The sequence below is a fragment of the Moellerella wisconsensis genome (genome assembly GCF_022592395.1).
In the GTDB taxonomy this organism is placed as follows: Bacteria; Pseudomonadota; Gammaproteobacteria; order Enterobacterales; family Enterobacteriaceae; genus Moellerella; species Moellerella wisconsensis.
On sequence record NZ_CP093242.1, the window covers coordinates 3,229,598 to 3,344,940 of the forward strand.

Annotated in this window: 102 protein-coding genes, 6 tRNA genes and 3 pseudogenes (2 of these 111 running past the window's edge); 37 read left to right on the forward strand and 74 right to left on the reverse strand. The window is 42.2% G+C overall.

Translation table 11 applies throughout. From position 1 onward, the window contains the following. On the reverse strand, positions 1–1,387 hold the 5' portion of the coding sequence (gene pgi, locus MNY66_RS14065) for a glucose-6-phosphate isomerase (RefSeq protein WP_047257462.1). Its footprint begins 260 nt before the window's first position; 1,387 of the gene's 1,647 nt are visible here — the first part of the coding sequence; the start codon lies at positions 1,385–1,387; the stop codon falls past the left edge of the window. A 311-nt stretch (positions 1,388–1,698) separates the two neighbouring features. Here pgi and lysC point away from each other — a divergent pair, with 311 nt between their 5' ends. Then, on the forward strand, positions 1,699–3,075 hold the full coding sequence (gene lysC / locus MNY66_RS14070; RefSeq protein ID WP_241501115.1) for a lysine-sensitive aspartokinase 3: 1,377 nt from the start codon (positions 1,699–1,701) through the stop codon (positions 3,073–3,075). A 261-nt stretch (positions 3,076–3,336) separates the two neighbouring features. Here the strand turns inward: lysC and MNY66_RS14075 are convergent, their stop codons facing one another. Both MNY66_RS14075 and metH read right to left on the reverse strand, forming a co-directional pair. Then, the gene (locus tag MNY66_RS14075; protein WP_241501116.1) at positions 3,337–3,924 is read right to left on the reverse strand and encodes a hypothetical protein; all 588 of its coding nucleotides are present in this window, start codon (positions 3,922–3,924) and stop codon (positions 3,337–3,339) included. A 130-nt stretch (positions 3,925–4,054) separates the two neighbouring features. Then, positions 4,055–7,738 (reverse strand): methionine synthase, encoded by a 3,684-nt coding sequence (metH, locus tag MNY66_RS14080; RefSeq protein WP_241501117.1) that lies wholly within the window; start codon positions 7,736–7,738, stop codon positions 4,055–4,057. Positions 7,739–8,006: 268 nt separating this feature from the next. On the opposite strand from metH, the gene iclR reads away from it, so the two are divergent. The 5 genes from iclR (at position 8,007) to MNY66_RS14105 (ending at position 14,420) form a co-directional block, all read left to right on the forward strand. Beyond that, complete coding sequence (gene iclR / locus MNY66_RS14085; protein ID WP_241501118.1) at positions 8,007–8,837, forward strand: glyoxylate bypass operon transcriptional repressor IclR; 831 nt, start codon at positions 8,007–8,009, stop codon at positions 8,835–8,837. Positions 8,838–9,252: 415 nt separating this feature from the next. Beyond that, positions 9,253–11,049: a phosphogluconate dehydratase gene (edd, locus tag MNY66_RS14090; RefSeq protein WP_414738800.1), complete on the forward strand. Its 1,797-nt coding sequence runs from the start codon at positions 9,253–9,255 to the stop codon at positions 11,047–11,049. Between the two features lie 76 nt (positions 11,050–11,125). Beyond that, a complete protein-coding gene (locus MNY66_RS14095; RefSeq protein ID WP_241501119.1) occupies positions 11,126–11,767 on the forward strand; it encodes a bifunctional 4-hydroxy-2-oxoglutarate aldolase/2-dehydro-3-deoxy-phosphogluconate aldolase in 642 nt (213 codons plus the stop codon). A 588-nt stretch (positions 11,768–12,355) separates the two neighbouring features. Next, positions 12,356–13,195: a PAAR domain-containing protein gene (locus MNY66_RS17965; protein WP_338157366.1), complete on the forward strand. Its 840-nt coding sequence runs from the start codon at positions 12,356–12,358 to the stop codon at positions 13,193–13,195. 868 nt (positions 13,196–14,063) lie between these two features. Continuing rightward, entirely contained in the window at positions 14,064–14,420 is a 357-nt protein-coding gene (locus MNY66_RS14105; RefSeq protein WP_241501120.1) for a cell envelope integrity TolA C-terminal domain-containing protein, read from the forward strand. Here the strand turns inward: MNY66_RS14105 and MNY66_RS14110 are convergent. From MNY66_RS14110 to MNY66_RS14160, 11 genes and pseudogenes are all read right to left on the reverse strand, one after another. Beyond that, a pseudogene (locus MNY66_RS14110) lies at positions 14,406–14,474 on the reverse strand (tyrosine-type recombinase/integrase); the annotation flags it as partial. The gene MNY66_RS14105 and the pseudogene MNY66_RS14110 sit on opposite strands and share 15 nt — an antisense overlap. A gap of 387 nt (positions 14,475–14,861) precedes the next feature. After that, positions 14,862–15,242: a hypothetical protein gene (locus tag MNY66_RS14115; protein ID WP_047257471.1), complete on the reverse strand. Its 381-nt coding sequence runs from the start codon at positions 15,240–15,242 to the stop codon at positions 14,862–14,864. Positions 15,243–15,343: 101 nt separating this feature from the next. Then, positions 15,344–15,727 (reverse strand): hypothetical protein, encoded by a 384-nt coding sequence (locus tag MNY66_RS14120; RefSeq protein ID WP_052956443.1) that lies wholly within the window; start codon positions 15,725–15,727, stop codon positions 15,344–15,346. A gap of 195 nt (positions 15,728–15,922) precedes the next feature. Further along, entirely contained in the window at positions 15,923–16,600 is a 678-nt protein-coding gene (locus MNY66_RS14125; protein ID WP_047257472.1) for an Imm52 family immunity protein, read from the reverse strand. Positions 16,601–16,613: 13 nt separating this feature from the next. Next, a complete protein-coding gene (locus tag MNY66_RS14130; protein WP_241501121.1) occupies positions 16,614–17,372 on the reverse strand; it encodes a Tox-REase-5 domain-containing protein in 759 nt (252 codons plus the stop codon). Position 17,373: 1 nt separating this feature from the next. Further along, entirely contained in the window at positions 17,374–17,712 is a 339-nt protein-coding gene (locus tag MNY66_RS14135; RefSeq protein ID WP_241501122.1) for a hypothetical protein, read from the reverse strand. Continuing rightward, on the reverse strand, positions 17,702–18,202 hold the full coding sequence (locus MNY66_RS14140) for a DUF4123 domain-containing protein (RefSeq protein ID WP_241501123.1): 501 nt from the start codon (positions 18,200–18,202) through the stop codon (positions 17,702–17,704). Before MNY66_RS14140 ends, MNY66_RS14135 begins: the two co-directional genes overlap by 11 nt. A 6-nt stretch (positions 18,203–18,208) precedes the next feature. Next, the gene (locus MNY66_RS14145) at positions 18,209–18,607 is read right to left on the reverse strand and encodes a PAAR domain-containing protein (protein ID WP_047257476.1); all 399 of its coding nucleotides are present in this window, start codon (positions 18,605–18,607) and stop codon (positions 18,209–18,211) included. A gap of 74 nt (positions 18,608–18,681) precedes the next feature. Next, positions 18,682–18,882, reverse strand: a pseudogene (locus MNY66_RS14150) (DUF932 domain-containing protein); the annotation flags it as partial. Next, positions 18,881–19,733: pseudogene (locus MNY66_RS14155) on the reverse strand (tyrosine-type recombinase/integrase); the annotation flags it as partial. The pseudogenes MNY66_RS14155 and MNY66_RS14150, both read right to left, overlap by 2 nt. Before the next feature lie 312 nt (positions 19,734–20,045). Next, a tRNA-Leu gene (locus MNY66_RS14160) sits at positions 20,046–20,130 on the reverse strand. Positions 20,131–20,687: 557 nt separating this feature from the next. Here MNY66_RS14160 and ampH point away from each other — a divergent pair. Next, entirely contained in the window at positions 20,688–21,911 is a 1,224-nt protein-coding gene (gene ampH / locus MNY66_RS14165) for a D-alanyl-D-alanine-carboxypeptidase/endopeptidase AmpH (protein WP_047257477.1), read from the forward strand. 378 nt (positions 21,912–22,289) lie between these two features. Here the strand turns inward: ampH and lptG are convergent, their stop codons facing one another. Beyond that, the gene (gene lptG, locus MNY66_RS14170; protein WP_047257478.1) at positions 22,290–23,366 is read right to left on the reverse strand and encodes an LPS export ABC transporter permease LptG; all 1,077 of its coding nucleotides are present in this window, start codon (positions 23,364–23,366) and stop codon (positions 22,290–22,292) included. Then, on the reverse strand, positions 23,366–24,463 hold the full coding sequence (gene lptF, locus MNY66_RS14175) for an LPS export ABC transporter permease LptF (RefSeq protein ID WP_047257479.1): 1,098 nt from the start codon (positions 24,461–24,463) through the stop codon (positions 23,366–23,368). The genes lptG and lptF overlap by 1 nt, the downstream gene beginning before the upstream one ends. A 283-nt stretch (positions 24,464–24,746) precedes the next feature. Here lptF and pepA point away from each other — a divergent pair, with 283 nt between their 5' ends. The 4 genes from pepA (at position 24,747) to MNY66_RS14195 (ending at position 30,770) form a co-directional block, all read left to right on the forward strand. Beyond that, positions 24,747–26,261 (forward strand): leucyl aminopeptidase, encoded by a 1,515-nt coding sequence (pepA, locus tag MNY66_RS14180; RefSeq protein WP_047257480.1) that lies wholly within the window; start codon positions 24,747–24,749, stop codon positions 26,259–26,261. A gap of 286 nt (positions 26,262–26,547) precedes the next feature. Continuing rightward, positions 26,548–26,997, forward strand: a complete 450-nt coding sequence (locus tag MNY66_RS14185; RefSeq protein WP_047257481.1) for a DNA polymerase III subunit chi — start codon at positions 26,548–26,550, stop codon at positions 26,995–26,997. A gap of 13 nt (positions 26,998–27,010) precedes the next feature. Beyond that, a complete protein-coding gene (locus MNY66_RS14190; RefSeq protein ID WP_047257482.1) occupies positions 27,011–29,905 on the forward strand; it encodes a valine--tRNA ligase in 2,895 nt (964 codons plus the stop codon). Between the two features lie 316 nt (positions 29,906–30,221). Continuing rightward, complete coding sequence (locus MNY66_RS14195; protein WP_241501124.1) at positions 30,222–30,770, forward strand: GNAT family N-acetyltransferase; 549 nt, start codon at positions 30,222–30,224, stop codon at positions 30,768–30,770. A gap of 81 nt (positions 30,771–30,851) precedes the next feature. Here the strand turns inward: MNY66_RS14195 and rraB are convergent, their stop codons facing one another. Beyond that, complete coding sequence (rraB, locus tag MNY66_RS14200; RefSeq protein ID WP_047257523.1) at positions 30,852–31,274, reverse strand: ribonuclease E inhibitor RraB; 423 nt, start codon at positions 31,272–31,274, stop codon at positions 30,852–30,854. A 171-nt stretch (positions 31,275–31,445) separates the two neighbouring features. Between rraB and argF the strand changes: the two genes are divergently transcribed. The 6 genes from argF to nrdG all read left to right on the forward strand — a co-directional run bounded on the left by argF (position 31,446) and on the right by nrdG (position 37,957). Beyond that, positions 31,446–32,462 (forward strand): ornithine carbamoyltransferase, encoded by a 1,017-nt coding sequence (gene argF / locus MNY66_RS14205; RefSeq protein WP_241501125.1) that lies wholly within the window; start codon positions 31,446–31,448, stop codon positions 32,460–32,462. A 428-nt stretch (positions 32,463–32,890) separates the two neighbouring features. After that, a complete protein-coding gene (gene pyrB, locus MNY66_RS14210; protein ID WP_047257484.1) occupies positions 32,891–33,826 on the forward strand; it encodes an aspartate carbamoyltransferase in 936 nt (311 codons plus the stop codon). Between the two features lie 10 nt (positions 33,827–33,836). After that, complete coding sequence (gene pyrI / locus MNY66_RS14215) at positions 33,837–34,304, forward strand: aspartate carbamoyltransferase regulatory subunit (RefSeq protein ID WP_047257485.1); 468 nt, start codon at positions 33,837–33,839, stop codon at positions 34,302–34,304. A gap of 116 nt (positions 34,305–34,420) precedes the next feature. Continuing rightward, positions 34,421–34,804 (forward strand): 2-iminobutanoate/2-iminopropanoate deaminase, encoded by a 384-nt coding sequence (gene ridA / locus MNY66_RS14220; protein ID WP_047257486.1) that lies wholly within the window; start codon positions 34,421–34,423, stop codon positions 34,802–34,804. 534 nt (positions 34,805–35,338) lie between these two features. Further along, the gene (gene nrdD / locus MNY66_RS14225; RefSeq protein ID WP_047257487.1) at positions 35,339–37,483 is read left to right on the forward strand and encodes an anaerobic ribonucleoside-triphosphate reductase; all 2,145 of its coding nucleotides are present in this window, start codon (positions 35,339–35,341) and stop codon (positions 37,481–37,483) included. Positions 37,484–37,492: 9 nt separating this feature from the next. After that, positions 37,493–37,957 carry an anaerobic ribonucleoside-triphosphate reductase-activating protein gene (nrdG, locus tag MNY66_RS14230; RefSeq protein ID WP_241501126.1) on the forward strand — a complete coding sequence of 155 codons (465 nt, stop codon included), beginning with the start codon at positions 37,493–37,495 and terminating at the stop codon, positions 37,955–37,957. On the opposite strand, the gene MNY66_RS14235 is transcribed toward nrdG, so the two are convergent. Next, positions 37,954–38,391 (reverse strand): YhbP family protein, encoded by a 438-nt coding sequence (locus tag MNY66_RS14235; RefSeq protein ID WP_053907168.1) that lies wholly within the window; start codon positions 38,389–38,391, stop codon positions 37,954–37,956. The genes nrdG and MNY66_RS14235 overlap by 4 nt on opposite strands. Positions 38,392–38,517: 126 nt before the next feature. After that, a complete protein-coding gene (gene bhsA / locus MNY66_RS14240; RefSeq protein WP_047257489.1) occupies positions 38,518–38,769 on the reverse strand; it encodes a multiple stress resistance protein BhsA in 252 nt (83 codons plus the stop codon). Positions 38,770–39,064: 295 nt separating this feature from the next. Between bhsA and MNY66_RS14245 the strand changes: the two genes are divergently transcribed. Continuing rightward, a complete protein-coding gene (locus MNY66_RS14245) occupies positions 39,065–39,364 on the forward strand; it encodes a GIY-YIG nuclease family protein (protein ID WP_047257490.1) in 300 nt (99 codons plus the stop codon). 48 nt (positions 39,365–39,412) lie between these two features. Here MNY66_RS14245 and MNY66_RS14250 read toward each other — a convergent pair whose 3' ends face one another. Both MNY66_RS14250 and ubiT read right to left on the reverse strand, forming a co-directional pair. Further along, positions 39,413–39,919 (reverse strand): GNAT family N-acetyltransferase, encoded by a 507-nt coding sequence (locus MNY66_RS14250; protein ID WP_241501127.1) that lies wholly within the window; start codon positions 39,917–39,919, stop codon positions 39,413–39,415. Further along, complete coding sequence (ubiT, locus tag MNY66_RS14255) at positions 39,913–40,443, reverse strand: ubiquinone anaerobic biosynthesis accessory factor UbiT (RefSeq protein WP_053907080.1); 531 nt, start codon at positions 40,441–40,443, stop codon at positions 39,913–39,915. The genes MNY66_RS14250 and ubiT overlap by 7 nt, the downstream gene beginning before the upstream one ends. Positions 40,444–40,783: 340 nt before the next feature. On the opposite strand from ubiT, the gene ubiU reads away from it, so the two are divergent. Next, complete coding sequence (gene ubiU, locus MNY66_RS14260) at positions 40,784–41,779, forward strand: ubiquinone anaerobic biosynthesis protein UbiU (protein WP_241501128.1); 996 nt, start codon at positions 40,784–40,786, stop codon at positions 41,777–41,779. 20 nt (positions 41,780–41,799) lie between these two features. Further along, positions 41,800–42,678, forward strand: a complete 879-nt coding sequence (locus tag MNY66_RS14265; protein ID WP_047257494.1) for a U32 family peptidase — start codon at positions 41,800–41,802, stop codon at positions 42,676–42,678. Between the two features lie 3 nt (positions 42,679–42,681). Here MNY66_RS14265 and MNY66_RS14270 read toward each other — a convergent pair whose 3' ends face one another. Genes MNY66_RS14270 through MNY66_RS14280 form a run of 3 tightly spaced genes read right to left on the reverse strand, consistent with a single transcriptional unit; the run spans position 42,682 to position 45,976 of the window. Further along, positions 42,682–43,848, reverse strand: a complete 1,167-nt coding sequence (locus MNY66_RS14270; protein WP_047257495.1) for an ABC transporter permease — start codon at positions 43,846–43,848, stop codon at positions 42,682–42,684. Next, the gene (locus MNY66_RS14275) at positions 43,848–44,993 is read right to left on the reverse strand and encodes an ABC transporter permease (protein WP_047257496.1); all 1,146 of its coding nucleotides are present in this window, start codon (positions 44,991–44,993) and stop codon (positions 43,848–43,850) included. Before MNY66_RS14275 ends, MNY66_RS14270 begins: the two co-directional genes overlap by 1 nt. An 11-nt stretch (positions 44,994–45,004) precedes the next feature. Beyond that, complete coding sequence (locus MNY66_RS14280) at positions 45,005–45,976, reverse strand: HlyD family secretion protein (RefSeq protein WP_047257497.1); 972 nt, start codon at positions 45,974–45,976, stop codon at positions 45,005–45,007. A 376-nt stretch (positions 45,977–46,352) separates the two neighbouring features. Here MNY66_RS14280 and MNY66_RS14285 point away from each other — a divergent pair, with 376 nt between their 5' ends. From MNY66_RS14285 to MNY66_RS14295, 3 genes are read left to right on the forward strand one after another with little or no spacing between them, the layout of a single operon-like run. Further along, a complete protein-coding gene (locus MNY66_RS14285) occupies positions 46,353–48,047 on the forward strand; it encodes a sensor histidine kinase (protein WP_047257498.1) in 1,695 nt (564 codons plus the stop codon). A 10-nt stretch (positions 48,048–48,057) separates the two neighbouring features. Further along, a complete protein-coding gene (gene btsR, locus MNY66_RS14290; protein WP_047257499.1) occupies positions 48,058–48,774 on the forward strand; it encodes a two-component system response regulator BtsR in 717 nt (238 codons plus the stop codon). 56 nt (positions 48,775–48,830) lie between these two features. Beyond that, entirely contained in the window at positions 48,831–49,208 is a 378-nt protein-coding gene (locus MNY66_RS14295) for a YjaA family stress response protein (protein WP_047257500.1), read from the forward strand. Positions 49,209–49,510: 302 nt separating this feature from the next. On the opposite strand, the gene MNY66_RS14300 is transcribed toward MNY66_RS14295, so the two are convergent. The 16 genes from MNY66_RS14300 to rlmE all read right to left on the reverse strand — a co-directional run bounded on the left by MNY66_RS14300 (position 49,511) and on the right by rlmE (position 68,266). After that, positions 49,511–51,412: a DEAD/DEAH family ATP-dependent RNA helicase gene (locus MNY66_RS14300; protein WP_047257501.1), complete on the reverse strand. Its 1,902-nt coding sequence runs from the start codon at positions 51,410–51,412 to the stop codon at positions 49,511–49,513. Between the two features lie 170 nt (positions 51,413–51,582). Continuing rightward, positions 51,583–52,500, reverse strand: a complete 918-nt coding sequence (gene nlpI, locus MNY66_RS14305) for a lipoprotein NlpI (RefSeq protein WP_082120852.1) — start codon at positions 52,498–52,500, stop codon at positions 51,583–51,585. A gap of 85 nt (positions 52,501–52,585) precedes the next feature. Then, the gene (gene pnp, locus MNY66_RS14310) at positions 52,586–54,709 is read right to left on the reverse strand and encodes a polyribonucleotide nucleotidyltransferase (RefSeq protein ID WP_053907169.1); all 2,124 of its coding nucleotides are present in this window, start codon (positions 54,707–54,709) and stop codon (positions 52,586–52,588) included. Positions 54,710–55,384: 675 nt separating this feature from the next. Beyond that, positions 55,385–55,654, reverse strand: coding sequence for a 30S ribosomal protein S15 (gene rpsO, locus MNY66_RS14315; protein ID WP_047257502.1), 270 nt, complete (start codon positions 55,652–55,654; stop codon positions 55,385–55,387). Between the two features lie 249 nt (positions 55,655–55,903). After that, on the reverse strand, positions 55,904–56,857 hold the full coding sequence (gene truB / locus MNY66_RS14320; RefSeq protein WP_053907089.1) for a tRNA pseudouridine(55) synthase TruB: 954 nt from the start codon (positions 56,855–56,857) through the stop codon (positions 55,904–55,906). After that, positions 56,857–57,267: a 30S ribosome-binding factor RbfA gene (gene rbfA / locus MNY66_RS14325; protein ID WP_047257504.1), complete on the reverse strand. Its 411-nt coding sequence runs from the start codon at positions 57,265–57,267 to the stop codon at positions 56,857–56,859. Before rbfA ends, truB begins: the two co-directional genes overlap by 1 nt. Before the next feature lie 72 nt (positions 57,268–57,339). Then, positions 57,340–60,075 (reverse strand): translation initiation factor IF-2, encoded by a 2,736-nt coding sequence (gene infB / locus MNY66_RS14330; RefSeq protein ID WP_047257505.1) that lies wholly within the window; start codon positions 60,073–60,075, stop codon positions 57,340–57,342. A gap of 23 nt (positions 60,076–60,098) precedes the next feature. Further along, positions 60,099–61,607 carry a transcription termination factor NusA gene (gene nusA / locus MNY66_RS14335; protein WP_047257506.1) on the reverse strand — a complete coding sequence of 503 codons (1,509 nt, stop codon included), beginning with the start codon at positions 61,605–61,607 and terminating at the stop codon, positions 60,099–60,101. A gap of 23 nt (positions 61,608–61,630) precedes the next feature. Beyond that, positions 61,631–62,083, reverse strand: a complete 453-nt coding sequence (rimP, locus tag MNY66_RS14340) for a ribosome maturation factor RimP (RefSeq protein WP_047257507.1) — start codon at positions 62,081–62,083, stop codon at positions 61,631–61,633. Between the two features lie 202 nt (positions 62,084–62,285). Then, positions 62,286–62,362, reverse strand: a tRNA-Met gene (locus MNY66_RS14345). A gap of 58 nt (positions 62,363–62,420) precedes the next feature. Next, positions 62,421–62,510, reverse strand: a tRNA-Leu gene (locus MNY66_RS14350). A 109-nt stretch (positions 62,511–62,619) separates the two neighbouring features. Next, positions 62,620–62,958 (reverse strand): preprotein translocase subunit SecG, encoded by a 339-nt coding sequence (gene secG, locus MNY66_RS14355; protein WP_047257508.1) that lies wholly within the window; start codon positions 62,956–62,958, stop codon positions 62,620–62,622. Between the two features lie 381 nt (positions 62,959–63,339). Then, the gene (gene glmM, locus MNY66_RS14360; RefSeq protein ID WP_047257510.1) at positions 63,340–64,677 is read right to left on the reverse strand and encodes a phosphoglucosamine mutase; all 1,338 of its coding nucleotides are present in this window, start codon (positions 64,675–64,677) and stop codon (positions 63,340–63,342) included. Positions 64,678–64,681: 4 nt separating this feature from the next. Next, the gene (folP, locus tag MNY66_RS14365) at positions 64,682–65,518 is read right to left on the reverse strand and encodes a dihydropteroate synthase (protein ID WP_047257511.1); all 837 of its coding nucleotides are present in this window, start codon (positions 65,516–65,518) and stop codon (positions 64,682–64,684) included. A 102-nt stretch (positions 65,519–65,620) separates the two neighbouring features. Then, complete coding sequence (ftsH, locus tag MNY66_RS14370) at positions 65,621–67,579, reverse strand: ATP-dependent zinc metalloprotease FtsH (protein WP_047257512.1); 1,959 nt, start codon at positions 67,577–67,579, stop codon at positions 65,621–65,623. A gap of 57 nt (positions 67,580–67,636) precedes the next feature. Next, entirely contained in the window at positions 67,637–68,266 is a 630-nt protein-coding gene (rlmE, locus tag MNY66_RS14375; RefSeq protein WP_047257513.1) for a 23S rRNA (uridine(2552)-2'-O)-methyltransferase RlmE, read from the reverse strand. A 135-nt stretch (positions 68,267–68,401) separates the two neighbouring features. On the opposite strand from rlmE, the gene yhbY reads away from it, so the two are divergent. Beyond that, positions 68,402–68,695: a ribosome assembly RNA-binding protein YhbY gene (gene yhbY, locus MNY66_RS14380; RefSeq protein ID WP_047257514.1), complete on the forward strand. Its 294-nt coding sequence runs from the start codon at positions 68,402–68,404 to the stop codon at positions 68,693–68,695. A 121-nt stretch (positions 68,696–68,816) separates the two neighbouring features. On the opposite strand, the gene greA is transcribed toward yhbY, so the two are convergent. Further along, positions 68,817–69,293, reverse strand: coding sequence for a transcription elongation factor GreA (gene greA / locus MNY66_RS14385; protein WP_047257515.1), 477 nt, complete (start codon positions 69,291–69,293; stop codon positions 68,817–68,819). Between the two features lie 330 nt (positions 69,294–69,623). On the opposite strand from greA, the gene dacB reads away from it, so the two are divergent. After that, complete coding sequence (gene dacB, locus MNY66_RS14390) at positions 69,624–71,003, forward strand: serine-type D-Ala-D-Ala carboxypeptidase (RefSeq protein WP_414738801.1); 1,380 nt, start codon at positions 69,624–69,626, stop codon at positions 71,001–71,003. A gap of 126 nt (positions 71,004–71,129) precedes the next feature. Here the strand turns inward: dacB and cgtA are convergent, their stop codons facing one another. The 3 genes from cgtA to rplU form a co-directional block, all read right to left on the reverse strand. Continuing rightward, a complete protein-coding gene (gene cgtA / locus MNY66_RS14395) occupies positions 71,130–72,305 on the reverse strand; it encodes an Obg family GTPase CgtA (protein ID WP_047257517.1) in 1,176 nt (391 codons plus the stop codon). Positions 72,306–72,435: 130 nt separating this feature from the next. Beyond that, on the reverse strand, positions 72,436–72,693 hold the full coding sequence (rpmA, locus tag MNY66_RS14400) for a 50S ribosomal protein L27 (protein WP_004241388.1): 258 nt from the start codon (positions 72,691–72,693) through the stop codon (positions 72,436–72,438). Between the two features lie 18 nt (positions 72,694–72,711). After that, entirely contained in the window at positions 72,712–73,020 is a 309-nt protein-coding gene (gene rplU, locus MNY66_RS14405; protein ID WP_047257518.1) for a 50S ribosomal protein L21, read from the reverse strand. A 316-nt stretch (positions 73,021–73,336) separates the two neighbouring features. Here rplU and ispB point away from each other — a divergent pair, with 316 nt between their 5' ends. Then, positions 73,337–74,308, forward strand: a complete 972-nt coding sequence (ispB, locus tag MNY66_RS14410; protein ID WP_047257519.1) for an octaprenyl diphosphate synthase — start codon at positions 73,337–73,339, stop codon at positions 74,306–74,308. A gap of 31 nt (positions 74,309–74,339) precedes the next feature. On the opposite strand, the gene MNY66_RS14415 is transcribed toward ispB, so the two are convergent. Both MNY66_RS14415 and MNY66_RS14420 read right to left on the reverse strand, forming a co-directional pair. Further along, complete coding sequence (locus MNY66_RS14415; RefSeq protein WP_072057375.1) at positions 74,340–74,753, reverse strand: DNA-binding protein; 414 nt, start codon at positions 74,751–74,753, stop codon at positions 74,340–74,342. An 83-nt stretch (positions 74,754–74,836) separates the two neighbouring features. Continuing rightward, entirely contained in the window at positions 74,837–75,220 is a 384-nt protein-coding gene (locus MNY66_RS14420) for a DNA-binding protein (RefSeq protein ID WP_241501129.1), read from the reverse strand. A gap of 535 nt (positions 75,221–75,755) precedes the next feature. Here MNY66_RS14420 and MNY66_RS14425 point away from each other — a divergent pair. After that, positions 75,756–76,028, forward strand: a complete 273-nt coding sequence (locus tag MNY66_RS14425; RefSeq protein ID WP_053907099.1) for a helix-turn-helix domain-containing protein — start codon at positions 75,756–75,758, stop codon at positions 76,026–76,028. A gap of 89 nt (positions 76,029–76,117) precedes the next feature. On the opposite strand, the gene mdh is transcribed toward MNY66_RS14425, so the two are convergent. Continuing rightward, positions 76,118–77,056: a malate dehydrogenase gene (gene mdh / locus MNY66_RS14430; RefSeq protein WP_241501130.1), complete on the reverse strand. Its 939-nt coding sequence runs from the start codon at positions 77,054–77,056 to the stop codon at positions 76,118–76,120. A 444-nt stretch (positions 77,057–77,500) separates the two neighbouring features. Here mdh and argR point away from each other — a divergent pair, with 444 nt between their 5' ends. After that, positions 77,501–77,971, forward strand: coding sequence for a transcriptional regulator ArgR (gene argR / locus MNY66_RS14435; RefSeq protein ID WP_047254809.1), 471 nt, complete (start codon positions 77,501–77,503; stop codon positions 77,969–77,971). 101 nt (positions 77,972–78,072) lie between these two features. Here the strand turns inward: argR and mpl are convergent, their stop codons facing one another. Next, positions 78,073–79,470: a UDP-N-acetylmuramate:L-alanyl-gamma-D-glutamyl-meso-diaminopimelate ligase gene (gene mpl, locus MNY66_RS14440; RefSeq protein ID WP_047254810.1), complete on the reverse strand. Its 1,398-nt coding sequence runs from the start codon at positions 79,468–79,470 to the stop codon at positions 78,073–78,075. 165 nt (positions 79,471–79,635) lie between these two features. Here mpl and fbp point away from each other — a divergent pair, with 165 nt between their 5' ends. Together fbp and ppa are read left to right on the forward strand one after the other, a co-directional pair. Then, complete coding sequence (gene fbp, locus MNY66_RS14445) at positions 79,636–80,643, forward strand: class 1 fructose-bisphosphatase (protein WP_047254811.1); 1,008 nt, start codon at positions 79,636–79,638, stop codon at positions 80,641–80,643. Between the two features lie 258 nt (positions 80,644–80,901). Beyond that, positions 80,902–81,438, forward strand: coding sequence for an inorganic diphosphatase (gene ppa, locus MNY66_RS14450; RefSeq protein WP_047254812.1), 537 nt, complete (start codon positions 80,902–80,904; stop codon positions 81,436–81,438). Between the two features lie 158 nt (positions 81,439–81,596). On the opposite strand, the gene MNY66_RS14455 is transcribed toward ppa, so the two are convergent. From MNY66_RS14455 to tamA, 3 genes are read right to left on the reverse strand one after another with little or no spacing between them, the layout of a single operon-like run. Beyond that, on the reverse strand, positions 81,597–81,941 hold the full coding sequence (locus tag MNY66_RS14455) for a gamma-glutamylcyclotransferase family protein (RefSeq protein WP_047254813.1): 345 nt from the start codon (positions 81,939–81,941) through the stop codon (positions 81,597–81,599). A 2-nt stretch (positions 81,942–81,943) separates the two neighbouring features. Continuing rightward, entirely contained in the window at positions 81,944–85,768 is a 3,825-nt protein-coding gene (tamB, locus tag MNY66_RS14460) for an autotransporter assembly complex protein TamB (protein ID WP_241501892.1), read from the reverse strand. 8 nt (positions 85,769–85,776) lie between these two features. After that, complete coding sequence (tamA, locus tag MNY66_RS14465) at positions 85,777–87,519, reverse strand: autotransporter assembly complex protein TamA (RefSeq protein ID WP_053907103.1); 1,743 nt, start codon at positions 87,517–87,519, stop codon at positions 85,777–85,779. 277 nt (positions 87,520–87,796) lie between these two features. Here tamA and msrA point away from each other — a divergent pair, with 277 nt between their 5' ends. Further along, positions 87,797–88,438, forward strand: coding sequence for a peptide-methionine (S)-S-oxide reductase MsrA (msrA, locus tag MNY66_RS14470; protein ID WP_047254815.1), 642 nt, complete (start codon positions 87,797–87,799; stop codon positions 88,436–88,438). 166 nt (positions 88,439–88,604) lie between these two features. Next, positions 88,605–89,975 (forward strand): polyamine export protein PaeA, encoded by a 1,371-nt coding sequence (gene paeA / locus MNY66_RS14475; RefSeq protein WP_047254816.1) that lies wholly within the window; start codon positions 88,605–88,607, stop codon positions 89,973–89,975. A gap of 130 nt (positions 89,976–90,105) precedes the next feature. Here the strand turns inward: paeA and MNY66_RS14480 are convergent, their stop codons facing one another. Then, the gene (locus tag MNY66_RS14480) at positions 90,106–90,312 is read right to left on the reverse strand and encodes a DUF1107 domain-containing protein (protein ID WP_047254817.1); all 207 of its coding nucleotides are present in this window, start codon (positions 90,310–90,312) and stop codon (positions 90,106–90,108) included. A 327-nt stretch (positions 90,313–90,639) separates the two neighbouring features. Here MNY66_RS14480 and MNY66_RS14485 point away from each other — a divergent pair, with 327 nt between their 5' ends. Then, on the forward strand, positions 90,640–91,215 hold the full coding sequence (locus MNY66_RS14485; RefSeq protein ID WP_241501131.1) for a YtfJ family protein: 576 nt from the start codon (positions 90,640–90,642) through the stop codon (positions 91,213–91,215). 707 nt (positions 91,216–91,922) lie between these two features. After that, positions 91,923–92,324 carry a YgiW/YdeI family stress tolerance OB fold protein gene (locus MNY66_RS14490; protein ID WP_047254979.1) on the forward strand — a complete coding sequence of 134 codons (402 nt, stop codon included), beginning with the start codon at positions 91,923–91,925 and terminating at the stop codon, positions 92,322–92,324. Positions 92,325–92,396: 72 nt separating this feature from the next. Here MNY66_RS14490 and cysQ read toward each other — a convergent pair whose 3' ends face one another. Together cysQ and fklB are read right to left on the reverse strand one after the other, a co-directional pair. Further along, complete coding sequence (gene cysQ, locus MNY66_RS14495; RefSeq protein ID WP_241501132.1) at positions 92,397–93,137, reverse strand: 3'(2'),5'-bisphosphate nucleotidase CysQ; 741 nt, start codon at positions 93,135–93,137, stop codon at positions 92,397–92,399. A gap of 139 nt (positions 93,138–93,276) precedes the next feature. Next, complete coding sequence (fklB, locus tag MNY66_RS14500) at positions 93,277–93,897, reverse strand: BamJ family beta-barrel-assembly machinery protein (RefSeq protein ID WP_047254982.1); 621 nt, start codon at positions 93,895–93,897, stop codon at positions 93,277–93,279. Between the two features lie 264 nt (positions 93,898–94,161). Between fklB and MNY66_RS14505 the strand changes: the two genes are divergently transcribed. After that, on the forward strand, positions 94,162–94,815 hold the full coding sequence (locus MNY66_RS14505) for a LysM-like peptidoglycan-binding domain-containing protein (protein ID WP_337252464.1): 654 nt from the start codon (positions 94,162–94,164) through the stop codon (positions 94,813–94,815). Between the two features lie 126 nt (positions 94,816–94,941). Here MNY66_RS14505 and rplI read toward each other — a convergent pair whose 3' ends face one another. The 16 genes from rplI to tsaE all read right to left on the reverse strand — a co-directional run bounded on the left by rplI (position 94,942) and on the right by tsaE (position 111,194). Beyond that, positions 94,942–95,391: a 50S ribosomal protein L9 gene (gene rplI, locus MNY66_RS14510; protein ID WP_241501134.1), complete on the reverse strand. Its 450-nt coding sequence runs from the start codon at positions 95,389–95,391 to the stop codon at positions 94,942–94,944. Positions 95,392–95,429: 38 nt separating this feature from the next. After that, positions 95,430–95,657, reverse strand: coding sequence for a 30S ribosomal protein S18 (gene rpsR / locus MNY66_RS14515; protein WP_000135199.1), 228 nt, complete (start codon positions 95,655–95,657; stop codon positions 95,430–95,432). A gap of 4 nt (positions 95,658–95,661) precedes the next feature. Further along, entirely contained in the window at positions 95,662–95,979 is a 318-nt protein-coding gene (gene priB, locus MNY66_RS14520) for a primosomal replication protein N (RefSeq protein WP_047254975.1), read from the reverse strand. An 8-nt stretch (positions 95,980–95,987) separates the two neighbouring features. Next, on the reverse strand, positions 95,988–96,380 hold the full coding sequence (gene rpsF, locus MNY66_RS14525; RefSeq protein ID WP_047254974.1) for a 30S ribosomal protein S6: 393 nt from the start codon (positions 96,378–96,380) through the stop codon (positions 95,988–95,990). Positions 96,381–96,547: 167 nt separating this feature from the next. Continuing rightward, entirely contained in the window at positions 96,548–97,285 is a 738-nt protein-coding gene (rlmB, locus tag MNY66_RS14530; RefSeq protein ID WP_047254981.1) for a 23S rRNA (guanosine(2251)-2'-O)-methyltransferase RlmB, read from the reverse strand. 112 nt (positions 97,286–97,397) lie between these two features. Further along, positions 97,398–99,887 carry a ribonuclease R gene (gene rnr, locus MNY66_RS14535; protein WP_047254973.1) on the reverse strand — a complete coding sequence of 830 codons (2,490 nt, stop codon included), beginning with the start codon at positions 99,885–99,887 and terminating at the stop codon, positions 97,398–97,400. A 79-nt stretch (positions 99,888–99,966) separates the two neighbouring features. Beyond that, positions 99,967–100,389 (reverse strand): nitric oxide-sensing transcriptional repressor NsrR, encoded by a 423-nt coding sequence (gene nsrR, locus MNY66_RS14540; RefSeq protein ID WP_047254972.1) that lies wholly within the window; start codon positions 100,387–100,389, stop codon positions 99,967–99,969. Between the two features lie 437 nt (positions 100,390–100,826). Beyond that, a complete protein-coding gene (locus MNY66_RS14545; RefSeq protein WP_047254971.1) occupies positions 100,827–102,128 on the reverse strand; it encodes an adenylosuccinate synthase in 1,302 nt (433 codons plus the stop codon). 271 nt (positions 102,129–102,399) lie between these two features. After that, a complete protein-coding gene (hflC, locus tag MNY66_RS14550; RefSeq protein WP_047254970.1) occupies positions 102,400–103,395 on the reverse strand; it encodes a protease modulator HflC in 996 nt (331 codons plus the stop codon). 2 nt (positions 103,396–103,397) lie between these two features. Beyond that, a complete protein-coding gene (gene hflK / locus MNY66_RS14555; RefSeq protein WP_047254969.1) occupies positions 103,398–104,594 on the reverse strand; it encodes an FtsH protease activity modulator HflK in 1,197 nt (398 codons plus the stop codon). Between the two features lie 84 nt (positions 104,595–104,678). Then, positions 104,679–105,959 (reverse strand): ribosome rescue GTPase HflX, encoded by a 1,281-nt coding sequence (hflX, locus tag MNY66_RS14560; protein WP_047254968.1) that lies wholly within the window; start codon positions 105,957–105,959, stop codon positions 104,679–104,681. 98 nt (positions 105,960–106,057) lie between these two features. Further along, positions 106,058–106,357: an RNA chaperone Hfq gene (gene hfq, locus MNY66_RS14565; RefSeq protein ID WP_047254967.1), complete on the reverse strand. Its 300-nt coding sequence runs from the start codon at positions 106,355–106,357 to the stop codon at positions 106,058–106,060. 104 nt (positions 106,358–106,461) lie between these two features. Continuing rightward, positions 106,462–107,403: a tRNA (adenosine(37)-N6)-dimethylallyltransferase MiaA gene (gene miaA, locus MNY66_RS14570; protein WP_047254966.1), complete on the reverse strand. Its 942-nt coding sequence runs from the start codon at positions 107,401–107,403 to the stop codon at positions 106,462–106,464. Then, positions 107,396–109,414: a DNA mismatch repair endonuclease MutL gene (gene mutL, locus MNY66_RS14575; protein ID WP_241501135.1), complete on the reverse strand. Its 2,019-nt coding sequence runs from the start codon at positions 109,412–109,414 to the stop codon at positions 107,396–107,398. Before mutL ends, miaA begins: the two co-directional genes overlap by 8 nt. A gap of 15 nt (positions 109,415–109,429) precedes the next feature. Further along, positions 109,430–110,716 (reverse strand): N-acetylmuramoyl-L-alanine amidase AmiB, encoded by a 1,287-nt coding sequence (gene amiB / locus MNY66_RS14580; RefSeq protein ID WP_241501136.1) that lies wholly within the window; start codon positions 110,714–110,716, stop codon positions 109,430–109,432. A 13-nt stretch (positions 110,717–110,729) separates the two neighbouring features. Beyond that, a complete protein-coding gene (gene tsaE, locus MNY66_RS14585; RefSeq protein WP_047254963.1) occupies positions 110,730–111,194 on the reverse strand; it encodes a tRNA (adenosine(37)-N6)-threonylcarbamoyltransferase complex ATPase subunit type 1 TsaE in 465 nt (154 codons plus the stop codon). Positions 111,195–111,357: 163 nt separating this feature from the next. On the opposite strand from tsaE, the gene queG reads away from it, so the two are divergent. Then, positions 111,358–112,515: a tRNA epoxyqueuosine(34) reductase QueG gene (gene queG, locus MNY66_RS14590; protein WP_047254962.1), complete on the forward strand. Its 1,158-nt coding sequence runs from the start codon at positions 111,358–111,360 to the stop codon at positions 112,513–112,515. Between the two features lie 841 nt (positions 112,516–113,356). After that, positions 113,357–114,094: a phosphatase gene (locus MNY66_RS14595; protein WP_047254980.1), complete on the forward strand. Its 738-nt coding sequence runs from the start codon at positions 113,357–113,359 to the stop codon at positions 114,092–114,094. Positions 114,095–114,309: 215 nt separating this feature from the next. Here the strand turns inward: MNY66_RS14595 and MNY66_RS14600 are convergent. From MNY66_RS14600 to orn, 4 genes are all read right to left on the reverse strand, one after another. Beyond that, positions 114,310–114,385 (reverse strand) — tRNA-Gly (locus MNY66_RS14600). A gap of 36 nt (positions 114,386–114,421) precedes the next feature. Further along, positions 114,422–114,497: transfer RNA gene (locus tag MNY66_RS14605), tRNA-Gly, on the reverse strand. A gap of 73 nt (positions 114,498–114,570) precedes the next feature. Continuing rightward, a tRNA-Gly gene (locus MNY66_RS14610) sits at positions 114,571–114,646 on the reverse strand. Between the two features lie 220 nt (positions 114,647–114,866). After that, positions 114,867–115,343: the 3' portion of an oligoribonuclease gene (gene orn, locus MNY66_RS14615; RefSeq protein WP_047254961.1), read on the reverse strand. The gene runs 69 nt beyond the window's last position; 477 of the gene's 546 nt are visible here — the last part of the coding sequence; the start codon falls outside the window, past its right edge — the gene reads right to left on this strand; the stop codon is at positions 114,867–114,869.

The following is a 115,343-nucleotide window of genomic DNA, read 5'->3' on the forward strand; positions in this document are numbered from 1 at the left end:
ACACTTTATAAGGTGCAACGTATTCCATCGCTGCCGGATCTTTGCCCTGAGCCGCAAACTCTGCATCTACAACTTCGCGAGTTTTACCAAATGCCAAGGCTTCAGTTTGAGCAAAAAAGTTAGAGAGTAATTTGCTGTGATGATCACCTAATGGATTATGGCTTACCGCTGGTGCAATAAAATCACAAGGAATTATTTTAGTTCCTTGGTGAATTAATTGGTAAAACGCATGTTGCCCATTAGTCCCTGGCTCACCCCAAATAATTGGGCCGGTTTGGTAACTGACTTTATGTCCATTACGGTCGATATATTTACCGTTTGATTCCATATTTCCTTGTTGGAAATAGGCGGCAAAACGATGCATATATTGGTCATAAGGCAAAATAGCTTCGGTTTCAGTACCAAAGAAATTGTTATACCAAATACCAATCAAGGCGAGTAATACGGGAATGTTTTTTTCAAACGGTGTGCTAGTAAAATGTTTATCCATGGCATGTGCGCCACTGAGTAATTGCACAAAGTTGTCATAACCAATCGACAGAACAATGGATAAACCAATCGCTGACCATAAAGAATAGCGTCCGCCGACCCAATCCCAGAATTCAAACATGTTATCGACATCGATGCCGAATTTTTCAACTTGTTGTTTATTGGTGGATAAAGCCACAAAATGTTTAGCGATATGTGCTTCATCTTTTGCTTTTACTAATAACCAATCACGCGCTGAAAGCGCATTAGTCATTGTTTCTTGGGTAGTAAATGTTTTAGACGCAATAAGGAATAACGTGGTTTCTGGATTTAGAGGTTTTAGTGTTTCAGCAATCTGAGTGCCATCAACATTGGAAACAAAATGCATATTTAAATGATTTTTATACGGTCTTAATGCTTCTGTTACCATAAATGGCCCTAAATCAGAGCCTCCGATCCCAATATTCACTACATCCGTAATGGCTTTACCGGTAAATCCTTTCCATTCACCACTGATAATACGCTCACTAAAATGCTTCATTTTTTCCAGCACCGCATTCACGTCAGGCATAACATCTTGCCCATCGACATAAATTGGCGTATTCGCCCGGTTGCGCAAAGCAATATGCAAAACAGCGCGGTCTTCCGTTCCGTTAATTTTTTCACCGCTGAACATGCTGTTAATTGCACTGGCTACGTCGGTTTCTTGCGCTAACGCCTGCAATTTGGTCAACGTTTCTTCAGTAATTCGGTTTTTGGAGAAGTCCACCAGAATCTGGTTGTCGAACGTTGCCGAAAATTGGGTAAAACGATCCGTTTCTTGCTTGAACAAATCGCGCATATGAACGTCTTTCATTTCAGCAAAATGCTGCTCCAATGCACGCCAGGCAGCTGTTTGACTTGGATTGATTTTCTTCATGGATAATACTCTCCAGACAATTTTAATTTGAGGACAGATTGTAACCTGTCAAAACCAGATAAAGACTCTTTTTTTGTGCTTTGCTGATATTGGTCAATTCCAGCCCATTTTTCCAGAGCTAATTATGACTCTGGGCTAAATAATTCAAAGAAATCTTGTTTATCATTCAATTAATCGAGTGAGTCATTGCTAAAAACGATAATTATCTCACCATCATTAATATTACTGATTTGAATCGATTCTTCATTGACGAAGTACCACTAAACCGATATTTCTAGAGGTAGAACTCGTCACCTAAAGGGATTAATACCATGAATGCAGTTGCCTCGCCCTCGTCAGATAATCAATTTGTTATCGCTAAATTTGGCGGCACCAGTGTCGCCGATTACCAAGCGATGAATAAAAGCGCCGATGTCGTTCTCGCCAATGAGAATGTACGCATTGTAGTTTTATCCGCTTCTGCCGGCATTACTAATTTACTCGTTGCCCTAGCAGAAGGCTGTGAAATCGATAAACGAGATGAATTACTGCAACAAGTTCGTGATATTCAATACCCTATCGTTGATCATCTCGATAATGCTAATATTATTCGTGAAGAAATTGATAGACTGCTCGATAATATTGCCCGTCTAGCTGATGCCGCCTCACTGGCGACCTCCGCCGCATTAACCGATGAACTGGTCAGTCATGGTGAGCTGATGTCAACGCTACTGTTTGTCGAATTGCTGCGCCAACGCAATGCCAATTCAGAATGGCTGGATATCCGCCGCGTGATGAAAACTAACGACCAGTTTGGTCGGGCTGAACCGGATTTAATTCAGTTATCTGCGCTAGCCAAAGAACATATTCAGCCTAAATTAGCTAACGCTATCGTGATTACTCAAGGATTTATCGGGCAAGATAATAAAGGACGAACCACGACATTAGGGCGTGGGGGCAGTGATTATACCGCGGCATTGCTCGGTGAATCTCTTGATCTCAATCGTGTTGATATCTGGACCGATGTGCCCGGCATTTATACGACTGATCCTCGCGTGGTACCTTCTGCACAACGTATTGATCAAATCGCCTTTAATGAAGCGGCTGAAATGGCCACCTTTGGTGCAAAAATATTGCACCCAGCCACCTTATTACCGGCAGTGCGGGCGGGTATTCCCGTATTTGTTGGCTCAAGTAAAGCGCCAGAGGCCGGTGGAACGTTAGTGTGTGATGAAACCCAAAATCCACCTCAATTCCGCGCGCTGACTCTGCGCCGTAAACAAACCTTGTTAACACTGCACAGTTTGAAAATGCTGCATGCACGCGGCTTTTTGGCTGAAATATTTACTATTTTATCGCGCCATCATATTTCGGTCGATCTTATCACCACTTCAGAAGTCAGTATTGCCTTGACGCTGGATACCACTGGCTCGACAAATACCAATGGCAGCTTGTTAACCAATGCGTTAATGACTGAACTGTCCGCATTATGCCGAGTGGAAGTCGAAGAGAATCTAGCTTTGGTGGCTATTATTGGTAATTCACTGTCTCAGGTAAATGGCCTAGGTAAACAAATTTTTGGCGCATTGGAATCATTTAATATTCGCATGATCAGCTATGGTGCAAGTACTCATAATATTTGTCTATTAGTTCCTGGTGATGACGCAGAAGAAATAGTGCGTACGCTCCACAAAAATTTATTCGAATAAATAATTCAGACTATTAAAACCCCAATGCGCTAGAATGGCACGTTGGGGTTTTCTATTATTGGGGTTTTTTATTATTGGTTTTTTATCTTAATAAGATTAGGATAATTTTTAGTAAATAAATATAAGCATTAAATGAGATATTTAATTAATATAAAAAATAATTAATATAAAAAGTAAAAACAGCTTACTCATTAAAATTAGGCAGAGCCAGTTAAGCCTCTCTGCCTGTTGATTAATATCGCGAGTCAGTCACAAATACACTTAATTAACTCGATATCCGCCATGAGTGACCGCAAAGTAATTAAATTTACCCCATTGAATTAATTGTTGTTCTAACTGCTGGCTATTCACTTTGCAAAGTTCCGCAATCTTATTAATTACAAAACCATTATCTTCAACTAATGGCTCAGCAAAAACCTCAGCGATAATCTCACACTCTTTTGGTGTCACTAACCAGCCGTCATTAGTCGCAAATTTATGTACTGGGATCATGCCCTGTTTAGCACTTTCCTGCGAAAGTAATACATGTTCATCTTGTTGAGCTTGATGGAATGAGGCGATTTCTTCCTCTGAAGGCGTCGGACAAACTTGCGCCTGTTCTTCTAGATAACGATAAATTTCCTCGGCACGCGCCGGAGTTAATTCGCTTCTTAACCAGATACGATTAAAACAATGTGCATCAAGAAAATCATCGGTATCTAATTTATCCATCATCTGCAATAAGCTAATCATTGCGCTTACCATGGCTTCACTTAATTGAAAACATTCAGGCGTCAGACTATTTTGAACCTGATAAGGAAAGCGAGTATTGGCAGAAAGTACATCTTCAATAATAAATTCGTAGCTCATTTTGCTGCCTCATTAAGATCTTTATTACTACATGGAGGCTAATCCCCAAAAATCAATCTATCACCCGAAATATCGCTGAAACAAAATAGGCTTTTATTCCAGCGATAATGTTGACTCTCTATCGGTCTGATTAATCAGCGTCATACCCTAAATTAGGGGCTAGCCAACGTTCAAGTTCGGTTATCGACATCTTTTTTCGTGCGGCATAATCAGCAATCTGATCACGTTGTAATTGGGCTACCGCAAAATATTTACTGTCAGGATGACTGAAATACCATCCTGATACCGATGCTCCCGGCCACATTGCATAGGATGATGTCAATTTCATGCCAATACGCTGCTCAACATCCAGCAACTGCCAGATCTTCTCCTTTTCAGTATGCTCTGGGCAGGCTGGGTAGCCCGGAGCCGGCCGGATCCCTTGATAATTCTCACGAATAAGCTGTTCATTAGGCAGATTTTCATCCTTTGCATATCCCCAATAATGTTTACGAACTTGCTCATGTAAGTATTCGGCAAACGCTTCGGCCAGACGATCGCAAATAGATTTCAGCATAATTTTATTATAATCATCATGCTGCTGTTCATAAGCATCCGCTAGTGCGTCTTCTTCTAATCCCCCCGTCACCGCAAATGCGCCGATATAATCAGCTTTTCCACTGCTCTTTGGTGCCACAAAATCAGACAAACAATAATTTGGAAATTCTTTTTTCTCGGTTTGTTGACGCAACTGACACGCTAACAGTGCCACTGAATCACGGGATTCTGAGGTATATATTTCGATATCATCATCAACGCGATTAGCTGGGAATAATCCAAAGATCCCTTTTGGCGTTAATTTTTTATTTTCAGCCAGTTGATCTAATAATTTATTCGCATCATTGAATAATTTACGGGCTTCTTCACCCACCACCGGATTATCAAAGATGGTTGGGTATTTACCGGAGAGAGACCACGTCATAAAGAAAGGGGTCCAGTCGATATATTCACGTAAAATACTGATGGGTGCTTCGACGTGTTGTACGCCAAGAAATTGCGGTACCGGTGGCGTATAATTTTGCCAATCAATGGTCAATCCATTGGCTCTAGCGGCGTCTATAGAGACCGGTGGAGTGCGTGGTCTTTTGCGTGCATGCTGTTCACGTACGGTGTCATATTCGCGCCGAGTGCGTGCGACAAACTCGTCTTTTTGCGCATCTGAAAGCAAAGCGGCAACCACTCCGACGGTACGTGAAGCATTCTGCACATAAGTTGTTGGCCCGCTGTAATTAGGCTCTATTTTTACCGCTGTATGTGCTTTTGATGTGGTTGCACCGCCAATTAATAAGGGCAATGAAAACCCTTGGCGCTCCATTTCTTTGGCCACATGCACCATTTCATCCAACGATGGGGTTATCAGCCCTGATAGGCCAATGATATCAACGTTTTGTTCCTTGGCAGTTTTCAAGATAGTTTCACACGGCACCATTACGCCCAAATCAATAATTTCATAATTATTACATTGCAGAACGACCCCAACGATATTTTTGCCAATATCATGAACATCGCCTTTGACTGTCGCCAGCAGTACTTTTCCCGCGGCTCTGCCCGACTGTTTTGACGCCTCAATATAAGGTTCTAAATAAGCCACCGCTTGTTTCATTACTCGCGCCGATTTAACCACCTGAGGGAGAAACATTTTTCCTTCACCGAATAAGTCCCCCACCACGTTCATGCCGTTCATTAATGAACCTTCAATGACATCAATCGGCTTTTCAGCTCGCTGGCGTGCTTCTTCCGTATCTTCAATAATGAACTCAGTTATCCCTTTGACTAAAGAATATTCTAGCCGTTTTTCTACTTCCCAGGCGCGCCATTCAGCTTGCTGAATTTTTTGCTGTTCTTCGCCTTTATTGCCTTTATATTTTTCTGCTAACTCTAATAAGCGCTCAGTGCTATCTTCGTGACGATTAAGCACTACATCTTCGACTGCGTCTTTTAATTCTTGCGGTAAATCATCATAAATTGCCAATTGTCCGGCATTAACAATCCCCATATCCATGCCATTACGAATAGCGTAATACAGGAAAACAGCATGAATAGCTTCGCGAACTCCCTCATTACCACGGAACGAGAATGATACATTCGATACGCCGCCTGAAATTAAAGCATGCGGTAGTTGCTGTTTTATATCCTTACAAACCTCAATAAAATCAACTGCATAATTATTATGTTCAGCGATCCCTGTGGCTACCGCAAAAATATTAGGATCGAAAATAATATCTTCAGCAGGAAAACCCACTTGTTCGGTCAAAATGCGATACGCTCGACGGCAAATCTCAAGTTTACGTTCACGAGTATCAGCCTGTCCGTCTTCATCAAATGCCATGACGACTACTGCGGCGCCGTATTTTCGCAGTTTTTTCGCGTGGTCAATAAAAACATTGACGCCTTCTTTCATCGAAATCGAGTTAACAATTCCTTTGCCTTGAATACATTTTAGCCCTTTTTCAATCACGTCCCATTTTGAGGAGTCGATCATAATTGGTACACGGGAAATATCGGGTTCACCGGCTATCAGATTCAAAAACCGCGTCATCGCGGCTTCTGCATCTAACATGCCTTCATCCATATTAATATCAATAATTTGAGCGCCGCTTTCAACCTGTTGGCGTGCCACATCCAGCGCTTCCTGATAGTTTTCTTCTTTGATAAGACGCTTGAATTTGGCCGAGCCGGTGACATTGGTACGTTCACCCACATTAACAAATAATGAATTTTGCCCAATATTTAACGGCTCAAGCCCTGAAAGCCGACATTCGATAGCTAATTCAGGAATTTTACGGGGAGCCTTTCCTTTCACCGCTTGCGCCATCGCTTGAATATGCAGCGGTGTGGTTCCACAGCATCCTCCCACCACATTTAGGTATCCCGCGTCAGCCCATTCACCAATTTGCTGAGCCATATTTTGGGCATCTAAATCATATTCACCAAAGGCATTAGGCAATCCTGCATTGGGGTGAGCACTCACATAACATTCAGCTATTCTAGATAATTCAGCCACATACTGGCGTAATTCATCTGGGCCTAGTGCGCAATTTAAGCCAAACGTGATGGGTCTTGCATGGCGTAACGAATTGTAAAAAGCCTCGGTGGTTTGTCCGGTTAATGTTCGCCCTGAAGCATCGGTGATCGTACCTGATATCATGACCGGCAGCTTATAACCTAATTGCTCAAATTCAGTTTCAACCGCATATACCGCAGCTTTAGCATTTAAAGTATCAAAAATAGTTTCTATCATGATCAGATCAACCCCGCCCTCAATGAGCGCACGGGTTGATTCTCGATAAGCCTCCACCAGCTGATCAAAATAAATATTACGGTAAGCAGGGTCGTTAACATCGGGCGAAATAGATGCAGTACGGTTAGTCGGGCCTAATACCCCCGCCACATAACGGGGTTTATCTGGGGTTTTGGCGGTCCATTGATCGGCACATTCACGGGCTATTTTAGCCGCGGTATAGTTTATCTCCGCGGAAAGTGCTTCCATTTTATAATCGGCCATTGCCACGGGTGTTGCATTAAAGGTATTAGTTTCAACAATATCTGCGCCCGCTGCAAAATATTGATCATGAATATCACGAATAATATCTGGTTGCGTTAAAACTAAAAGGTCATTATTTCCTTTAACATCGCAAGGCCAATCTGCAAATCGTTGCCCGCGATATTGCTGTTCCGTTAATTTATGATGCTGGATCATCGTGCCCATCGCACCATCTAACACTAAAATCCTTTGTTGTAATTGTTGTTTTAATGCATTGATTTTATTGGACACCCTTGCCTCCAGCAACTAAAAAATCTGTAAATAAAATACCGCCCGAATATCATTCTAACAACTAAGAATACCGCTAATACTGGACGCCTATAGGGGAGAAATGTGTATAAATATTTATCCTATCACAACTGACTAAAGTTAAATGCGTTATATACTTGAGAGTTTTTCAGGTTGTAGAAGATCTAACTTTTGACTGATCAGATGAGTGTTTTGTCTCGATATCATTCATAATAGATGATAAAACGTTATCCAATTAGGAGAGTCCTCAATGAGTACTGCGCCAATCAGCAAAAAAATAAAAAAAGCCAAGGGCCCCGCAAGTGGTTCTCCAGCGGCTGGGCAAGTTCAGTCCCTCAGCCGAGGCCTGACCTTGTTGGAATATATTTCTGAATCAACTGGCGGGGTCTCCTTAACAGATTTGGCATTACAAGCCGGTTTGCCCAATTCGACCACTCACCGCCTATTAATGACGTTAGAGCAGCATGGTTTTGTGCGCCAAACCGGCGATCTCGGTCTATGGGTTATCGCTTCCAATGCTTTTATTATTGGCAGTAGCTTCTTAGAAAGTCGCAATTTATTAGCCTTGGTACATCCTATTTTGCGCCGTTTGATGGAAGAATCGGGCGAAACAGTTAATCTAGCGATTTTAGATCATAGCGAATACGATGCAGTGATCGTCGATCAAGTCCAATGTAACGCGTTAATGCGTATGTCCGCGCCTATCGGAGGCAAACTTCCGATGCATGCCTCAGGTGCCGGAAAAGCTTTTTTGGCCACTTTACCTGAAGATCGGCTATTCCCACTGTTAAGTAGAAAAGGATTGCATGCATATACGCCGCTGACTTTAACCAACCCTTCTGCATTAAGAGAAAATCTGCAACAAGCTAAAAAACAAGGTTTTTCATACGATGATGAAGAGCATGCATTAGGATTACGTTGTATTGGCGCGTGTATTTATGATGAGCATAAAGAACCTTTTGCCGCGATCTCTATCTCCGGTCCATTATCACGTATTACTGATGATAGGATCACTGAATTAGGTGCCATGGTCATTAAAGCCGCTAAAGAAATTAGCCGTGAATACGGGGCGATCCGTTAATTTTATACCATTAACCTATTGATTTCAGACCAATAAGCGGGGGTCTGAAATCAAAACAATCGTCACTCTCTTGTGTCGCGGGTTATCGCCAATATCTCGGCTAATTCTCCCTCAATTTATTGTTCTCTCTATCCTCTAAATCAGTAATCTTAACGTTTCAGCGCTGAAGATTGACCGAGATCACAGATAAACACGATACTTGGCAACAGTTATTGCATCCTGAGATTTTTCATTTAACAATGTTACCGGTAACATACGCCATAACAATCTATAAAATAATTAGGCTGGCCAAGTGCCCATTATGTTTTTAGATAATCCCTAAATAATTCAAAGCGTAGGCAGACGGCAAAACGAAGGTATTCTAATGAAAAATCAACACCAATCTTCCATCACAGTTCCTGTACATTCAGAAATAATGCGGATCACTAAACGTATTATTGAGCGCTCTAGACACACCCGAGAACAGTATCTCGCTAAGATTGAACAATCTCGCAGCCAGACTGTGCATCGTTCACAACTGGCGTGCGGTAATCTGGCTCATGGGTTTGCCGCCTGCCAAGCTGATGATAAAGCCGCGCTGAAAAGCATGACTCACGCCAATATCGCTATCGTGACTTCATATAACGATATGCTTTCTGCGCATCGTCCCTACGAAAATTACCCCGAAATTATTAAAGCCGCATTACATGAAAGCGGCTCGGTAGGGCAAGTGGCAGCCGGTGTGCCTGCAATGTGCGATGGAGTGACTCAAGGGCAAGATGGCATGGAGCTCTCCCTGCTAAGCCGTGATGTGATTGCAATGGCGACGGCTATTGGTCTTTCTCATAATATGTTCGATGGGGCATTATATTTGGGCGTATGCGATAAAATCATCCCCGGTCTGATGATAGGCGCCCTGTCATTTGGTCATCTTCCGGCGGTTTTTATTCCTGCTGGCCCGATGACAACAGGTCTGCCTAATAAAGAAAAAGTGCGTATTCGCCAATTATATGCAGAAGGTAAAGTCGATCGCCAAGCGCTGCTTGAAGCAGAAGCCGCGTCTTATCATGGTATCGGGACCTGTACTTTTTATGGAACCGCCAATTCCAACCAAATGGTGATGGAAATCATGGGGCTGCATCTACCCGGTTCATCATTTGTCCATCCTGATACTCAACTACGCGATGAATTAACTAAAGCGGCAGCGCGCCAAGTCACTCGATTCACCGCACAATCGGGCAATTATTTGCCTGTCGGAAAATTAGTCGACGAAAAAGTTATAGTCAACGGTATCGTTGCCTTACTTGCAACAGGCGGTTCAACCAATTTAACCATGCACTTAGTCGCGATGGCTCGCGCTGCTGGTATCATCATCAACTGGGATGACTTCTCTGAATTATCGTCCATCGTTCCATTAATGTGCCGAATTTATCCAAATGGCCCTGCGGATATTAATCAATTCCAAGCTGCGGGAGGGGTATCTTTATTAGTTAAACAACTTCTGACCAAAGGCCTGCTGCATAATGATGTGCACACCGTCGCCGGTTTTGGGCTATCACATTACACCTTAGAGCCTTGGTTGAATGACGGCCAACTAGATTGGCGCGAAGGCCCACAAACATCCTTAGATAATCAAGTTATTGCTGATATCCACCAGCCATTTTCTGCTCACGGTGGAACCCGGGTGCTTTGCGGTAATTTAGGCCGCGCCGTAATGAAAACCTCAGCAGTTCCTGATGAAAATCAAATCATTGAAGCGCCTGCGGTGGTATTTAATAGCCAGCATGATATTACTGCCCGTTTTGAAGCCGGTGAATTAAATCGTGACTGTGTCATTGTAGTTCGCTTTCAAGGCCCCGTCGCAAATGGCATGCCTGAGCTACACAAACTGATGCCACCTTTAGGTGTGTTAATGGATCGCGGCTATAAAGTTGCCTTGGTCACTGATGGTAGATTATCCGGCGCTTCCGGCAAAGTCCCCTCTGCTATCCATGTTACCCCCGAAGCGTATTCAGGCGGCTTATTAGCTAAAGTCTGCGATGGCGATATTATTCGAGTAAATGGAAAAACAGGCGAACTCACTTTATTAGTTGATGAACAAGAGCTTGCGACGAGACAGCCTTATCCAATAGATTTGAGCCAACAACGACAGGGTTCTGGCCGAGAGCTATTTGCCGCGCTACGCACTAATTTAACCGGCGCTGAAGAGGGAGCCTGTAGTGTTCACTTTTAGTTTCTAAAAACGTAATTAGCGCAGTATGACCGTATATATGCCGCAATATCTAGCAGATACTTTATAGGATAAAATGATGAATAATTGGAAATTGACACCAGAACAAATCTTAACTTCAGGCCCTATTGTTCCGGTAATTGTAATTAATGAACTCTCTCAAGCCGTACCTCTGGCAAAAGCATTAATTAGCGGTGGCGTTAAAGTGTTAGAAGTTACGCTGAGAACAGAATGCGCTATCGATGCTATTCGCTTAATCGCACAAGAGGTTCCCGAAGCGATCGTCGGTGCAGGCACAGTTATCAATCCAGAACAATTACAAGCAGTTACTGAGGCTGGTGCGCAGTTTGCTATCAGCCCAGGCTTAACAGATAACCTACTCGATGCCGCGGTTAAAGGATCTATTCCATTGATCCCGGGCATCAGTTCAGTCTCTGAATTAATGCTTGGCATGAACTATGGATTAACTGAATTCAAGTTTTTCCCTGCTGAAGCGAATGGAGGTGTTAAAGCCCTCAAAGCTATCGCTGGACCTTTTTCTCAAGTCCGTTTTTGCCCAACGGGGGGAATTTCGCCCGCTAACTACCGCGATTATTTAGCACTCGATAGCGTGCTATGTATCGGCGGTTCTTGGATTGTTCCTGCTGATGCCTTACAACAAGGTGACTATGCACGGATCACTCAATTGGCTAAAGACGCTGTTGCCGGTGCGGCTGCTTAATTAATAGCTTTAGCATAATAATTTATTCTAAATAATAAGTTAGCTGACTAATCTATTATCCCAATGGGCTGTTTTAAGTATTATTATCATAATTCAGCCATTGGGATATTTGCGTTATTTTTTCTACAACCCCCTGTACACCACGCTACTCTCTATGAGTTTAAGTTCTGGCCGATGAAAGTCATTTAACGCATTGCTGTTGCGGGCACGCAAAATACATTATTTTTATTTAATATAATTTTAAAGATAAATCTTTGTATATTTAAATATATACTCAGTGGTTTGGAATTTTAAAACTGAGTTACTTCATGGAGTTACTTCATGCGATGACTTCCTTAAATAAACCATCGCCATCATACTATCTTCATCTTTTTATTGGATATTATTAATAATACCAATGTTCTACTCCTATCTATTGTGATCCTAGGTCATTGTTAAAAATAACTTGTTAATTCCTTTCCACTAAACAACAATAGCATTTTAACTTAAGTTAAATTACGTTTAGGGATAAGCACGGCAATAGGCTATTTTTTACGCGTTGGTGATAAAACCACCTGTGGCGGTCAGATTCTCACCGGTGATAACACAATGCAATGGAATGGTGTTGCGGGTGCACGTGAAGGCGATATTGTCAGTTGTGGTAAGCATTCAGGGAAATATCATATTATCGGTGGTGTTAGCAGTATGTGGCTTGAAAATAGGAAGCATGCGGGAACATTAGAAAGTATTAGCTCTTGCCCATGTAAAGCAAGATTTATCAACACCATCACTGATTGCTACAGTAAAGAAGATGAGCCAGCCAAAACAAGATCTTTCGTTGAAACAGAACAAAAGCAACTAATAGCGACTCCTAAACCGTCACCAACTGCCCATAATGCTTTTAATAATACTCATAATGTACCAGTGATCACCTCAAATTCACCTATCAACGAAGCATTTATAAAAGATCCAATTAATATTTATGTGATGATAGCTAGGGATGGCTTAGGCCATGCTGGCTTAGTTATTGATGATGGGGAAAATGCATTATTATATGATCCAGGCGGTGGTTATACTGGCTGTTATCTTCGAGGATGTGAAGATGGAGCTCCCACTCATCGAGGTTCATCTGAGCAATTCCCCTACCCTATGTGGGAGTGGGATGACTATCTTGCCTATCATTTATACGATGGACCAAAAGTATCAGTGATTCAATTTACAGTTCCAAGAGAACAGGCCAACCGATTACGGGATATCATTGATGATATGGGGGGAGGCAGCCCACTCTATTGTGCTGAGCGAGTATCTGTTGCATTAAAAAGCAGTGGAGGCATTTTTGAGCGACTGCCTGAAGCTAATGGTATAAAAACACCATGGACACTAAAATCAGAACTCATGGATCTTTATTTTCCTGGTAATGCTTGGTGGAAACTAAATGGTGCTTATTAAATATAATCGATTCAATAACTATATAGCGCTTTGTTTAGGCATTCTTGTTTTCTACCTGATAATGGTTAAACAAGTTTTTTTTACGTTTTTTCGACAGATTGATAGTTTTGCCTTAATCCATCAGGACTTAGAAATGTTAATGTTTGTATTTATTAGCTTAGCAATTTTGATGTTCATTCTTTTGTTCTTCCATAAAACAATCAATAAACATATTACATTTTTACTGCTGCCATATTTACTATCTGTCATGACATGGCTCTATACAAATTACATTCCCAGTATTAAATTTTATAAAAAACTCAGTAGTTACGGTGAGTTTGAAGCTATTTTTATAGTATCCTACATAATCTATGGTGTGTGGTTAATACCACTAACAGCTTACACTTTTAGTTTCTTATTTCGTAAATTAGAAAAAAAACATGAGCTTCAGTGATATAAGATGCCTACTAAAATATCCTATATTTCATTATCTTTAGGTATTTTATTCTATTACCTTGAAATGGTTCATGAGTTTTTTTTCAGACTGTATCCGAAGGCAATAAATACGGTACCTATATTTCAACATCAAACCTTATTGAGTCTCATTTTTGCTATTTACCTTTTATCTATAGCCCCCTTATTCTTTTTTTTACATTAAAAATAAAATGAATAATGGTTATCGTTTTTTATTTTACATAGTTCTACCGTACATACTGTCTGTAATTACTTGGTACAGCAATGGTTCAACCACTGGGGTACTTGGTCACATGTTCATGACTTCTTACGTAATACATGGTGTATTTTTCATTCCTATAGTTGCATATGCAGCTGATTTTTTACTTCGTAAGATGTTGAAGTAAATTGTTTTTATTAAATATAGAGCGATTAAATGATCATTAATTTAAAAAATTATATTCTTTTTTTTGTCATTCTTTTTCCTGCTTATTTAAACGCAGCCCCAGCTAATAAGCATCCAATGGATATTTATGCTTCAAATTTAAAAAAATCCATTCAAAGTCGGTTTTATGATGTAGATCTTTATAACGGAAAAGAGTGCGAAATTAAGATCACTCTCGACGACGATGGAAAATTGATTTCAGCTATCCCTAATGAGAAAAATAGTAACAATGATAACAAGCTTTGCGTTAGAGGTATGGAACTCATTGAAAAAACAAGATTTTACCCCACTCCAGAAGACAACTTAACATCGGATAAAAATGTGTTTAGTATTATTCTTAGACCATAGCCCTGACTCAATCAATGAACTACAAGCCATGGCTCGAAAACCATGCCCGCACACTGCCAGTATAGCTATCAATACGTTGTAAGAACTCATATAGGCGTTTAAGCTGTAATGCCAGTACTTATGCCAGCGCTTATATCTATATTTATAATGTAGATACTTAATATGGTTTCAATTCAGTATGCTGAGGAAGAATGAATAATTAGCGGTAACAAAATAACTTGAGGATTTTCAGGCATAAAAAAACACGCGTTAGCGTCTGGACTCGCTTTTAAGCGGCAATACATTATTTTTATTTAATATAATTTTAAAGATAAATCTTTGTATATTTAAATATATACTCATTGAGTTAGAGTTTGAAAACGGGGTTAATCAACACTAACGCTAGCAATTACTAGCATTAGTGATTTTAACAAAATATCTCTACATAAGAACCACTAGTCTCTATTTAACGGTTATCTCATAAACCTTACTAAAATCTTTGCCTGGGTACATTGTTCCATATGTAAAACCGCCTATTGATATAGAAATCAAACCCTTATTAAGCGGAGTACCTTGAATAACAATGGTATGATAATCCTCTTTAATGGATTGCTTACCTTCCCAGTATGAATAACCGATTGTTGGTGACCAGTGTAGCCCTGAATCCTCAGGCTGAATTATGACTGAGGTACTCTTTTCATCAAGGGCACCGCCAGAAATATTGATAACTTGCAAATATGGTTTACCCACAGCAGCATAGTGTAGAGAATCCGGTAAAATTTTAGGAGTTGGATTAGCACAGCCTGCTAATATAAAAAAGAAACAAAAAATTATAATTTTCACCCTGAGTTCCTTTTTTAAACAAACATAGAAATCACTATTCACGAAAATAGTCTATTAATCATATAGACAGAACAATTCGAATCTCAATGAATTTTATTAGTTTAATCAACTTTTATTTCATAGGTTTTATGGAATTCTTTACCTGCATACATAGTGCCAGAAGTATATCCATCAATTTTAATCTGAATAACTCCCTTTAATAATGGTATTCCAGTGATACTAATCTCATGGAAGTCCTCATCTTTTTGGGTTTTACCTTGAAATGTTAGATATGAAATCTTCGGACTCCATGTCAATCCAGAGTCTTGAGGTATTATTTTGACAGAAATACCTTTGGGGCTAATATACCCTCCGGATATATTAATTGCCGCATTATACACAATGCCGGAGGTTCCTACTGGTAACTGATCAGGCGTTACTTTTGGAGTCGGGTTGCCGCACCCCATCAATATTAGTGCTGCGAAAAATAAAATTATAATCTTCATTTTACAATACTCGCTTGAAAACAAGTGCACCAAATATATGGTTTAATACATAATTCAGTGATTTTTCTTTCTTAACCCAAACCTTAACTTCCCCCCAAGAGAAACAATTTAAATCAACTATCGTATTCACACTTTTTTTAAGCAGTAATAATTGAGTAATCTTCCCTCTAAGATTGAATAGCCACCAGTTCAATTTCAACTATAAATTTCAGTATAAAGTGGAAGTAGCCCTAACGCTGTGAGCTGTATTTCGATTTCATTAGCTTTTTTAATATCATCTTTATTTGAGCCATCAAATACATGCTCAGTACTGATAATCAAAGTGCCTTTATTTTTGTCATTATCAATATTGATAAGTTGAGCTGCCATTGGTAATTGTTCTTGTGTGATTTTTTTATTCAGATAAAGCATCCAACCGACAGGCAATCTGTCAGGGAATACATTTTTATCATTATACCAATAACCATTAATGTCTATTTGCACACACACTATTCTATAATTACCAATATAGTAATTTAATGCTTCAATTATTGCTATTTTATTGGGTAAACTAATATCACGAATTGTAAAATCGAGGCTATATATCAGCCCTGAACCAGTATATTTAATGCTCAACGATTTATTTTCATTTGCCCATATTGTCTCCATACAATCAAAATACGGAATTGCTTTCAATAAATCAGTGGGTGTGCATTGATTAAAGGCTTTCTTTTTTAATGCTTCTTCAAGAGTATCGCCCGTTAAATACCATGAATCCTCCTTCTTCTGAGTGATCGACTCACATGTTAAAATCATATGACTAAAAATATCAATTAAAGATGGAATTGACATTTCTTCATGTAGCTCTATATCTAAACTAATTGATAAATTCATAACTACCTCAAAATTATGGTGAATAATGTGTTCGTACCTGTGATAATTTCTTTAAAAATTTATTACAAAAGCCATACATTTTTTTATGCGAAAAATGCCAATCAATAAATGATCTTTTTTGAAACTGATTAGTACATAACCAATTTTGGTCTGTGGCTTGTTTAAGTATTTTTTTATCCTCCCCCATAAATATATTTGGCTCGCCTTGGCTATTAAAGAAAAAATCATAATTATCTTTAGTTTCAATAAAGTTACATTCACTGGGCTCCCAGCCATCAAAAATAACATTATTTTTTGTTCTCGTGGGTACTGGAATAGTGCATTTCCATTCTTCAATATATTTAATCTGACCTGCTGGGGTATCAACGGTTCTTATTTGTGTGTTACATATTCTAGCCTGATACTCATAAGCACTTGGTGAGCGTGTATTCGTTATATTACTTTCATGAGGAATAATGTACGGAATAGCAGGGCAATCCTTACACCCTTTACTCGCTTCAATTGCGGCTACACCTGCTGATGAACCTGCCACTGCGCCTGCTGCTGCTCCTTGGCTGCCTCTACGCTTATCATCAGAATCTTCGTCATCAATTCCACCAATGGCAATACTTTCATACTCACGAATTCTATCACCGTAACTTGTCTCTCCCCATTCATCATCACCACTGCCTGACGATGAGGGAAAACCGATTTTTGAGGCTTCTTGTGTCACTGCGGCTAGACCGCCCAGAGTCATTAATCCTGCACCTGCAACTATTAATGGAATTGGCATGCTAAGTTCTCCATTCAATCAATTTCATGGCTATCCGTAAAAAATCTTGATACTGCTGCTCTGGCACACGATTTTTTTCCTCAAGCATATTTCTAATTTCGGGTTTTAAATGAAAGCCGGGGCAACAAGCTTCGTAAAATAAAAATGACCGAATTAACGGTTCTTGAGTGAAACCGAGAGAAAGAACATATTGAAATGCGGATTCTAAACGTTTATTCAATGTTTCGAGGTTCTGTAGTTTATCCAAATGATGTTGATAAAAATCAGCACTCACTTGAGTCACATAATCACTCTGTTCAATACTTTGAATTTTCTTTAATTGTTCTTCGCTAAACTGCATTTAACCCACCTCCTTGTAATGCATAAAATCGTCCTTCAAAACGGTAATACCATCCAATGAGCGGCGTGGTTATTTCATGGAATTGTTCGGATGTCAGAACTTGAGGAATATTGTGTATCACCCGAGGATCATAAAACCGAAATAAGGCTGTTTTGCCATCGGGTAAGCTCACATTCAGTCGTTCAGAGAAGTGAGTCGCCAATTTCTCAATTGATGAGTCACTGACTAGCCATGATAGTGCCGGCGATTCAGTTTCTAATTGAATTAAATCTGCAAGTAAATCACTTCGTTTGGACACGTCAATTAACCACGGACCTGCCCATGCAATTTCCGAATCTGGACGTTGTTTAAAGAGTGAACTTACGGTTCCATAACGACTCTGAAGTTCTTGATCAAAGTAACGTTCATATTGTAAACCACAGGTCAAACAATAATGCTTTGCATCAGGATAACGTTCAAAATAGTTAAAAATAGGATGCGGATTATGCATTTATCATTATCCTTCTCGAACAACAAGCATTTGGCCTGATTCAGTTGCTTTCATTAAACAACTAATACAGATTTTATTGGTTATCACGGGAGGGATAGTTGAAGCTGTTTCTGGGGAGGCTGACCCACTTTCATCGCTATAGCAGTCCTGAATTGAGTTAATAAATCGTGCATGGCAAGGACATGAGCTCATACTTTCAAGCGTACCCGCTACTTTTCGCCCTTCATCCCAAACACTGTTACAGCCACCGATAATATAAAAGGGACCAGAATGTTTGCCACAACTGACCATATCGCCTTCACGAGCACCAGCAACACCGTACCATTGCATGGTATTGTCTCCCGTTAATATTTGTCCTCCACAAGTGGTTCTATCACCAACCCGTAAAAAATATCCTATTGCCATAATCTATCCTCATCCATAACTGAAGAACGATTATTTTACACTTAAGCAAAACTTACAATACTTAAATGAAACTATCACTTATTTATGCGACTAAATGTATTATCTTCCAGAAACATGCTCGGCCTTTTTTGTGTCATCACCCGCAATCCCTTATTCAATTTGATGTCGCCATCAATACCATTCACCGAGCGAGTACGTACTCGCTTACCTTTTGCATTTCTGCCCGATAATCCTCCCTTGATTAAATTCTCCTGTAGGCGTTGATATACAGTCCACTAAATGAGGTGTGCGCATTTTTGATCCGCGATGGGAGTGTTTAACCCCTTCTATCGCTTCACGTTCAGCAGGGATCGTCCACATGGCATTTTCAAAATCGATTTCATCCCAGCGGGCGAAACGCAGCTCACTGGAACGAATAAAGACTAATAAGGTGAGTTTGACTGCAAGTTTAGTTAAAGGTCTTCCTTTATAATCATCAATACGTTGTAAAAACTCAGGTAGGCGTTTAAGTTCTAATGCAGCTCTATGGACTCGTTTGCCTGTAGCAACTGCACCAGCCATATCTTGCGCTGGGTTATAGTCAATTAAACCGCTTTGTACCGCATAACGCATTATGGCTGTCACACGCTGTTGTAAACGTGCCGCCACTTCGAGACGCCCAGACCTCTCTACGGTTTTAATCGGTTCAAGGAGATCACGAGTTTTTAGTTCGGCAATATTACGTTTGCCAATAGCAGCAAAGATATTGTCCTCAAGGCTTTTAAGGACTCGATGGCTATGGCCTTCTGACCATTTCTTATTCGTCGCGTGCCAATCGCGAGCAACTTTCTCGAATGTATTAAATTCTTTTTGTTGCTCTTCCTTTAACTCTTTCTTGAGTTCGCGTGGGTCGATACCTAAAGCAATTAACTTTCTGGCTGCATCTCTTTTCTCTGGCTTCTGCCAGTGAAATATCAGGGTAAACACCCAGTGCCAACATTTTTTGTTTACCACCAAAGCAATACTGCAAACGCCAATATTTTGAGCCGTTGGTATGTACCATCAAGTGCATACCATCACCGTCTGTCAGTGTATAAGCTTTTTCGTCTGGTTTAGCTGCACGAACTTTCGTATCGGTTAATGCCATATTCTTTGTCCTCTCACCTCAGAGCAAATACATACTCTAAATAATTCGGATTACATGTAGGCGGCAAGTGAAGATAGCCGAGGAGGATAGATAACTATGTGACTCGGATAGCTGAGCGAAGCCAACACCCATGTAATTCGAAGTATGACTAGTATACAAACTATTATCGAATCGAGAGATACCAACAGTAGATACTTAATATGATTTGAATTCAGTATGCTGAGGAAGAATGAATAACTAGTGGCAACAAAATAACTTGAGGATTTTCAGGCATAAAAAAAGACGCGTTAGCGTCTTATTTTTACTTCTAAGTGGTGCCGAAGGCCGGACTCGAACCGGCAAACCCGAAAGCGGTTGATTTTGAATCAACTGCGTCTACCAATTCCGCCACTCCGGCACAGAAGTGATGTTCTCTTTGGAAAACGTGGTCATTATACTTGGGTTTGGCGGCTGAGCAAGATTTATTGTGTAGTTTTAGACTGTTCGCTCAAAAAAAACGCAGCAGGGGCGCAGGTAACGGTGGGATCTGTTGTCTTTTTAGCAATAAATCCCTTTTTATCTATGCTATCTTGCAGTTAAGTTAAATACCGTGGTTTTATTGCATGGTTATTGCCCGTGGTTATTAACAGTAATTGTTCGTCATGGCTATTTACGCTCATTATTTGCGTTGGCTATTCGCGCTAGTGATTGGTAATGGCGATTGATCATAGTCAGTCGTGATAACGATAAGTGATAGAGCTAGGAGCTTAGGCTAAATTTTGCTAGCTTATAGGCAAACTTTCGGAAAGATTAAAGGTTATTATATGGGCTTTGTAAGCTGGGTGGTGGTTGGTGTGTGTATTGGCGTAGCCGTGGGTGCGTTACTCAAAATTTTCGGCAATAAGAACGGTAATAAGAAATAAGGTAAGCTCGAATGAGCGGGTTTCATAACTATGACGCGGTTGATTGATTAACATGCACAAATCATTACTAAAAATAGTCGCTGTTTCAGCATTGGCTCTGGCGTTAACGGCGTGTTCAACGCCGACAAAGAAGACAACCAAATTTTTGCATTCGGAGCCGCAAGTTTCGACTGATTGGCAAATTTTTGAGGGTGATCGTCGAACCTATGAGCGGATCAATAAAATTGTCGATCTCTATGCTAATCGTATCTTTAATGAGAGTAATGCGCGAGGTATGGCGATTGTAGTTATCGATAATAATCAAACGTTGACGCGTTACTATGGGGAAACTGCGCCGGGAAATCATCAAAAGCCGGGGCCTAATTCGCTGATCCGTATCGCGTCAATCAGTAAACTGATGACCAGTGAAATTTTAATTAAGCTGGAGCAAGATAAAAAGTTATTGATTACTGATCCGTTGCAAAAATACAGTTATTACGGGGTTAATGTGCCGAATAATGGCTCAGCTAACCCGATCCGTCTATTCCATTTAGCCAGTCATACCAGTGGATTACCGCGTGAACAACCGGGAGGCAAATGGGGACGTCCGGTATTTATTTGGCCAACTCAGGATAATCGCTGGAATTGGTTAAAAACCGGTAAGTTGGATGCCACGCCGGGGACAGTCGCTTCGTATTCTAATCTGGCCTACGATTTGTTGGCGGATGCGTTAGTTAAGGCGTCAGGTAAGCCTTATCCACAATTGTTTAAGCAGTATGTGACTGCTCCAGCCAAAATGTACAACACTACTTATACGCCAAATGCGACGCAATGTGCGCGTTTAATGGTGGGTCATAAGCCCAGCCCTTGCCATAACACGCTAGCAGCGGCAGGCAGTGGTGGGGTGTATTCGACCCCGGCAGATATGCAGAAGTGGATGCAGGAGTTTCTTTCGACAGATAAGCAGTTACGCAAACGTACCGCCACACGTGAGCAAGCAATCTATTTTAAACGCCAGCAGCTAAATGAGATCAAAGGGATGGACGTCGCCGGTCTAGCCGATGGTCTGGGATTAGGTTGGGTGTATATGCAGCCGAGCAATGGAAGGCCGGGGATTTATCAAAAAACTGGCGGCGGCGGTGGATTTAATTCGTATATGGCGATGATCCCCCAGCAAAATATTGCGGTGTTTGTGGTGATGACTCGGAAAGAAAATAGTAAGTTCAGTAAGTTGACCGTGGGTGTGAATGAGTTAGTCGCGGCTCTTTCAACCAATCATGCGTATGGAAAACATTGAAAGCGTACCACCGACGCTTGGCAAGCACTGGTGAGTTACTCTGCAACGATAGAAATCGCCGCATCTCGGGTGCTTAATCTGCTGATGCTGTAGTCGTGCTTTACGCTATGCCCTCCGGCATTAGCACAGGCATTAGTAGCGATAAAAAATGGCACGCTATTTTCTGATGTTGTATCTCCGGTCGTGAATAATAGCGTGAAATTTACAACTGTATAGGGTCATTGCAGATAGGACTTTTTTATAACTTGATGTTTTTTATGATGCCGCTACCGACTCGCCTATGATGCCGCTACCGACTCGCCATAATAAGCGTTGATCTCGCTGGCTATGGCTGAGTCGGATATATTGGCGCTATGACCAAATGCCATCCAAATCGAATTATTTTCGTTTGACCAGTAATACAATACTGACAATCAAGAACAGCAAGCTTGGCAACAAGGCGGCCAAAATTGGCGGCACCGAATAGACCAAGCTTAAGCGGCCAAATCCTTCATCTAGTAAATAGAATAAAAATCCACCGGAGATGCCGAACACTACACGGACGCCCATCGGTACGCTGCGTAACGGGCCGAAAATAAAGGATACCGCCATCAGCATCATCACAGCGGCGGATAACGGCGACAGCAGTTTTTTCCACAAGCTAAGCTCATAAACCGCAGCCACCTGCCCACTCTCTTTTAAGTAGCTGATATATTGATATAAGCCACGAATCGATAATGAGCTTGCCTCGAGTGACACTATGCCGAGCTTTTCGGGAGTCAGATTAGTTTTCCAATCCATGGATAGCCGTTGTGAACCCGTAATTTTTTTCTCGTTACCTAAGATAGATTCATCAACCTGAGACAATTCCCAAGTTTTAGACTCGGGATTATAGGTTCCTGAGGAGGCGAACAAGACCGATTGCAGTTGGTGCTGCGGGGTAAATTTATAGATAGAAATTTCTTTAATCGATTGTTCGTTATCAATACGTTGGATATGAATAAAGTCGTCGCCGTCTTTGGCCCACATCCCACGATCGGTGGCAACTAATGAGCTGCCAACAATTTTTTCAGCACGATAATTTCTAGCCCATTGTTCACCGGCGGGAGCTATCCATTCACCGATAAACATCGCCACAATCACCAGTGGAATAGCAGTTTTCATTACCGACAGTGCGATTTGTAAGCGAGTAAAGCCAGAGGCTTGCATCACGACTAATTCGCTGCGGGAGGCTAACCCGCCCAGCCCGAGTAAGGCACCGAGTAACGCCGCCATCGGAAAGAAAATATCGATATCTTTGGGTACGGTGAGCAAGGTAAATACGCCGGCACTGAGCGCGGTATAATCGCCGTCACCAACTTTACGCAACTGTTCGACAAACTTGATGATGCCTGAAAGCGAAACCAGCATAAACAGGGTCATTAAAATCGAGTTGAGGATAGTGCGCCCAATATATCGGTCTAATACTCCAAACATCAGGCGACTCCTTGACTAAATTTTGCTCTAAGTTGACGCATAGGTAAGGTATTCCAAGCATTTAAGACAATGGCTAATCCTAGATAACCGAAGTTTACTAGCCACATAGCAATTTTGGGGTCGACTTCGCCCTTTTCTGCGCTATTTCTTAAGGTGCTTTGCAGTAAGAAGAAAATCAAATACAGCAGCATGGCAGGCAGCATGCTTAATACACGCCCTTGACGAGGATTAACTTCACTGAGCGGAACAACCAAAATAGCCATAATAAGCACTGAGAAAACAATAGTTAAGCGCCAATGGAATTCAGCGTTTGATTCAGGATCGTTGTCTTTCCACAGTTGGTACATGTTTTTCTGTTCAACTTTATCGTTGCGGACTTCGGATTCTTGGTGGTCGATAACCGCCTGATAGTTATTGAAATCAGTGATCCGGAAATCGCGCAGTAATGCAGTTCCTTCGTAGCGGGTACCTTTATCCAGCACTACAATCTGTTCACCTTTGGCGTTTTCTCTTAGATATCCAGTATCCGCCACCACCACAGAGGGACGCTGTTCATTGGCGGGTCGCAGCTGGGCCATAAAGATATTGCTAAATTGGTGCCCTTTGACATCGCCGATGTACAACACAATATTGCGGTCTTTGGTGGTTTTAAATTGCCCTTCGACCATAGCAGCGAGCCCAGGGTTGGCTTTAGCATCGGCCAATACTTGTTCTTGGTATTGAGATGACCAAGGTAGCATCCACGCAATATTAATCACTGCCAATGTCGCGGTAAAGAAGGCCAATACCAGCGCCGCTTTTACTAGCACGCTTTTGCCCAAACCGCAGGCGTGCATAACCGTGATTTCACTTTCAGTGTATAATCGGCTGTAAGTCATCAGCAGCCCGAGAAAAAGGCTGAGAGGCAAAATAAGCTGAGCCATTTCTGGCACGCCAAGCCCAAGCAAGGGTAAGACTAAGTTGGATGGAATATTCCCTTGGACAGCTGCACCAAGGACATCAATTGATTTTTGACTAAAAAAGATCAGCATCAATACAAAAAGTATCGCAAACTGGCTCTTTAGTGTCTCACGTACCAAATATCTAATAATAATCACGCTTATTACGCCTGTGAAAACTTGTCTTTTTGGTGGAAAATGGCTAACTTCGTCCTATATCTACCATTTATTAACATATGCTTGGTTTCCTTATCGACTAGAATGATATAAAAGCATTACTTATACTGGTTTCCCAATCAGAACATGCTTAATTCATTAATGGAATATTAGCAAACCATTCGCTTAGCTTAGCATAAAGAGTTTATTCTCTATGAGGTAGATTATGCGGAATGCTAATTTTAGCGAGAGCATCGGTCTTTGTCTTTAAGATTCAGGAGAACGCATGGAGTTTAGTGTAAAAAGTGGTAGCCCGGAAAAGCAGCGCAGCGCATGTATTGTTGTGGGTGTATTTGAACCTCGCCGCCTGTCCCCAATTGCAGAGCAACTGGACAAAATTAGTGATGGTTATATCAGCGCCCTGCTACGCCGCGGTGAGCTAGAAGGTAAAGTAGGGCAATCCTTACTGCTTCATCACGTTCCTAATATCTTGTCAGAGCGTATATTACTCATCGGCTGCGGTAAAGAGCGCGAGCTGGATGAACGTCAATATAAGCAAATTATTCAAAAAACAATTAGTACCTTGAATGAAACTGGCTCAATGGAAGCTGTGTGCTTCTTAACCGAACTGCATGTTAAAGGTCGTAATAATTATTGGAAAGTTCGTCAAGCGGTAGAAACAGCGAAAGAGTCGTTGTACGTTTTTGATCAACTGAAGAGTAATAAAACGGAACATCGTCGTCCGCTGCGTAAATTAGTGTTTAATGTGCCAACCCGCCGTGAATTGACCAGCGGTGAACGTGCTATTCAGCACGGTTTAGCCATTGCAACCGGTATTAAGGTGGCGAAAGATTTAGGTAATATGCCGCCAAATATCTGTAATCCGGGCTATTTAGCCTCGCAAGCGCGCCAACTGGCAGATCATGCGAGCAACTCGTTGCTAACAACTCGAGTTATCGGTGAGCAACAAATGAAAGAGCTGGGCATGAATGCTTATCTGGCGGTGGGTCAGGGTTCACAAAATGAATCGCTGATGTCCGTCATGGAATACAAAGGGAATCCTGATCCTGACGCTCGTCCTATTGTGTTGGTGGGGAAAGGCTTAACGTTTGATTCCGGCGGTATTTCAATCAAACCTGCGGACAGCATGGATGAGATGAAATATGACATGTGTGGTGCGGCGACAGTTTATGGGGTAATGCGTTTTGTTACCGAACTAAAACTGCCAATTAATGTGGTCGGGGTGCTGGCGGGCTGTGAAAACATGCCGGGAGGACGCGCTTATCGTCCGGGTGACGTGTTAACCACCATGTCGGGGCAGACGGTAGAAGTATTAAATACTGATGCTGAAGGCCGTTTGGTGCTGTGTGATGCATTAACTTATGTTGAGCGCTTTGAGCCGGAGCTGGTGATTGATGTCGCTACTTTGACCGGCGCTTGCGTGATTGCGTTGGGCAGCCACTTTACCGGTTTAATGTCGAACCATAACCCGTTAGCGCATGAGCTGTTGAACGCGTCGGAGCAAGCGGGTGACCGAGCATGGCGTCTGCCGTTAGCCGATGAGTTTTATGATCAAATCAGTTCTAACTTTGCTGATTTAGCGAATACTGGCGGCCGCCCAGGTGGCGCGATCACCGCAGGCTGTTTCTTGGCACGTTTTGCGACCCGTTATAACTGGGCTCATTTAGATATCGCCGGTACGGCATGGCGTTCAGGTAAAGCTAAGGGCGCCACTGGCCGTCCAGTGGCTATGTTATCGCAGTTCTTATTAAACCGTGCCGGGCTAGGCACCGACGAGTAAGTGGCTTTCAACGCATAAACGGACGAGTCGATAGTCTTGCAGATAGCCGAATGGCTTGTTATGCCGGTTGAGCATTGCGGGTTTAGCCTTGCGGATTTAGCACGTATAGCCGGGTAAGCTGAGTCAATATGACGCAGATCACTCGGCTAATCCCTAAAGGGATCATCGAAAAGATGTCATCTTAGGCTGATTCCGCTAAAATACGGTTATCATCGCTTTCAGGGTATTGCTGACCGCAATGCCCTTTTTCCGTGACTGAGATACTATTTTCTGTAACTGAGATATTATGAAAAATGCCATCTTCTATTTATTAGAACAGCCCTCTTTGCAAGAGGGACTGGAAGCCCATGAATGGCTAGCCTGTCAGCTGGCTGCGGCTAAATGGCGTGCAGGAAAGCGAGTATTAATCGCCTGTGAGACAGCAGAGCAAGCGGAAAAACTGGATGAGGCGCTTTGGCAAAGAGAGCCGCATCAGTTTGTCCCTCATAATCTGGCGGGTGAAGGCCCGCGTTACGGCGCACCGGTGGAGCTGTGCTGGCCACAAAAGCGCGGTAATGCCTCCCGTGATGTACTGATCAACTTGCAGACTCCCTTTGCAGACTTTGCAACGGCTTTTCATGAAGTGATAGACTTTGTTCCTATCGATGAAACTTTAAAACAGTTGGCGCGTGAGCGGTATAAAATTTACCGCAGCGTCGGCTTTAATTTGACCATGGCGGCGCCGCCAACTTACTGAATAAAGATATAAAATGGAAAAAAAACCTGATAATCAGATCGTCGAGCCTTCGCTCGATAAAACTTATAATCCAGCGGAAATAGAACAGTCGCTGTATAGCCACTGGGAAAAAAGCGGTTATTTTAAGCCCAACGGTGATACTAGCCGTGACAGCTTTTGTATCGTGATCCCGCCACCGAATGTGACCGGTAGCCTGCACATGGGCCATGCGTTCCAGCAGACTATCATGGACACCATGATCCGTTATCAGCGTATGCAGGGTAAAAATACCTTATGGCAAAGCGGTACGGATCACGCGGGTATCGCCACTCAAATGGTGGTTGAGCGTAAAATCGCGGCGGAAGAAAACAAAACACGCCATGATTATGGCCGTGATGCATTTATCGATAAAATCTGGCAGTGGAAAGCTGAATCTGGTGGGACAATTTCGCAACAAATGCGTCGTCTCGGGGATTCTGTCGATTGGGATCGCGAACGCTTTACCATGGATGAAGGTTTATCCAAAGCGGTTAAAGAAGCCTTTGTGCGTCTGTATAAAGAAGATTTAATTTATCGTGGTAAACGTCTGGTTAACTGGGATCCTAAATTGCACACCGCGATTTCTGATCTTGAAGTTGAAAACCGCGATGTTAAAGGTTCTATCTGGCACTTACGTTATCCATTAGCCGATGGCGCAAAAACCGCCGAAGGGCTGGATTATTTAGTGGTGGCAACTACCCGTCCAGAAACCATGTTAGGAGATACCGGTGTTGCAGTTAACCCGGAAGATCCGCGCTATAAAGATTTAATTGGTAAAGAAATTATTCTGCCAATTATCCAGCGCCGCATTCCTATCATTGCCGATGAGCATGCCGACATGGAAAAAGGCACCGGTTGTGTGAAAATCACTCCGGCCCATGACTTTAATGACTATGAAGTCGGTAAACGCCATCGCTTGCCTATGATCAATATTTTGGATTTTGACGGTAATATCCGTACAGAAGCCGAAATTTTTGATACTAACGGTGAAGCGACGACTGTTTATAGCACTGAAATCCCTCAAGCTTATCAAGGCATGGAACGTTTTGCCGCCCGTAAAGCGGTTGTCGCAGAGTTTGATGCGTTAGGTCTGTTAGAAGAGATCAAACCGCATGATCTGACTATTCCTTATGGCGACCGTGGCGGCGTAGTGATCGAGCCGATGCTGACTGACCAATGGTATGTTCGCACTGCGCCGCTGGCGAAAGATGCGATTAAAGCCGTGGAAGATGGACGTATTCAGTTTGCCCCTAAACAGTATGAAAACATGTATTTCTCATGGATGCGTGATATTCAAGACTGGTGTATTTCTCGTCAATTATGGTGGGGCCATCGTATTCCTGCCTGGTATGACGATAATGGCAATGTGTATGTTGGCCGAGATGAAGCTGAAGTTCGTCGTGAAAATAATCTCAGTGACGAGATAAGCTTACGCCAAGACGATGATGTGCTGGATACCTGGTTCTCTTCCGGCCTGTGGACCTTCTCAACTTTAGGTTGGCCAGACAATACTGAAGCACTAAAAACCTTCCATCCAACGGATGTGTTGGTCAGTGGCTTCGATATTATTTTCTTCTGGATAGCCCGCATGATCATGCTGACCATGCACTTCATCAAAGATGAAGATGGACAGCCGCAAGTTCCCTTTAAAACAGTGTATATGACCGGGTTGATCCGTGATGATGAAGGCCAGAAAATGTCTAAATCTAAGGGTAACGTGATTGACCCGTTAGATATGATTGATGGTATTTCGTTAGAAAAACTGTTGGAAAAACGCACCGGCAATATGATGCAGCCGCAATTGGCAGAGAAAATTGCTAAACGTACGGCCAAAGAGTATCCAGAAGGGATCGAAGCCCATGGTACCGATGCATTGCGCTTTACTTTAGCCGCGTTAGCCTCAACGGGTCGTGATATCAACTGGGATATGAAACGTCTTTCAGGTTACCGTAACTTCTGTAATAAGTTATGGAATGCTAGCCGTTTCGTGTTGATGAATACTGAAAATCAGGATTGCGGTCAACAAGGCGGCGAGATGAGTTTCTCATTAGCTGATCGCTGGATCATGGCTGAATTCAACCAAACGGTGAAAGATTATCGTGAGGCGTTAGATACCTATCGCTTTGATATCGCTGCCGGTATTTTGTATGAATTCACTTGGAACCAATTCTGTGACTGGTATTTAGAGCTGTCTAAACCGGCAGTACACAAAGGCAATGAAGCTCAAGTCCGTGCGGCTCGCTTTACATTGATCGAAGTATTGGAAGGCTTGCTGCGTTTAGCGCACCCAATCATTCCATTTATTACCGAAACTATTTGGCAGCGGGTCAAAGTTGTGAAAGGTATTGCAGCCGATACCATCATGTTGCAGCCTTTCCCTGAGTTCGATAGCCAAAAAGCGGATCAACTGGCGCTGAGCGATCTGGAATGGATTAAAGAAGCGATTATTGCAGTACGTAATATTCGTGCTGAAATGAATATTTCCCCGGGTAAACCTTTAGAAGTGATGCTGCGTGGCGCCTCTGCGGATGCACAACGTCGGGTTGAAGAGAACCAGAACTTTATTAAAGCCATGGCGCGTTTATCGTCAGTCTCTATTCTGGCTGCCGGTGAAACCGCGCCTATTTCGGTGACTAAATTGATCAATGGGGCAGAAATTTTGATCCCAATGGCGGGTTTAGTTGATAAAGAAGCCGAGCTGGCGCGTTTGGATAAAGAGCTGGAAAAAGTAGAAAAAGAGATCGTTTCTATCGAAGCTAAGCTGGCGAATGAGGGCTTTGTTAGCCGTGCGCCTGCTGCAGTTGTCGAGAAAGAACGTGCTCGTTTAGATGATAACTATCAAGCAAAAGAGAAATTAGTGGCGCAGAAGCAAACTATCGCTTCGCTCTAATTTTTTAAGATATTTAGCCTTAGTAAGCTAAGCTTAGTAGATAAGCAGACAAGTAGATAAGGGACGTTTAAGCGCACTCTATCTATCAAATCAGCCCGTTTAGCCGTCGATGATTGACGCTAGACGGGCTTTTTTCGCTTTGAATCTAATTAAATTATCATCGCAGCTACAAAACTGGTAAAAAATCGGCTAATTTAATCCTAAGTTAGGCTGCCAAGCTAATCCGATAAGCCAAGCAGACAAACTATTTCACCAGAATAGGTTCGATAGCCTATTTAGTATCAATAAAATATAATAATAGATAGAGCATAAAATCATGCCAACTCATAACATCACATTAAGTCATAACAGCACATCAACTAACAACAACCCCCCCGGCCCCGATTATCATCTCCGCCTAATCCAACCGGCAGATAATCCCGCGATTGCTCGAGTGATCCGCGCAGTTTCAGCTGAACATGGGCTGACTGCCGACAAAGGTTTTGCTGTCGCCGACCCGATCCTCGACAGCTTATATAGCGTGTATAGCCAACCGCGCAGCGCCTATTGGGTGGTCGAAGTCGCGGGCGAGATTGTCGGTGGCGGCGGGATTTCTCCATTAGCGGGGGGAGATAAATATACCTGTGAATTACAAAAAATATATTTATCGTCGGTAGTCAGAGGCCAAGGCGTCGCCAAAAAAATTGTGCTGATGTCGCTTGAGTTCGCTCGCCAACAAGGATATAAGCGTTGCTATTTAGAGACCACGGCGCAACTACAAGCGGCGATTAAGCTGTATGAAAAACTCGGTTTTGAAACCATTGACGCGCCATTAGGCAATACCGGGCACGGGGATTGTGAAATCAGAATGCTAAAAACTTGGTAGCAGGAGTCTAGCTGAATAATTTGGCGTGAACACCAGAATAGCCGAGGCAATGGCTATTCTGGTTATTAACCGGCGACTCAATTAATGAATGCTGGCCTGCGGTGCTTCATCAGGCTGTTGATCATCTTCTTCGTCATCATATTCGGCGTCAGGATCTTCAAAATAGGTTCCCCAACCGTCGTAGTTGACTGACATTTTTTCGGCTAATGCCATTAATTGGCTGACTTGTGCGTCAATTAATTCGGCATTTAATGCGCATTCGCTGATCACGTCGCAACACATTAATTTGCTGCCGTCTTCAACTTCAAGCTCTTCGGCATCAGACACTTCGTAGCCCAGTTTGAAGGCTTCGACCGCCGCTTTTTCTAAAACAGAAAAATCGGTGGCAGAAAAATGATGCTCTATAGCGTACAGTGCATCAGGATCGCTACCATCTTCGAGTAATTCTTCGATAATTAGACGTGTTTCTTCGTATTGAGCATCGAACTCAGCTTTATCAACCATGTTACATCCCTCAGATTTATCAATCGCGTTGCCGCATTCTCCCACAGCCATGCAGGTAGAACCATAGCTATGATTAACAATTTATTTGACTAATAGGTTGATTTTGAATTTTTATGCAGATAAATTAAATATTAAATCAAATTTTAAATAAAATAAAACCTGGGGTATCTTATGAATCCTTTCTATCAAAGGCACTTTTTACGCTTGTTAGATTTCACACCGAGTGAGCTGCAATTGCTGCTTAAACTCGCCGCTTGGCTAAAAGCAGAAAAAAAAGCCGGCACAGAAAAACCTTTGCTAACCGGCAAAAATATTGCCTTAATTTTTGAGAAAGATTCAACCCGTACTCGCTGTGCGTTTGAAGTCGGGGCATTTGATCAAGGTGCACGAGTGACCTATCTCGGTTCGGCAGGCAGTCAAATTGGGCATAAAGAATCGATTAAAGATTCCGCCCGCGTGCTGGGCAGAATGTATGACGGTATTCAGTATCGGGGTTATGCACAATCCACCGTTGAAACGCTAGCAAAAACATCGGGCGTACCGGTATGGAATGGATTAACCGATGAGTTCCATCCCACACAGTTATTGGCTGATCTACTCACTATTCAAGAGCATCAACCGCACAAAGCGTTATCCGAGATTAAATTTGCTTATCTGGGGGATGCACGCAATAACATGGGGAATACGATGCTGGAAGCTGCCGCACTGACCGGCATGGAAGTGCGTCTAGTGGCACCAAAGTGCTGTTGGCCAGAGGAACAACTGGTCGCCGAATGTCGTGAGGCAGCTAAACATACCGGCGGTAATATTATTCTCACTGAGGATGTAGCCAAGGGGGTGAAAGGCGTCGATTTTCTGTATACCGACGTTTGGGTCTCGATGGGGGAGCCTAAAGAAGTGTGGGAGCAACGTGTTCCGCTGCTAAAACCGTATCAGGTGAATATGGAAGTGATTAAATTAACCGAGAATCCGGCAGTTAAGTTTTTGCATTGTTTGCCCGCATTCCATAATCAAGAAACCTTGGTAGGTGCCCAGCTGGCTAAGCAATTTGATTTATATGACGGCGTAGAAGTTACCGAAGAAGTATTTGAATCGGCCTATAGCATTGTATTTGATGAAGCTGAAAACCGTTTACATACCATCAAAGCGGTGATGGTCGCCAGCCTAGCGGCTGAACTGCCGATTTAATCAGTCTACTGTTTATCCTGTGCAGCTTGTCGTTTGTAGCTTGGTCTGTGAGTTTACCGATAAATTTGCTCGCAAAGCTGCGTATTTGGCGATGAGCTCATTTGTCATTTGTCGATAGATATCAGCTAAGCTAAATATTAGGGGCCAGCGACTAAATACTAAGTGCTAAAAGTCAGCAATTATTTTCGCTGTTCGGTATAAGCAAACGCTTGCTCTGATATTAGACAGGCGTATAATGCCCCACAATTTGGCGGGAGAAAACATGATATTTGCACTGAGTAAACAATTTGCAAACTTGATTTCTGCGCTACCGTTTGGTAGCTCAGAGCCTCTGTTTTTTCTCGTATTTCTATTTAAAAGCCCCTCAATGAGGGGCTTTTTTTTGGCTCTTCACCGCCTACCCCATTCTTATCTATCGGAGAACAACGATGCCAAATCCTTTATATCAGCGTGATATCATCTCAATTAACGATCTCGACCGTAAAGATCTCGAACGGGTTTTAGAGGTTGCGGCCTCTTTAAAGCAGCATCCGCAGCCTGAGTTACTCAAATATAAAGTGATCGCCAGTTGTTTTTTTGAGGCCTCAACGCGAACCCGACTGTCTTTTGAGACCTCCATTCACCGTTTAGGTGCATCGGTGGTTGGTTTTTCTGATAGCAACAATACCTCGCTAGGCAAAAAAGGTGAGACGCTGGCAGATACCATTTCGGTGATCAGTCAGTATGTGGATGCGATAGTTATGCGTCACCCTCAAGAAGGCGCCGCACGCTTAGCCAGTCAGTTCTCTGGCAATATTCCGATTATTAATGCTGGTGATGGCTCAAATCAGCACCCTTCTCAGACACTGCTGGATTTATTTACGATTAAAGAAACCCAAGGCCGACTAGACAACTTGCAAATCGCGATGGTCGGTGATTTAAAATATGGCCGTACGGTACACTCTTTAACCCAAGCATTGTCTAAATTTAGCGGTAATCACTTCTATTTTATCGCCCCTGAAGCTTTGGCGATGCCGGATCATATTCTGCGTATTCTGGACGAAACGGGCGCAACCTATAGCCTGCATAATAATATTGATCAGGTATTACCGGAGCTGGATATTCTGTACATGACTCGAGTTCAAAAAGAGCGCCTTGACCCGTCAGAATATGCCAATGTGAAAGCTCAATTTGTATTACGGGCGGCTGATCTCGACGTTGCTAAACCCAACCTAAAAGTTTTGCATCCCCTACCTCGCATCGATGAAATTGCAGTTGATGTAGATAGCACCCCGTATGCCTACTATTTTCAACAAGCGGGTAATGGCATCTACGCCAGACAAGCCTTATTGGCATTAGTGTTAACTGAAGAAGTCACATTTTAAGGAGAACATCATGACACACGATCATAAATTACAAGTAGAAGCCATTAGTTGTGGAACCGTGATCGACCATATTCCAGCCATGGTGGGGTTTAAATTGCTCTCTTTATTTAAGCTGACTGAAACTGACCAACGCATCACTATTGGGCTTAATCTGCCATCGAATAATTTGGGCAAAAAAGATCTGATTAAAATTGAGAATACATTTTTAACCCCAGAACAAGCAAATCAACTGGCGATGTATGCACCCAGTGCAACCGTGAATCGTATCGAGAATTACCAAGTGGTTGAAAAACTGGAGCTCAATTTACCAGAACAAATTGATGGCGTATTGGTGTGTCCAAACAGTAACTGTATTAGCCATAATGAGCCGGTATCCAGCCGCTTTAAAGTGAAAAAAATGGCTGATGAGGTGGTATTAACCTGCCAATTCTGTGAAAAAGAGTTTGATCGCCATGCGGTAATTAATCATCGTCCTTAAGCCATGCTTGGGGTGTTTTCAGTATATACTGTAGCGCAGTCTACTCAGAAATTGCGCTAAGATGGGTAGATAATTATTATTGGGTTAGTCCCTTCTATCGACGCAAAGGAGCCGTTATGTCATACGAAATTAGCACTGAAAATGCCCCAGCCGCGATTGGACCTTATGTTCAGGGTGTTGATCTTGGTAGCATGGTTATCACTTCAGGCCAGATCCCTGTTGATCCTAAAACCGGTGATGTACCTGAAGATATCGCTGCACAAACTCGTCAATCATTGGCGAATGTTAAAGCTATCTTAATCAAAGCGGGTTTGGATGTAGGAAATATTGTCAAAACTACAGTTTTTGTTAAAGATTTAAACGATTTTGCGGTGGTAAATGCCACTTATGAAGAGTTTTTCAAACAGCATGATGCCGCGTATCCGGCACGTTCTTGTGTGGAAGTGGCGCGTTTACCGAAAGACGTAAAAATAGAAATCGAAGCCATCGCAATACGTTAATCATTTAGCGGCACGCAAGATTAATCGAATATAAAACAATCAAATATAAAATAAAGGCAGCGGCTAAAAAATAGCTACTGCCTTTTTTATTCCATCTGTCGTTTTTTAATCCGTTGGTCATTGATATTCCCCTTTCCCGCATCTAAGTAACTGATTAACGCTGGCCGTTTAATCATATCGCTCTTTTTTACAGTTAACTTATCGAGTTCACTGCTTACTAATATAGCCCGCGCATAGCACATATTAATCCGCCTCAAAATTGACTCTATTTGAGCGGGGATTCTATATGCATAATGCTAAAAAATTATTATTTTCTGTCGTTGTTTGATTCTTAGAACAATTATTTTTTTCTTTGTTTTAGATCAACTTTGCTGTAGCTAAATAATAGAAAAGCACCACATATTGTGTTTAAATACGCAAACAAAACACAACATATAGTATTTATGCACAATTTTATCCACAGTATAATTAAAAACCCTTTTCTCTGGATGGGGCTTTATTATGCTGTGGATAACTATTCAAGGAGTCTTTACAGTGAAAACGGTTGTGATCAAAAGAGATGGTTGTCAGGTTTATTTCGATACACCTCGCATTCAAGAGGCAGTCAAACGCGCGGCGATGGCTGCCAACATTGAAGATGACAATTATTGTCTACAAGTTGCTAATTTGGTCGAGCAGCAACTGTGCAACCGTGATCAAGTTGATATCCGTGATATTCAAGATGCGGTCGAGAACCAATTAATGGCCGGCCCGTATAAAGATCTCGCCAGAACCTATATTGAGTATCGCCATGACCGCGATATTGAACGCGAAAAACGCAGTCAGTTAACCCATGAAATCCGTGGGTTAATTGAACAAAGTAATCTCTCTTTGCTCAATGAGAATGCCAATAAAGACAGCAAAGTGATCCCGACACAACGAGATTTATTAGCCGGAATTGTGGCTAAACACTATGCTAAACAGCATATTTTACCGCGTGATATTGTTCAAGCGCATGAACGTGGCGAAATCCACTATCATGATCTCGATTATTCGCCATTTTTCCCCATGTTTAACTGTATGTTAATTGATTTAAAAGACATGTTGACCAATGGGTTCAAAATGGGAAATGCAGAAATAGAACAACCAAAATCTATTTCAACCGCAACGGCGGTAACCGCACAAATCATTGCTCAGGTGGCCAGCCATATTTACGGCGGTACGACCATTAATCGGATTGATGAAATCTTAGCTCCTTTTGTAACTGCCAGCTATAACAAGCACTTAGCCATTGCTCAGCAGTGGAATATTGCAGACTGTGCGGCATATGCCCAATCGCGAACCGAAAAAGAGTGTTACGATGCTTTTCAGTCGTTAGAGTACGAAGTAAACACTTTGCATACCGCTAATGGACAAACTCCATTTGTCACTTTTGGCTTTGGTCTGGGTACCTCCAAAGAAGCCCGTATGATCCAGCAAGCTATTCTCAAAAATCGAATTGCCGGATTAGGCAAAAATAAAAAAACTGCGGTATTCCCGAAGTTAGTCTTTGCGATTAAACAAGGATTGAATCATCAGTATGGCGATCCGAATTATGATATCAAACAGTTAGCTTTAGAATGTGCCAGCAAGCGTATGTATCCGGATATTCTCAATTATGATCGGGTAGTCGATGTCACCGGATCGTTTAAAACCCCGATGGGCTGCCGCAGCTTCTTGGGCGTGTATGAAGAAAATGGTCAGCAAATTCATGATGGGCGCAATAATCTCGGGGTGATCAGCCTCAATCTGCCGCGCATTGCGATTGAAGCGCAAGGCAATGAAGAGGCCTTTTGGGCACTGTTAGATTCACGTTTAGCGCTGGCAAAAAAAGCCTTAATGACCCGCATTGCACGCTTAGAGCAAGTTAAAGCCCGCGTGGCACCGATTTTATATATGGAAGGCGCTTGTGGTGTGCGCTTAAAAGCCGACGATAATATTGCCGAAATCTTTAAACATGGACGAGCGTCGATATCGTTGGGTTACATTGGATTACATGAAACGATTAATGCGCTATATGGCACCGAAACCCATGTTTATGATAGTGAAAATTTAAGAGCAAAAGCGCTTAAAATTGTACAGCGTTTACGCCGTGCAACCGATGACTGGAAAGATGAAACCGGCTATGCCTTCAGCTTGTATAGCACGCCAAGTGAAAATTTATGCGACCGTTTTTGCCGCTTAGATACCGCTGAGTTTGGGGTTATTTCGGGGGTCACCGACAAAGGTTACTATACCAATAGCTTCCATCTCGACGTTGAAAAACAGGTTAATCCGTATGACAAGCTTGATTTTGAATCCCCATATCCGGCGGTCGCAAATGGAGGCTTTATCTGTTACGGCGAATACCCAAATTTACAACACAATTTAAAAGCTCTGGAAGACGTTTGGGATTATAGCTATCAGCATGTGCCTTATTATGGAACCAATACCCCAATTGATGAGTGTTATGAATGTGGCTATACCGGCGAATTCAATTGTACCAGTAAAGGATTTGCGTGCCCGCGTTGCGGTAATCACGACACCAATAAAGTTTCCGTTATTCGCCGAGTGTGTGGCTATTTAGGCAGTCCAGATGCCCGCCCTTTTAATGCGGGAAAACAAGAAGAAGTAAAACGTCGGATCAAGCATCTCAACAATGGGCAGATAGGAAACAAATAGGCTAATTTTATGAATTATCATCAATATTACCCTATTGATGTGGTTAATGGCCCCGGCACACGCTGTACATTATTTGTCGCGGGCTGTATTCATCAATGCAGAGGTTGCTATAACCAAAGTACTTGGCGTCTCGATTCTGGGGTGCCCTTTACTCAAGAAATAGAAGATAGCATTATCGCCGATTTGCAAGATACTCGCATTAATAGACAAGGATTATCGCTCTCCGGCGGTGATCCACTACATCCGGCCAATGTGCCAGCTATTCTGAAATTAGTACAGCGGGTACGCATCGTGTGTCCGCAAAAAGACATTTGGTTATGGACAGGATATAAACGCGAGGAATTAACCCCAGAACAGCAAAAGGTAGTACGCCTATTGGATGTGCTGGTGGACGGTAAATTTGAGCAATCACTGTATGATCCCGGCTTAATTTGGCGCGGCAGCAGTAATCAAGTGATCCACAAACTACGTTAGTCCTCACGCTGCCAATATAATTTACTGCCGAATCCAAGGGTATTATTGACCATTTTTATCTCTTGGAGATAGATTTTCCAAATCGGCGTTTTAGCCGCTAACGCGACAGGAAAACGCCGACAATATTTATGCCGCGCTTCATCTGCATCACAAGCATACAGTGGTATTACCTGCCCGCGAAATTGAATACCTTGAATTTTACTGATCACTTTGGTTTGTGCCGATACCGTGCCGGCAATGGCCGGATTTTTTTGCATCAGTTGGCCGTGCCGAGAATCACCTTCGGTCATAAAAATCAATGACATTTCTTGTTTATCAAATACATAGAAGCAGGTGGCTGGCCAATAATCATCGGTATGAAAGGTGAAAATCGAAAAGACATGTTGGCGGGATAAATAACGCTGAATAGCGTTTAAAGCGGTTGGTGTTTTCATCATAGTGGCAAATAAACTTAAACGGTTCAGAACACGCCAGCAGAGCCTATACATTTATGCATACTTTACTGCATGGCGTGCTTCAGCGGTTCTGAACTCAGTAGAATGGGTTTACCACACTATAGGTTATTTATAAATTTGAGCAATACCGTTCATTTGGTTTTCACCGCTTGCCGCTACAACGCGGAAAGAAGTTGCGCCAGCTTCATCAGCTTTTTTGGCTAATTGTGCGGTCAGATCATCTAGAGTTGAAGCACCAGAGACAGACACTACACCGACAGGGGCTTGATTAGAATTTTGAACTTCTGTTGCTGCCATTGTACCAAATGAAAGGGTGGTTAATGCTAAAGTTGCAGCGATTAATGTTGTGTTTTTCATTTTATGATCCTTGATTTTTTAGTGAAACATTCAGGGGTTGTAACCTTCCCCTGTGATATGGATCATATTATTCCTCTAATCCGATAATGAAAATTGGCTATTTTTGCTTTTCTATGTCAAAAAATTTGAATATCAGTGGCAGTTCATAGCGAGAAAAATCGTCTAATAGGAATAAATTTCTTTATAATCTAATTAGTTAACCATATAAAATAGCTTATAACATCTGCAATTTTAATCATAAGCATCAGGGCCTAATAAGCACAAAATGCAAAATTATCAGTGAGTTACACGCTAAATGAGTGAAAAATCATGGTATGTATATTTAATTCGCGCCAATAATGATGCCTTATATTGTGGAATTAGCACCGATGTGGCTAAACGTATTGAGGTGCATCAACGCGGTCAAGGGGCTAAATATTTAGTTGGTAAATTACCGCTACGCTTGGTGTATCAGGCTGAGGCTGGGGATCGTTCCAGTGCCTCAAAAATAGAGTATTGCATTAAGCAATTGAAAAAAAGCCAAAAAGAGAGGCTGGTCATTGACCAACCTCAGAATATTATCGCCTATCTTGAGCACATTTGTGCTCGTCACTGAATCACGGCAACTACACCTACCGCAGGGCTATAACTTAGTCACACGGCGTTATTGCAGGCTATCAAACAGCGTTGAATAACTAACCTGCCCTGTATGGGCGTCTAACGCATCATTTTCTAAACCGTACACCATAAAGTGCGCTTGATGCTCTGGCCATTGACAATAAAGCTGATGTTGCTCAGCCAGCTGGAAGCCGAAACGCTGATAATAGGCAGGGTCGCCGAGCACCACAACCGCACCATAGCCAAATTCATTCAGGCTATCTAATCCTTCATAAACTAACTTTTCACCTAGCCCTTGGCCACGATGTTCAACATCGACCGCTAACGGTGCTAACCCGACCCACTGCACATCTTCGCCGTTAACATCTACCGGAGTAAAGCCGACATAACCAATGACTTCACCTTCGTCACTGGTCGCGACTACGCCTAAAGTAAGTAGCCCATCTTCTCTTAATTGGCGCACTAAATCGGCTTGGTAAGGCGTAGGAAAACAGCGACGCAATAAACGGTCAATGCCCATAGCATCGACGGGAATTTCAACGCGGATTAGCATGATATCAGCCCAGTACTATTTTGCGTTGCTGCTGAACCCTCCTGCGGTTTATTTTGTTGAATAAATTCAGCTAATTGCATTAAACCAAAGCGTAGAGGTGCTGGCATTTTTTCTAACTCAAAAGCATCCATTAGGTTTTTAACATACAGACCTAATTCGGTATCCCCTTCAATTACTAAGCGGCGTTGAAAAAACAGACTGTCGGGATCTTCTTTACGTGCGGCAATTAAAATCAGTTCATTGGCATTACCGCTAATACTGACATCTGCGGTGCCTTGTGGGCGAACCATTAACTGGCCATTTTGCAAACTAATAAACCAAACCAGTTGTAAATCGGTGATTTCAACTTTTAGCCATTTATTTTCCAAAAAATCCAGCTCGCCGTCGATCAGTGATTCATGGAACTGCCATTTTAATAATTGTTCCAATACTTGACGCTGAAGGGCGAAAGGGGTCATTTTCAAAGGCAGTCGCATCAAAGATGGGCCTTTACTCACAAGTTGTGAACGAAACTTTTCTAGCATAGCTCAGACTCCTATAACTTCGATATACCTAAGATACCCCTGACATAATTCAAATTTTGGGGGCGTAACCGCCATTTATTGATTCAAGTTACACGGCATATATGGCGGGCCATTTGATGAGATAATAAGGGTATTGTGTCAAAATAAGCGACAATCGCTATGATCCTATATCAATAATCATCCATTCTGCCAGAGTTTATTTTCTCAATCGGACGTCATTCCCGCAATCTCAATCATAAAATGCCATTTAACTGCCTTAAATCAAAATGTTGTTTACTGGTCTTGATTACAATCCTGATAGCTGAAAATTTATACTGAGATCAAAACTGAGATTAAAAATATGGAATTACTCTGCCCGGCAGGCAATTTACCCGCATTAAAGTCAGCAGTAGAAAACGGTGCGGATGCCGTTTATATCGGTTTAAAAAATGACACTAATGCGCGGCATTTTGCCGGATTGAATTTTACCGAAAAAAAACTGCATGAAGCCGAACGTTATATTCACCGAAATAAACGCAAACTGCATATCGCTATTAATACATTTGCTCATCCAGATGGCTATGAGCGGTGGCAAAATTCGATTGATTTAGCCGCAGATTTAGGCGCTGATGCGCTGATCCTCGCCGATATCGCCATGCTTGAATATGCGGCGCATAAATACCCGCACATTGAACGCCATGTTTCTGTACAAGCCTCCGCGACCAATACCGAGGCTATTCGCTTTTATCAACGTAATTTTCAAGTTCATCGGGTGGTATTACCCCGAGTTTTATCGATGCATCAAGTCAAACAATTAGCCAAAAGTAGTCCGGTACCGCTAGAGGTTTTTGCCTTTGGTAGCTTGTGCATTATGGCGGAAGGCCGTTGTTATCTTTCCTCTTATTTAACTGGCGAATCGCCGAATACCGTGGGTGCCTGTTCACCGGCCCGTTTTGTGCGCTGGCAAAAAACAGCAACTGGCATGGATTCACGCCTAAACGAGGTATTAATTGACCGCTATGATCACAATGAGCATGTGGGGTATCCGACGCTGTGTAAGGGCCGTTATCTGGTTGATGATCATAAATATCACGTTCTCGAAGAGCCCACCAGCTTGAATACCATTGAATTAATTCCTGATTTGATGGCGGCAAATATTGCATCGGTCAAAATAGAGGGGCGTCAACGTAGCCCGGCATATGTCAGTGAAGTCTCGCGTATTTGGCGTCAAGCAATTGATCGCTATCAAGCCAATCCTGCGGAATTTGAGGCCGATCCGCAGTGGTCTAAAAGTTTGGGCGATTTGTCTGAAGGCCAGCAAACCACGCTGGGCGCGTATCATCGTAAATGGCAGTAAAGGCGTCAAAGGGAAAGTATATGAGATATTCATTAGGCTCAGTATTATATTACTGGCCACGCACGGTATTAGAGGATTTTTATCACCAAGCAGCGCAAAGTGAGGCCGATATTATTTATCTCGGTGAATCCGTTTGCAGTAAACGCCGCGAATTAAAACCGGCAGATTGGATTGAACTTGGGCGTCAATTAGCCTCCCAAGGTAAACAAGTGGTATTAACCTCTCTGGCATTATTGCAAGCGCCGTCAGAACTGAAAGAAATTACCAAATTAGTCGATAATGGTGAGTTTCTCCTCGAAGCACATGATTTTGGGGTGATCAATATGCTCGCCGAGCGCGGATTGCCTTTCGTTGCTGGTCATGGGCTCAATTGCTACAATGCTTATGCGCTTAAATCGTTGTTAAAACAAGGGATGACACGTTGGTGTATGCCGGTCGAGCTGTCGCGGGATTGGCTGATTAATTTACTCAATCAATGTGAAAGCTTGGGGATCCGCGATCAATTTGAGGTTGAAGTGATGAGCTATGGCCATTTACCGCTGGCTTATTCTGCTCGTTGTTTTACCGCCCGCTCTGAAAACCGCTCTAAAGACGAATGTGAAACTTGCTGCATCAATTATCCGCAAGGACGCAAAGTATTTTCTCAAGAGCAGCAGCAAGTGTTTATTCTTAATGGGATCCAAACACAAAGTGGCTATTGCTACAATTTGGGTAATGAGCTTAATTCGATGCAAGGATTGGTCGATATTGTGCGTATTTCGCCTGAAAATATCGATTCCCTAAATATCTTGGCGCAATTTAAAGCGAATCAACTGGGCACGGCCCCGCTAAATCTGGCGGCAGAGCCCAGTTGTAATGGCTATTGGCGTAACATTGCTGGGTTATCAATGGCCCAATAAACATTAATCATGATGCTGGGACTTTTTGTGGATGAGATGGCGTAATTTATGACTGTAATGGCGTAATTCACCGTTTCGCAGCATGCCAACAAAAACTCCCAGTAGGGTATAAATCACTCCGAGAGTCAGCATCATCACGATATCCATCAAAACGCCAGTAAAAGGCAATCCCAGCTGGTTAATACCGGCAATAGCGTTAGTCGCCCAAGTAGAAGGCAGCGCAGAGGCTATCATTCGAACCCAATCCGGCATCGCTTGTAATGGCCAAATGGTGCCGGACATATAAAACACTGGCGTGGTAATAAATGCCAAGGTTAAATAAATCATTTCCACGCTACGCAGACATTCGGTCACCAGTTTGCCTAATCCGAGTACGGCCAATAAAAAAGGGAACGTTAGCATCCACAGTTCGTACAGTGGGGCTTCTTGGCGATAGCCTAGTACCCAAGGCCATAACGCAAAAAATACCGTGGATAAAAATAACCAGATTGGTAATAACGCCGATAACGCGCCGAGATAAACCGCTAATGGCGGCTTACCTTTAGGGGTTCCTCGAATAGCAATACTTACCCTTACGCAGGCAATTAACAGTGAATGCTGTAATAACATCACTAAAAGCCCAGGGAAAACAATCGCCGCAAAACTCACGCCGGGATTATATAATGCAATAGTTTCACTTTTCACGGGAGTGATCACTAACGCAGCTTGCTCCGCACTATAACCGGCGTTGCGTAATAATGCGGTATTATAATCATTGAGTAGCTGGGTATAAGCAATGGATAATTCTTGTTGAATCTGTCCACTGGCTAATCGGTTAGTTCCATCACCGTAAACCGGCACCGTAATATTTTTACCTTCGAGCAGATATTTTTCAAAATTGGTTGGAATAATAATAATCGCAAACAGCTGCCGGCTGATCATATCCTGCCGTGCTTGGGCTAAATTATCGTAACTGTGTAATTGCACTTTCGGTGTGGCATCTAAATCGCGAATTAATACCCGACTTGCAGAGCTATGGTCTTGGTCAATCACCGCGACCGGAAGCTCCCATAACACCGGCTTGGCATAGACTAAACTCATGATGCATAAAGAAACCAGCAGCAACAGCCACATTGGTTTATCCAGCATGCCTAGTAGCACCTTTTTGAAGGTGGCAAAATAAACCGGCATTATTCACTCCCTCCTTGGGCTGCAAGTCGTTTAAACAGTCGATGACGTACTAAAAATGCACAGACTAACGGATAAATCAATAAATACAGACAAACTTCAATAATCCGCCATCCGGTGACTTCACGCAGAAAAATATCAAACATCGCATTCAAAGCATGGGTTAATGGCTCTATATTTGAAATCACGCGCGCCGGCCAAATCATAGAAAGTTCGGGAACCGCCATACCGGAAAAAGCCAAGGCGATACTGACCAATATCCCAATTAAGCTGTACGCCATAATCGCACTGGAGGTAAAAGTGAACAGCAATAAGCCAATACTCTGTGCCGCTATCACATAGAAGAAACCGACCATAATCATATATAGCGGATTACCGGTAACTTTAGCATCAAATAGTGTCACTAATGCCGCTATTTCTATCACCAATAAGGTGGTAAAAAATAAGGTATAAGGTGCCATTTTACCCAGCAAAGCCGGGACAAAAGGAGTGATCGATTGCAGAATCGATCCCCGCGACATGGTGTAAATGGTACAGGTCACCACAAATAGCTGAAGCATATGAATAGTGGCCGCAAATTGCTGATAATAAATATAACTGCCACTTGGATTAAATAAGCTATCGTAAGATAAGGTAACATTCGCCAAAGGCGGAAGTTTATGCCCCATCGAAGACGCCATCAGCACCCGATATTTAGCATTCAGTTCGGCCACCAGCCCACTGAAATCCTGTATCGCATAACTGCCCGAGGCGTAAAATAAGGCGTTGTAATACATTCTAATTTCGGGTTGGCGACCACTGAGCGCCTCTTTTTCAAAATCAGGCGGGATATACAGCACCGCATAATCTTTGGCGCTGGCCATTCTTTTTATCGAGGTATCAACGTTATTATCAACCGCTTTAACATCGGCATGAGGTCCGGCGTTTAAATCGCGGATTAATTGCCGAGACAACGGGCTGTGATCGTTATCCACTACCGAGACGGGCAAATCCATTAAGGTGCCTTCAGAAAAATTGGCGCTCACCAAGGTGAATAACATTAGTGGAAATAACCAACTTAACCAATGGAATACCGGGCTACGGATCGCGGATTTTGTTTCTCGGCTAAAGGCATTTTCAAAGCCTCTCCAAGCAAATTTAGCTTTCATACTGCGCCTTATTATTTATCCCAGCGCCACAATGTACTCATGCCCGGACGAAGACCTTCCACAGGCTCCAAGGGGTATAAGCGAACTTCAAAGGTTTTTAAATCGAAGTCTCCGGTTGCACGCGTGGCTCTCTTGGTCGCGTAATCGCCTTTAGGGGCGATAAAACGCACTTCCGCATCGATTTCTTTATCACCTAATGCCGGAACTCGTAATTTAATAATGTCACCTTTTTTGACATTAACTAAAATATCTTCGCGTAGATTATAAATAAAATAGGCTTGAGGCAGACGGATCAACGACACTAATGGGCTACCGGCATTAAATAATTCGCCTACTTCTGCAGGGATTGGTCCCACTTCACCTTCAACCGGGGCTTTTACTTGTAAATCATCAACCTGTACTTGAATCTCAGCCAGCTTCTGCTCTGCTTGTGTTAATTCGGCTTGGTATTGATGACGTAGCTCAACACGATCGCCATTTTTGCCTTCATCTAACTGGGCTTTAGCACTCAGTACCTGTTGATAAGCCACATCTTTTGCTTTACGGGCATTATCTAACTCATTCGCAGACACATATCCCTTCGCCGATAAATTACTTAACCGTGTATATTCACGGCTGGCATTCTGATATTGCGATTGCGCCTGAGCAACCTGCGCCGCTAGATTACGCAGCGTCTCTTCACGCGTACCATGCAGCGATAAGGCTAATTGAGCTTTAGCTTGGTCGCGCGCCGCAACAACAGCGGCATATTGTGCATTGAGTTCGGGGCTTTCCAGCGTTAACAATAACTGTCCTTGTTTAACATCATCACCACGCTCAATATGACGTTCAATGACCCGGCCGGTGGCTTTAGAAGTCACCACCACTTCCGGAGCATCAACTTCACCTTGTAATAACAAATATTGATTATGGGAATGAAAAAGAGCGGCTGTTGCAATTAAAATCAACATCAGCAGGATCAGTACAATCGTTCTTTTTTTCATTATGTTTATGAACCTTAAAAATAATATATCCAAAATCATTCGAGTTGCAGGAACGCAATCGAAGAGATCAATAAGATTACATACGTCAGTATGTTTAGAAGAGTAGAGCTAACTAATATGCCCGCAATATAAATATGACGGATATAATGGCAGAAACTATTATCGATACAGTATGACAATAATTTACAACAAAGCGTTAATAAATTCGTGCGCTAGCTCACTGACAGAAAGGGAATAGCATCCGAATAATACCGGAATAGTGCAACTGAAAATCACTTATGTCAAATTTTCGTGATATGAATATTAACAATAATATTCGCCACACAATAATCCAATTAAGTTAAAATAGACGCTTTGCCTCCCTACTGGAAAACCTATGTACGAGTTTGATCTAGTCCTCCTACTCTTGCAGCAGATGTGCGTGTATTTAGTGATAGCTTGGGCATTAAGCAAAACACCGCTGATCATTCCTCTGCTAAAAGTCACCATTCGTCTGCCCCATAAAGTCATGTGTTACTTTATTTTCTCCATTTTCTGCATCATGGGCACTTATTTTGGCTTACATATCAATGACTCGATAGCCAATACTCGCGCAATCGGTTCAGTATTAGGCGGCTTACTCGGTGGCCCCGGTGTTGGTTTTTTAGTTGGCTTTACCGGCGGATTGCACCGCTATTCCCTCGGCGGTATGACCGCATTCAGCTGTATGGTATCGACTATCGCAGAAGGACTGATAGGAGGGCTGATCCATAGCTACTATATGAAGCGCGGTAAAATTAATAAGTTATTTAACCCGTGGACCGCTGCTGGAGTAACACTATTCGCCGAAATCATCCAAATGCTAATTATCTTATTATTGGCTAAACCCTTTAATGAGGCTTTAGCGTTAGTAAAAAATATTGCCGCCCCGATGGTGATTGCCAACAGTATTGGCGCCGCAATGTTTATCCGTATTTTATTAGATAGGCGCGCCATTGTAGATAGGTATACCTCCGCATTTTCAGCCCAAGCAATGAAAATAGCCGTATGTACAGAAGGTATTTTACGCAAAGGCTTCAATGCGGATAACAGCATGAAAGTGGCTAAAATCATTTATCAGCAGCTAGAAATTGGTGCCGTTGCGATTACCGATCGCGAAAAATTATTAGCCTTTATAGGGATAGGCGCAGATCACCATATTCCCGGCACCCCGATTGCGTCGATACAATCGCGTCGAGCGATCGACTTCAACGAAGTCGTCTATGCCGACGGTAATGAGACCCCGTATAAATGTTCACTCGATCCTACCTGTAAATTGGGTTCTGCATTGGTTATACCTTTACGCGGTGAAAATCAACGCGTTATAGGAACGATAAAACTTTATGAAGGCAAAAATCGTTTATTCAGCTCAATTAACCGCACCCTAGGAGAAGGCATCGCCAGTTTATTCTCTGCACAGATCCTCGCCGGACAATATGAACGCAATAAACAATCACTGCTGCAATCTGAAGTTAAGTTGTTGCATGCCCAAGTTAATCCACATTTTCTATTTAATGTGCTCAATACACTCCAAGCAGTAATCCGGCGTGATAGCCAGCAAGCAGGACAATTAGTGCAATATATCTCGACGTTTTTTCGTAAAAATCTTAAACGTCCGGAGAATAATGCCACGCTGGGTGAAGAGATAGAGCACGTTAATGCATATTTACAGATTGAAAAAGCACGTTTCCGTGATAATTTACAGGTTCATTTTGAGATCCCAGATCAGCTTAATCTGGTCGAGCTACCGGCTTTTTCTCTCCAACCGATGGTAGAAAATGCCATAAAACATGGAACATCACAGTTATTAGGCATTGGGCGTATTACAATACGTGCTTATCAACATAATCAATGTGTTTGTATCGAAATTGAAGACAATGCCGGACTCTATCAACCCTCGCCGCTCAGTGATGGCTTAGGAATGAGTTTGGTGGATAAACGACTGCGCTTAAAATACGGCGAAAAATATGGGGTTAGCGTGGAATATGAGCCCGAAGAATTTACCCGTATCAAACTAAATTTGCCGTATTATTCACACAACCTAATAAAATAATTAAAAAATAATGAATGTACTAATTGTTGATGATGAACCCTTAGCCCGAGAAAACCTGCGCTGCTTACTCGAAGATATAGCAGATATTGAAATTATCGGTGAATGCGCCAATGCCATCGAAGCTATTAGCGCTATCCATAAATTAAAGCCGGATGCGGTGTTTTTGGATATTCAAATGCCTCGCGTTACTGGCTTAGAAATGGTGCGCATGCTTGATCCCGAAGACCGACCTTATATCATTTTCCTCACCGCTTTTGATGAATATGCGATTGAGGCCTTTGAGGAGCATGCGTTTGATTATTTGCTGAAGCCGGTAGAAAAACAGCGCATGGAAAAAACGCTGCATCGATTACGACAAGGTAAGCAAAAGCAGAATATCGAAGCGTTAGTCGGTAGCGAGCCACTCAAGTTTATTCCTTGTACTGGTCACAGCCGTATTTGGCTAATGAAGCTGGATGAAGTTTTATACGTCACCTCACGCATGAGCGGTGTATTTGTGATTAGTAAGCAAGGCCAAGAAGGCTTTACGGAATTGACGTTACGTACCCTTGAAATGCGAACGCCACTGGTTCGCTGCCATCGTCAATATTTGGTCAATATGACGCAGTTAAATGAAATTTTATTCGGTGATAATGGACAAGCTGAGTTAGTGCTGAGTAATGGAGAACGCATCCCAGTCAGCCGCCGTTATCTTAAACCGCTCAAAGAAGCACTAGGGTTAATCTAAGCAATCATATATTATGAAATAATTATAATTAACCTAAACCTAAAGGAGTCAGGTGAATGGCTGATTTTTATCTTCAAATTAGAACTGATTCAATGACATTAAAAAATCTGGAAACTCACGATGAGCATTCAGCACAAGGCCATTTCTCTTCTGTCCGCTTGATCATTGGCGATTATTATTCGGCTGAATTTATTCTGCGACAACTGGTTGAGCAAATGGGTCTGCGTGTTTCATTGCCGTTTAGCACTCATCATCGTGTTGTGGTACAAGCGCTAGATAAAATCGAAGGTGGGCTAAGTGAAGTTGAAATTCGTTTACTCAAAGAAGTGGTTTCTGGCGGATTTGCCCAAAAAGTGAAAAAAATTGTTGTCTGCTGCGATAATTTACCCTTGCCTCAAAGTGAGGCCAAAGAATTACTCGAAAACACCCAATAACTTTTATGTGTCGTCAGAGGGTTATCCTCTGGCGACCTAATCTTCTTTCTCTACCCTAATCATATACTCAGTATTCTAAGACGCCTCATCGTACTACTGTCCTTACTCTCTATTCCCATTTCTCTATTTTTTATTCTCTAGTTGATTGTTTAGTTTAGCTTTTCACGCTGATATTCCCATCGGGGAAGTCTGCAAAAGTTAACATCACAATATAAAATCTATAAAAAAACCAAAAAAAAACCGGACAAATGTCCGGTTTTTAATGTCTCATCAACTGAGCGCAAGCCAATTAAACGCGATAATTATGCGTTATTGCTTGGAGTGCGGCGACGTGGCGCTGCTGATGCGGCACCATCTTCGCTACGACCACGGAAACCACCGCGATCATTTTTACGCTCACCACCACGACGTGGAGCGCCTGCACCTGCACCACCCGCTGAACTACCTTCTCCACGACGAGGAGCACCACCACCACGACGCTCACGGCGTTCGAATGGTTGAGCTTCACCCATCAGTTGGATCTGCATAGGTTTATTCAGAATGCGTGTACGGCTTAAATGGCTCACTAAATCATTTGGCATGCCTTTTGGCAGTTCAATAGTCGAGTGAGTTCCGAACAGTTTGATGTTACCAATGTAACGGCTGCTGATATCGGCTTCGTTAGCAATCGCACCAACAATGTGACGAACTTCAACACCATCATCGCGGCCAACTTCAATACGGTACAGTTCCATATCGCCGACATCACGACGTTCGCGACGCGCTGGTTTATCACCATTTCGGTCACCGCGATCACCACGGTCACCACGATCGAAACGGTCATTACCACGGCGACGGTCGTCAGAACGGTCATTTGATTCACGACGTGGACGACGTGGAGCTTCTGGTGGCAGGATCAGAGGACGTTCGCCCTGTGCCATTTTCAGCAATGCTGCTGCCAGAGTTTCGATATCTGAATCTTCACCAGGAACTAATTTAGCCAGTAATGCACGATATTGTTCTAAATCAGCACTTTCTAGCTGTTTTTGAACAGTTTCGGCAAATTTAGCTAAACGACGTTCAGTCAGCAGATCTGCATTTGGCAGTTCAACTTCAGGAATAGTCAGTTTCATGGTGCGTTCAATGTTGCGCAGTAAACGACGCTCACGGTTCTCAACGAACAGTAATGCGCGACCAGCACGACCAGCACGGCCTGTACGACCGATACGGTGAACGTAAGATTCAGCATCCATAGGGATGTCATAGTTAACAACTAAGCTGATACGCTCAACATCCAGACCACGAGCCGCAACATCGGTTGCGATCAAAATGTCTAAACGACCATCTTTTAAACGTTCTAATGTTTGTTCGCGCAGTGCTTGGTTCATATCACCATTCAATGCCGCGCTGTTATAACCGCTACGTTCTAAGGCTTCTGCAACTTCTAATGTGGCATTTTTAGTACGCACAAAGATAATCGCTGCATCAAAATCTTCCGCTTCAAGAAAACGAACCAGCGCTTCATTTTTACGCACACCATAAGCAGTCCAGTAGCTCTGAGTAATATCAGGGCGAGTGGTTACGCTAGACTGGATACGGATTTCTTTTGGATCTTTCATGAAACGACGGGTGATACGACGGATCGGATCTGGCATCGTTGCAGAGAAAAGCGCCGTCTGGTGATTTGCTGGGATTTGGCTCATGATGTTTTCAACATCTTCAATAAAGCCCATACGCAGCATTTCATCAGCTTCGTCCAGAACCAGACCTTTTAATTGAGAAAGATCTAAAGTTCCACGTTTCAAATGGTCAAGCAGACGTCCTGGAGTCCCCACGACAACTTGTGGTCCTTGACGCAGTGCACGCAATTGAACGTCATAACGTTGGCCACCATACAGGGCAACAACATTGACACTTTTCATATGTTTAGCAAAGTCACCCATCGCTTCTGAAACCTGAACGGCCAGTTCGCGAGTTGGGGCTAAGACTAAAATTTGCGGCGCTTTTAAGTTAGGATCGATATTGTTCAGCAACGGTACACCGAATGCTGCTGTTTTACCGCTTCCTGTTTGTGCCATACCCAGCACATCTGACCCTTGTAACAGATGAGGGATACATTGTTGTTGAATTGGTGAAGGTTTTTCGTAACCTAAATCACCCAGTGCAGTCAAAATAGATGCTGATAAACCAAGATCAGCAAAAGAGATATCAGTCTCTGTAGTCATGTAAAGGTGCCTCATACTTAATGGCGGCCAGTTTACATAACACAGCGAAAATCGTTTCCGTCATTTTCATTTAAAATGTGAACTGGCTCAAATTATATTATTAAACGAACAGATAAGCCCTCATCGTGTCTAGATGATGACTTAAAATTTTGTGTGAAAATGTTCGTCAGCTATTGCTGGCCCGATTCTGAAAGGTCGTCTTGTTCTTGGCCTAATAGCGCCAATTCCAACAATGCATAGCGGTGTTCAACAAAACTGTGAGCGTTGTTGGCTACCGTCAGTTTGAATAATGCAACCGCATTATTCTTATCCCCCAGACTTAGGTAATTTTTACCTAAATAGAAGTTAGTTTCACTGAGATGTTCAGCGAGCGAAGTGTTATCCATTGAATTTTGTTTTAAACGCTCCATCAATGTATTTTCATTGATGTTCCCTAAATAAAATTCAACGATGTTCCAGCCCCATTGCCCTTTTTCCGATTTGTCATAACGTGCCGACAAGTTAGCTTTCGCTACTTGGGGATCAATTTCTTTTTCCACCAAATAAAGCCATAAGCTACGGAAAGGGTCGTTTGGATCGTCTTGATAATACGCCAGCAGATCATCCTGCGCTAATTTATACCGGCCACCGTAATAAAGTGCGATGCCTCGGTTCATACGCGCGAAATTGTAAGTTGGATCAAGTTCTAATACAGAATCAAACGCTTCATAGGCGGCATCATAGTTGCCTGCCTGCGTAAAGTATATCCCAAGAAAATTAAAAATCTCTGGAATATCAGGACGTATGGCTAACGCAGTCGAAAAATCGTTGCGAGCCAATGCCCTTAAACCGAGACTATCATACAACACACCGCGCTCATATAAAAGCTGTGCGTACTCATCATCGGTCAATGAACGACTCGCAAGGATTTGTTCCATACGAGCCAATATAACTTCCTGTTGCAATGTAGGTTGTAAAGGAATAGCCAGAACTTGATTAGTTCGCCACTCTTTATTACTGCAGCCAATCAATAAGAAAAGAAATGCCGCAGAGATAAGGCGTACAAACGCATTCGCATCCCTTCTCTTAAGACAGATACTGTTCAGCATATTCCGTCCTTACATTGCTACTGGATCTTTTCAGCAAAATTGCTGAACGGTGCCCTTTTTACAGGACACCTGTTTCAAGGTCAACTTATTCCGCTGAGTCTTGTTGTGCAGCAGGAGCTTCTTCCGTTGTAACGGCTTCTTTCATGCTGAGACGGATACGGCCTTGGCGGTCGATTTCCATGACTTTAACTGGAACTTCTTGACCCATTTGCAGATAGTCAGTCACTTTCTCTACACGCTTGTCAGCGATTTGAGAAATATGCACCAGACCTTCTTTACCGCCACCAATTGCAACGAAAGCACCGAAATCAACGATACGCGTTACTTTACCTTGGTAGACGCGATTAACTTCAACTTCTGCGGTAATTTCTTCGATACGACGGATAGCTTCTTTGGCTTTTTCACCATCAGTTGCCGCGATTTTTACAGTACCATCGTCTTCGATTTCGATAGTCGTTCCTGTTTCTTCAGTCAGCGCACGAATAACAGAACCGCCTTTACCAATCACATCTTTGATTTTATCAGAGCTGATTTTGATGGTATGAATGCGTGGTGCAAACTGAGAAATATCATCGCGTGGGCTATTGATAGCCTGTTCCATGACCGTTAGGATATGTAAACGCGCGCCTTTAGCTTGGTTCAGTGCCGCTTGCATGATTTCGCGGGTGATACCCTCGATTTTAATATCCATCTGCAATGCGCTGATACCTTCACGGCTACCGGCTACTTTGAAGTCCATGTCGCCTAAGTGATCTTCATCACCCAGAATATCAGACAGAACTACATAGTTTTCATCTTCTTTAACTAAGCCCATTGCAATACCTGCAACCGCAGCTTTAATTGGCACACCCGCATCCATCAGTGCTAAAGAAGCACCACAGACAGAGGCCATTGAAGATGAACCGTTTGATTCAGTGATTTCAGAAACCACACGGATCGTGTATGGGAATTCAGCCTGAGTTGGCATCACTGCCAATACACCGCGTTTAGCCAAACGACCATGACCAATTTCACGACGTTTAGGTGAACCGACCATTCCAGTTTCGCCCACAGAGTATGGAGGGAAGTTGTAATGGAACAAGAAGCTGTCAGTACGTTCGCCCATCAGCTCATCGATGTTCTGGGCATCGCGTGCCGTTCCCAGAGTTGCGGTAACCAGCGCCTGAGTTTCACCACGAGTAAACAATGCTGAACCGTGAGTACGTGGTAGAACGCCAGTACGTACATCTAACGCACGGATCATGTCTTTTTCACGGCCATCGATACGTGGCTCACCACGTAATACACGGCTACGAACTACTTGTTTTTCTAAACCAGACAGCAGGTCTGAGATTTCAGATGCGTCTAAAGTTTCGTCTTCTGCTAATAATGCGGCAGTAACTTCTTCTTTGATCAGATTAACTTGTGTATAACGCTCTTGTTTTTCAGTGATACGGTAAGCATCGCCTAAACGGCTTTCAGCCAGTGCTGCAACACGATCGCTCAGCGCTTGGTTAACTGGCTCTGGCTGCCAATCCCATTTCTCTTTACCGACTTCTGCAACCAGTGCATTGATATTTTCAATTACCACTTGTTGTTGATCGTGACCAAACACAACTGCACCGAGCATTTCTTCTTCGCTCATCAGTTCTGCTTCTGATTCAACCATCAATACTGCGCCTTCAGTACCGGCAACAACTAAATCCAAACGGCTTTCTTTTAATTCGTCAGCGGTTGGGTTCAGTACATATTGGCCATCAATGAAACCAACACGTGCAGCACCAATTGGGCCATTGAATGGAACACCTGACAGTGACAGCACCGCAGATGCACCAATCATTGCTACGATGTCTGGATTAACTTGTGGGTTAACAGAAACAACGGTAGCGATAATTTGAACTTCGTTTAAGAAGCTGTCTGGGAACAGTGGGCGTAATGGACGGTCGATTAAACGAGCGATCAGTGTTTCGCCTTCGCCAGGACGGCCTTCACGACGGAAGAAACTTCCTGGAATACGGCCTGCTGCGTAAGTACGTTCTTGATAGTTAACAGTTAAAGGGAAAAAGCTTTGCCCTTCTTTAACTTTTTTCTGCGCAACAACAGTAACGAGAACCGCAGTATCGTCCATGTTGACCATAACTGCTGCTGTCGCTTGGCGCGCCATCATACCGGTTTCGATAGTGACTGTGTGTTGACCGTATTGGAATTTACGAATAGTAGGATTTAGCAAAATAGTACCCTTTCTTAGACCACATGATTTCATTCATCTGTGGCATTAGTTTTCTCTTCTTACTACATCCTCGCGACTAATGAGAGGACTGAAACGGGTTATTGATACTCTAGCTGATTAGCTGTTAGTCAATATTCAATACTCTCATTAGCCGCGCGAATCGGTTGTAGCCGAAGAGGCTCATACAATAATAATGTTATTTAACTTCTGTGTGGCTAAATAAAGTTCACTGCTGATTATTTATCAGTCTGACATTAACTTTAGTCAAAACAGTAACGATGTGTTACATCGACCGGATTGAATTTAGCACAAGAAGCTTATTGCTTCACGCCTTATATGCCCACAATACTTTAGTCTATGTGGGATATATAGCCAGCCAATATTAACGCTTTACCCCGAGAAATTCAGGAATAAATTAACCGCCAATCAAAATAGATGCGAGCGGCGCATTCGGCTGATCTAGTTTAACATTTTAGTTAAGTGAATTTCGAGTCTAACTTCACTTGAAATAAAATATTCCGCTATTTAAATAGTATAAATAGTACTTTTCAATATCATTTAAGGAGTAGAAAAGACTATTTCCAAAGCGATTTTTACAACATTAGCTGATATAAAGATCAACTCTATCCAGAAGAAAAGGGGCCAATAGGCCCCTTTCCACTGAAACTTGCTTGATTAGCGACGCAGACCAAGACGCTCTAACAGAGCGGTATAACGTGCAACATCTTTGCTTTTCAGGTAGTTCAGCTGGTTACGACGCTGAGCAACCATACGCAACAGACCACGACGGCTATGGTGATCTTTTTTGTGCTCTGAAAAGTGACCTTGCAGGTGATTAATTTGCGCAGTTAACAGTGCAACTTGAACTTCACTTGAACCAGTGTCGTTTTCGCCACGGCCAAATTCTGCAACAATTTTTGCTTTCGCTTCAGTACTTAGAGACATAATAACTCCAGATGATTGATATATATTAGGTAACGAGAGCCAATCTCTAATTTAGCTTCTCAAAATAAAGCTTAATATTTATAAACCGCCGCTGTCATAACGCTAACTGTTTCTAACCGCACCGGTTCTAATCGAACATATACAGAGAGTCAACATAAAAGCCCAATAACAACCAAAGCCATATAAATAGTTAAGCGGCGTCATTCTACGCTGCTTATCAACACAACGCAATATGACAACCCAACGACGTTATTCGTTGATTGGATTTTCAACGACTAATCGACGTGGGGCAACTAAACCTTCTTCGTTGATCACAGCAATACCAATAAATTTGGCATCATCTCCTCGGGTGACACGTACCATTTCACCTTCTGGCAAGTTGTTTATCGCCGTTCTTACTGGCTGACCTTGCTGGAAATAACCGGCTGTGGTTTCACAAAGATTAACCGCTGGAAAATGCACGACCGCGGTATCCATAGGTAATAATAGAGGGTCTAGCACCTCTTCTAGTGGATGCCCTTGTTGTTCGGCAAGTTCCTTTAATGCGGTTAATTGTTCTAATGTCACCATTCTTTCATACGGATAGTTAGCGACTTGTATGCGGCGCAAATAAATAACATGGGCGCCACATCCGAGAAGTTCACCAAGATCATCGGTAATCGTTCGAATATAGGTGCCTTTAGAACAATGAATTTCTAATTCCAGTTCATCACCTTCCCAGCGAATAAACTGCAATTCATAAACAGTAATCGGACGCGCATCGCGCTCTACCGTTATGCCTTTGCGGGCGTATTCATATAACGGTTTACCTTGATGTTTCAAGGCTGAGTACATTGATGGAACTTGCAGTGTTTCACCGCGGAAACTGTCCAGTGCGGCATCAAGCTGTTCTTGAGTTACATTTACTGGGCGCTCACTGATAATTTGCCCCTGAGAATCAGAGGTATCAGTACGCTGTCCTAGACGCGCAATAACGCGATAGCGTTTGTCTGAATCGAGTAAGAACTGAGAGAACTTTGTCGCTTCACCTAAACACACTGGCAACATACCTGTTGCCAGTGGATCTAGCGCACCAGTGTGACCGGCTTTGTTCGCATTAAACAGACGGCGAACCTTCTGCAGTGCATCATTAGAGGAAATATCTTGCGGTTTATCCAGTAATAATACGCCATGTATATCACGGCCACGACGACGGCGAGCCATTATTTTTCCTCTTGTCCATCTGCATCTACGCGACGTTTTTCATCATCACGTACCACATTAGACACCAGGTTTGACATCCGCATCCCTTCGACTAATGAGCTATCATAAGAGAATGTTAATTCTGGCAATACGCGTAAGCGCATTGATTTTCCTAACAATGAACGAATAAAACCGGCGGCTTCGTTCAGTGCTTTAATGCCATCTTTAACCATTTCAGAATCATGCTCTGCATCCAAAAAGTTTAAAAAGGTCACATAAACTTTGCCGTAGGCTAGATCTCGTGATAATTCGACACCTGAAACTGTCGCCATTCCGATACGAGGGTCTTTAATTTCACGCTGTAGGATAATGGCGATTTCTTTCTGCATTTCCTGAGCGACGCGCTGAGCGCGGGTAAATTCTTTTGCCATCGTTATATCTCCTGACATTTAGGGGGGCATATAGCCCCCCTAACAATATAGTAAGATGAACTTGCGGTAAAATTAACCGTCGATAGAACGTTTGATTTCAATGATCTCAAAGACTTCGATCATATCACCAGGGCGGACATCGTTGTAGTTTTTAACACCGATACCACATTCCATACCGTTACGAACATCACTCACATCATCTTTAAAGCGACGTAATGATTCTAATTCACCTTCGTAAATAACTACGTTATCACGCAGAACGCGAATTGGGTTATTACGTTTAATCGTACCTTCAACCACCATACAACCAGCAACGGCACCAAATTTCGGTGATTTAAACACATCACGAACTTCAGCCAGACCGATGATTTGTTGTTTGTATTCAGGTTCAAGCATACCACTCATTGCCTGTTTGATTTCATCAATCAGGCTATAGATAACCGAGTAGTAACGCAAATCAACACTTTCACTTTCAATGACACGACGTGCAGATGCATCAGCACGAACGTTAAAGCCCAGGATGATGGCATTTGATGCTGCAGCCAGTGAAGCGTCAGTCTCTGTGATACCACCCACACCTGAACCGATGATTTTAATTTTAACTTCATCAGTAGACAGTTTTTGCAGTGAGTCAGTAATGGCTTCACAGGTTCCCTGAACATCGGTTTTCAGTACGATATTCAATTCAGAAACTTTACCTTCTTCCATGTTCGCAAACATGTTTTCCAGTTTAGATTTCTGCTGGCGAGCCAGTTTCACATCACGGAATTTGCCTTGACGATACAGAGCAACTTCACGTGCTTTTTTCTCATCGCGAACGACTGTTGCTTCATCACCGGCAGAAGGAACGCTGGACAGACCCAGAATCTCGACTGGCATTGATGGGCCGGCAGTTTGAACTTCTTTACCTAATTCGTTGCGCATTGCACGAATACGGCCATATTCAAAACCACACAGTACGATATCACCTTTGTTCAATGTACCTTCTTGAACCAGGATAGTCGCAACTGGACCACGGCCTTTATCAAGATAAGATTCAATGACAACACCGCTTGCCATACCTGTACGAACAGCGCTCAGTTCAAGAACTTCAGCTTCTAACAGGATAGCTTCCAGCAGTTCATCAATACCGGTACCTTTCTTCGCTGAAACATTAACGAATTGGTTTGTTCCACCTAATTCTTCAGAGAAGATACCGTATTGCATTAATTCATTTTTGACGCGTGAAGGGTCAGCTTCAGGTTTATCCATTTTGTTGATAGCAACAACAACTGGAACGCCTGCGGCTTTCGCATGCTGAACTGCTTCAACCGTCTGAGGCATAACGCCATCATCTGCAGCAACAACCAGAACCACGATATCCGTTGCTTGTGCACCACGAGCACGCATTGAAGTAAATGCGGCGTGTCCCGGAGTATCAAGGAAGGTAATCATGCCTTTATCAGTTGTTACATGATAAGCACCGATATGCTGGGTAATCCCGCCCGCTTCGCCAGAGGCGACTTTTGTTGAGCGAATATAATCCAGTAATGAGGTTTTACCATGGTCAACGTGACCCATAATGGTAACCACTGGTGGACGTGGCTCTGCGATTGATTCGCCGCCTGTATCACGGTCGCTCAGGATAGCTTCTTCTAATTCGTTTTCACGACGCAGAATAACTTTATGTCCCATTTCTTCCGCAACCAGTTGAGCAGTTTCCTGATCAATAACCTGGTTAATCGTTGCCATAGCGCCCATTTTCATCATAGTTTTGATGACCTGAGAGCCTTTAACTGCCATTTTATTAGCCAGTTCAGCAACAGTAATGGTTTCACCAATGATAACGTCACGGTTTACTGCAGCAACGGGCTTGTTAAAGCTCTGTTGCAGTGAGCTACCTTTACGGTTCTTTTTAGATTTACCATTACGACCGACAGCACGCTCTTCTTCGCGATCTGCTTTCTCAGAAAGTTTATTGCCTTTCTTTTGACGCGGAGCTTTAGTCGTACGGTTACGTGTGCGACGACCTTCTTCTTTTGCGTCACTCTCGTCTTCTGCTTCTTGAGCATGACGATAAGTGGTTGTATGGTAATCGGTTACTTCTTCAGTTGGTGCTTCTTCAGTAACTGGATTTTCTGCGGCCATACGGCGAGCCTCTTCAGCAACACGAAGCGCATCGGCTTCGACTTTACGACGAACTTCTTCTTCGGCTTTGCGTTTTAATTCCGCAGCTTCCGCTTCAAGACGTTGTTTTTCACTGATTACTTCACCGGTTTTGCCTGATTTCTGTTGGTTTTCGCTTTGTTTCACTTTCTCTATTTCCGCTGCTTCGCGCTTAGCTTTTTCAGCTGCTTCACGTCTTGCTTTATCTTCGGCGTTACGCTTTGCTTCTGCGTCACGTTGTGCTTTCTCTTGTGCATCACGTTTCGCTTTTTCTTCCGCTTCGCGTTGTGCCTTTTCTTCAGCTTCGCGCCGTGCTTGCTCTTCCGCTTCACGCTTCGCCTGCTCTTCCGTTTCTGCTTGTTCTACAGCATCGCGGTTAACATATGTGCGTTTTTTGCGGACTTCGATATTTACCGATTTGCTTTTGCCACCGGTGACGGGGACACTCAACGTACTACGAGTCTTCCGTTGTAGTGTCAATTTACTCGGCTGACCTGCTGTACCGCCTTGTTCGCGATTCAGATGTGCCAGCAAAGTTTCTTTTTCATTCTGACTAACAGAGTCACTCTCACCTTTTTTGATCCCTGCGTCAGCAAATTGCTGTACCAGGCGTTCAACTGAGGTTTGAATTTCTGCTGCCAATGATTTTACAGTTTCTGTCATTCCATTCCTTCCTGCTACAGTGATTATGCATCGTTACCAAACCAGCAGATATTACGTGCAGCCATGATGAGTGTACCCGCTCTCTCATCATCCAGACCTTCGATATCAGTAAGGTCGTCGATGCCCTGTTCAGCAAGATCTTCCAGAGTACAGATACCATGAGCCGCTAATTCATAGGCCAATGCGCGTTCCATACCTTCTAGAGTTAATAAATCTTCCGCAGGCTGATTATCGCCTAAGCTCTCTTTTTGAGCTAATTCCAGCGTAGTTAGGGCTGCTTTTGCTCTTTCACGCAGAACTTCGATAGTCTCTTCATCAAGACCTTCAATTTCCAGAAGTTCGCTGATAGGCACGTAAGCTAGTTCTTCTAACGTAGAGAAGCCTTCTTCTACCAGTGTAGTGGCAAACTCTTCATCAATATCAAGATGCTTAGTAAATGTATCAATAGAAGCATGTGCTTCCGCTTGATGTTTTGCATTCAGCTCATCGTCAGTCATGACATTTAGTTCCCACTTGTCATTACCACGATGTATTTTCAGTAATTGCGCCGCTAAGCGTACGTTTTGTCCATTACGGCCAATCGCCTGTGCCAAATTACTGCTTTCAACAGCAACATCCATTGTGCAATTATCTTCATCAACCACAATAGAAGCAACATCTGCTGGAGCCATTGCATTAATCACGAATTGCGCTGGGTTATCATCCCATAATACGATATCAATTCGTTCACCGCCCAGTTCACTGGAAACGGCTTGTACTCGCGCGCCACGCATACCAACACACGCACCCACTGGGTCAATACGTTTGTCGTTGGTTTTTACAGCAATTTTAGCACGAGAACCAGGATCACGAGCTGCGGCTTTGATTTCAATAATCTCTTCGCCGATTTCCGGTACTTCGATGCGGAACAGTTCAATCAACATCTCAGAACGTGAGCGAGTCACAAATAATTGTGCTCCACGCGCTTCTGGACGAACATCATACAGTACACCGCGAATTCGGTCACCTGGACGGAAATTCTCACGTGGCAACATATCTTCACGCAGGATAACAGCTTCAGCGTTGTTACCTAAATCTAAGGTAATGTTATCACGATTTACTTTTTTAACCTGAGCGGTGATGATTTCACCTTGTTGCTCACGGAATTGTTCAACAACCATCGCACGCTCTGCTTCGCGAACTTTTTGTACGATAACTTGTTTAGCCGTTTGCGTAGTAATACGGTCAAATACAACAGATTCAATCTCATCTTCAACATAATCGCCTAACTGCATTGAAGGATCATCGAAATTTGCGGCTTCAAACGTAATTTCGCGAGTCGGCATAGTGACTTCATCAACCACTAACCAACGACGAAAAGTCTCAAAATCGCCGGATTTACGGTCGATACTGACACGAACTTCAATTTCTTGCTCATACTTTTTCTTGGTGGCAGTTGCTAGAGCAGTTTCAAGTGCCTCGAAGATTTTTTCACGAGGAAGGGATTTTTCATTAGAAACCGCTTCCACAACAGCCAGAATTTCTTTGTTCATCCTAGTTGCCTCATTGAACTTAATTAAAAGTGGGGTACCAGGTTAGCTTTCTGGATGTTGCTCAACGCGAACACTTCATCCTTACCATCCACAGTAACCGTTATCATTTCACCATCAACGGCTTTAATTATACCTTGCCATTTACGGCGGTTCTGCATTGCAATGCGTAAAACCACTGTCGCCTCTTCACCGATATAACGAACAAATTGTTCGGCGGTAAAGATAGGACGGTCTAGACCTGGTGACGAAATTTCCAGGTTATAAAGTACAGCTATGGGATCTTCTACATCCAATACCGCACTGACCTGGTGGCTAACATCAGCACAATCATCAACAGTGATGCCATCTTCACTATCAATGTAAACACGTAGTGTTGAAACACGTGCACGGATAAACTCAAGGCCAACAAATTCAAAGCCTAAAGCCTCTACAGGTGCTGAAATCATCTCTGTTAATTTTTGATCTAATGTGGACAAGCCCACCCCCAGACATAAAAAAAGGGCTATAAAAGCCCAGTTAATTCGGTTGTCAAATAACAAAAAACCCCGAAATTCGGGGCTTAAGTAACTGGACCCTGTAGTGTCAACGGGTTCAACCAGTTTCTTAGTAATCTTTTAAAATTAGAGTTAATCGTGTAAATACCGATAAATGCATTTGAAAAGATAGTTGACTAAGAAGTGGTTGCGGGAGCCGGATTTGAACCGACGACCTTCGGGTTATGAGCCCGACGAGCTACCAGACTGCTCCATCCCGCGTTCGAAAACGTGACATATACTACGCTGATAACCTGCAAATCGCAAGCTATACAAATAATGGTGCCGAGAAGGGGACTTGAACCCCTACGCCCGTTTTGTAGGCACTACCACCTCAAGGTAGCGTGTATACCAATTTCACCACCTCGGCACAGAAATGAGATTATTCGCTTTTTTAACAATCTCATTTTTAAACTTTACTTTACTACTTTCGATAATTTGGTATCGACACAAAATTATCTATTTGGAATCTAGGACACTTAACGTGGAATATCACTCGTTGGTGTCGCTGGTGCTACCGGAACGTCTGTTGGTCGCTCGACTTTTGCCGGTTCGCTAATGTTTTCCCATTCGCTACCAGTTCCATACTTATTGGCGGTCATATTGCCTAAAGTTAAACTGATAATGAAAAACAGCGCTGCAAAGATCCCAGTCATACGAGTCATGAAGTTACCAGAACCCGATGAACCAAACAGTGTTGCAGAAGCACCCGCACCGAAAGAAGCACCCATGTCAGCGCCTTTACCCTGCTGGAGCATTATCAGAGCAACAAGCCCAATCGCAACTAGCAAGAAAACAATTAAAAGAGCTACGTACATTTGAGTTACCTATTTTCAATAGCGGTTCATAACTTAATCGTTATGACAAAATAACTGCACACCTACTCACTTACCCTTAACAGGAATGAGCGGGTGTGGATATTAACGAAAGCCGGGCTGACAAGCAAGAGTATTTTCATTTAAATCGACTATTTGCGGAAAAAAACACCAGTAATTACACCGCTATTTATGTTCAACTTATGGTCATTATTTTTCTATATAGTTTTATATATAACTTTCTATATAGTCTACCTCTTGAGAGTCTACCCCTTGCTGCCTAACATCAATAATATCATTAAGCGTATTAATAAAGCAAAACACGCCTAATGATCATTATCATTTTATCGATGGATTTATGGCTAATTTATTAATAAATAACCATTAACCGGCCATTTTAACCGCATCAGCAATACGGTGCGCCATAGCTGTCACTTCGGCCTCATTTTCGCCTTCGACCATCACACGAATTAATGGCTCAGTGCCTGATTTTCTGAGTAATACTCGTCCTTTACCCGCCAACTCTTTGACCACTTGTTCATTCACATTTTGTACTAATTCTGACTGTAATGGGTCATGAGATCCGGAAAAACGTACATTGACCAGTATCTGAGGTAGTAACTTCATACCACTGCATAAGTCATGCAAACTCATATGGTTACGTACCATAGCGCTTAAAATTTGTAAGCCCGCAACAATCCCGTCACCAGTGGTCGTTTTATCCAGTAAAATAACATGGCCTGAATTTTCTGCACCCATGCGCCAGCCTTTTTCTTGAAGTTTTTCAAGAACATAGCGATCACCAACTTTCGCGCGTTCGAAAGGAATACCCAGTTGCTTTAACGCAATCTCTAATCCCATATTACTCATTAAGGTGCCAATAACACCACCGCGTAGTTGCCCTTGGCGTAGAGCTTCGCGAGCAATAATATACAAAATTTGATCGCCGTCGACTTTATTACCTAAATGGTCAACCATTATAATTCGGTCGCCATCACCATCAAAGGCTAAACCAACATGAGCTTTCTCTTCGAGAACATGTTTTTGTAATAAGCGCACATCGGTTGCACCGCACTCTTCATTGATATTAATACCGTTTGGCTCGCAACCAATAGCAATAACTTCTGCGCCGAGCTCGCGCAATACATTCGGTGCAATGTGATAAGTTGCACCATTAGCACAATCAATGACAATTTTTAATCCACCCAAGCTTTGGTCACTTGGAAAGGTACCTTTACAGAACTCAATATAACGACCAGCAGCATCAACGATACGATTCGCACGCCCTAATTCTGCAGATTCAACGCAAGTAATCGGTTTTTCCATCTCAGCTTCGATAGCTTCTTCTACATCGTCCGGTAATTTAGTGCCATCAATGGAGAAAAATTTAATCCCGTTATCGTAATATGGATTATGTGAGGCAGAAATTACAATTCCTGCTTCAGCACGAAATGTACGGGTTAAATAGGCGACCGCAGGGGTTGGCATTGGTCCGGTAAACGAAGCAGATAATCCCGCTGCCGCTAAACCAGCTTCTAATGAGGATTCCAGCATATAGCCTGAAATTCGAGTATCTTTACCAATAATGATTTTACGTGAACCATGACGCGCTAAAACCTTTCCAGCCGCCCAACCTAATTTTAAAACGAAATCTGGAGTGATCGGGCTATCACCTACTTTGCCTCGAATACCATCTGTCCCAAAATATTTACGGTTACTCATAAGATTATTTTTCCTTGTTTGACAGGGTAGCCTGCACGATTTTTATCGCTTGTACGGTTGCTTTGACATCATGGACACGCAAAATTTGAGCTCCTTGCATCGCAGCAATAACTGCACATGCGAGGCTGCCTTCGAGCCGTTCCTTAGGGGGAACATTTAATAATTGCCCGATCATAGACTTACGCGACATTCCTGCCAATACGGGAAGTCCGAAATCGTGGAATTCCATCAAATTCGCTAATAACTGATAATTATGGGTTAAATTTTTGCCGAAACCAAATCCTGGATCAAGGATGATGTTATTTTTTTTAATTCCAGCCTTCACGCAGCGCTCTATCTCATCAGCAAGATACTGTTTTACTTCCTGAACTACGTTGTCATAATCAGGCGCATCTTGCATAGTACGAGGTTGCCCTTTCATATGCATCAAGCATACAGGTAATTGCAATTTTGCGGCAGCAGCTAATGCACCTTCTTCGTGTAACGAACGAATATCATTAATAATATGCATACCCGCTTTTGCGGCCTCAAGCATTACTTCAGGCTTTGAAGTATCGACTGAAATCCAGACATCAAACCGGCTAGCTATTGCCTCAACCACCGGGATTACACGGTCTAATTCTTGTTGCACAGAAACTTCTGCTGCCCCTGGACGCGTTGATTCGCCACCAATATCTATAATCGATGCACCTTCAGTCATCATTCTTTCAGCATGAACTAACGCATCCTGATAACGATTATGACTCCCCCCATCAGAAAATGAATCAGGGGTAATATTGAGGATCCCCATCACTTGGGGAGTCGTTAAATCAAGTATCGAATTTCTTGCGCTAATTATCATGATGTATTTTATCCTGACGTAAAAAACCCCAGTGGCCTGGGGTTTTAAGTAGAGAGTTAATCAATACGGGGAAGAATAACGTGGCATTTCTGCCCACCAAATTTATTCGTCTTTATTATCCGTATTATCTTTATTCTCGTTAGTACTGTCCTGAGCCTGATCTTGCTGTTGACCATCAGTCTTAGGCTTTTCATCTTTGGTGCCTGTACCGAAAGAACCGGTCACATTTGCGACTAATTTATCTGCATCCCAACCCGCAGGTTCACGAACTGGGCGACGATTCATTAAGTCATCAATCTGAGGAATATCGATAGTTTCGTATTTAATCAGAGCGTCTTTCATGGCATGGAGAATATCCAAGTTTTCTGTCAGTACGTTGTAAGCTCTTTTGTAATTACGATCTAATATCGATTTAATTTCTTCATCAACAATGCGATTGGTCTCATCAGAGATATGCTGTGAGTTTCCAGCAGAACGGCCTAAAAATACTTGCCCTTCTTCTTCAGAATAGAGCATCGGCCCTAATTTATCTGAGAATCCCCACTGAGTAACCATTTTGCGTGCAATATTGGTTGCTTGCTGAATATCACCAGAAGCGCCTGTAGAGACACGTTCACGGCCATAAATTAGCTCCTCTGCAATACGTCCACCGTAACAACTTGAAATGTTACCTTCAAGTTTCTGACGGCTAGCGCTCACTTGGTCACCTTCCGGCAGATAGAATGTTACACCCAATGCTTGGCCACGAGGAATAATCGTTACTTTATGCACTGGGTCATGCTCTGGCATTAAATGACCAATAATCGCATGTCCAGCCTCATGGTAGGCAGTGGCTTCTTTCTGTTCTTCCGTCATAATCATTGAACGGCGTTCAGCGCCCATCCAAATCTTATCTCGCGCTTTCTCAAACTCAACCATTGATACTACGCGTTTATCCGCGCGGGCAGCAAATAGTGCAGCTTCGTTGACAAGGTTTGCCAATTCAGCCCCTGAGAAACCAGGAGTAGCACGTGCAAGAATAGAAGTATTAACATCCGGATCTAACGGCACACGGCGCATATGAACTTTCAGTATTTGTTCACGACCACGGACGTCTGGTAAGCCAACCATGACTTGACGGTCAAAACGGCCTGGACGCAATAACGCAGGGTCAAGAACATCAGCGCGGTTAGTTGCCGCAATAACGATAATACCTTCGTTACCTTCGAATCCATCCATTTCAACAAGCATTTGGTTCAGAGTCTGTTCGCGTTCATCATGACCGCCCCCTAAACCCGCACCACGCTGACGACCTACCGCATCAATCTCATCGATAAAGATGATACAAGGCGCAGATTTTTTAGCTTGTTCAAACATATCACGGACACGAGATGCACCGACACCGACAAACATTTCAACAAAGTCAGAACCTGAGATAGTAAAAAATGGCACTTTGGCTTCACCAGCAATCGCTTTTGCCAGCAAAGTTTTACCGGTACCAGGAGGCCCTACCATCAGGATGCCTTTTGGAATTTTACCGCCAAGTTTTTGGAAACGGCCTGGGTCACGTAGAAACTCAACGACTTCCCCGACTTCTTCCTTGGCTTCATCACAGCCTGCAACGTCTGCAAAGGTGGTTTTAATCTGATCTTCAGTCAGCATTCGAGCCTTGCTTTTACCAAAGGACATCGCACCTTTACCACCACCGCCTTGCATTTGACGCATGAAGAAAATCCATACACCAATCAATAGCAACATTGGGAACCAAGAAATGAAGATTGAAGTCAATAGACTTGGCTCTTCTGGTGGTTCGCCAACAACGGTGACATGTTTATTCAACAACGTGTCTAATAGCTTCTCATCCTGCATAGGGATGTAGGTTGTATAGCGGCTATTGTCAGCCTTTCTGACATTAATTTCACGACCGGTGATACGAACTTCACGCACCTGATCCTGGGCTATCTCGTTGATAAAAGTAGAATAATCTACCCTGCGACTATTCGAATCGCTTGGGCCAAAACTCTGGAACAAGGACATCAAAACTACTGCGATGACTAACCAGAGAATCAGGTTTTTCGCCATGTCACTCAAGGGATTAACCTCATATTACAACAGTGTTAACAAATAACGTTCAGGGGACTATAGTTTCCGCCCTGTCGCTACAATGTATACTTCACGTGAACGGGCGCGCGAAGATTCGGGTTTACGAACTTTAACTTTCGTAAACAGGGAGCGGATTTCCCTTAGGTATTCATCAAAGCCTTCTCCCTGAAATACTTTGACAATAAAACTTCCCTTAGGGGCCAGTACATCACGGCACATATCTAATGCAAGTTCAACTAGATACATGGATCGAGGAATATCGACCTCGGGTGTGCCACTCATATTTGGGGCCATATCCGACATGACGACTTGGACTTTTTTGTCACCAACCCTTTCTAATAACGCCTTAAGTACTGCTTCATCGCGAAAATCTCCTTGCAGGAAATCAACACCGACGATTGGGTCCATCGGTAATAGGTCACAAGCAATTACTCGGCCACTTTGGCCTATCTGACTAACTACATACTGTGACCAACCACCAGGTGCGGCGCCTAAATCAACAACGGTCAAACCTGGTTTAAATATTTTATCGCTTTGCTGAATTTCATCCAGTTTAAACCATGCACGAGAGCGAAGCCCTTTTTTTTGTGCCTGCTGAACATATTTATCACTAAAATGCTCTTGCAACCACCTAGATGAACTTGCCGAACGTTTTTTATTGGCCATTGTTCTTTCCAACTATACTAGTAGAGTTACATCTGTTTTACTGCTCGGATCACATCAAATATACATAATTGATGGTGATAGATATCAGATGGCGTTAGAATAAGCCAATTTCAATCCTAACAAAGCAAATAATCGATGACTCTTAACAAAAAACAAATTCAACACCTGAAAAGTCTTGCTCACCATTTGAACCCTGTCGTCATGATTGGTAACAATGGTCTGACGGAAGGCGTTCTAGCTGAGGCTGAGCTTGCATTAACACATCATGAGCTTATCAAAGTAAAAATCGCAGGCGAAGATCGTGATACTAAAAATTTGATCGCTAATGCGATTGTTCGTGAAACTGGTGCAATTAATGTACAAATTATAGGAAAAATACTGGTTCTTTACCGCCCTTCGGCAGCCAAGAAAATTATTTTACCTAAATAATTATTTAGCATTTATACAAAAATGCCATAACACCATACATTAAGTGAAGTAAAAAAGGCCGGCAAAGGCCTTTTTTACTTTAAAACTTCTAAAGAATATAACTAATTCATATAAATAGGAATCAGATATACTCAACTTTAAGAATTTCGTACTCCACATCACCGCCAGGCGTTTTGATCACTACCACATCATCAACTTCTTTACCGATAAGGCCACGCGCTATCGGTGAATTTACAGAAAGTAAATTCTCTTTAATGTCCGCTTCATCATCACCTACGATGCGATAAGTCTGTTCTTCGTCTAACTCAACATTAAAAACAGTTACCGTAGCGCCAAAGATAACTCGCCCAGTATTGGTCATTTTAGTGACATCAATAACCTGAGAATGCGAAAGTTTGGCTTCAATTTCTTGAATTCGACCTTCACAAAAACCTTGCTGTTCACGCGCTGCATGATACTCAGCATTTTCTTTAAGATCACCATGTTCACGCGCATCGGCAATGGCAGTAATTATTTCCGGGCGGCGGACAGATTTTAAATATTCCAGCTCTTCACGTAATCTATTCGCACCACGTACCGTCATTGGAATCTGTTTCATTGATAAATACCTCTGATTCTTTCCTAAGCAAAAATAAGTATCTTCCTGATTTTTGTTACAACAGCATACTAGGCACCTGTGTAAACAAAGGCGCCAGACAATAAACAGGGATGTAATCTTGCAGCTTCAGCACGTGATTACGATCTTATCTTATCATATTGACCCAGCATTTTAACGTAGACTTAATATGGGGTCATCGTTTACTTTTTCACGCATTACACTTTAGTATGTAGTTTATGTCCACCCTGAAGCGTAAAACTTATGTCTTTATTTACTAGAAGCAAAAAATTCATACTTTCAGCTGGTCTGATATTGACCACTTATCAGTCCATGGCAATTCCCATTGATAAATATAAAGAATATTTACCTGATGGTACGAATTTGGCATTAGTCGCTCAAAAAGTGGGGAGCGATACGCCAATCTTTGATTATAATTCGCAGCAAATGGCGCTTCCAGCCAGTACGCAAAAAGTCGTTACCGCACTTGCCGCTTTACTGCAACTTGGCCCCGATTTTCGCTTCGTCACCAGCTTTGAAACCAATGCATCATTAAAGGATAATACGCTCAATGGCGATTTGGTAATTCGTTTTACCGGTGATCCCACGTTAACACGCCAGCAAATCCGTAATATGGTTAACGCCTTAAAACAACTAGGCATTAGAAAAATTAACGGCGATTTAATTGTCGATATATCTGCATTTGCCAGCCACGATAAAGCCCCAGGCTGGGTATGGAACGATATGACGCAGTGTTTTAGTGCCCCGCCAAGTGCCGCGATTGTTGATAGAAACTGTTTTTCTGTTTCACTTTATAGCGCGGATAAACCCGGAGAAATGGCCTATATAAAAACAGCCTCATTTTATCCGGTAAATATGTTTAGTGAAGTAAAAACATTAGCAAAAGGTGCACCTGAAGCACGTTATTGTGAACTGGATGTGGTTCCCGGGGAATTAAATCGCTATACATTAACCGGATGTCTTACACAGCGTAGTGAACCGCTCCCTCTCGCGTTTGCAGTGCAGAATGGGGCCAGTTATTCTGGCGCTATCGTCAAAAATGAATTAATTAATGCAGAAATTGAGCTGGTTGGGCATATCAAAAAACGTACTCTTCCCGCAGCACCAGAACAAGTTTTAGTCAAAACAGAATCAAAACCACTGCATGATTTACTAAAAGTGATGCTAAAAAAATCAGATAACATGATAGCCGATACCGTATTTCGTACCATAGGACGCGATTATTTTGGTGTTCCAGGGACTTGGCGCTCAGGATCCGATGCGATTAGACAGATCCTCAAACAAAAAGCGGGGATCGATTTAGGTAATACCGTCATGGTCGATGGCTCAGGTTTGTCTCGGCACAATTTGATCACACCAGCTACGATGATGAAAGTATTACAATTTATCGCTAAAAATGATGACCAACTAGATTATATCTCGATGCTACCGCTGGCGGGGCATGACGGTACATTACGTTACCGTGGCGGTTTTGATCAAGCTGGCGTTAATGGCAAGGTTTCTGCAAAAACAGGGGCGCTACAAGGGGTATATAATCTAGCAGGCTTTATGACAACGGCTAACGGGCAGAAAATAGCTTTTGTTCAATATATTTCTGCTTATGCTGTCCCCCAGAGTGAACAACGCAGCCGGAGAGTTCCTCTGGTGCGTTTTGAAAGCCGACTGTACAAAGATCTCTACCAAAGTAATTAATCGTGCTTAATGGCCTACAAGCCATTTTATCGATAGCAAAAAGGCGCCATCAGGCGCCTTTTTATCACTGTTACCTTGGGTCTGCTTTATTAACTAAAAAACAGCGAACCAAAACGTTAAAATGCATTATTTTTTATAAATAAATTCAATGCCTTCTTCGTCTTCTTCGTCCCAATCATCCCAGTCGTCATCAATATCATCTTCGGCGCTAGCCAGTTGCTCTTTATGGTAATCATCCCACATAAATTCAACTTTTTCTGGCTGACTTTCGTCATCTGTCGTAACCATATCACGCGGCTGAGTATTCATGAATTCCATGATATCCCAACAAAGTTCCTTAACTCCGTGATGGTTTACCGCAGAAATCATATAATATTTACCGTCCCAATCTAAAGCCTTAGCGATAGATTCAGCACGTTCCTTCGCTTCTTCTTCGCTGATTAAATCAACTTTATTGAAGACTAACCAACGCGGTTTTTCAGCTAATTTTTCACTGTATTTTTCCAATTCACCGACGATGATCTTAGCATTTTCTACCGGATCTGATTCATCTATCGGGCAGATATCGATCAGGTGCAATAAAATGCGGCAGCGCTCTAAGTGCTTAAGGAAACGGATCCCCAAGCCAGCACCTTCGGCAGCGCCTTCAATCAACCCTGGAATATCAGCGACGACGAAACTTTGATGATTGTCCATACGAACAACACCGAGACTTGGTACTAACGTAGTAAATGGATAATCAGCTACTTTTGGTTTCGCGGCTGATACCGAGCGGATAAACGTTGATTTGCCTGCATTTGGCATGCCTAACATACCGACATCGGCCAGAAGCATTAATTCCATCATCAGTTCACGAACTTCACCGGGAGTTCCCATGGTTTTTTGACGCGGGGCACGGTTGACTGAAGATTTAAAACGCACATTTCCTAACCCGTGGAATCCGCCCTTAGCAACCATCAAACGCTGCTCATGACGGGTCATATCTCCAAGTATCTCGCCAGTGCCTAAATCGCGAATACGCGTACCTACAGGCACTTTAATCGTAATATCTTGTCCACGTTTACCGGTACAGTCACGACTTTGTCCATTCTGCCCACGCTCAGCGCGGAAAGATTTTTCAAAGCGATAATCAATCAGGGTATTGAGGTTTTCATCAGCGAGCAGGTAAACATCACCACCATCACCGCCGTCCCCACCATCAGGCCCCCCTCTTGGAATATATTTTTCGCGACGGAAACTGACACAACCATTGCCACCATCCCCCGCAACAACTAGTATTTTGGCTTCATCTACAAATTTCATAAAGTATTTCTCCATATGATAGCCATTATAATGCTGGATGGTCGCGTGACCCAGAGATGGCGTATTTTTAAATATAAAAAGCCCCGCAAAATCTTTTGCAGGGCTTTAACTTGTGTAAAGGTCTGAAAACTTATTCAGCTTCGATGCTGATAAATTTACGATTTTTAGGACCTTTAACTTCAAATTTTACTTTTCCGTCTGCTAATGCAAACAGAGTGTGGTCACGACCGCAACCTACGTTGCTGCCTGCGTGGAACTTAGTACCACGTTGACGTACGATGATGCTACCTGCTAATACAGCTTCACCACCAAAACGTTTCACACCCAGACGTTTCGCTTCGGAATCGCGACCGTTACGAGTTGAACCGCCAGCCTTTTTGTGTGCCATTAATCTGCTCTCCTAATCTTAAGCGATGACAGTGATTTTTACATCAGTGAACCACTGACGGTGGCCCTGCTGCTTACGGCTATGTTTACGACGACGGAATTTGACGATTTTAATTTTATCGCCACGACCGTGTGCAACCACTTCCGCTTTCACTTTAACGCCTTCAACAACAGGAGCGCCAATTTTGATATCGTCGCCATTAGCAACCATCAGGACCTGGTCAAATTCAACAGTTTCACCTGTTGCGATGTCCAGCTTTTCCAGGCGAACAGTTTGACCTTCGCTAACTCGGTGTTGTTTACCACCACTTTGGAAAACCGCGTACATATTAACTCCGCTTTCCGCGTACTTCTACTAGATATATTACATTCTAGAGCACGCTATAAATATTCACAATAGGGCGCGAATTCTACGCAAAAAAGCATCAGAAGACAAGTATATAATGCGTTCGGATTACAAAAAATACGACTTTTTTGTAAGATCTTTACTTTTCATGCCGTTTGATAAATTAATAAGCTTTAAATGTCATTTCATTAAGCATAATTTGAAGTACAATCAGCCAATCTTCTATTTATTGATGCTATGCTAAAAAAGATAGCGGTTCTAAAAATAGAGCCAAAACTAATAACACGAATCTATAACGATGAATTTAGAATCTATTATCGAACTGACAGCTGATGATATGTCAGCAGTGAATGAAGTCATTCTTGGCCAGCTAACTTCGGATGTGGCATTGATCAACCAGCTTGGTTATTACATCGTTAGTGGTGGTGGTAAAAGGATCCGTCCGATGATCGCAGTGCTCGCAGGGCGAGCATTAGGTCATAATGGAAAAAAACATGTGCAGGTTGCTGCATTGATCGAATTTATTCATACAGCGACATTATTGCATGACGATGTGGTTGATGAATCTGATATGCGCCGCGGAAAGCAAACAGCTAATGCCGTATTTGGCAATGCTGCGAGCGTACTGGTTGGCGATTTTATCTATACTCGATCCTTTCAGATGATGACGGATCTTGACTCCATGCGTGTCTTGAAACTGATGTCTGAAGCAACCAACGTGATAGCTGAAGGTGAAGTTCTGCAATTAATGAATTGCAACGATCCTAATATTACTGAAGAAAACTATATGCAAGTTATCTACAGTAAAACCGCACGTTTATTCGAAGCGGCAGCTCACTCTTCTGCGATCTTAGCCGAAGCGACCCCAGAACAGGAAAAAGCTTTACAAGATTATGGTCGTTATCTAGGAACAGCCTTCCAGCTAATCGATGATCTTCTAGATTATGATGCGGATAATAATCAGCTGGGTAAAAATACCGGTGATGATTTAGATGAGGGTAAACCAACTTTACCTTTATTACACGCAATGCGGAACGGTACAGCAGAAGAATCTGCATTAATTCGTAAAGCGATTGAAGACGGTAATGGCAGACATTTGCTAGAAACCGTTTTAGCAACAATGAAACGTTGTGGTTCTCTCGAATACACGTTAAAACGCGCAGAACAAGAAGCCGAAAAAGCGATTAATGTACTGAATATACTTGAAGACTCGCCTTATAAAGAGGCTTTAATCGGTCTCGCTCATGTTGCGGTTCAACGTCACTCTTGAGTGCTAATATATTGCGCGAAGGCAATCTATCTTATTTTGTCTTCGTGCAATTATCTTCATTCCGCTCAGTAGGCTCTTCAAAATGATCTCGTGGCGCCACATTAGTCTCAATTTGAATTAATAGTGCTGATAATCCTTCCCGTAAAATATATTTTACAATTTTACTGCTTTCATCCTCGGTTAATTGATAATAGACCGCTTTCCAAATCTGAAAAGGATCAGGCCGTTGTGGTACATAGTCGATAGATTGATCCGATAAGATCAACTGTGATTGGATCTCCTCCGGTAGACTGTCGAGTAAATATTCCACGGCTTTTCCTTGTACCCCTCTTTTTTTTCTGCATTCCCATCCTTCACGTCGCGCCATTAAATTCACACCTTGCGGTGATGAAGGTAACCCTGATATTTCAATTAATTCTTTTGCGGTATACCATATTTTTTTCATGATAATCTCTTTTATATTTTTATAACTATCAATTATTGATATATTAGCTAATAATATATTAAATTTGAAAATATAATATTATTTTAGTTATTATTAATAACATCTTTATTATTAATAACATCATACTCATTAATTAACTTAACTAATTCTGATAACCCATATCTTAAAATAAAATTCATTATTTTATTTTTTTCATTCGGTGCTAATTGATAATATGCTTCTCGCCAAATTAAATACTTATCTTCTAATTTAGTTTGATAATTAACCTCCGGTTCATGTAACGATAATTGATCAAATAAACTTTCTGGCAAGCTATTTATATGATATTCAACAGCTTTACCTTGTACTCCTCGCTTGCGTCTTGAAATCCATCCTTCACGTTTTGCCTTTATATTAACTCCTTGAGGAGTTTTCGGCATTTCATAAAAATTTATCAGTTCTTTTGCTGTATACCATTCTTTTTTCACGATATTAATCCTTTTACACCGTAGAATATATTAAAATAATCTTGTTTAAAATCGCTGAATTTATACCTAATAGTTTCTTAATAAAATTTAATTATAATTTAAATGAATTAACTCTTAACACACTTCCGATTGAGACATTACGCATTGAATTTTAAGGGTTTTATATCAAAAGTAATCTATTTTCCACTCTTGATTGCATTAATAATTCTCCGTTATAAATTACTCGCTAAATATAAAAAACAAATAATTAAACCTGCTTAATCAATCTATTATTCTCTAATAACTAAAAATGGTTAATTATCACTTTCAAAGACTTATATAGAGTCACAATATATATTTAATATTTCTTGGCTGTTTCTTTCTTTTCCAACAGGCTTCAAAAAATGAGATTTTAAGTAAAGATTCGAAATCTTTTAACAAAAAACCTGTTATGTTACTTTTAATAACAGGTTCATTTGCATGGAATAACTCACAATGACCCGTTATTTATACCATTAACTTCTCGTTATTCTGAATATAAAAAGGACGAAAAAGAATGGATTTAAAAAAAACTGATTGGCATCCAGCAGATATTATTGCCTCACTAAGAAAAAGAGGAACTACACTTGCGGCAATTTCGCGGCAAGCTGGATTAAGTTCATCAACTCTCGCCAATGCGCTATCGCGCCCATGGCCAAAAGGAGAATGGATTATTGCTAATTTTTTAAATATTCATCCTTCTGAAATTTGGCCGAGCCGTTACTTTGATCCAGTTAATGGAGAATTATTAGAACGAAAAATTAGAGATAAGTTACCAACCGCAAATTGAAAGTTACACCATAAAAAAACCGCTGATCACTCAATATGATCAGCGGCTAGCTAGCGAACGAAAGATAAACATAAATTTATCGGTGGTAATTAACCATTAATAAATTTTTCACCCAGCTCAATATCTGCTTTCAAAACATCAAGCATGTTGTTGAGAGCATTTTGTTCAAAGGTGCTTAATTCACCGATAGGTAAGCGTTCCTCAACACCATTTTTACCTAAACGTACAGGTTGAGCAAAGAAACGGGCATGTTGGCCGTCACCTTCGGTGTAAGTACATTCAATAACATTGCTTTCACCTTGTAAGCCACGGATCAGAGATAAACCAAAACGCGCTGCGGCTTGTCCCATAGAAAGCGTCGCTGAACCACCACCGGCTTTAGCTTCTACAACTTCAGTTCCTGCATTTTGAATGCGTTTAGTTAATGCAATGACTTCATCGTCAGTAAAACTTACTCCCGGAACCTGAGACAGCAGAGGCAGAATAGTCACCCCAGAATGGCCACCAATCACTGGTACTTCTGTGGTCTGTGGATTTTTACCTTTCAGTTCAGCAATAAATGTATTTGAACGAATAATATCAAGTGTCGTTACACCAAACAGACGATTTTTATCGTATACACCCGCTTTTTTCAATACTTCAGCGGCGATAGCAACCGTGGTATTTACTGGGTTAGTAATAATACCAATTAATGCTTTTGGGCAAGTAGTGGCTATTTGTTGTACCAAGTTACGCACAATACCAGCATTAACATTAAATAAATCCGCACGATCCATACCCGGTTTACGTGCAACGCCCGCAGAAATGAGCACCACATCGGCACCGTGTAATGCAGGAGTTGCATCTTCACCGGAGAAACCGATCACTTTAACGTCAGTTGGGATATGGCTCAAATCGGCAGCAACGCCTGGAGTTACCGGAGCAATGTCATATAGAGAGAGTTCTGAACCCGCTGGAAGCTGGTTTTTTAACAGAAGGGCGAGTGCTTGACCGATACCACCTGCTGCACCTAGAACGGCAACTTTCATTCTGAAACTCCTTTATTTTCGCTTAAAAGTATTTGAATTCATCTGGTTATATACTTACTGCATTACGTATAAAAAACAATTTGTTAACAGATCTAAAGCCTTACTAACCCAAACAATCTGTGAATTGAATTATGCTATTTTATACAAAATCCTTATCTGTTAATGAGATAACGGACACTTTTTTAACAAATAGTTTTTGTTATAGATATTTATCAACTCTATATAAACCATTACAATTTTCAGGATAAAGACCAGTATTTAATTAACATTTTCATTACAGCTGATAAAATCAGTTATTCAGATAACTTATTCAGTGTGTTCACTAAAAATAACATACTGAATAAAAACAATAAGTTTTTAACTCTTATCTGTGCAATTTTGTTGCATAAAAATTCACATTTACCGATAATACCACTCGATTCATTGTCCCAGGAAAGGTGAATTATGCGCACTCCTTCTAAACAAGAAGATTTAGTTAAGGCTTTCAAAGCGCTGTTAAAGGAAGAAAAATTCAGTTCACAAGGTGAAATTGTAACTGCACTCCAAGAACAGGGTTTCGAAAATATTAATCAATCAAAAATCTCCAGAATGCTGACTAAATTCGGTGCGGTACGCACACGAAATGCAAAAATGGAGATGGTTTATTGTCTGCCCGCCGAAATGGGTGTGCCTACAGCGACCAGTCCTCTGAAAAACCTCGTGTTGGATATTGATTTTAATCATTCCGTCGTAGTTATCAGAACCAGTCCGGGGGCGGCTCAATTAATCGCCCGCCTTCTGGATTCCTTAGGAAAAGCTGAAGGGATTTTAGGCAGTATTGCTGGCGATGACACCATTTTTTCTACCCCAGCAAACGGCTTTACAACCGAGCAACTCTACGAAGCTATTCTTAATTTGTTTGAACAAGAGCTATAGCCACCAGCTGAGTCTGACTCAGTAAAACTAGTGACCATAAAAGTATCGCGCCATTGGCGCGATACTGCTAGGTTGGTTATCGGTTTTATAGCGCGATAAGATTAATAATTTTTATCTGCTTTTTGCTGGGCGATTCTCTGTTCTTTCTGCTGTAAGCTGACCAACAGTTTGTCATGAATGCCGCTAAAACCGCCATTGCTCATTACCAAAATATGATCTCCCGGCTGCGCCGTTTCAACAATCATATTCACCAATGCATCAATATCTGAGCTCCACCGGGCTGACTGAACGCACTTCTCTGCAATTTCAGTGACTAACCATGGAATATTGGTCGGTTGGAACAAAAAGACTTCATCCGCACGCCCTAATGCTGGCGCAATTTCATTCTTACTGACGCCCATTTTCATGGTGTTAGAACGAGGCTCTAGTACTGCAATAATACGAGAAGTACCGCCAACTTTGCTCCTTAATGCTTCTAATGTCGCCAAAATAGCGGTTGGATGATGGGCAAAGTCATCATAAACGCTGACATTATATTCCACCCCACGCAATTCTAAACGACGGCGGGCATTAATAAAGGTATTTAGCGCCTGACAAGCTTCCTTCGGCGGTACGCCCACATGATGAGCGGCAGCAATAGCCATTAGCCCGTTATGCATATTATGAGTGCCGACTAATCCCCACTCAACTTCGCCAGCTTTTTCATTTTGATAGATAATTTCATATTTACTGCCAGAATGATTTAGTTTTTTGGCCTGCCATTCGCCATGCTCACCAACTAAAATTTGTTCACTCCAGCACCCCATGCCAATCGTCTGTTTTAAATTATTGTCGTTATCAGGCATGATAATTCGACCATTACCTGGCACGATACGCACTAAATGATGGAATTGTTTTTGAATAGCTTCTAAATTCTCAAAAATATCAGCATGATCAAACTCTAAATTATTGAGTATCAATGTCCGTGGGCTGTAATGTACAAACTTAGAACGCTTATCAAAAAATGCACAATCATATTCATCAGCTTCAATAACAAAAAATGGGCTGTCGCCAATTTGTGCAGAAACGTCGAAATTGCCCGGAACGCCTCCAATCAGAAAACCCGGTTTATATCCACAATCTTCTAAGATCCAAGCCAACATACCTGCTGTCGTTGTTTTACCGTGAGTCCCTGCAACCGCCAGCACCCAACGTTCGGGTAATACATGGTCATGCAGCCATTGAGGGCCTGAAGTATAAGGCAGGCCTTTTTCAAGCACCGCTTCCACACAGGGATTACCGCGGGTCATCGCATTACCAATAACAACCATATCTGGGGCGGGATCTAATTGGCTGGGAGAGTATCCCTGGATCAGCTCGATTCCTTGTTTTTCCAATAAGGTGCTCATTGGAGGATAAACATTTGCATCGGAGCCTGTGACTTTATGTCCCAGAGAGCGAGCCAGTATTGCAAGACTTCCCATAAAAGTACCGCAAATACCTAATATATGAATGTGCATTAATTTTCCATCCGATAGCATGAAGTTGGTCACTATTCTACCCATCCTCGTCGTGTTTATAAATGGATTAACCTATTAATCTTTTTATTATTTGGATAAACTTCTCCCCCAAGGGTAGAATCGAGCCCTACAAACCTCTGTCTCATTATATTCAGGACCTTCGTCATGAAAACATTAGGCGAATTCATCGTCGAGAAACAACAAGATTTTTCTCATGCAACAGGTGAGTTAACCGCTCTACTGTCTGCTATCAAGCTGGGCGCAAAAATTATTCATAGGGATATAAATAAAGCAGGCTTAGTGGACATTTTAGGTACCAGTGGTGTATCCAATGTTCAGGGTGAAGTGCAAATGAAACTTGACCTTTATGCGAATGAGAAACTGAAAGCAGCATTAAAAGCTCGTGGGGAAGTCGCAGGTATTGCTTCCGAAGAAGAAGACGAGATTGTAATTTTCGAAGGTGATCGCGCAGAAAACGCCAAATATGTCGTATTAATGGATCCATTAGATGGTTCTTCAAATATCGATGTAAACGTTTCCGTCGGGACGATATTCTCTATTTATCATCGTATCACCCCCATTGGACAATCCGTCACTGAAGCTGACTTCTTGCAACCGGGTCATCGCCAAGTAGCTGCTGGCTATGTAGTTTATGGTTCATCAACCATGCTGGTTTATACCACTGGTTGTGGTGTTCATGCCTTCACTTATGACCCTTCTTTGGGTGTATTTTGTCTATCACATGAAAAAGTGATGTTCCCTACAAACGGCAAAATGTATTCAATCAATGAAGGAAACTACATCAGATTCCCTCTTGGCGTGAAGAAATACCTGAAATATTGCCAAGAACAAGATGAAGCAACGGGTCGCCCTTACACGACTCGCTATATCGGCTCATTAGTGGCTGATTTTCATCGTAATCTGCTCAAAGGCGGAATTTACATGTACCCAAGTACGGCAAGCCATCCAAATGGTAAACTGCGCTTACTGTATGAATGTAATCCAATTTCTTTCCTTGCCGAGCAAGCCGGGGGGAAAGCCAGTGATGGTAGCCGTCGTATTTTGGATATCCAACCAACAGAATTACACCAACGCGTACCATTCTTTGTCGGTACTGAATCTATGGTAGAAAAAGCAGAAAGTTTCATTCGTGAATATCCAGATGAAGCCTAATTAGCTTTACTGTACTTCTATTTTAGGTGGGGATTTCCCCGCCTTTTTGTTGCTAGCAGATCAAATAATGCGCAGCACTCCCACTCTTTCCTATTAAATATCCTCGCCACAGACTCTATCCTGCTTTGTATGGAGTGAATTATCTGCAACATATCAGTTTTTTTTCATCTATCCCGCCGCAACTAGTGAGTTTTGTCGCCCTTTACGGCTATAATAGTCGTTACGTCATTTTAGCTATTACTATAAAGGATACTTTTCATGGGCCTGAACAATGTACCGGCAGGGAAAGAACTGCCTGATGATATTTATGTCGTCATCGAAATCCCAGCAAATGCGGATCCGATTAAATATGAAGTTGATAAAGAGACTGGCGCATTATTTGTAGACCGTTTTATGTCTACTGCAATGTTCTATCCATGTAACTATGGTTACATCAATCACACACTGTCTTTAGACGGTGATCCGGTTGACGTATTAGTTCCAACGCCTTATCCACTGCAACCTGGCTCAGTTATTCGTTGCCGCCCCGTTGGCGTCTTGAAAATGACTGATGAGTCTGGCGAAGATGCTAAATTAGTGGCAGTACCACACACTAAATTAAGCAAAGAATATGATCACATTAAAGATGTGAACGATCTACCTGAACTGCTGCGTGCTCAAATTACTCATTTCTTTGAACATTATAAAGATCTGGAAAAAGGTAAATGGGTTAAAGTTGACGGTTGGGATGACATCAATGCCGCTAAAGCAGAAATTATTTCTTCTTTTGAACGTGCTGCAGCCGCAAAAAAATAATTTAGTTATTGGCCATACAAGCTAAATATTTTCGAGCTCTATCGATTGATAGGGCTTTTTTTATTCCTCAATTTACCCCTTACTCTGTGTTTAGCGCATAAAAAAACTGAGCCTAATCGACTCAGTTTTTTATTTTCAGGAATTAATCTTCAAAAAGATTATTTTTCATGACGTTTTAGCCAATCACCACTTTCAATGCGTTGTAAACCATCAACGGGGAGCTTATACAGATAAATCCATGCGCTACCATACGGTGTCTGGATCAATTCTCGTTCATAATCCTGTGAGTTTTTTTTCAATTCATCCAACTCAGTTAGGATTGAAGGAGTAATGCGATACACTTCGCATTCCACGGAGCCTTCACCACAAACAACCGCAGGATAATAGCCTAAATCATAGATATCATAGCCTTGTAACCTATGCTTTCCTAAAAGTTGCGCATAGGTCATCCAATGATGATTACCCTGATCTTGCCTTAAACTGCCATACACAATAATTCGCATAACTAAAACTCAAATTGATAAAGAAGATCTAATGCCTGATTAACACCAGACACGGCTTCTAAATATAATTTTGGCATTAACCTATAACGTATCGTCAATGTGGCTAATGAGTCAAATATACCGACACCATATTTTACTTGTAGGTCATCAGTAATTTTCCCACTAACCACAACTTGGGAACTATCACCGACGCCTTGGGTATCTAATGCCAAATCTGAAACACCAAATGTCTCACCAATCTTGCCTACAAGTTGGCCACTTTGTGCTACCCCTAAGCCAATCAGCATCGATGTCATTTGCGACCCATTGGAATCCCCACTATCAAGGCCTTCACCGCGCAATAAGTAAGAAAGAGCTTCTTGCTGAGTTTTCGCTGGTTCAGAGAAAATTTCCACTTTCGGTTTATCCGCTAATCCAGTGACTTTCACGCCTGCAATTACTCCATCGGCGGTATTGTCTGGATTACGAATAGCTTCCAAATTCAAGAAAGGTTGATCCGCAGGGCCTGAGAACATAATTTGCCCTTTGCGAACTAACAAGTCTTGTCCGTAAGCATGGAAGCGTCCCGAAGGAATATCTACTTGCCCATTCAGCTTAAGACCTTGTTTATCCTGTAATACCCGTAACATACCGGTTAATTTAGCCTGCAATCCAAACGCATCTAACTGCACATCGTTGCCGATATTAATGGTTAAATTAGTCTGGATAGGAATAGCAGTTGGCGACTGTTCAATCGGCTGGAGATTTTTATCGAGCATAACCTCGTCAGAAGAAACGCCTACCGCTGATTCTGGTAATTCTTGCACCGTAATCCGTGCCCATGGAATATTGACATTACCGGTTAAATTCAGCAATTCAGGTGAAGCTTCAAACACTAAATCTGGTGCCACATCTATCCGCACCATTGGCGGCAATGAGACCCTCAGATTGTCACCTTTAGCCATCACTTTAGCGTTCCATGCATCAATATTGCGCCAATCAGCCTCTCCATTAATATTCAGATAACCTTCAGGCGTGGTAATTTGTCCATCCATGGTGGAACTCGTACCGTTAAAGTTGATGCCTAATCGACCTTGAGTGATATCAAAAGGGATCCACGAACCTGATGCCAACAACTCTGAGAGCGTTAAATTACCGTTCAACAACGGCTTATTAGCATTCCCGCCTAAACGTAAATTGGCATTCAGTAATCCTTCCGCTTTTTCACCTTTAGATAATAATGGCTGAATCAGTGCTAATGAGATTGAGTCAATAGTGATCGAACCCGATAAGCGGCGGGCTTTTTCCAGATCCGCAATTTGTACATTTCCGTTAAATTGCCCATTGTTAAGGATCTTAATCAACCAGCTAATATCTGCTTTACCATTCACTAGCGCCGCAGAAAGCGTTAATGTCTGAAACTCAACAGGTAAAGAGACACCTTCTACCATTTGAGTTACTTTAACCCCGTCACCTTTCAGATTAACTTTAGCTTGTGGTAAGCCGCCATCGGCTTTCCAACTCACTTTAGCATCGCCACTGAATATTCCCTGTAACTGGGTATCTCCGGTCATAAACGGCTTTAACATCGCTAAGTTAAAACTTTCAAGCGCTATATCGGCGGTACCACTTTTCCCCGCTTTTATTGGTTTAGGCACACATAATCGTGCATTTGGATTAACCCAGCAATGCGTTCCAACCGTGACTTCTTGTAATGTATTCGCGTACTCTAGTGCCATGGCTTTATTTAAATGCCATTCTCCGACCGGCGTCTCAAACGCGGTATTATTCAGCGTTCCTTTCCAGATTTCCGTCTGGCGATCGAAGCCCCCATTTAAGGCCAAATGACCGGAGACTGGCTCACCCTGCACATCCAGTTTTAGCTGATGTTTCTTTTCGTTGCCTTTAGCCTCTAAGGTCAAATTTTTAATCACCAGATCGGCTTGTTTTAATTGACGCACTACGACCGAAAGATCGCCTTTAATCTGTTCACCAGAAGTCACGTTACCTTTAATTACTGCACTATCCACAGACAGCATATCCTGCCATTTCACGCCATGTGCATTAATATCGGCTAACACTTGAGGCGACTGCAAATCGCCACGCAATTTGATATCACCTTTAATAACACCGGCTAATCCTGGCAGCATACCGCCTAAACCGGGCGCATTAATTTTAGCGTCTAAATTCCATTTGTCGGATAAATTACCTTTTACATCAACATTATTTTTACCTAATACCAGATTAAATCCGGGAATATCCCACTGCCCTGCAGCATTGCCGGAAGCCTTACCTCGCGCTTTCAGTAAATTATTTTTGACGTTACCATCGAGGCTAATTTCAGGAATTTGTAGCTGCCAACTCCCTCCATATAAACTGCCTCGAGTCACCACTTTACCGTCCACTTTCGCCGGCCACTCTGGCCACTGTTTAGACGTATTGATCCCCGATAACGTAAGCACCGCATTCCAACTGATGGCTTTACTCCAATCAGCAACCCCAGTAATCTCCGCTTTGCCCTGTAATGCAGACAAACGCAAACGGGTTAAATTAAGTTGTTCTTCATTACCCTTGGCATCAAGCAACAATACTGACGATGGTAAATCTTGTCCGGTAATCGCTGATTTAAGCGATAAATCATAGGCTGATGGACGTCCATTAAGTCGTAAACGGGTACCCTCTAATTGATATTGAGGCTCGCCAACCAATGGCCAGGCGATTTTTTGGCTATCTAACGTTAATAAGAAAGGTAAATCAGCCTGTGACAAATCCGTCTGTGCATCTAAGGTGGCATTTACTGGTCCACTGAGATTCAATGCTAATTTTAATTGATCTTGCAGTGCGCCCTTCAGCGTTAAATCTATCTTTTGCCCCTCAAAATCTTTGAGCTGAGATTCTCCTTGCACCGAGAGTGATACCGGCCATTTATCCTCTAGTGTCGCACTCCCTGAAAGTGCTAGATTGCCTTCAGGTGCATCTGCTGTTATCGAGGTAATTTGTACATTTTGCCCCTGATTAGACAGACTAATATGCAGACTATTTAATGTGGCTGGTGTCGCACCTGAGACACGGAAATTAGAGCCATCAATAGCTTCAACTGTTAAATCTACCGGCAAAATTATTTGGGGTAACTCCGCGAGTAAAGGTTTAGCAAACAGTTGTTTTAAAGTTTCACCTAATGGCTGTTGTGGCGGTTCATCCTGTTCAGGAGCCAGCGTATTTTTAGTTGCTACCGTTTTAGCTAGCGTTGATTCAGATATAGTGGTGTCATTTATCATAGCCTCGTCTGATGCGGTTTCAGCCGCAGGTAGATCTATGGTTAAATTAACAATCTGAGTTGGCGTAACGGTTAATGCTTTGGCTTGCCAATGAAGCCCCGTCGAGAATTTAGCTAAATCGACCACCGTACCATCAACAGTGACATGGGTCTGTTGCAATGATAATTGAGCTAAATTAATCGTCAGGGGAGCATTAAGCTCAGTTAATGGCTCTGAAGGCGGTTGTTCTTCTGATGGCGGCAGCTTCGAGGTATCCACCACCACATTGACCCCTTGGGTTGAGAGATCATCAATGCAAAGCTCACGCTGAGTTAAACAGCCTAAACGTAACGCTAAATGCAATTTTTCAGCATTTACATCAACGCCTGGCATTTGGTACTGCACATTACTTAGCGTTAAATCATCCCATCCGCCATTGACTTGACCAATTTCTAACCCCGGAACCCAGCGATTAGCACTGTTTATTACAAAATGCAAACCGGATTGTGTTCCTAAAATCCAACTGATCGCCGCTATCAACAGAACTAAAATAATCAAGAGGATCGCTGCAATGCGTTTTACCCATTTCATTGCTCTGTTCATAGTTCTGTTCCTAATCCGATATAGAATTGAATTTTTTTATTATCAGGATCACCAATTGGAGTCGCTATATCAAATTTAATCGGTCCTACCGGTGATGCCCAACGGATCCCTGTACCAGCCCCAGTTTTAAAGTCGCTACGCTTAATATCATTCACCGCTTCACCACTATCAATAAACCAAGCACTCCACCAATTACCGGTAAAGTTATACTGATATTCTACCGAGCCAACTAATAGCTTTGATGCCCCTGTCAGTTTACCCTGGCTATCTTCTGGTGATATTTTTTGATAGCCGTATCCTCGAATACTGCCATCCCCCCCCGCAAAGAAACGTAAATCGGGCGGAACTTTCTCAAAACTATTAGTATCAATCCAACCGGCATTACCACGCACGACAAATCGATGACCTTCCCATGGGGTACGGATCCAAACCTGTTTAGCCTGCAATACGGTAAAATCAATATCCGAGCCCCAAAGAGTATTGGATACATCAACAGAATAGCGCTGGCTATCCCCCCAACTAGGCATCATACCTCCACGTTGGCGGATCCGGCTCGCATTAGCCCCCGGATATAATAACATCGTGGTATTACTGATATCCGCCTGTGTAAAGTGACTGAGTGACCACCGCAAATTGACGCCATACTGCCAGCCACTGGAATAATCCCAGTTACGCGATACATTTAATGTCGCAGTGTCTGATTCAGTATCATTAAGATCCGTACGTTTGTATCCGCCTTGAACAGCATAATATTGTTCTAGCGGATTTTTCTTCAATGGGATTTTATAGCTAGCGTCAATAATTTGTTCGGGTTGAGATAAACTAATATTCGAGGTAAAACTTTGTCCTCGGGAGTTTATCCACGGTTTATTCCACGTGGTTTTTAATCTTGGGCCCACGTCCGTAGCATAACCGCCACCCAACTCAATAAAGTTTCGTGCTCGCGGTGACATAACCGCATCCATCGGCAATAAATCAGTATGTTCTTCACGGGCTTTAGCTATATCGGGTGTAACAAGCGCCGAATTAAACCAACCAGTTGCAGCTAAACGACGATTAAACTCAGCTAACTGCTCAGAAGTGTAATATTCTCCCGGCTTAAACGGCGATAAGTTATTTAGATAATCTTCTCTAATTTGAGAACCGGTATAATGTATCGCGCCAAAACGATAGCGTTCACCGCTATCGAAATCAAAATCCCAATAAGAGGCATGCTGTTCTAGCGAGACACCCAATTGGCTTTTAAGCATTTCAGCATCAAAATAGCCTTTACGAACCGCTAAACTACTAAAACCATTTTTAAAACTTTCATAATCAGCATGATTTAAGATAGTTCCTTTTTTCGGTGTATCGGCTTTGATCATTTTGGCATAGGCCGGATCGTCTTTTGCCGCGCCTTCCAAAACAACATTTACGCCTTCCACTAAAATAGGTTGCCCCGGTGAAACAATCGCTGTTAAAACTGAGCGTTCAGGCGGTTTTTTTTCTTGATAGGTAAATTCAATAGTTGGCTGGTAATAACCTAATGGGCGAAGCCCTTGGCGAATGGCTTTATCTACACGAGCACGGAAACGACCATCAGGAGATACCTCATCCTGCGTTATATTTGATAGTTGTACTCGTGCGTTTTTTTCAAGTTGCCCACTTAAACCTTCTATTTTTAATCGTAAGTTTGCACTGTATGCCATCGGAGCTGCGATACACATACAAAGCAAACCAGTGAGGGGGTATCTTGACACGCCGACTCCTAAAATTGATGTTTAATTGACGAGATGATCCAAATCGATTTATTTTGAATAAGATAATCTATATTCACAAGTTTTATTAAAATTTATAACTAATTATATCGATTATAGTTCAAGTTGCAGATACGTTAATGTTTATTCCATTTAGCAATCTGTAGCTCGCACTTTCATTCACCTGCTACCTTACTACTAAGCGTAATGACCACGACATTATGACACTCAACAGTTACGATAAAACAGTAAGACAAATTTAATAATTATAGGAAATTGTATGCCGAATAATAAACGATTCCCACTTGATCCGGCTGAAGCGTTACCCGGAAGAAAAACGCCTTTAATTTATGCACCTTATCATGCAGTTAACCAACATTCGATTCAGATTATCCCCAAATCTGATCACATTGCCTACTTTGCGATGGGATGTTTTTGGGGAGCGGAACGTCTATTTTGGCAGCAAACAGGGGTATATTCTACATCGGTAGGATACAGTGGCGGCATAACAGAAAATCCAACCTATGAAGAAGTGTGTTCGGGTATGACTGGCCATACTGAAACCGTCCGCGTAGTTTTTGATCCCAACCAAATTAGCTATGAGAATTTATTAAAGTTATTTTGGGAGAATCACGACCCAGCCCAAGGTATGCGCCAAGGCGGAGATATTGGCAGCCAGTATCGCTCAGCTATTTATACCGTTTCCGAGCAACAATATCAGCATGCTATCGCTGCTAAAGAGGAGTATCAACAGGCAATGAACGCAGAGGGTGATCAGCGAGTTATCACCACTGAAATCGCGCCAATACATACGTTTTATTTCGCTGAAGATTATCACCAGCAATATCTGTATAAAAACCCGCAAGGCTATTGTGGACTCGGGGGGATCGGTATTTGCCTACCACCTCAGCACAGAAACTAGTCAGATTGTTCTATCTGATGCTATAATACGCGAGCTAATCTTATTGTGGCGGTTATTGACCGCCACTTTTTGTAATTGTCGTTCAAATTGTGTTATTAAAATTGTTCCCTTCAGTCGCAGCTCGCGCTATAAACAAGTGTTCATGAAGGTGCAACACGGATACTCTATGCTTAACAGTTTATTAATTGTTCTTTTATTATGTGCAATCAGCGCATTTTTTTCGCTGTCTGAAATTTCATTAGCGGCTTCACGCCGTATAAAACTCAAACTCATGGCCGATGAAGGCAACATTAATGCCGCCCGTGTACTGAAAATGCAGGAAATGCCAGGCATGTTCTTTACTGTGGTACAGATTGGTCTGAATGCTGTCGCTATCTTAGCAGGGGTCATTGGTGAATCGGCCTTTTCTCCGGCATTAAATAGCTTCTTTATTGAGTTCATGACCCCAAAATGGGCTGAACAACTGGCGACCATTATTTCATTCACTATTGTCACCAGTATGTTTATTTTATTGGCCGACCTGACGCCAAAACGCATCGGTATGATTAAACCGGAAGTGATTGCTATCCGTATCGTCAATCCAATGCGCTTCTGCTTAGCGCTTTTCCGTCCGCTCGTCTGGGTATTTAATGGCTTAGCCGATTTATTCTTTAAAATCTTTAAAATTCCAATGGCTAGGAATGAAGATATTACCTCTGATGATATCTTTGCTGTGGTAGAAGCCGGAGCTGTTGCCGGTATCTTACGTAAACAAGAACACGAATTTATCGAGAATGTTTTCGAACTAGAATCACGCACCGTACCTTCCGCGATGACCTCACGTGAAAGTATTGTCTATTTCGATAAAAATGAAAATGAAGAAAGTATTAAGCAAAAAATATCCACTCAACCACACTCTAAATTCTTAGTCTGTGGCGATGATATCGATCATGTTCTCGGTTATGTTGATTCGAAAGAGCTATTAACCCGCGTACTAAATGGTCATAGTCTTAATCTACATGATGGAGTTAATATCCGTAATGCGTTGATTATTCCTGATACGTTAACCCTGTCAGATACCTTAGAATCGTTTAAAAACTCAGGGGAAGACTTCGCAGTTATTCTTAATGAATATGCGCTAGTGATGGGGATTATCACTATTAACGATGTTATGACCACATTAATGGGTGATTTAATAGGCCAAGGACAAGAAGAACAGATAGTCGTCAGAGATGAAAACTCATGGCTTGTGGAAGGGGGAACGCCAATTGAAGATATTCAACGTATCATGGATATCGATGAATTCCCAGATTGCAGTAATTATGAAACTATCGCTGGTTTTCTGATGTTCCGCCTAAGAAAAATTCCTAAACGTACGGATTACGTCAAATATGCCGGCTTTAAATTTGAAGTTGTCGATATTGATAACTACAAAATCGATCAAGTTTTAGTAACTCGTTTAACTGATCCTCCGGCACCTGTGGTCGTTCATCCAGGTAAATTATCTATAGAAACGGCTAACGCAACCCAAACCAACAAAGAAACTAGTAATGATTAATTATTATCATTAGCGAAGCCGTTTCAACCTAGCTAAATTATGGCGCCATGTTATGTGGCGCTATTTTTTGGCCTATTCAAATATTTTTGGTTTATTTAAATATATAATTATGCCAAACAATAACTCAGCGTTAGCCCAACTCAGTTTTTAATACAATGACCTGTTTATTTACTTCACTCATGACACTGTAATGGCGCTGATCTCTTACTTTTGGTGGTAGAATTTTACCGTAGTCAAATTCAAAAGCACCAAAATCTTTAATGTATAGCCGACCACGAAATAGCGTTTTAACGTAAAGGGCAATTTTTGATGGGTTATAACGGTTAAATATTTTCATGCGAACTTATCCTCCCCTAGCTCTCACGATACATAGTCAGTGGATTATCACTTACCTGTTAACGTCTTGCCTATCATAGACCAGTTTTAATCTGATTAGTTCTATTATTGCAATTTTATTCACAAATTTTACACAATATGACATAAGAATAAATCTGTAAAAATAGATAAATTCAGAGTATCACGGGTATTTTACTAAAATGTTAAATTTTACTTGGTAACTCATCGGATGAGATGTGTTATAAATGACTGCGCGCAAATAATTGGCGAAAATTAATACAATAAAACCAGAAATAACCTCATCTACCCTTACTAAAAAGGTTAAATTATGATTATGAAAAGTTCACTGCAAGCGGTGCTATTCTCGCTAAGTTTACTGCTGCCTTCATTTGGCGTATTGGCGGACAGCATTAAATTAAATCAACCACTCCCTCACATTCAAATTACCGATAAAGGCGAGTTAATGATTAATCAAAAAAATAAATTTAATTATCAAAACTGGAATAGCGATCAATTACTCGGGAAAATACATACCATTCAGCACATTGCAGGACGTTCATCCGCGAAAGAACTTAATGCACCATTAATTGATGCCATAAAAACGGCTAAATTCGCGCCTGAGCACTATCAAACCACCACTATTGTTAATACCGATGAAGCTATTTTTGGCACTGCTAGGTTTGTTCGTAGCAGTTTAGAAGACAGTAAAAAAGAGTTTCCTTATTCACAATTTATCGTTGATAGCCAAGGACAAATAAAAACCGCATGGCAATTAGCAGACAAAAGCTCAGCCATTTTAGTGGTTAATAAACTTGGCCAAGTGATATGGTTTAAACAAGGGGCTTTGACGCCGGATGAAGTAAATAATGTGATTAGATTAATTGATGCTCAATTAATCGAGTAATCATTTTAGTAATCCCACACTGATAATTAGGATAATTAATTTTTGTCTGAAATATCTCAAATCATTTGACCAGTTATATGCGTATTTATATACGCGTGTAACTTATTAACTATTATTGGAGCGGCTATAACGCCATCTAAAGGAGAACAAATATTAAACAATATCGTTTCATTGTTAATAATTAGTTAAAATAACTTAGATTTTTATACTGTCTAAATACACTCTAGAATACCCACACATATTGCATATTTATTGAATAATAAAATAGAAAATATTTATTATTTATCTCACTGTTAATTATAAATAATCATAATATTAATAATAAAATAGATAGCTCGAAGTTTTAATTTATCCTATAAATAGGTAATTTTATCTAATCAATCTATTTTTTAGTTCACAACACAAACCATAAGGTTATTTAATCTATTTTCAGTCTATGTGCTTTAATGTGATTACCGCGTTTCCAGCAGAGTCGAACATAGCTAACTCGCATCAAAAATAGATTAACAAGATAATATAGAGTTATTAACTATAAAATAAACCACAAACCCATTAAAAATCCAAATTAAACTGCAAAATGTCATTATTACACCTAAATATTGCAGATAAGAATTTATTTGTTAATAATGTGATTGGGTTTTATGTTTTAATCCCTATATCAACATCACTATCGTCAAATTAAAATAGCCAATAAAAGGATATGAATAATGAAAAAATTCGCGCTGATTGCTTTAATTTCCACCCTAATGAGTGCACCATTAATGGCCGAAAATGGTGGGTTTAATGGACCAGGAACATCAACTGTGCCAGCAGAAAGAGCACTAAAAGGCGGATTTTCTGGGCCTAATGTGAGTGAAACCAGTGTCGCAAATGCCCTTAAACTTACTGATGATTCGTGGGTTATCTTGCGCGGAAATATCGTAAAACAGCTAGATAATAAACATTATGAGTTTACCGATGGTACCGGTACTATCACCGTTGAAATTGATCACAAAAAATGGCGAGGCCAAACAATAACGCCTACCGATAAAGTTGAAATTCGTGGTGAGATTGATAAAGATTGGTCATCACGTGAGGTTAGTGTAAAAGAGATAAACCTGATCAAATAAAGTATAACGCCAGTAACGTTTTCAATAAGCGTTACTGGCGCTAATTAAATCAGCCTAATAAAACTTATCCAGCTAGAGTAAAGAGACTCTGAATCCTGGATTTAAAAATGACTCTCTTGGTGAATAATCTAATGTATTACCTTTCCAATCAGTCACTTTAGCACCAGCAGCAATAGCGACAGCATGCCCAGCGGCTGTGTCCCAGATATTCGTCGGCCCAAAACGTGGGTACAGCTGCGCTTTACCTTCGGCAACCAAACAAAATTTTAATGATGAGCCAATAGCGACCGTTTCATGTTCACCCATTTGACTCAAATAGTCCTGTAATTCTGCGTCCTGATGAGAGCGACTAACCACAATTAAAGGCAGTGTCGCTTGCGAGACACGGATTAATTGACGATGCCCTTTTTCTTCTTTCCAGGCTTGTCGCCCTTGTCCACAATACAAAATACCTTGTGCGGGAGCATAAACTACACCTAAGATCGGGGCGCCCTGATCAATCAGCGCAATATTAACCGTAAATTCACCATTACGCTTAATAAATTCTTTGGTTCCATCCAGTGGATCAATTAACCAATAACGCTGCCAATGCTGACGCTCTTCCCATGCTGGCGGCTCTTCTTCAGATAATTGGGGAATGGAAGGATCAATTTTACTCAAACCGGCCTTTATAATTTGATGCGCTGCAATATCTGCTGCCGTTACCGGGGAATCATCGGATTTTTTTTCAACTTGTACCGGTGTATCCGCATGATAGATATCCATAATTACGCTTCCGGCTTCTTTTGCCAACTTACAGACTTGTTCTAACATCTGCCACCTCGACTATTATCGTTTGAGAGAAAATAGATTATCAGCCTACTGAGCTGACTGCATCCCCTTTTATTGAATAAAAAAATAGCCGGTGATTAACCAGCTATAATATGTGTATATTCAGAGACTTATCAATAAATTATAGAATTTCTAATAATTCAACTTCAAAAACTAAAGTGCTAAATGGAGGGATAGATGCGCCCGCACCACGTTCACCATAGGCCAATTCTGAAGGAATATATAATTCCCATTTAGAACCTACTGGCATCAATGTTAATGCTTCAATCCAGCCAGGGATAACACCGCTGACAGGGAATTCAGCCGGCTGCCCGCGTTGAACAGAGCTATCAAAGACTGTTCCGTCAATCAGACGACCAGTGTAATGTACACGAACGCGGTCAGTTCGTGCAGGAATTGCACCTTCACCTTGATTGATAACAGAGAATTGTAAACCTGATTCAGTGATAGTCACATCATCGCGTTTTTGATTCTCTTCAAGGAATTTTTGCCCTTCTACTGCCATTGATTTTTGCTTTTCAGTGCGCACAGCATCAGCACGTTCATGGATTTCACGCAGAGCATTATGCAGCGCTTCAACAGGCACTGAAGGCATATTACCTTCCATAGCATCTGTTAAACCAGCAAGAATGGCTTCTGGTTCAAGACCTTCTAAGCCTGACTCTAACAGTTGTTGACCGATCTGAAGCCCAATACCGTAGCTCGCTTGAGCTTCAATTGAATCAAAAGTTTGGTTTGACATTAAATTATCCATTAATTTTAAGCTAAAAAGTAAGGATAACAGCCGCCTCCGTGAGGGTAAACTCATATTTATATACACCATGAATATCATCATCAAATAGGCGATAAGTGATGAAAAAAAGACGTATATATGCGGTCTATAAATGCCAAGAAAATATTAATTCTAGGTGAGTTCCGAAAATGTAGGATATGCGATTAATCTGGCTAGAAATAATGCTAATATTCCATTAATTACAGGTTTTCTTTTCCTCTTAAGGAGGCAATGATGAGGCTATCGATATTTCATCGCGTTGGTATTGCAATCATCGCGATCATTATTTTAATCATATTCTTCTGGCCAACTGAGGATAAAACATCTAACCAGATCGCTTCATCAGAACCTAAACCGATTGTTATTCCACCGCCTAATGAAAGCTTAGAAACACCGCCAAATATTCTGCCTGATACAGCGCAATCACCCGAAGAGGCTCAAGCTCCTATTATTGACGATACCAATAATGTACCGCCGGTAAATGAGTCAAATATCATTCCTATTCAGCCACAATCAGATACAGTAAAGAATAAAGATAAAGATAGAGATAGAGATAGAGATAATAAGAACAAACAAACCCAGAGAGCACCGGTTAATCAAGGAAATACGACTACAGCAGTCTCAGGAAAATGGCAAAATTATCAGATTCAAAAAGGTAAAACCTTAGCGCAGTTATTTAGAGACAATAATTTACAGGCAAATGATGCTTTTGCGATGGCTCGAGTAGAAGGCGGGGACAAACCATTGAGTAACTTGCAACAAGGGCAAAAAATTCGTTTGCAAGCCAATAGCCAAGGGGAAGTGGAACTGCTAGAAATAACTACACCAGAAGGTAAGCATATTAGCTTTGCACGACTCAGTGACGGTGGGTATTATCGCACTCCCTAAAATGAGTTATATGGTCATCATTAACAGCTAAAATTGCTAAAAAATCCATAAAAAAACACCGGCATAAACCGGTGTTTTTTTTGTGCCACTCAAATTAATCAGCAGCACATATAATCATTACAATGATTATGCAGCAACGATCTTAACGTTCAACTGTGCAAAAACATCGCTGTGTACTTGGAAGTGAACTTCGTGATCACCTGTAGTACGCAGAACACCGTTTGGCAGACGAACTTCGCTTTTCGCAACAGTAACGCCAGCAGCAGTTACTGCATCAGCGATATCACGAGTACCGATTGAACCAAACAGTTTACCTTCGTCACCTGCTTTAGAAGACAGAGTGATTGCGCCCAGTGCATTGATTTGCTCTGCACGAGCGTGAGCAGCAGTCAGAACTTCAGCTAATTTAGCTTCCAGTTCAGCACGGCGTGCTTCGAAGAATTCGATATTTTTCTTAGTCGCAGGAACAGCTTTGCCCTGTGGTACTAAGAAGTTACGAGCATAGCCCGATTTAACGTTAACCTGATCACCCAGGCTACCTAGGTTCGCTACTTTATCAAGCAGAATAACTTGCATTACCTTATCCTCTTAAAGTCGTTAATGGACTGTACCTATTACTGATGACGATCAGTATAAGGCAACAGAGACAGGTAGCGCGCGCGCTTGATAGCACGAGCGAGCTGACGTTGGTATTTTGCACGGGTACCGGTAATACGGCTTGGTACAATTTTACCGCTTTCAGTGATGTAGTTTTTCAGCGTTGCGATATCTTTATAATCTATCTCTTGAACGCCTTCCGCTGTGAAACGGCAGAACTTGCGACGACGGAAATAACGTGCCATTTGGCTAGTCTCCAGAATCTATCAATTCAATCTGCTCGGCGTGGAGCACTATTTTATTCAAGCCATTACGCCCTTGATGGCAGCTAATAAAACCTGAAACAGTTACTCTACAACCGACCGTTATACTGTGAGTTAAGGCTTGTATGTCTTGTCCGCTGGCGACAATGGGCATTCTGCACCATGCCTGCCGATATAATCCAGCTTCTTCCTGCTGTGAGCGATGTTCAATCACAAACTGGCAGTGAGGAATACCAGACGGACTCACCTTTCGGAGTAATGCTTTACAGACTGTGCCTGTTAGCACCAATCGATTAGTGGACACTTGGGCAATTACTCTTCAGAATCCCCAGCTTCTTCAGCTTCTTCCTGATAATCATCAGATTGGTCACGGCCGCGACGTTCGTCTCTAGCTTTAACCATGGTAGAAGCTTCTGTCACCGCGTGCTTAACGCGCATAACCATGCTACGGATAACGGCATCGTTGAAGCGGAAGTTAGTTTCCAGCTCATCAATCGCTTCCTGTGGTGCTTCAACGTTCAGCAGAACATAGTGAGCTTTATGCAGTTTATTGATTGGATAAGCCAGTTGGCGACGGCCCCAGTCTTCCAGACGATGGATTTGACCTTGCGCATTAGTGATAACTGCACTGTAACGCTCGATCATACCCGGAACCTGTTCGCTTTGGTCAGGATGGACCATAAAAACGATTTCGTAATGACGCATTAGTAATTGCTCCTTACGGATTAATCAGCCTCCTGTCAGGGCAGCCGCTTCCCATGGAGGCAAGGAACTTATATAAGTGCGGCTGAAAAATTGACGCGTAACTATACCCATCTCTTGAAAAAAATTCAATAGATGAACGTGAATTAATCGCAATTTTTAGGAATTATTTAGTTGCCTAAGCGCTGACGTACCGCTTCAAACAAACATACACCGGTCGCAACAGAAACATTTAACGAAGAAACATCACCCGCCATCGGAATACTGATCAGCTCGTCGCAATGCTCACGCGTTAAACGGCGCATACCTTCGCCCTCAGCTCCCATCACCAAGGCCATAGGGCCAGTTAGTTTACTTTGGTATAAATTATGAGTCGCTTCACCGGCCGTTCCCACAACCCAAATTTGCTGCTCTTGCAGTAAACGTAGCGTTCTGGCCAGGTTAGTCACACGGATTAATGGAACACTTTCCGCCGCGCCACAGGCAACTTTTTTAACAATCGCATTCATGGGTGCAGATTTATCTTTAGGAACAATCACCGCATGAACACCCGCAGCATCCGCATTACGCAGACAAGCACCTAAATTGTGCGGGTCTGTAACACCATCAAGTACCAGTAATAAAGGCGTTTTAGCCTGAGCGATAATATCCAGTAAATCATTTTCTTGGTACTGACGTCCTGGCAGAACATGAGCAATAATGCCTTGATGTGATGCGGCATCAGTCTGCGCATCCATCCACTGACGGTTAGCCACTTGAACCGCTATTCCCATAGCTTCAATTTCATGGATCACTGCCATCAAACGGCGATCTTCACGGCCTTTTAAAATATACACTTCTTTTAGCCGTAGCGGATCGCGCTCCAGCAAGGCTTTCACTGCATGAATGCCATAAATAATTTCGCTCATAATATCTTTTTTATCCACAGGAAATAAAGGGTGGCCAATTAGCCACCCTATTTTATTGAAGCTAGTTTACTCAATCTATGTGATTAAACCTATAGTCATGACTGTTAAAATTTTAAGCGTCTTTATTGACTTTTTTAGTCGCACGTTTAGCCTGCAATTTAGCGGTTATTTTCTTGGTTTTATCCGAAGCTTTTTTAGCTTTTTTTACGCCAGTTTTTTCTGCTTTGGGCTTAGCAGCATCGGTTTTAGCCTGATTTTTAGGGGCTTTTTTAGCTTTTTTCTTAAATGCTGTATCTGGCTGGAAATTAGCATCTTTAGAAAAATCACGATCTTTACGTGATTTACCTTGCCCGCTGTTTCTGGCGTCTTTTTTAGCTTTATCGCGAGCTGTTTTACCCACATTTTTAGCTTTACGCGTCGTTGATATTAAGGCGAAATCAATCTTACGCTCGTCCATATGAACAGCTTCAACTCTAATTTCGACTTCATCGCCTAGACGATAAACGGTATTTGAAGATTCACCAATCAGACGCTGACCAACAGCATCATAACGGTAATAATCGTTATCTAAAGTGGATACATGAACTAAACCATCAATGAACAGTTCATTCAAGCGCACAAAGAAACCAAAACCAGTAACGCTAGTAATCAAACCGGTAAAGACTTGGCCCACTTGATCTTGCATAAAGTCACATTTTAGCCAATCAGCCACATCGCGAGTCGCTTCATCGGCACGGCGCTCTGTCATCGAACAATGCTCACCTAATTGCAGCATATGATCCATATCAGAATGCCAGCCGCCCGTCGGAGTCCAATGTTTTTCGGCTTGTCCTTGCTCTTTAGCTAATAAATATTTAATGCCTCTGTGTAAGGTCAAATCAGGGTAACGACGAATTGGAGAAGTAAAGTGCGCGTATGATTTTAGTGCTAAACCAAAGTGACCACGATTCTCAGGATCGTAAATAGCCTGTTTCATCGAACGCAATAACATGGTTTGCAGCAGCTCATGATCAGGACGCTCAGCAACATCATGCATCACCTGGGCGTAATCTTTTGGATCTGGCGTCATACCCCCCGGCAAGGTTAAACCAAGCTCACTAAAGACAGAACGCAAGTTCATCACGCTCTCTTCTTTTGGACGATCATGAACACGATATAATGCCGGTTCTTCATTTTTCTCAACAAATCGAGCCGCAGCAATATTAGCGAGGATCATACATTCCTCAATCAGTTTATGCGCATCGTTGCGCTGCACTGGCTCAATACGTTCAATTCGACGTTCAGCATTAAAGATAAATTTAGCTTCTTCTGATTCAAAAGAAATCGCCCCGCGTTCTTCACGCGCGCTTTCTAGTGCTTTATATAAATCATGCAGATGCTGTAAATGAGGAACGAGCGGCTGGTAATGTTCGCGCAGTTCTTCATCGCCCTGCAAGATTTTCCAAACTTTGGTATACGTTAAACGCGCATGAGAGTTCATCACCGCTTCATAGAATTTGTATGAAGATAACTTACCACTAGCTGAAATCGTCATCTCACAGACCATACACAAACGATCTACACCAGGATTCAATGAACATAGGCCATTTGATAGCACCTCTGGCAACATTGGCACCACTTGCGATGGAAAATAAACGGAGTTACCTCGGCTTCGAGCCTCATCATCCAGCGCAGTATTAGGACGTACGTAATAGCTAACATCAGCAATCGCCACCCATAAACGCCAGCCACCGCCCTTCTTCGGCGCACAATATACGGCATCATCGAAGTCGCGTGCGTCTTCGCCATCTATGGTAACTAAAGGTAAATCACTTAAGTTAACTCGCCCTTGCTTAGCCGCTTCGGGAACATGTTCGCTTAAATCAGCCACTTGTTTTTCAACTTGAGCCGGCCAGCCATGAGGAATTTCATGAGTACGCAAGGCAATTTCTACCGCCATGCCAGTTCCCATAGTTTCACCCAGCACTTCAGTAATATTACCGACAGCCTGTAAGCGACGCTGTGGACGGCTAACCAGCTCGACCACCACCACATTCCCCATACGTGCACCATTAGTGTGCTCTTTAGGAATTAAAATATCGAAGCTCAAGCGACTGTCGTCTGGCACCACAAAGCCCATGCCTGACTCAAGAAAATAGCGCCCAACAATTTGATTATTGCGAGGAACTAAAACCCGTACGATACGTACTTCAGTACGTCCTTTACGGTCTTGTCCATGAGGTTGAGCCAACACGACATCGCCGTGTAAAGCACGTTTCATTTCGTCAGCAGAAATATAATAATCTTCTTTTTTGCCATCGATACGTAAAAAACCATACCCATCGCGATGCCCAATGACCGTTCCTTTTAATAAATCTAATCTTTCAGGTAATGCATAGCATTGGCGACGAGTAAAAATTAATTGTCCATCACGCTCCATCGCGCGTAACCGGCGACGTAACGCTTCTAAATCTTCTTCTGAACTTAGGTTCAGTATTTTCGCAATCTCTTCACGTTTAATCGGTGCTGGGCGTTGCGATAGGATCTCTAAGATATATTCTCTACTTGGGATCGGTGAATCGTATTTTTCTGCTTCTCTTTTCACATAAGGATCTTGTGACATCGTAGCCTCCGTTGTCATCAGAATTCGCGAATACTATTTTTATGAATACTATTTTTATGAATACTATTTTATTAATAGTTTAGACTAATAGTAGTCGATATAGCGGGCTGTTATCTTTCACCATGTCAGCCAGCGTATGTTTATCTAATTCTTGTAAAAATTGCTCTATCGCTTGGTGTAAAATTCCTTTTAATCGGCATGCGGGCGTTATATGGCAAAAATCCCCACTGCAATTCACCAAAGATAAAGGTTCGAGCGCTCGGACTACGGCGCCAATAGCAATGTTGTCAGCAGGCTGTCCCAGCATAATACCGCCATTTTTTCCACGGATTGCTTTCACATAACCCAAATGACTCAGTTGATTGATAATCTTTACCATATGGTTACGAGATACGCCGTAAACTCCGGTTACTTCAGTAATACTGGTCATTTTGCCCTCAGGGAGAGAGGCTAAATAAATCAGCGCCCGTAGGCCATAATCTGTAAAACTGGTTAACTGCACATCCACCTCGAAAAATTATCATCTAACTTATATGTACCGTAGTACATAGTTCGCATCATCTGCCATATAGAGCGGCTAAATGGTACCGCTGTATAGTACTGCTGTACGGTACTGTTGTATGGTGAAATATTTACGATATAACCACAATAACAAGAAGATAGTATACCCAAATACTGTCGCTAAAATCATCAGAATGGCATTAACGATCATGCTCGCATATTGATAGCCTGTAACCGGATGGATATAGCTTAGTCTATCACAAAGATAATTTGAGAACTTTGAGCAAAATAAAAGGCCCAAATAGTGAATTATTATGTGGTTATTTTCAGGATTAAGCAAAATTGTTCGTTATTTAGCGGAGAAATGGCGGGAGAATGACAATAACTAAGCAAAAAACTAAATAGCGCCTCGGGAGAGGCGCTAATTTCGCAAAACAATTAAGCTGCGTCAAACGGGTCACGTAAGATCATTGTTTCTTCACGATCTGGACCAGTTGAAATGATATCAACAGGCACACCTGTCAATTCTTCAATACGTTTGATGTAATCTAATGCGGCTTGAGGTAATTGATCACGAACTTGAACACCAAAGGTCGTTTCGCTCCAACCTGGCATTGATTCGTAGATTGGTTCTAAACCTTCCCACTCATCAGCTGCTAATGGTGTAGTATCAAGCACGGTGCCGTCTGGACGACGATAACCTACGCACAATTTAACTTCTTTCAGGCCATCCAATACATCCAGTTTAGTCAGACAAAAACCAGACAGGGAGTTGATTTGAACCGCGCGATTAATAGCGACGATATCTAACCAACCAGTACGACGACGACGACCTGTCGTTGCACCGAATTCTTGACCTTTCTCACGCAGGTAATCGCCAATTTCATCAAACAGTTCAGTAGGGAATGGACCCGCACCGACACGCGTTGAATACGCTTTGATGATCCCTAAAACATAATCAACAAAACGTGGACCCAGTCCAGAACCTGTAGCAACGCCACCAGCAGTCGTATTTGAAGAAGTCACATACGGATAAGTACCGTGGTCGATATCCAACAGCGTACCTTGAGCACCTTCAAACATGACTAATTCATTCTTCTGATTTGCTTTATAGAGCAGATCAGAAACATCAACTACCATTCCTGTCAGAATGTCTGCAACAGCCATGATTTCATCCAGAGTTTTCTGGAAATCAACTGCAGGTTCTTGGTAGTAATTAACTAACTGGAAGTTATGATATTCGATGATATCTTTCAGTTTTTCAGCAAATGTTGCTTTATCAAACAAATCGCCTACACGTAAACCACGACGTGCGACTTTGTCTTCATAAGCGGGTCCAATACCACGACCGGTGGTACCGATTGCTTTTGCGCCACGTGCTTTCTCACGCGCGTTGTCTAAGGCAACGTGATAAGGCAGGATTAACGGACAAGCTTCTGAAATATATAAGCGTTCACGAACTGGAACACCACGATCTTCCAATTCTTTCATTTCTTTCATCAGTGCATCTGGCGCAAGAACTACACCATTAGCAATAATACTGATGACATTTTCACGAAGAATACCTGATGGAATTAAATGGAGAACGGTTTTTTCACCGTTAACAACAAGAGTATGGCCAGCATTATGGCCGCCCTGATAGCGAACTACGTATTTAGCGCGTTCAGTTAGCAAGTCAACGATCTTGCCCTTCCCTTCGTCACCCCATTGGGTGCCCAGTACGACAACGTTCTTACCCATGTCAAAATACACTCGGTTGCTTAAAAATGAATTCTACCATCTCAAATAAACTGTTCCAGTTATTTTTAGCATATCAATAATTTTTCATCAAATAGTAGACATGATAAAGCCCGCTAATGCGGGCTTTAAGTTAAATCCTGAAATCAAAGTAAGAATTTTTGGTCCAAAATACTCAGTTTAAAACGCCATTATTTATCCTGATTTATTTCTATAACCACTCTATTTCAACGATTTATTTTAGTACAAATTTAATGCAAAACTGCCGTTATGCTTATTCTATTGCACGTAATTTAGTCGGTGCTTTCATATAGCGGAAGAAGTCGGTATCTGGGCTCAGCACCATAACATCTTCACCGCTTTTGAAGCTCTGCTCATACGCACGCATACTACGAATAAAGGCATAGAAGTTAGGTTCCTGATTGAATGCATCCGCAAACAGTCGGGTTGCCATCGCATCGCCTTCACCACGTAATGTTAGTGAAATACGTTCAGATTCAGCCAAGGTTTCTGTGACTGTTTTATCAGCGATTGCACGAATTTTAACCGCTTCTTCTTGACCCTGAGAACGATGCTGACGCGCAACGGCCTCACGTTCTGCGCGCATACGTGCATAAATTGCTTCAGAAACTTCATTTGGCAATTCAATACGTTTAATACGCACGTCAACGACTTCAATACCTAACGCCTGCATACTGTTTGGATTAACCACCAGCGGCTTCAGATTCGTTTCTTGTTCTACGCGTGCGGCAGCAGAAGCTATCGCTTGATCGGCTTCTTCTATATCTGTCGCGCTACCTTTATTCAAGGTATCACGGACATCAACAGTTAACCGGCCACGAGAATCAGTAATAATGTCTTTCACACTTAAACGACCAAATTCAGAACGTAAACGGTCACTAAATTTACGTTTTAGTAAGGTCTCAGCTTGGAAAGTATTACCCCCTCCTGTCGCAACATAGTAACGACTGAAATCAGTAATGCGCCATTTCAAGTAAGAATCAACCATCAAATCTTTATTTTCGCTGGTTAAGAAGCGATCAGCTTGAATTTCCAAAGTCTGAATACGCGCATCCAACATTTTAACTGTTTCAATAAATGGAACTTTAAAATGTAAACCTGGCTCATAAATGATCGGCTTGTTTTCTGCATCACGCATAACTTTGCCAAAGCGTAAAACAATACCACGATCAGTTTGAGGCACAATAAAGACCGACGTATAGAAAACAGCCAGAATGGCAATAATGATAACAATTAGCGATTTACGCATGATTATTGTCTCCCTACTCTGACTGCGTCACCACGGACAGCCGCTGAAGATGAAGGATCCGTATTAAGTGATGACTGATTGCTATTTGGATACGTCACTTTAGGTGCCTGGGTTACTTTAGGTGTAGAGGCTGAATTATTACCACGCATTAATTGATCTAATGGCAGAACAAGCATGCTGTTGCTCTTTTCATTAGCAATAATTTTGCGTGTATTACTCAACACACGTTCCATTGTTTCAATATACAGACGCTCACGGGTAATTTCAGGAGCCGCTTGATACTCAGGTAACATTTTAGAGAAGCTGGCGACCTCACCCTCTGCTTTTAGTACCACACTGACTTTATAAGCTTCCGCTTCTTCAATCATTTTTTGTGCGTTACCTTTCGCCAATGGTAGAACTTCATTCCGGTAAGCATGCGCTTCACGGATAGTTTTTTGTTCTTCTTCCCTTGCTGAAATAACATCATCAAACGCTGCTTTAACGGCTTCAGGCGGACGAGCAGCCTGGAAGTTGACATCAAGCAATGTAATTCCCATTTTGTATGGGCTGATGGTGCTTTCTAATTCTTTTTGAGTAACATCACGGATATATGCACGATTAGCCGTCAGCACTTGTTCCATCGCTGATTGACCAATAACACCACGCACCGCACTATCCAGAGCTTGGCGTAAGCTATTATCTGGATTTGTTACGCTAAATAAATATTCAGCAGGATCTGTTACACGATATTGAACGTTCATTTCGACGCGGATCACGTTTTCATCTGAAGTCAACATCATGCCGTTTGTGGCTTGTTCACGTACAGTTTCAACGTTAACAGGCACCACTTTATCAATGAAGGTTGGTTTCCAGTTCAGACCAGGGCCAACAATTCCACTGTACTCACCAAAGCGCATGACCACACCGCGGTCACTCTCTTTTATTGTGTAGAAACCACTTGCACCCCAGATGATTACTGCTGCTGCAACAGCCAGCATACCCAAGCGCCCGCCAAAATTAGAAGTCTGTTGGTTATTATCACCACCAGAACCGCCTTTATTGCCACCAAGCTTACTGCTCAGTTTGCGGAAGAGATCATCGAGATCAATAGCCCCGCGTTTTCGACCACCTTTATTGCCACCGGAGTTGCCGCCTTTATTGCTGCTTCCCCACGGGTCGCGGTCTTGTCCGTTATTACCGGGCTGATTCCACGCCATGTTTTAGCTCCATTCTTTATGATTGGTTTTTCAGGGCTAAGAGCAAATAACCGCTCTTAATATCAATTCAATTTTCTGAGAATATCAGAGGATGTAATCAGGTAATTGTGGTTCCTGTTTACACAGACGGCGCCAGTCGACAATTGGCAAGCGCACTTCCAAAAGTAGATAACCGTCCTCATCGACATGTTCATGCTCAATAGCATTGAGCTGATAGAACCGACTCCGTAGACGCCCTTCCTCTGGAGGTAAACGTAATTCAAAGTGTGCTATCTCACCCGAAAGACGTTCCGTTAATGCCTGTAACAGCAATGGGATACCTTCACCAGTTTGGGCTGATACCCAAACACGTATCGGTTTATTATCCTCATCGCGATCGATACGCGGAACAAAATCGTCCAGCCTATCAATTTTATTCATCACTAATAGCGTAGGAATCTCATGCGCTTCAATTTCTTCCAATACACTTTCTACAGCTTGGATATTTTCATCCACACGATTATCAACGGCATCAATCACATGTAGCAATAATGTCGCTTCACGTGTTTCTTGAAGTGTTGCTTTAAATGCCGCGACTAAATCGTGGGGCAAATGACGAATAAACCCAACGGTATCCGCCAAAACCACCGTACCAACATCATCGACATCGATGCGGCGTAATGTTGGGTCAAGCGTAGCAAACAGCTGATCTGCCGCATAAACATCAGATGTTGTCATGCGGTTAAATAAACTGGATTTTCCTGCGTTGGTATAACCCACCAGTGAGACCGTTGGGATATCAGCCTTGCTTCTTGCCTGACGCCCTTGCTCTCGCTGTTTCTCAACTTTTCCTAATCGAGATAGAATTTGTTTAATTTTATCACGGAGTAAACGACGGTCAGTCTCTAACTGTGTTTCACCCGGACCGCGTAAACCAATCCCACCTTTTTGTCGTTCCAAGTGCGTCCATCCTCGAATTAATCGAGTCGATAGATGGCGCAATTGTGCCAGTTCAACTTGCAATTTACCTTCGTGAGTACGGGCTCTCTGGGCGAAAATATCCAGAATAACTCCCGTCCGGTCAACAACTTTGCACTGACATAATCTTTCTAAATTACGTTCCTGAGCTGGACTTAAAGCGTGGTTAAACAACACCACATCAGCGCCACTGGCTTGCACCGCTTCTGCAATTTCTTCCGCTTTCCCTTCGCCAACATAATATTTACGGTGTGGCGCTCGACGACTTCCAGTGATGATTTGTACCGGCTTCACGTTAGCCGATGTCACTAGGGATTCAAATTCCTCTAAATTGTCAATATCTTTTTCTTGAGAGAAAAAAACATGCACCAATACGGCGTGTTCACCGCCTTCATATCTGTCAAACAAAGGTTCGACCTCTCAGGTTTAACGATAAATTAAAAGGAAAAAACATAGGTAAAGTCTCCCTACCTATGTTTTCCTTTATTTTCAAATGATTAGCTGAATTATTCAGCAGCATCATTATCCTGCGCAGCCGGTGTACTACCTGAATGGTAATTACCTGGAGCCGCAGTACCTGTCGCATTGTTGCTATGATGAGAAACAGGACGAGCAGGAACAACGGTAGAAATGGCATGTTTATACACCATTTGGCTGACCGTGTTTTTTAGCAAAATAACAAACTGGTCAAATGATTCGATCTGACCTTGTAATTTGATGCCATTAACTAAATAAATTGAGACCGGAACCCTTTCACGACGCAATGCGTTCAGGAACGGATCTTGCAAAGATTGCCCCTTAGCCATGTTATATTTTCCTTATTTGTTGTTTTTAATAAGAACCTAATGGTTCTAAAAATTACTACTCAAAAATTGCGCTTAAACATTCTAATTGTACACAAACAATAGCCCTATGCACTAATAACCTGCATAACTGTTTCAAACGCTTGCTGAGGATGTTCACTATCAAGCCAATGAACATTTTCCCAACTTCTTAGCCAAGTTATCTGGCGTTTTGCTAATTGGCGTGTCGCACAAACTCCCCGAAAGACCATTTCATCATAATCGATTTCACCTGCCAAATATGACCACATCTGGCGATAACCAACACAACGAATAGCAGGTAAGTCTACATGCAGATCACCCCGGTCATACAGAGACCGAACTTCATCTTCAAAAGCCGAGTTCAGCATCTGATGAAAACGTTTTTCAATACGTGAATGTAAAATTTTACGATCTTGTGGCGCAATAGCAAACTGAAACACATTATAAGGTAATTCTTCGCCCGCTGTTTGTGTCAATTCAGTTAAACTTTGCCCAGAAATGAGATATACCTCTAAAGCTCGGGATAATCTTTGTGGATCATTCGGATGGATCCTTGCAGCAGCAACAGGATCAACCTGCTTAAGACGCTGATGAATCGCTTCCCAACCGTCATTTTGAGCTATTTCTTCAATCTTAGCACGCACTTCAGCATCAGCAGAAGGCAGTGGTGATAATCCCTCAAGTAACGCTTTAAAATAGAGCATTGTGCCCCCCACCAGCAAAGGAATTCTACCCTCAGCGGTAATTTCTGCCATCGCTGCAAGTGCATCACGACGAAAATCTGCCGCTGAATAAGGCTGGGAGGGATCAAGGATATCAATCAAACGATGAGGCGCCAAACGCAATTCTTCTGCGCTAGGTTTTGCAGTCCCAATATCCATACCACGATAAATTAATGCCGAATCAACACTAATAATATCAACAGGTAATCGCTGACGGAGTTCAATCGCCAATGCAGTTTTTCCTGATGCCGTGGGTCCCATTAAAAAGATGGCATTGGGTTTTTGCTGAGTTATCAAATCACTCATGGGTTAACGTTACTACCACCGATGTTAAATCAATTAATTGTAATAATGTTGATGGCGGTTGATGAACCCAATGTGGGCAAAGCCGTTCAACATCAGCTAATACTTGCACTGCTTGTGCTAATGTCCAATTATTTTCGGAGTTATCTTGGACAATCGTTCTCGCTAACCATTCGGTAATTTGTAAATTAGTCACTGCCGCTTGCTGAGTAAGAAAATTAAGTAATCCGATTAATAACTGCGATAAATTTTGTGTTCGCAGCGGTAACGATACCGCATGAATCGTTACTTTTCCATGAGATATCGTCGCTTCAATACCAAATCTTACTAATTCATCCTTGAAACGCTGAAAAACCTCAATTTCATCGGGATTAAGCGATAGTTTAAGAGGGATTAACAAAGGCTGAGGTTTTAATTTATCACCATCTGCAGATAGTTGAGCCATTTTTAATAAATATTCTGCTTGGCTTAAGGATAACAAACCAATCCCCAATGAAGACTCTATTAATGCAAAGTTTTTTGCATAAATTGTCAATATTTTACCGAAAGTGTAATTTTTATCATTTTTCGCTACTTCAGTAGAAGTAACTGCATGTAAATTCAATGGCTTTCTAGCCGGGAACAGAACTTTTTTATCACTTTCAGCTACCGGAATAGACATCAGTTGCTGATACAGTTGACCATTCTTCTTATCATATGGTTCTTTATCTATAAAAGATCTATGTTTAGCAGAGTCTACTTGAGGTTCCTCCAAGCGGGTTGGCCGCGGCTCGGCAACGCGATAATCTTTAGATTTCACCTCTACGGCGTGATTATTCCCTGAAAACGATGAAAGCTTATTTTCGCTAGACGGTTTGCCCACAAGTGTCGACTGATTTGATGGCGTATTTTGGGGGGATCTAAATGTCGAAGATGCCGCTGAAGGTGCTGATGTCGCAGAAAAACAATTCTGCCCCGCTGACGTTCGATTTTTCACTTCTGGTGCTACGCTAGAAAATGAATCAAATTCACCGCTGGTTGCCGCCTGCATCAGGGCCGTTTTTACCCCTTGGTAAATAAAATCATGCACTAATCGCGCTTGATGAAAGCGGACTTCATGTTTAGCAGGATGAACATTCACATCTACTTGATGAGGATCGACTGTAAGATACAGCACATAGGCAGGTTGCTGATCGCCGTGTAATTGCCCTTCATAAGCTTGACGAATCGCATGATTAATCAACCTATCGCGCATCATACGCCCATTCACATAGCAATATTGAATATCAGGAACCGGAGCCCCCACCGGCAAGGTAACCCATCCATTAATCGCCAAATCACCATGTTCCCACGCAATCTCTAACGCCTGCTGCATAAAGTTCGCCCCACAAATTGAAGCTAAGCGACGCTCTTGCTGTGGTTTATCTTTCGCCGGCCGATATTGGCGAATAAGCTTACCATTATGATTAAGATAAATAGCTACGTCTGGCCGCGCTAACGCAATACGGCGAACAATCTCATCAATATGACCAAATTCTGTTTTTTCAGTCCGTAAAAACTTACGTCGCGCGGGAGTGTTATAAAATAGATCCAGAACTTCAACTGTTGTCCCAGTTGGGTGCGCTGCCGGCTTAATCGTGACAGACATATCTCGGCCTTCAGCATAGGATTGCCAAGCCTCAGGCTGAGTTTCTGTTTTCGAGGTTAAGGTCAGGCGAGAAACCGAACTAATACTGGCCAACGCCTCACCGCGAAATCCCATGCTAATAATCGCTTCAAGGTCATCTAAAGTAGCTATTTTGCTGGTCGCATGGCGTGCTAACGCTAATGTGAGTTCATCTTTAGTTATTCCACAGCCATTATCACGAATGCGGATCAGTTTTTCACCGCCGCGCTCTATATCAATGTCGATACGCGTAGCCCCTGCATCAAGACTGTTCTCGATCAGCTCTTTGACCACTGAAGCCGGTCGCTCTACGACTTCCCCTGCCGCAATCTGATTAGCCAATTGTGGCGAGAGTATTTTTATCGACATTGATGCTCTCCGTAATTACTGTGGTGCAGCCTGCAATGGATTCGCTAAAAAGTATTGGCGTAATCCTTGATGAATAGCTTCGGCAACTTTTTCCTGATAAGCCTCCGATTTAAGTAGCTGTTCTTCTGCGCTATTACTAATAAAGCCCGTTTCAACTAGAATCGATGGAATATCTGGCGAACGTAAAACGCCTAAGCTAGCATGCTCGGGTTGACGTTTATGAATGTTCCCAACTTTTTGTAGCTGCTGAATAACTTTTATCGCTACATCATAGCCAACACGCTGTGAATGACCGAATTGTAGATCAAGTACCGCTTGACTTAAATAAGGGTCGGCACCATTGGATAACGCATCGCCAGCACCGCCTAGCAGTTCTGATTGTTTCTCTCGTTGTTCAATCCAACTCCCCAATTCGCTATTCGCTCGGCGATTAGATAATACCCATACAGAAGCACCACGCGCACTGCTGTTTGGCGCTGAATCGGCATGAATAGATACCAACATGTTCGCCCCTTGTTTACGAGCGACTTCAGAGCGACCAGAAACAGAAATAAAATAATCACCGTCACGGGTCATCACCGGCTTAAACATAGGGTCTGCATTTAACTTCGCTTGCAGTTTCTTCGCTACACTTAGCGTCACGTCTTTCTCACGGTAACCTTTTTGCCCTAGCGCCCCGGGGTCTTTACCACCATGCCCTGCATCAATCGCCACCACAACCTGCTTATTGCCTTTGGCGGCTGATTTATTTTTTACCGCAACAGGAACTGCTACCGCTGAATTCATTTTTAGCGGTTTTTCTGTCGCTACTACTGCATTTTGTTGGGAGGCTTGAGCACTTTGTTTAAACTGAGTATGAGAGGTACTATTACCCGCTTTTATGCTCAGAATGACTTGATATCCATTTCCCATTTGTTGCAGCGAAGCTTGCGTTTTAGCTGCTTTAGAGAGTTCCAAAACTAAACGTTTATGCTGACGATCGCCCGGTTTACTCGTGCGTACTAATTTGACCAAATCACCCGTTGGCAGTTTCATCGGCAGACCACTGATTTCTGACGATTGTTTTACATCCACCACCAACCGTTCCGGTGAATGTAAGGCAAAGAAACGATAATCAGGTTTACCCTCAGAAAATGATAACGTCACTTTAGCCTCTGAAGGACTATTGCTAACTTGAATATTCGATAACTGAGCCGCGTTAACCGAAAAGCTCGCCGTAGCAAAAAGTGCAATAAATGTTATCAGCACTAATAATGCACGATGCCATCCCTTGGCCATTTTTATCATTAAAGCATTAATCATGAGCGGTATATCCTCAGATAACAGACAAATTATCTAACAAAAACTCTCCATTTTTAGACTGAGCAACAAAATGTGCCTGACGGCCCTCATCTTGATAAGTCAACGTCAACGTTAGATCTGCTGGAGGTAAAAAGCCTTCACCTTGTTGTGGCCATTCGACCAAACAAATTGACTCTGGCGTAAAATAATCGCGGATCCCCATAAATTCTAGCTCTTCAGGATCGGCTAAACGATACAGATCAAAATGATAAACTTGTCTGTCGGGTAAAGAATAAGGCTCGACTAACGTATAAGTTGGGCTCTTAACATGGCCTTGATGGCCTAAAGCCTGTAAAAAACCACGGCTAAACGTCGTTTTTCCTGCGCCTAAGTCACCATACAGATAAAGCACTAAACCTTGCTGACAAGCATTGGCTACTGCGCGCCCTAGTGCTACGGTTGCGGAGTCATTCGCCAGTGATAATTCACGTTCTTTCATGAGATCTTCTGCTAAATTACGGGGAAAATAAAATTATTGATCAGCTTATCATAACTCAATAAGCAGTAATGAGAACTGATTGCAGTTTAGCATTAATTTTCATCATGCTGCGCACATGATACACTCCGCGATCGGACAACTCTCATCATTTACCTAATCTGATATGGCTACACAACTCGACCTTAATCTGCTGGCACAGCAAATCAAACAATGGGGAACCGATGTCGGTTTCCAGCAAATAGGCATCTGTGATACCGACCTAACTGCCGAAGAACCCAAATTACAGCAATGGTTGGATAAGCAATATCAGGGCGAAATGGACTGGATGGCACGCCATGGAATGATGCGCGCTCGTCCACATGAACTCCTGCCTGGAACATTGCGGGTGATCAGCGTACGTATGAATTATTTACCCGCAAAGGCATCGTTCGCCAGTACGTTAAGCAACCCTAATTTGGCCTATGTCAGTCGCTATGCACTAGGACGAGATTATCATAAGTTATTACGCCAACGCTTAAAAAAACTCGGCGATCGAATAAAAGAATATTGTCAGGAATTTAACTATCAAGACGAAATTAACTTTCGTCCTTTTGTTGATTCCGCGCCGATATTAGAACGCCCATTAGCGGCCAAAGCGGGATTAGGCTGGGTAGGCAAACATTCGTTGATCCTCAATCGTGAAGCTGGATCTTGGTTTTTTTTGGGTGAACTATTGATCAACCTTCCGCTACCGGTGGATCAACCTGTTGAAGAACAATGTGGCCGTTGTGTCGCATGTATGACAACCTGCCCGACTGGCGCAATTGTTGCACCTTATACTGTAGATGCGCGCCGCTGTATTTCGTATTTAACCATTGAACTTGAAGGTGCTATCCCCGAAGAATTCCGCCCTTTAATGGGTAATCGTATTTATGGCTGTGATGACTGCCAATTAATTTGTCCATGGAATCGTTTTTCCCAACTTACTGATGAAGAAGATTTTAGCCCGAGACGCGCTTTACATACCCCAGAACTGCTCGATCTTTTTAGTTGGAATGAAGAAAAATTCTTACGCATCACAGAAGGCTCAGCGATTAGGCGTATTGGTTATCTACGTTGGCTGAGAAATATCAGTGTAGCTTTAGGAAATGCGCCTTATCAAGACTCGATTATCTTAGCTTTACAAGAAAAACGGGGAATTGACGCTATGCTAGATGAACATTTAGAGTGGGCGATTAGCCAGCAGCGCCAGCGAAGAGAAGAAAACGCAGTAAATATACAGACTTCACAACAAAAACGTCTTGTACGTGCGATATCTAAAGGTTTACCTCGAGATGCTTAAATTTTGTTATATTATTTATGCTTAGAATAACCTGAATTCATTATTGTGAATAAAATAAAAATCCTTTATCTGACAATGAATAAAAAAATTTCAAGTCTATCTACACACAATTTAGGAAAATAAATTATTGGTTATTTTTCAAATAGTTGAAAATAATATTAATTTAACAATAAATTAAAGCTAAGATATTCATAGCAAACCCATGCTGTGGATAAGTCTGTGCAGGAACCGGAAAAAATCACGTTATAAACCCAGCTTATCCCAATTGCTCTGTGGATAACTTTGTTTGATGATTTTTCAATTACTGGTTTGCTTTGCTGCCGAAATTCAGCTTAAAACGAGTGAAAAAAACGTATTTATTAAAATAACTCACCGTAAAGTTAACTAATTAGCTATTTATTAACTTCTAACGATTATTGATTAACGTCTAACGATAGTTATTTACCACATGATTTTAATGATGGGCTTAAAAATAATATCCCTCTTTCCGAGGGGAGCGTATTCTATGGCTAGCCTACTCTGAATGCAAGTGAAAACCGTAAATTAATCAAAAAAGATCGGCTGATCGTCGGTGGATCATTTTCGGGCTCAGGATAATAAAAATTAGCATCGGTAGATAATCTCGGCCTCTTAGCCCACAAATAGCCTAATGAAACCTTGTGCCATCACCTGAAATACACTGGAAGAGCCTGTTAGTCTGCGATATCTTAGCTTCATAATTAACGATATTTGAATAATCTTATACGCGATAGTACATGGAGCTAACACGATAGCGCACACCCACCGCATACCAACAAGAGAGGGCTTACTCTATATGTCTATATCTATGTGTAACAACACAATATATCCTGTTGATATTCATGCCCATACCGTGGCAAGTACCCACGCTTACAGCACAATAATGGACTATTTCACCGTCGCGAAGCAAAAAGGGATCAAACTCTTTGCGATTACCGATCACGGTCCAGAGATGGCCGATGCCCCTCATGCTTGGCATTTTATGAACATGCCAGTGATCCCAAGGATTATTGATGGCGTCGGGTTACTGTACGGTATCGAAGCAAATATTAAAAATCTACAAGGTGAAACCGACTGTAATGAGCAGATGACTAAACGCCTCGATATCGTGCTGGCCGGATTTCACGAGCCAGTACTACCGCCACAAAGCCAAGCAGACAATACCACCGCAATGATAGCTACTATTGCTAGCGGCAATGTTCAAATTATTACCCACCCGGGAAATCCAAAATATCCGATATATATCAATGAAGTAGCCAAATATGCAGCACAGCATAATGTGGCATTAGAAATGAATAACTCTTCTTTTTTACATTCAAGAGTAGGTAGTGCAGAAAATTGTATTAAGGTTGCGACCGCAGTACGTGATGCTGGGGGTTGGGTTGCATTAGGCTCGGATTCCCATGTCGCTTATGCGCTTGGCGGATTTGATAAAGTACTAAAGGTATTGGCCGAGGTAAACTTCCCACCAGAACGGATTTTAAATGCTACACCACGCAGATTACTGGATTTTCTCGAATCACATGGCAAACCACCCATTACTGAATTTGCTGATTTTTAATCTTGAATTTAATGTTTGCGAGCATCACCGTATATTGATTGAAAGCCGGGCTTATTCATACAAGAAGCCCAATATACTGCTCGCTTAATTTTAAGTAGCATTAAAGATGATAAAGAAATTATCATGATAGCTAACGGGGATGTAAATTGACTTTATTTAGTTTTAAACTGAATTGAATTATTTTGAAGGGATAAATAAGAATAATACATTAAGATTGGAGCGGGAAACGAGATTCGAACTCGCGACCCCGACCTTGGCAAGGTCGTGCTCTACCAACTGAGCTATTCCCGCATCGCAGAAGGATTCAGAACTAAAACGCTATAAGATTGGAGCGGGAAACGAGATTCGAACTCGCGACCCCGACCTTGGCAAGGTCGTGCTCTACCAACTGAGCTATTCCCGCATCACGGAAACGTCTTAGACTAAATTTACTAATTTATCTGTTCATTTAGAACAAATAAGTTGGAACTTAAAATTGGAGCGGGAAACGAGATTCGAACTCGCGACCCCGACCTTGGCAAGGTCGTGCTCTACCAACTGAGCTATTCCCGCATCATATTTTAATATCCTGCTGAAAAAAGCTTACTTTTCAGCTACCGAACAAACAAAAAACTTCACCGGTATGGGGAGCGCATTATACGAAAAATATGCCGACAGGCAAGCCCATTTTGGCAATTTTTTTATTTTTTTGTCTAAATGATGATTAAATCGTCAACTTGGAGGTTTAATCATCATTTATCAAACTCTTTTTATATCAACACATTAACATTTATTACAATTTAATAAATGTTTCGCGATAGTAGACTAATTCAGCAATTGATTCACGAATATCATCAAGTGCTTGATGGGTATTTTTTTTACTAAACCCGGTCAATATCTCAGGCTTCCACCGGCGTGCAAGTTCTTTTAAACTACTTACATCAAGGTAACGATAATGAAAATATTTTTCCAATTCAGGCATATAGCGAAATAAGAAACGACGATCTTGCCCAACACTGTTACCACAAATTGGAGATACGCCGGCGGGAACCCACTGCTGTAAGAATTTAATAGTGGCTAACTCGGCTTCACGATCCCCCATTACACTGTTCTTAACGCGCTCAACCAGCCCGCTACCAGTATGGGTCTTTACATTCCATTCATCCATCAATGCTAGTTGCTCAGCAGATTGATGAACTGCAATTACTGGACCTTCAGCCAGAATATTTAGCTGACTATCGGTCACTATTGTGGCAATTTCAATAATACG

What these genes read in the sequence shown, in the direction of transcription:
- lysC (WP_241501115.1), top strand. Translation starts at nt 1,699, where the DNA reads ATGAATGCAGTTGCCTCGCCCTCGTCAGATAATCAATTTGTTATCGCT.
- MNY66_RS14075 (WP_241501116.1), bottom strand. Translation starts at nt 3,924, where the DNA reads ATGAGCTACGAATTTATTATTGAAGATGTACTTTCTGCCAATACTCGC.
- iclR (WP_241501118.1), top strand. Translation starts at nt 8,007, where the DNA reads ATGAGTACTGCGCCAATCAGCAAAAAAATAAAAAAAGCCAAGGGCCCC.
- edd (WP_414738800.1), top strand. Translation starts at nt 9,253, where the DNA reads ATGCGGATCACTAAACGTATTATTGAGCGCTCTAGACACACCCGAGAA.
- MNY66_RS14095 (WP_241501119.1), top strand. Translation starts at nt 11,126, where the DNA reads ATGAATAATTGGAAATTGACACCAGAACAAATCTTAACTTCAGGCCCT.
- MNY66_RS17965 (WP_338157366.1), top strand. Translation starts at nt 12,356, where the DNA reads ATGCAATGGAATGGTGTTGCGGGTGCACGTGAAGGCGATATTGTCAGT.
- MNY66_RS14105 (WP_241501120.1), top strand. Translation starts at nt 14,064, where the DNA reads ATGATCATTAATTTAAAAAATTATATTCTTTTTTTTGTCATTCTTTTT.
- MNY66_RS14120 (WP_052956443.1), bottom strand. Translation starts at nt 15,727, where the DNA reads ATGAAGATTATAATTTTATTTTTCGCAGCACTAATATTGATGGGGTGC.
- MNY66_RS14125 (WP_047257472.1), bottom strand. Translation starts at nt 16,600, where the DNA reads ATGAATTTATCAATTAGTTTAGATATAGAGCTACATGAAGAAATGTCA.
- MNY66_RS14130 (WP_241501121.1), bottom strand. Translation starts at nt 17,372, where the DNA reads ATGCCAATTCCATTAATAGTTGCAGGTGCAGGATTAATGACTCTGGGC.
- MNY66_RS14135 (WP_241501122.1), bottom strand. Translation starts at nt 17,712, where the DNA reads ATGCAGTTTAGCGAAGAACAATTAAAGAAAATTCAAAGTATTGAACAG.
- MNY66_RS14140 (WP_241501123.1), bottom strand. Translation starts at nt 18,202, where the DNA reads ATGCATAATCCGCATCCTATTTTTAACTATTTTGAACGTTATCCTGAT.
- MNY66_RS14145 (WP_047257476.1), bottom strand. Translation starts at nt 18,607, where the DNA reads ATGGCAATAGGATATTTTTTACGGGTTGGTGATAGAACCACTTGTGGA.
- ampH (WP_047257477.1), top strand. Translation starts at nt 20,688, where the DNA reads ATGCACAAATCATTACTAAAAATAGTCGCTGTTTCAGCATTGGCTCTG.
- lptG (WP_047257478.1), bottom strand. Translation starts at nt 23,366, where the DNA reads ATGTTTGGAGTATTAGACCGATATATTGGGCGCACTATCCTCAACTCG.
- pepA (WP_047257480.1), top strand. Translation starts at nt 24,747, where the DNA reads ATGGAGTTTAGTGTAAAAAGTGGTAGCCCGGAAAAGCAGCGCAGCGCA.
- MNY66_RS14185 (WP_047257481.1), top strand. Translation starts at nt 26,548, where the DNA reads ATGAAAAATGCCATCTTCTATTTATTAGAACAGCCCTCTTTGCAAGAG.
- MNY66_RS14190 (WP_047257482.1), top strand. Translation starts at nt 27,011, where the DNA reads ATGGAAAAAAAACCTGATAATCAGATCGTCGAGCCTTCGCTCGATAAA.
- MNY66_RS14195 (WP_241501124.1), top strand. Translation starts at nt 30,222, where the DNA reads ATGCCAACTCATAACATCACATTAAGTCATAACAGCACATCAACTAAC.
- rraB (WP_047257523.1), bottom strand. Translation starts at nt 31,274, where the DNA reads ATGGTTGATAAAGCTGAGTTCGATGCTCAATACGAAGAAACACGTCTA.
- argF (WP_241501125.1), top strand. Translation starts at nt 31,446, where the DNA reads ATGAATCCTTTCTATCAAAGGCACTTTTTACGCTTGTTAGATTTCACA.
- pyrB (WP_047257484.1), top strand. Translation starts at nt 32,891, where the DNA reads ATGCCAAATCCTTTATATCAGCGTGATATCATCTCAATTAACGATCTC.
- pyrI (WP_047257485.1), top strand. Translation starts at nt 33,837, where the DNA reads ATGACACACGATCATAAATTACAAGTAGAAGCCATTAGTTGTGGAACC.
- ridA (WP_047257486.1), top strand. Translation starts at nt 34,421, where the DNA reads ATGTCATACGAAATTAGCACTGAAAATGCCCCAGCCGCGATTGGACCT.
- nrdG (WP_241501126.1), top strand. Translation starts at nt 37,493, where the DNA reads ATGAATTATCATCAATATTACCCTATTGATGTGGTTAATGGCCCCGGC.
- MNY66_RS14235 (WP_053907168.1), bottom strand. Translation starts at nt 38,391, where the DNA reads ATGAAAACACCAACCGCTTTAAACGCTATTCAGCGTTATTTATCCCGC.
- bhsA (WP_047257489.1), bottom strand. Translation starts at nt 38,769, where the DNA reads ATGAAAAACACAACATTAATCGCTGCAACTTTAGCATTAACCACCCTT.
- MNY66_RS14245 (WP_047257490.1), top strand. Translation starts at nt 39,065, where the DNA reads ATGAGTGAAAAATCATGGTATGTATATTTAATTCGCGCCAATAATGAT.
- MNY66_RS14250 (WP_241501127.1), bottom strand. Translation starts at nt 39,919, where the DNA reads ATGCTAATCCGCGTTGAAATTCCCGTCGATGCTATGGGCATTGACCGT.
- ubiT (WP_053907080.1), bottom strand. Translation starts at nt 40,443, where the DNA reads ATGCTAGAAAAGTTTCGTTCACAACTTGTGAGTAAAGGCCCATCTTTG.
- ubiU (WP_241501128.1), top strand. Translation starts at nt 40,784, where the DNA reads ATGGAATTACTCTGCCCGGCAGGCAATTTACCCGCATTAAAGTCAGCA.
- MNY66_RS14265 (WP_047257494.1), top strand. Translation starts at nt 41,800, where the DNA reads ATGAGATATTCATTAGGCTCAGTATTATATTACTGGCCACGCACGGTA.
- MNY66_RS14270 (WP_047257495.1), bottom strand. Translation starts at nt 43,848, where the DNA reads ATGCCGGTTTATTTTGCCACCTTCAAAAAGGTGCTACTAGGCATGCTG.
- MNY66_RS14275 (WP_047257496.1), bottom strand. Translation starts at nt 44,993, where the DNA reads ATGAAAGCTAAATTTGCTTGGAGAGGCTTTGAAAATGCCTTTAGCCGA.
- MNY66_RS14280 (WP_047257497.1), bottom strand. Translation starts at nt 45,976, where the DNA reads ATGAAAAAAAGAACGATTGTACTGATCCTGCTGATGTTGATTTTAATT.
- MNY66_RS14285 (WP_047257498.1), top strand. Translation starts at nt 46,353, where the DNA reads ATGTACGAGTTTGATCTAGTCCTCCTACTCTTGCAGCAGATGTGCGTG.
- btsR (WP_047257499.1), top strand. Translation starts at nt 48,058, where the DNA reads ATGAATGTACTAATTGTTGATGATGAACCCTTAGCCCGAGAAAACCTG.
- MNY66_RS14295 (WP_047257500.1), top strand. Translation starts at nt 48,831, where the DNA reads ATGGCTGATTTTTATCTTCAAATTAGAACTGATTCAATGACATTAAAA.
- MNY66_RS14300 (WP_047257501.1), bottom strand. Translation starts at nt 51,412, where the DNA reads ATGACTACAGAGACTGATATCTCTTTTGCTGATCTTGGTTTATCAGCA.
- nlpI (WP_082120852.1), bottom strand. Translation starts at nt 52,500, where the DNA reads ATGCTGAACAGTATCTGTCTTAAGAGAAGGGATGCGAATGCGTTTGTA.
- rpsO (WP_047257502.1), bottom strand. Translation starts at nt 55,654, where the DNA reads ATGTCTCTAAGTACTGAAGCGAAAGCAAAAATTGTTGCAGAATTTGGC.
- truB (WP_053907089.1), bottom strand. Translation starts at nt 56,857, where the DNA reads ATGGCTCGCCGTCGTCGTGGCCGTGATATACATGGCGTATTATTACTG.
- rbfA (WP_047257504.1), bottom strand. Translation starts at nt 57,267, where the DNA reads ATGGCAAAAGAATTTACCCGCGCTCAGCGCGTCGCTCAGGAAATGCAG.
- infB (WP_047257505.1), bottom strand. Translation starts at nt 60,075, where the DNA reads ATGACAGAAACTGTAAAATCATTGGCAGCAGAAATTCAAACCTCAGTT.
- nusA (WP_047257506.1), bottom strand. Translation starts at nt 61,607, where the DNA reads ATGAACAAAGAAATTCTGGCTGTTGTGGAAGCGGTTTCTAATGAAAAA.
- secG (WP_047257508.1), bottom strand. Translation starts at nt 62,958, where the DNA reads ATGTACGTAGCTCTTTTAATTGTTTTCTTGCTAGTTGCGATTGGGCTT.
- glmM (WP_047257510.1), bottom strand. Translation starts at nt 64,677, where the DNA reads ATGAGTAACCGTAAATATTTTGGGACAGATGGTATTCGAGGCAAAGTA.
- folP (WP_047257511.1), bottom strand. Translation starts at nt 65,518, where the DNA reads ATGATAATTAGCGCAAGAAATTCGATACTTGATTTAACGACTCCCCAA.
- ftsH (WP_047257512.1), bottom strand. Translation starts at nt 67,579, where the DNA reads ATGGCGAAAAACCTGATTCTCTGGTTAGTCATCGCAGTAGTTTTGATG.
- rlmE (WP_047257513.1), bottom strand. Translation starts at nt 68,266, where the DNA reads ATGGCCAATAAAAAACGTTCGGCAAGTTCATCTAGGTGGTTGCAAGAG.
- yhbY (WP_047257514.1), top strand. Translation starts at nt 68,402, where the DNA reads ATGACTCTTAACAAAAAACAAATTCAACACCTGAAAAGTCTTGCTCAC.
- greA (WP_047257515.1), bottom strand. Translation starts at nt 69,293, where the DNA reads ATGAAACAGATTCCAATGACGGTACGTGGTGCGAATAGATTACGTGAA.
- dacB (WP_414738801.1), top strand. Translation starts at nt 69,624, where the DNA reads ATGGCAATTCCCATTGATAAATATAAAGAATATTTACCTGATGGTACG.
- cgtA (WP_047257517.1), bottom strand. Translation starts at nt 72,305, where the DNA reads ATGAAATTTGTAGATGAAGCCAAAATACTAGTTGTTGCGGGGGATGGT.
- rpmA (WP_004241388.1), bottom strand. Translation starts at nt 72,693, where the DNA reads ATGGCACACAAAAAGGCTGGCGGTTCAACTCGTAACGGTCGCGATTCC.
- rplU (WP_047257518.1), bottom strand. Translation starts at nt 73,020, where the DNA reads ATGTACGCGGTTTTCCAAAGTGGTGGTAAACAACACCGAGTTAGCGAA.
- ispB (WP_047257519.1), top strand. Translation starts at nt 73,337, where the DNA reads ATGAATTTAGAATCTATTATCGAACTGACAGCTGATGATATGTCAGCA.
- MNY66_RS14415 (WP_072057375.1), bottom strand. Translation starts at nt 74,753, where the DNA reads ATGAAAAAAATATGGTATACCGCAAAAGAATTAATTGAAATATCAGGG.
- MNY66_RS14425 (WP_053907099.1), top strand. Translation starts at nt 75,756, where the DNA reads ATGGATTTAAAAAAAACTGATTGGCATCCAGCAGATATTATTGCCTCA.
- mdh (WP_241501130.1), bottom strand. Translation starts at nt 77,056, where the DNA reads ATGAAAGTTGCCGTTCTAGGTGCAGCAGGTGGTATCGGTCAAGCACTC.
- argR (WP_047254809.1), top strand. Translation starts at nt 77,501, where the DNA reads ATGCGCACTCCTTCTAAACAAGAAGATTTAGTTAAGGCTTTCAAAGCG.
- mpl (WP_047254810.1), bottom strand. Translation starts at nt 79,470, where the DNA reads ATGCACATTCATATATTAGGTATTTGCGGTACTTTTATGGGAAGTCTT.
- fbp (WP_047254811.1), top strand. Translation starts at nt 79,636, where the DNA reads ATGAAAACATTAGGCGAATTCATCGTCGAGAAACAACAAGATTTTTCT.
- ppa (WP_047254812.1), top strand. Translation starts at nt 80,902, where the DNA reads ATGGGCCTGAACAATGTACCGGCAGGGAAAGAACTGCCTGATGATATT.
- MNY66_RS14455 (WP_047254813.1), bottom strand. Translation starts at nt 81,941, where the DNA reads ATGCGAATTATTGTGTATGGCAGTTTAAGGCAAGATCAGGGTAATCAT.
- tamB (WP_241501892.1), bottom strand. Translation starts at nt 85,768, where the DNA reads ATGAAATGGGTAAAACGCATTGCAGCGATCCTCTTGATTATTTTAGTT.
- msrA (WP_047254815.1), top strand. Translation starts at nt 87,797, where the DNA reads ATGCCGAATAATAAACGATTCCCACTTGATCCGGCTGAAGCGTTACCC.
- paeA (WP_047254816.1), top strand. Translation starts at nt 88,605, where the DNA reads ATGCTTAACAGTTTATTAATTGTTCTTTTATTATGTGCAATCAGCGCA.
- MNY66_RS14480 (WP_047254817.1), bottom strand. Translation starts at nt 90,312, where the DNA reads ATGAAAATATTTAACCGTTATAACCCATCAAAAATTGCCCTTTACGTT.
- MNY66_RS14485 (WP_241501131.1), top strand. Translation starts at nt 90,640, where the DNA reads ATGATTATGAAAAGTTCACTGCAAGCGGTGCTATTCTCGCTAAGTTTA.
- MNY66_RS14490 (WP_047254979.1), top strand. Translation starts at nt 91,923, where the DNA reads ATGAAAAAATTCGCGCTGATTGCTTTAATTTCCACCCTAATGAGTGCA.
- cysQ (WP_241501132.1), bottom strand. Translation starts at nt 93,137, where the DNA reads ATGTTAGAACAAGTCTGTAAGTTGGCAAAAGAAGCCGGAAGCGTAATT.
- fklB (WP_047254982.1), bottom strand. Translation starts at nt 93,897, where the DNA reads ATGTCAAACCAAACTTTTGATTCAATTGAAGCTCAAGCGAGCTACGGT.
- MNY66_RS14505 (WP_337252464.1), top strand. Translation starts at nt 94,162, where the DNA reads ATGAGGCTATCGATATTTCATCGCGTTGGTATTGCAATCATCGCGATC.
- rplI (WP_241501134.1), bottom strand. Translation starts at nt 95,391, where the DNA reads ATGCAAGTTATTCTGCTTGATAAAGTAGCGAACCTAGGTAGCCTGGGT.
- rpsR (WP_000135199.1), bottom strand. Translation starts at nt 95,657, where the DNA reads ATGGCACGTTATTTCCGTCGTCGCAAGTTCTGCCGTTTCACAGCGGAA.
- rpsF (WP_047254974.1), bottom strand. Translation starts at nt 96,380, where the DNA reads ATGCGTCATTACGAAATCGTTTTTATGGTCCATCCTGACCAAAGCGAA.
- rlmB (WP_047254981.1), bottom strand. Translation starts at nt 97,285, where the DNA reads ATGAGCGAAATTATTTATGGCATTCATGCAGTGAAAGCCTTGCTGGAG.
- rnr (WP_047254973.1), bottom strand. Translation starts at nt 99,887, where the DNA reads ATGTCACAAGATCCTTATGTGAAAAGAGAAGCAGAAAAATACGATTCA.
- MNY66_RS14545 (WP_047254971.1), bottom strand. Translation starts at nt 102,128, where the DNA reads ATGGGTAAGAACGTTGTCGTACTGGGCACCCAATGGGGTGACGAAGGG.
- hflC (WP_047254970.1), bottom strand. Translation starts at nt 103,395, where the DNA reads ATGCGTAAATCGCTAATTGTTATCATTATTGCCATTCTGGCTGTTTTC.
- hflK (WP_047254969.1), bottom strand. Translation starts at nt 104,594, where the DNA reads ATGGCGTGGAATCAGCCCGGTAATAACGGACAAGACCGCGACCCGTGG.
- hfq (WP_047254967.1), bottom strand. Translation starts at nt 106,357, where the DNA reads ATGGCTAAGGGGCAATCTTTGCAAGATCCGTTCCTGAACGCATTGCGT.
- miaA (WP_047254966.1), bottom strand. Translation starts at nt 107,403, where the DNA reads ATGAGTGATTTGATAACTCAGCAAAAACCCAATGCCATCTTTTTAATG.
- mutL (WP_241501135.1), bottom strand. Translation starts at nt 109,414, where the DNA reads ATGTCGATAAAAATACTCTCGCCACAATTGGCTAATCAGATTGCGGCA.
- amiB (WP_241501136.1), bottom strand. Translation starts at nt 110,716, where the DNA reads ATGATTAATGCTTTAATGATAAAAATGGCCAAGGGATGGCATCGTGCA.
- tsaE (WP_047254963.1), bottom strand. Translation starts at nt 111,194, where the DNA reads ATGAAAGAACGTGAATTATCACTGGCGAATGACTCCGCAACCGTAGCA.
- queG (WP_047254962.1), top strand. Translation starts at nt 111,358, where the DNA reads ATGGCTACACAACTCGACCTTAATCTGCTGGCACAGCAAATCAAACAA.